General features: G+C 44.5%; 92 protein-coding genes and 2 pseudogenes (1 of these 94 only partly in view). 67 read left to right on the forward strand and 27 right to left on the reverse strand.

Features of this window, described 5'->3' with window-relative positions:
* The 4 genes and pseudogenes from R7Q47_RS06950 to R7Q47_RS06965 all read left to right on the forward strand — a co-directional run.
* Positions 1-622 (forward strand): annotated as a pseudogene (locus R7Q47_RS06950) (hypothetical protein); the annotation flags it as partial.
* A 767-nt stretch (positions 623-1,389) separates the two neighbouring features.
* Positions 1,390-3,141, forward strand: a complete 1,752-nt coding sequence (locus R7Q47_RS06955; protein ID WP_318088781.1) for a hypothetical protein — start codon at positions 1,390-1,392, stop codon at positions 3,139-3,141.
* Positions 3,142-3,213: 72 nt separating this feature from the next.
* Positions 3,214-4,341 carry a Tricorn protease domain-containing protein gene (locus tag R7Q47_RS06960; protein WP_170892080.1) on the forward strand — a complete coding sequence of 376 codons (1,128 nt, stop codon included), beginning with the start codon at positions 3,214-3,216 and terminating at the stop codon, positions 4,339-4,341.
* On the forward strand, positions 4,338-9,080 hold the full coding sequence (locus tag R7Q47_RS06965) for an OmpA family protein (RefSeq protein ID WP_318088784.1): 4,743 nt from the start codon (positions 4,338-4,340) through the stop codon (positions 9,078-9,080). Before R7Q47_RS06960 ends, R7Q47_RS06965 begins: the two co-directional genes overlap by 4 nt.
* A gap of 78 nt (positions 9,081-9,158) precedes the next feature.
* Here the strand turns inward: R7Q47_RS06965 and R7Q47_RS06970 are convergent, their stop codons facing one another.
* Together R7Q47_RS06970 and tssH are read right to left on the reverse strand one after the other, a co-directional pair.
* On the reverse strand, positions 9,159-10,790 hold the full coding sequence (locus R7Q47_RS06970) for a sigma-54-dependent Fis family transcriptional regulator (protein ID WP_318088786.1): 1,632 nt from the start codon (positions 10,788-10,790) through the stop codon (positions 9,159-9,161).
* Positions 10,777-13,455, reverse strand: coding sequence for a type VI secretion system ATPase TssH (gene tssH, locus R7Q47_RS06975; protein ID WP_318088788.1), 2,679 nt, complete (start codon positions 13,453-13,455; stop codon positions 10,777-10,779). Before tssH ends, R7Q47_RS06970 begins: the two co-directional genes overlap by 14 nt.
* Before the next feature lie 456 nt (positions 13,456-13,911).
* Between tssH and R7Q47_RS06980 the strand changes: the two genes are divergently transcribed.
* The 13 genes from R7Q47_RS06980 (at position 13,912) to tssG (ending at position 29,449) form a co-directional block, all read left to right on the forward strand.
* The gene (locus tag R7Q47_RS06980) at positions 13,912-14,430 is read left to right on the forward strand and encodes an Hcp family type VI secretion system effector (protein ID WP_005373415.1); all 519 of its coding nucleotides are present in this window, start codon (positions 13,912-13,914) and stop codon (positions 14,428-14,430) included.
* Between the two features lie 72 nt (positions 14,431-14,502).
* Positions 14,503-16,581: a type VI secretion system tip protein VgrG gene (gene tssI, locus R7Q47_RS06985; protein ID WP_248486449.1), complete on the forward strand. Its 2,079-nt coding sequence runs from the start codon at positions 14,503-14,505 to the stop codon at positions 16,579-16,581.
* Positions 16,582-16,583: 2 nt separating this feature from the next.
* Positions 16,584-17,066, forward strand: a complete 483-nt coding sequence (locus R7Q47_RS06990; protein WP_064376245.1) for a hypothetical protein — start codon at positions 16,584-16,586, stop codon at positions 17,064-17,066.
* A 111-nt stretch (positions 17,067-17,177) separates the two neighbouring features.
* Positions 17,178-18,497 (forward strand): hypothetical protein, encoded by a 1,320-nt coding sequence (locus R7Q47_RS06995; RefSeq protein WP_248486447.1) that lies wholly within the window; start codon positions 17,178-17,180, stop codon positions 18,495-18,497.
* The gene (locus R7Q47_RS07000; protein ID WP_248486445.1) at positions 18,478-19,470 is read left to right on the forward strand and encodes a DUF2169 domain-containing protein; all 993 of its coding nucleotides are present in this window, start codon (positions 18,478-18,480) and stop codon (positions 19,468-19,470) included. The genes R7Q47_RS06995 and R7Q47_RS07000 overlap by 20 nt, the downstream gene beginning before the upstream one ends.
* Complete coding sequence (locus R7Q47_RS07005) at positions 19,463-20,407, forward strand: hypothetical protein (protein ID WP_248486444.1); 945 nt, start codon at positions 19,463-19,465, stop codon at positions 20,405-20,407. Before R7Q47_RS07000 ends, R7Q47_RS07005 begins: the two co-directional genes overlap by 8 nt.
* A 237-nt stretch (positions 20,408-20,644) precedes the next feature.
* Positions 20,645-22,645 (forward strand): serine/threonine protein kinase, encoded by a 2,001-nt coding sequence (locus R7Q47_RS07010; protein ID WP_318088792.1) that lies wholly within the window; start codon positions 20,645-20,647, stop codon positions 22,643-22,645.
* Positions 22,632-24,206: a type VI secretion system protein TssA gene (gene tssA, locus R7Q47_RS07015; protein ID WP_248486440.1), complete on the forward strand. Its 1,575-nt coding sequence runs from the start codon at positions 22,632-22,634 to the stop codon at positions 24,204-24,206. Before R7Q47_RS07010 ends, tssA begins: the two co-directional genes overlap by 14 nt.
* Before the next feature lie 26 nt (positions 24,207-24,232).
* A complete protein-coding gene (gene tssB, locus R7Q47_RS07020; RefSeq protein WP_005373381.1) occupies positions 24,233-24,739 on the forward strand; it encodes a type VI secretion system contractile sheath small subunit in 507 nt (168 codons plus the stop codon).
* Between the two features lie 8 nt (positions 24,740-24,747).
* Positions 24,748-26,223 carry a type VI secretion system contractile sheath large subunit gene (gene tssC / locus R7Q47_RS07025; RefSeq protein ID WP_005373378.1) on the forward strand — a complete coding sequence of 492 codons (1,476 nt, stop codon included), beginning with the start codon at positions 24,748-24,750 and terminating at the stop codon, positions 26,221-26,223.
* Between the two features lie 61 nt (positions 26,224-26,284).
* A complete protein-coding gene (tssE, locus tag R7Q47_RS07030; RefSeq protein WP_005373376.1) occupies positions 26,285-26,695 on the forward strand; it encodes a type VI secretion system baseplate subunit TssE in 411 nt (136 codons plus the stop codon).
* 10 nt (positions 26,696-26,705) lie between these two features.
* A complete protein-coding gene (gene tssF / locus R7Q47_RS07035; protein WP_017633756.1) occupies positions 26,706-28,454 on the forward strand; it encodes a type VI secretion system baseplate subunit TssF in 1,749 nt (582 codons plus the stop codon).
* Complete coding sequence (gene tssG, locus R7Q47_RS07040) at positions 28,451-29,449, forward strand: type VI secretion system baseplate subunit TssG (RefSeq protein WP_005373373.1); 999 nt, start codon at positions 28,451-28,453, stop codon at positions 29,447-29,449. The genes tssF and tssG overlap by 4 nt, the downstream gene beginning before the upstream one ends.
* Before the next feature lie 54 nt (positions 29,450-29,503).
* Here the strand turns inward: tssG and R7Q47_RS07045 are convergent, their stop codons facing one another.
* The 3 genes from R7Q47_RS07045 to R7Q47_RS07055 are packed head-to-tail and all read right to left on the reverse strand — an operon-like array spanning position 29,504 to position 34,718.
* Complete coding sequence (locus tag R7Q47_RS07045; protein ID WP_005373369.1) at positions 29,504-29,956, reverse strand: Lrp/AsnC family transcriptional regulator; 453 nt, start codon at positions 29,954-29,956, stop codon at positions 29,504-29,506.
* A 31-nt stretch (positions 29,957-29,987) separates the two neighbouring features.
* Positions 29,988-33,377, reverse strand: a complete 3,390-nt coding sequence (gene tssM / locus R7Q47_RS07050; protein ID WP_248486438.1) for a type VI secretion system membrane subunit TssM — start codon at positions 33,375-33,377, stop codon at positions 29,988-29,990.
* A gap of 27 nt (positions 33,378-33,404) precedes the next feature.
* The gene (locus R7Q47_RS07055; protein WP_053304695.1) at positions 33,405-34,718 is read right to left on the reverse strand and encodes a type VI secretion system ImpA family N-terminal domain-containing protein; all 1,314 of its coding nucleotides are present in this window, start codon (positions 34,716-34,718) and stop codon (positions 33,405-33,407) included.
* 503 nt (positions 34,719-35,221) lie between these two features.
* Between R7Q47_RS07055 and R7Q47_RS07060 the strand changes: the two genes are divergently transcribed.
* From R7Q47_RS07060 to R7Q47_RS07100, 9 genes and pseudogenes are all read left to right on the forward strand, one after another.
* Positions 35,222-35,821: a hypothetical protein gene (locus R7Q47_RS07060; RefSeq protein WP_017633753.1), complete on the forward strand. Its 600-nt coding sequence runs from the start codon at positions 35,222-35,224 to the stop codon at positions 35,819-35,821.
* Between the two features lie 9 nt (positions 35,822-35,830).
* The gene (locus R7Q47_RS07065) at positions 35,831-37,324 is read left to right on the forward strand and encodes a type VI secretion system-associated FHA domain protein (RefSeq protein ID WP_154204267.1); all 1,494 of its coding nucleotides are present in this window, start codon (positions 35,831-35,833) and stop codon (positions 37,322-37,324) included.
* The gene (gene tssJ / locus R7Q47_RS07070) at positions 37,317-37,817 is read left to right on the forward strand and encodes a type VI secretion system lipoprotein TssJ (RefSeq protein WP_005386118.1); all 501 of its coding nucleotides are present in this window, start codon (positions 37,317-37,319) and stop codon (positions 37,815-37,817) included. Before R7Q47_RS07065 ends, tssJ begins: the two co-directional genes overlap by 8 nt.
* A gap of 11 nt (positions 37,818-37,828) precedes the next feature.
* Positions 37,829-39,154, forward strand: a complete 1,326-nt coding sequence (tssK, locus tag R7Q47_RS07075; RefSeq protein ID WP_154204268.1) for a type VI secretion system baseplate subunit TssK — start codon at positions 37,829-37,831, stop codon at positions 39,152-39,154.
* Entirely contained in the window at positions 39,151-39,942 is a 792-nt protein-coding gene (gene icmH / locus R7Q47_RS07080; protein WP_005373354.1) for a type IVB secretion system protein IcmH/DotU, read from the forward strand. Before tssK ends, icmH begins: the two co-directional genes overlap by 4 nt.
* A 147-nt stretch (positions 39,943-40,089) precedes the next feature.
* A pseudogene (locus tag R7Q47_RS26885) lies at positions 40,090-40,657 on the forward strand (DUF4150 domain-containing protein); the annotation flags it as partial.
* Positions 40,658-41,559: 902 nt separating this feature from the next.
* The gene (locus R7Q47_RS07090; RefSeq protein ID WP_318088801.1) at positions 41,560-43,716 is read left to right on the forward strand and encodes a hypothetical protein; all 2,157 of its coding nucleotides are present in this window, start codon (positions 41,560-41,562) and stop codon (positions 43,714-43,716) included.
* Entirely contained in the window at positions 43,709-44,467 is a 759-nt protein-coding gene (locus R7Q47_RS07095) for a hypothetical protein (RefSeq protein ID WP_005373345.1), read from the forward strand. The genes R7Q47_RS07090 and R7Q47_RS07095 overlap by 8 nt, the downstream gene beginning before the upstream one ends.
* Positions 44,468-44,498: 31 nt before the next feature.
* A complete protein-coding gene (locus R7Q47_RS07100; RefSeq protein WP_005373343.1) occupies positions 44,499-45,002 on the forward strand; it encodes a hypothetical protein in 504 nt (167 codons plus the stop codon).
* A 204-nt stretch (positions 45,003-45,206) separates the two neighbouring features.
* Here R7Q47_RS07100 and R7Q47_RS07105 read toward each other — a convergent pair whose 3' ends face one another.
* Positions 45,207-46,343, reverse strand: coding sequence for a multidrug effflux MFS transporter (locus R7Q47_RS07105; protein ID WP_154204270.1), 1,137 nt, complete (start codon positions 46,341-46,343; stop codon positions 45,207-45,209).
* 99 nt (positions 46,344-46,442) lie between these two features.
* Here R7Q47_RS07105 and R7Q47_RS07110 point away from each other — a divergent pair, with 99 nt between their 5' ends.
* Positions 46,443-47,216, forward strand: coding sequence for an AraC family transcriptional regulator (locus R7Q47_RS07110; protein WP_154204271.1), 774 nt, complete (start codon positions 46,443-46,445; stop codon positions 47,214-47,216).
* 90 nt (positions 47,217-47,306) lie between these two features.
* Here the strand turns inward: R7Q47_RS07110 and R7Q47_RS07115 are convergent, their stop codons facing one another.
* The gene (locus R7Q47_RS07115; RefSeq protein ID WP_053349221.1) at positions 47,307-48,215 is read right to left on the reverse strand and encodes a LysR family transcriptional regulator; all 909 of its coding nucleotides are present in this window, start codon (positions 48,213-48,215) and stop codon (positions 47,307-47,309) included.
* 135 nt (positions 48,216-48,350) lie between these two features.
* Here R7Q47_RS07115 and R7Q47_RS07120 point away from each other — a divergent pair, with 135 nt between their 5' ends.
* The 9 genes from R7Q47_RS07120 (at position 48,351) to mnhG (ending at position 56,417) form a co-directional block, all read left to right on the forward strand.
* Entirely contained in the window at positions 48,351-49,070 is a 720-nt protein-coding gene (locus R7Q47_RS07120; RefSeq protein ID WP_005373333.1) for an SDR family oxidoreductase, read from the forward strand.
* Positions 49,071-49,463: 393 nt separating this feature from the next.
* Entirely contained in the window at positions 49,464-50,399 is a 936-nt protein-coding gene (locus tag R7Q47_RS07125; protein ID WP_005373330.1) for a universal stress protein, read from the forward strand.
* 109 nt (positions 50,400-50,508) lie between these two features.
* The gene (locus R7Q47_RS07130) at positions 50,509-50,700 is read left to right on the forward strand and encodes a hypothetical protein (RefSeq protein WP_005373328.1); all 192 of its coding nucleotides are present in this window, start codon (positions 50,509-50,511) and stop codon (positions 50,698-50,700) included.
* Between the two features lie 164 nt (positions 50,701-50,864).
* Positions 50,865-53,534 carry a hydrogen gas-evolving membrane-bound hydrogenase subunit E gene (gene mbhE, locus R7Q47_RS07135; RefSeq protein WP_017820361.1) on the forward strand — a complete coding sequence of 890 codons (2,670 nt, stop codon included), beginning with the start codon at positions 50,865-50,867 and terminating at the stop codon, positions 53,532-53,534.
* Positions 53,534-53,887 carry a Na+/H+ antiporter subunit C gene (locus tag R7Q47_RS07140; protein WP_017633704.1) on the forward strand — a complete coding sequence of 118 codons (354 nt, stop codon included), beginning with the start codon at positions 53,534-53,536 and terminating at the stop codon, positions 53,885-53,887. The genes mbhE and R7Q47_RS07140 overlap by 1 nt, the downstream gene beginning before the upstream one ends.
* Entirely contained in the window at positions 53,884-55,380 is a 1,497-nt protein-coding gene (locus R7Q47_RS07145) for a Na+/H+ antiporter subunit D (protein ID WP_318088804.1), read from the forward strand. Before R7Q47_RS07140 ends, R7Q47_RS07145 begins: the two co-directional genes overlap by 4 nt.
* The gene (locus tag R7Q47_RS07150) at positions 55,377-55,853 is read left to right on the forward strand and encodes a Na+/H+ antiporter subunit E (protein WP_104976188.1); all 477 of its coding nucleotides are present in this window, start codon (positions 55,377-55,379) and stop codon (positions 55,851-55,853) included. Before R7Q47_RS07145 ends, R7Q47_RS07150 begins: the two co-directional genes overlap by 4 nt.
* Positions 55,846-56,124 (forward strand): cation:proton antiporter, encoded by a 279-nt coding sequence (locus R7Q47_RS07155; protein ID WP_005373317.1) that lies wholly within the window; start codon positions 55,846-55,848, stop codon positions 56,122-56,124. Before R7Q47_RS07150 ends, R7Q47_RS07155 begins: the two co-directional genes overlap by 8 nt.
* A complete protein-coding gene (mnhG, locus tag R7Q47_RS07160; protein ID WP_005373314.1) occupies positions 56,124-56,417 on the forward strand; it encodes a monovalent cation/H(+) antiporter subunit G in 294 nt (97 codons plus the stop codon). The genes R7Q47_RS07155 and mnhG overlap by 1 nt, the downstream gene beginning before the upstream one ends.
* Before the next feature lie 19 nt (positions 56,418-56,436).
* Here mnhG and R7Q47_RS07165 read toward each other — a convergent pair whose 3' ends face one another.
* Positions 56,437-57,144 carry a GntR family transcriptional regulator gene (locus R7Q47_RS07165; RefSeq protein ID WP_054730587.1) on the reverse strand — a complete coding sequence of 236 codons (708 nt, stop codon included), beginning with the start codon at positions 57,142-57,144 and terminating at the stop codon, positions 56,437-56,439.
* Positions 57,145-57,324: 180 nt separating this feature from the next.
* Here R7Q47_RS07165 and R7Q47_RS07170 point away from each other — a divergent pair, with 180 nt between their 5' ends.
* Positions 57,325-58,653, forward strand: coding sequence for a 6-phospho-alpha-glucosidase (locus tag R7Q47_RS07170; protein ID WP_318088807.1), 1,329 nt, complete (start codon positions 57,325-57,327; stop codon positions 58,651-58,653).
* 54 nt (positions 58,654-58,707) lie between these two features.
* Positions 58,708-60,258 (forward strand): alpha-glucoside-specific PTS transporter subunit IIBC, encoded by a 1,551-nt coding sequence (locus tag R7Q47_RS07175; RefSeq protein ID WP_053308067.1) that lies wholly within the window; start codon positions 58,708-58,710, stop codon positions 60,256-60,258.
* A gap of 177 nt (positions 60,259-60,435) precedes the next feature.
* Here R7Q47_RS07175 and R7Q47_RS07180 read toward each other — a convergent pair whose 3' ends face one another.
* From R7Q47_RS07180 to R7Q47_RS07190, 3 genes are all read right to left on the reverse strand, one after another.
* Positions 60,436-62,466: an acetoacetate--CoA ligase gene (locus tag R7Q47_RS07180; RefSeq protein ID WP_318088809.1), complete on the reverse strand. Its 2,031-nt coding sequence runs from the start codon at positions 62,464-62,466 to the stop codon at positions 60,436-60,438.
* 87 nt (positions 62,467-62,553) lie between these two features.
* Positions 62,554-63,480 carry an electron transfer flavoprotein subunit alpha/FixB family protein gene (locus R7Q47_RS07185; protein WP_017820355.1) on the reverse strand — a complete coding sequence of 309 codons (927 nt, stop codon included), beginning with the start codon at positions 63,478-63,480 and terminating at the stop codon, positions 62,554-62,556.
* On the reverse strand, positions 63,477-64,229 hold the full coding sequence (locus R7Q47_RS07190) for an electron transfer flavoprotein subunit beta/FixA family protein (RefSeq protein ID WP_042523555.1): 753 nt from the start codon (positions 64,227-64,229) through the stop codon (positions 63,477-63,479). Before R7Q47_RS07190 ends, R7Q47_RS07185 begins: the two co-directional genes overlap by 4 nt.
* Positions 64,230-64,384: 155 nt before the next feature.
* Between R7Q47_RS07190 and R7Q47_RS07195 the strand changes: the two genes are divergently transcribed.
* The 9 genes from R7Q47_RS07195 (at position 64,385) to R7Q47_RS07235 (ending at position 75,135) form a co-directional block, all read left to right on the forward strand.
* Positions 64,385-66,022, forward strand: a complete 1,638-nt coding sequence (locus tag R7Q47_RS07195; protein ID WP_318088811.1) for an electron transfer flavoprotein-ubiquinone oxidoreductase — start codon at positions 64,385-64,387, stop codon at positions 66,020-66,022.
* Positions 66,023-66,264: 242 nt separating this feature from the next.
* The gene (locus R7Q47_RS07200; RefSeq protein WP_005373297.1) at positions 66,265-67,065 is read left to right on the forward strand and encodes an ABC transporter ATP-binding protein; all 801 of its coding nucleotides are present in this window, start codon (positions 66,265-66,267) and stop codon (positions 67,063-67,065) included.
* Positions 67,065-69,026: a long-chain fatty acid--CoA ligase gene (locus tag R7Q47_RS07205; RefSeq protein ID WP_318088813.1), complete on the forward strand. Its 1,962-nt coding sequence runs from the start codon at positions 67,065-67,067 to the stop codon at positions 69,024-69,026. Before R7Q47_RS07200 ends, R7Q47_RS07205 begins: the two co-directional genes overlap by 1 nt.
* The gene (locus R7Q47_RS07210) at positions 69,026-69,919 is read left to right on the forward strand and encodes a branched-chain amino acid ABC transporter permease (protein WP_005373295.1); all 894 of its coding nucleotides are present in this window, start codon (positions 69,026-69,028) and stop codon (positions 69,917-69,919) included. The genes R7Q47_RS07205 and R7Q47_RS07210 overlap by 1 nt, the downstream gene beginning before the upstream one ends.
* 11 nt (positions 69,920-69,930) lie before the next feature.
* A complete protein-coding gene (locus R7Q47_RS07215; RefSeq protein ID WP_005382737.1) occupies positions 69,931-70,998 on the forward strand; it encodes a branched-chain amino acid ABC transporter permease in 1,068 nt (355 codons plus the stop codon).
* Between the two features lie 45 nt (positions 70,999-71,043).
* On the forward strand, positions 71,044-72,288 hold the full coding sequence (locus tag R7Q47_RS07220; RefSeq protein WP_005373285.1) for an ABC transporter substrate-binding protein: 1,245 nt from the start codon (positions 71,044-71,046) through the stop codon (positions 72,286-72,288).
* An 80-nt stretch (positions 72,289-72,368) separates the two neighbouring features.
* On the forward strand, positions 72,369-73,190 hold the full coding sequence (locus R7Q47_RS07225; RefSeq protein ID WP_005373283.1) for an ABC transporter ATP-binding protein: 822 nt from the start codon (positions 72,369-72,371) through the stop codon (positions 73,188-73,190).
* A 9-nt stretch (positions 73,191-73,199) separates the two neighbouring features.
* Entirely contained in the window at positions 73,200-74,402 is a 1,203-nt protein-coding gene (locus tag R7Q47_RS07230; protein WP_213962656.1) for a phenylacetate--CoA ligase family protein, read from the forward strand.
* Positions 74,403-74,538: 136 nt separating this feature from the next.
* Positions 74,539-75,135 carry a methyltransferase domain-containing protein gene (locus R7Q47_RS07235; protein WP_047101308.1) on the forward strand — a complete coding sequence of 199 codons (597 nt, stop codon included), beginning with the start codon at positions 74,539-74,541 and terminating at the stop codon, positions 75,133-75,135.
* Positions 75,136-75,423: 288 nt separating this feature from the next.
* Here R7Q47_RS07235 and R7Q47_RS07240 read toward each other — a convergent pair whose 3' ends face one another.
* Genes R7Q47_RS07240 through budA form a run of 3 tightly spaced genes read right to left on the reverse strand, consistent with a single transcriptional unit; the run spans position 75,424 to position 78,697 of the window.
* Positions 75,424-76,182 (reverse strand): SDR family NAD(P)-dependent oxidoreductase, encoded by a 759-nt coding sequence (locus tag R7Q47_RS07240; protein WP_256900091.1) that lies wholly within the window; start codon positions 76,180-76,182, stop codon positions 75,424-75,426.
* Positions 76,179-77,882: an acetolactate synthase AlsS gene (alsS, locus tag R7Q47_RS07245; protein WP_318088817.1), complete on the reverse strand. Its 1,704-nt coding sequence runs from the start codon at positions 77,880-77,882 to the stop codon at positions 76,179-76,181. The genes R7Q47_RS07240 and alsS overlap by 4 nt, the downstream gene beginning before the upstream one ends.
* Before the next feature lie 29 nt (positions 77,883-77,911).
* Positions 77,912-78,697, reverse strand: a complete 786-nt coding sequence (budA, locus tag R7Q47_RS07250) for an acetolactate decarboxylase (protein WP_005373273.1) — start codon at positions 78,695-78,697, stop codon at positions 77,912-77,914.
* 97 nt (positions 78,698-78,794) lie between these two features.
* Between budA and R7Q47_RS07255 the strand changes: the two genes are divergently transcribed.
* The 3 genes from R7Q47_RS07255 to R7Q47_RS07265 all read left to right on the forward strand — a co-directional run bounded on the left by R7Q47_RS07255 (position 78,795) and on the right by R7Q47_RS07265 (position 81,642).
* Positions 78,795-79,676, forward strand: coding sequence for a LysR family transcriptional regulator (locus R7Q47_RS07255; RefSeq protein WP_248486424.1), 882 nt, complete (start codon positions 78,795-78,797; stop codon positions 79,674-79,676).
* Between the two features lie 129 nt (positions 79,677-79,805).
* Positions 79,806-80,462, forward strand: a complete 657-nt coding sequence (gene hxpB / locus R7Q47_RS07260; RefSeq protein WP_042523570.1) for a hexitol phosphatase HxpB — start codon at positions 79,806-79,808, stop codon at positions 80,460-80,462.
* A gap of 424 nt (positions 80,463-80,886) precedes the next feature.
* Positions 80,887-81,642, forward strand: a complete 756-nt coding sequence (locus tag R7Q47_RS07265) for a PhzF family phenazine biosynthesis protein (protein WP_005382695.1) — start codon at positions 80,887-80,889, stop codon at positions 81,640-81,642.
* A gap of 70 nt (positions 81,643-81,712) precedes the next feature.
* On the opposite strand, the gene R7Q47_RS07270 is transcribed toward R7Q47_RS07265, so the two are convergent.
* The 3 genes from R7Q47_RS07270 to R7Q47_RS07280 are packed head-to-tail and all read right to left on the reverse strand — an operon-like array spanning position 81,713 to position 84,262.
* Positions 81,713-81,841, reverse strand: a complete 129-nt coding sequence (locus R7Q47_RS07270; RefSeq protein ID WP_074190543.1) for a DUF2474 domain-containing protein — start codon at positions 81,839-81,841, stop codon at positions 81,713-81,715.
* A 20-nt stretch (positions 81,842-81,861) separates the two neighbouring features.
* Entirely contained in the window at positions 81,862-82,869 is a 1,008-nt protein-coding gene (gene cydB / locus R7Q47_RS07275) for a cytochrome d ubiquinol oxidase subunit II (RefSeq protein ID WP_005382693.1), read from the reverse strand.
* A gap of 28 nt (positions 82,870-82,897) precedes the next feature.
* Positions 82,898-84,262: a cytochrome ubiquinol oxidase subunit I gene (locus R7Q47_RS07280; RefSeq protein ID WP_248486422.1), complete on the reverse strand. Its 1,365-nt coding sequence runs from the start codon at positions 84,260-84,262 to the stop codon at positions 82,898-82,900.
* 136 nt (positions 84,263-84,398) lie between these two features.
* Between R7Q47_RS07280 and R7Q47_RS07285 the strand changes: the two genes are divergently transcribed.
* Complete coding sequence (locus R7Q47_RS07285) at positions 84,399-85,832, forward strand: PLP-dependent aminotransferase family protein (RefSeq protein WP_005373261.1); 1,434 nt, start codon at positions 84,399-84,401, stop codon at positions 85,830-85,832.
* 9 nt (positions 85,833-85,841) lie between these two features.
* Here R7Q47_RS07285 and R7Q47_RS07290 read toward each other — a convergent pair whose 3' ends face one another.
* Positions 85,842-86,390, reverse strand: coding sequence for a sugar O-acetyltransferase (locus R7Q47_RS07290; protein ID WP_154204285.1), 549 nt, complete (start codon positions 86,388-86,390; stop codon positions 85,842-85,844).
* Positions 86,391-86,727: 337 nt separating this feature from the next.
* Here R7Q47_RS07290 and R7Q47_RS07295 point away from each other — a divergent pair, with 337 nt between their 5' ends.
* Entirely contained in the window at positions 86,728-87,594 is an 867-nt protein-coding gene (locus tag R7Q47_RS07295; protein WP_005373258.1) for a mechanosensitive ion channel family protein, read from the forward strand.
* Positions 87,595-87,692: 98 nt separating this feature from the next.
* On the opposite strand, the gene R7Q47_RS07300 is transcribed toward R7Q47_RS07295, so the two are convergent.
* The 7 genes from R7Q47_RS07300 to R7Q47_RS07330 all read right to left on the reverse strand — a co-directional run bounded on the left by R7Q47_RS07300 (position 87,693) and on the right by R7Q47_RS07330 (position 95,321).
* Positions 87,693-88,013, reverse strand: a complete 321-nt coding sequence (locus tag R7Q47_RS07300) for a DUF1840 domain-containing protein (RefSeq protein WP_085569099.1) — start codon at positions 88,011-88,013, stop codon at positions 87,693-87,695.
* A gap of 173 nt (positions 88,014-88,186) precedes the next feature.
* Positions 88,187-89,089: a hydroxymethylglutaryl-CoA lyase gene (locus R7Q47_RS07305; protein WP_318088823.1), complete on the reverse strand. Its 903-nt coding sequence runs from the start codon at positions 89,087-89,089 to the stop codon at positions 88,187-88,189.
* On the reverse strand, positions 89,070-91,118 hold the full coding sequence (locus R7Q47_RS07310; RefSeq protein WP_206954239.1) for an acetyl/propionyl/methylcrotonyl-CoA carboxylase subunit alpha: 2,049 nt from the start codon (positions 91,116-91,118) through the stop codon (positions 89,070-89,072). The genes R7Q47_RS07305 and R7Q47_RS07310 overlap by 20 nt, the downstream gene beginning before the upstream one ends.
* Entirely contained in the window at positions 91,111-91,893 is a 783-nt protein-coding gene (locus R7Q47_RS07315) for an enoyl-CoA hydratase/isomerase family protein (protein WP_206954241.1), read from the reverse strand. The genes R7Q47_RS07310 and R7Q47_RS07315 overlap by 8 nt, the downstream gene beginning before the upstream one ends.
* Positions 91,894-91,997: 104 nt before the next feature.
* Complete coding sequence (locus R7Q47_RS07320; protein ID WP_213869864.1) at positions 91,998-93,605, reverse strand: carboxyl transferase domain-containing protein; 1,608 nt, start codon at positions 93,603-93,605, stop codon at positions 91,998-92,000.
* A 114-nt stretch (positions 93,606-93,719) separates the two neighbouring features.
* The gene (locus R7Q47_RS07325; protein WP_248486417.1) at positions 93,720-94,889 is read right to left on the reverse strand and encodes an isovaleryl-CoA dehydrogenase; all 1,170 of its coding nucleotides are present in this window, start codon (positions 94,887-94,889) and stop codon (positions 93,720-93,722) included.
* A gap of 45 nt (positions 94,890-94,934) precedes the next feature.
* Complete coding sequence (locus tag R7Q47_RS07330; protein ID WP_005373242.1) at positions 94,935-95,321, reverse strand: MerR family transcriptional regulator; 387 nt, start codon at positions 95,319-95,321, stop codon at positions 94,935-94,937.
* Between the two features lie 209 nt (positions 95,322-95,530).
* On the opposite strand from R7Q47_RS07330, the gene R7Q47_RS07335 reads away from it, so the two are divergent.
* The 14 genes from R7Q47_RS07335 (at position 95,531) to choV (ending at position 113,312) form a co-directional block, all read left to right on the forward strand.
* Complete coding sequence (locus tag R7Q47_RS07335) at positions 95,531-96,709, forward strand: thiolase family protein (protein ID WP_213874273.1); 1,179 nt, start codon at positions 95,531-95,533, stop codon at positions 96,707-96,709.
* Between the two features lie 70 nt (positions 96,710-96,779).
* Positions 96,780-98,273 carry a CoA-acylating methylmalonate-semialdehyde dehydrogenase gene (locus R7Q47_RS07340; protein ID WP_248486415.1) on the forward strand — a complete coding sequence of 498 codons (1,494 nt, stop codon included), beginning with the start codon at positions 96,780-96,782 and terminating at the stop codon, positions 98,271-98,273.
* A gap of 93 nt (positions 98,274-98,366) precedes the next feature.
* Positions 98,367-99,521: an acyl-CoA dehydrogenase family protein gene (locus R7Q47_RS07345; RefSeq protein WP_017820335.1), complete on the forward strand. Its 1,155-nt coding sequence runs from the start codon at positions 98,367-98,369 to the stop codon at positions 99,519-99,521.
* Positions 99,522-99,570: 49 nt separating this feature from the next.
* Entirely contained in the window at positions 99,571-100,347 is a 777-nt protein-coding gene (locus R7Q47_RS07350; protein ID WP_005382662.1) for an enoyl-CoA hydratase, read from the forward strand.
* A 10-nt stretch (positions 100,348-100,357) separates the two neighbouring features.
* Positions 100,358-101,488 carry an enoyl-CoA hydratase/isomerase family protein gene (locus R7Q47_RS07355; protein WP_213962647.1) on the forward strand — a complete coding sequence of 377 codons (1,131 nt, stop codon included), beginning with the start codon at positions 100,358-100,360 and terminating at the stop codon, positions 101,486-101,488.
* 19 nt (positions 101,489-101,507) lie between these two features.
* Positions 101,508-102,404 carry a 3-hydroxyisobutyrate dehydrogenase gene (mmsB, locus tag R7Q47_RS07360; RefSeq protein WP_151515662.1) on the forward strand — a complete coding sequence of 299 codons (897 nt, stop codon included), beginning with the start codon at positions 101,508-101,510 and terminating at the stop codon, positions 102,402-102,404.
* A 9-nt stretch (positions 102,405-102,413) separates the two neighbouring features.
* A complete protein-coding gene (locus tag R7Q47_RS07365) occupies positions 102,414-103,172 on the forward strand; it encodes an SDR family oxidoreductase (protein ID WP_248486413.1) in 759 nt (252 codons plus the stop codon).
* A gap of 435 nt (positions 103,173-103,607) precedes the next feature.
* Positions 103,608-105,656 (forward strand): tetratricopeptide repeat-containing diguanylate cyclase, encoded by a 2,049-nt coding sequence (locus tag R7Q47_RS07370; RefSeq protein WP_213962646.1) that lies wholly within the window; start codon positions 103,608-103,610, stop codon positions 105,654-105,656.
* Positions 105,657-106,261: 605 nt separating this feature from the next.
* Positions 106,262-106,861: a transcriptional regulator BetI gene (gene betI, locus R7Q47_RS07375; RefSeq protein WP_017820329.1), complete on the forward strand. Its 600-nt coding sequence runs from the start codon at positions 106,262-106,264 to the stop codon at positions 106,859-106,861.
* Between the two features lie 18 nt (positions 106,862-106,879).
* A complete protein-coding gene (gene betB / locus R7Q47_RS07380; protein WP_213876996.1) occupies positions 106,880-108,340 on the forward strand; it encodes a betaine-aldehyde dehydrogenase in 1,461 nt (486 codons plus the stop codon).
* 180 nt (positions 108,341-108,520) lie between these two features.
* Entirely contained in the window at positions 108,521-110,236 is a 1,716-nt protein-coding gene (gene betA / locus R7Q47_RS07385; protein ID WP_138940144.1) for a choline dehydrogenase, read from the forward strand.
* A gap of 36 nt (positions 110,237-110,272) precedes the next feature.
* Positions 110,273-111,211, forward strand: a complete 939-nt coding sequence (locus R7Q47_RS07390) for a choline ABC transporter substrate-binding protein (protein WP_005382646.1) — start codon at positions 110,273-110,275, stop codon at positions 111,209-111,211.
* Positions 111,212-111,288: 77 nt separating this feature from the next.
* Positions 111,289-112,131, forward strand: coding sequence for a choline ABC transporter permease subunit (gene choW / locus R7Q47_RS07395; RefSeq protein WP_005392552.1), 843 nt, complete (start codon positions 111,289-111,291; stop codon positions 112,129-112,131).
* 2 nt (positions 112,132-112,133) lie between these two features.
* Complete coding sequence (choV, locus tag R7Q47_RS07400) at positions 112,134-113,312, forward strand: choline ABC transporter ATP-binding protein (RefSeq protein WP_064354706.1); 1,179 nt, start codon at positions 112,134-112,136, stop codon at positions 113,310-113,312.
* A 96-nt stretch (positions 113,313-113,408) separates the two neighbouring features.
* Here the strand turns inward: choV and R7Q47_RS07405 are convergent, their stop codons facing one another.
* Positions 113,409-114,065, reverse strand: coding sequence for an NAD(P)H-dependent oxidoreductase (locus R7Q47_RS07405; RefSeq protein WP_042523604.1), 657 nt, complete (start codon positions 114,063-114,065; stop codon positions 113,409-113,411).
* A gap of 243 nt (positions 114,066-114,308) precedes the next feature.
* On the opposite strand from R7Q47_RS07405, the gene R7Q47_RS07410 reads away from it, so the two are divergent.
* Positions 114,309-114,743, forward strand: a complete 435-nt coding sequence (locus R7Q47_RS07410; RefSeq protein WP_206954252.1) for a globin — start codon at positions 114,309-114,311, stop codon at positions 114,741-114,743.
* A gap of 41 nt (positions 114,744-114,784) precedes the next feature.
* On the opposite strand, the gene R7Q47_RS07415 is transcribed toward R7Q47_RS07410, so the two are convergent.
* Positions 114,785-115,343 carry the 3' portion of a slipin family protein gene (locus R7Q47_RS07415; protein ID WP_005373196.1) on the reverse strand. It continues 224 nt past the right edge of the window, so 559 of the gene's 783 nt are visible here — the last part of the coding sequence; the start codon falls outside the window, past its right edge; it ends in the stop codon at positions 114,785-114,787.

Genomic DNA, 115,343 nt, shown 5'->3' on the forward strand with positions numbered 1-115,343 from the left:
GACGTTTACGCCTGAGCACCAAGCCATCGGCCAAAGCGTGACGGTAACGCTAGAATTCGATAAAGATCTGCAGTCCGACGCGGCGGAGTTAGGTGGCACGACGATCACCTCGTTAGTGGCAACCGCGGACCCAAGTGTTTGGACTGGTGATGTGGTGGTACCAAGCACGTCAGAGCTCAATGTGGCGTTGCTTGTTCGTGACTACCAAGACTTATCAGGAAATACCGGTAGTCAGAACACGGCTTACTCCATGCCAATTACACCGACAATACACCTAGACGTTATCAACGATGTTACTGGAGTGGAAAGCGTGACAGTAAGTGGCAGCAGTGAACGGTTTGAAGATGGTGAGTTCATAGATATCAAAGCAGTCGACGCTGATGGTGCAGAAGCCACAGGCATGGCTACCGTGCTTTCAGACTCATGGACAACTGATTTAGATCTTTCAGGACTCAAGGAGGGGGTAGTGACGATTTATGTAAATGGTACCAACAAGCTTTCCGCCTCTGCCGAAGAGGCTCAAGCAACATTTAACTATGATCGTTTCGCAAGTACAGCCTCCTTAGGTGCTGTTTACAACCGATATTTTAGTGAGAACAAAACTTTAAAAAATGCGGCATAAATAAAGCGAGCGTTTAGCTCGCTTTATTTCTTTGGGACTTTTTGTGATATTTATCAAAATAATTGCCTTTATTGATAAGTTACTCGAATTAATGAATCGTCTTAATACAAGGCTGAATAACTATAATAACTAGGCCAATGTTGCTTTTAGGTGTGTATGACGTGATTGTGATGGTCGCTCGGCAGGTGCTGTGGTGAATGTGTCGCGTTGAAAATCTTTTTAAATATTATATATTTACGCTCGTTTCTATACTCTGAGTATAGTGTTCTGCATGAGGTCGATGGGTAATACCTCACCTCTTTAACTCGCGATGAAGCAAATTTAATCCTAGCAAGCTTCAGAGCAGTTACTTTTGTGAGTGCGTAATGCGCTCACCTTTTTATTTAAACTTCCTCAGTAACAGTCAATTTGTTGTTTGTTGCTGAGGAGGGCACCTCATAAGCTTCTGAATTTCCTCGTGCTTACCTGAAGCGCACGTTACTACGATTTTTGTTAACTTCAGTCCATAAATTAAATTTTTTTAGATAGTAAGATTTTACCATTTTGACAGAGTGGGTGATGTTACTGGCTTTTATTGTGGTCAAATCGCATGTTTTGATAGCAAAAATTACCATTTTTTTGGTGTTTTTGATTTCGGGCGATTTTTCTATCTCGTTGAAAATAAATGGCTAAGTAAGTAGGATACGCAGACCAAATCGTACTTGTAAGCCTTATCAGCTTAATTGTCACCGCAGCCATATTTACGATGTTGGTTGTGGAGAATTCAAATGCATTTAGTTTGCAAATTTATACCTAGCTCGAAGCTATCCTCCAACGAGCTATCTTATGTTCTTACACCGGACGAGTGTATAGGACAGCTTTCGCGTTTGCGAAATTCAGATGACATCCTTAGAAACCTCCCTAAAGAATTGGCGCAAAAGATTTCCATCTCTGCCAAAAAAACGACCAGCGCATTGCTATCTGCGATAAGAATCGAATTGGGGAAAGGCAATTGGGTGTCATTATCTACCGTTGCTCGTCGTTCGCCATTGACGGACTCTCAGCTGCAAAGCTTCCCTAGACTTAAATCACTCGTTGACTCTGTATCAGCTTCGAATGAAAGCAAAGCTTTTAAAGCAGGATACAAGCAGGTTACCGACGATGTTGCTCTAGTTCGCAGTTACGCGCATGTCCCCTCTGAGCCAAGCCCAGACCAAAAAATTGTTGTCGAGTTTGCAGGGCAGTGGTCTAGCAACGCGGCATGTTTGATGTTGGGAAAAACCGAAGCTCAAAAAGAAAAAGTGACTGTAGGCAAGGCTGATACAGAAAACAAACACCGCAGCCTCGCGATATTTAAAGATCTCGAAGCTGAGGGCAAAACGCTCTATATCAAAATCCCTTGCACTGACCAGCCTCAGCCAATTTTGCTTAAACTCGCCGAAGACCTGCAACCCGTTGATAAAGAAACTCAGATGGATGAGTGGGATAACGTGTTAGTGCCAGTGGTTCCGTTGCACTTCCCTGGTAGCGATAAATCAGATGAAGCTGCAGAAGTGTTTAAATCAGGCTACGTGTATGTTGTTTGGAACAATAAAATTTGGCGCGAAGTGGCAATTACGGAAAATGGTTACTTTTCAGATACGGACATTAATAGTGTTCGTGAAGGCTCTAGACCCAAAAGGCACGCCGATATCTATATGACCAATCCTGAAACAGGCGGTGTTTTCGCTTATGAGCCTTTCCAAATCGTGCAGAACGGCAAGGTGGTAAGTGAAGGCTCTTTGAATGGCTCTGGAGAGGCTCGAGTGTTCAACTTAGTTGAGGAAGAAGTTGAGATAGTCATGACAGGCTATGAACCACAAATCAAAGAAAAGATTGAAACAAATTTGAGCCCTATTAATGCTTCTAGCCCAGTGGAGCGGAGCGCGCAAGGTTACCCTCTCCCGCATATATGGCTTCCTTACAAGATTAAAGGTGAGCCTCAAGAAGTATATTTGGCTTATAACAGTAAACGATTGAGCGAGAGTGAACTATCTCAACTAGAAAGTGATCCCGGAACCAAGGCCATAAAAGTCACTGATCTTAACCATTATAGCAGTGAGAAAAGCTTTAAAATTGGAGACGGTTCTGTTCGTCTGCTCTCAGTATTACCAAGTGCTGCGACCTCAAAACCTGAAAAATACGCAATGTTACGAAGCCAGGTAAATAAAAATGTAGCGGTCGTGTATTTACTTAAATCTGTCGAGATAGTTTTCGAATATCCGGGCTATACGACGCTGGACGAGTCAGATGATTACTTTGAGTTAAGGCAAAGCGATGGTGATTGGTCGCAGCGAGTGTGCTTGCGCCAATGTATAAAAAAAGAGAATGGTTCTAGGTTGATTCGTTTTACTGGTTGGCCTGCAGAGGTTAAAGAAGTGGATCTTCTCCGTGGTTATCAGGGCAATAGTCATCACGGAAGAGATAATAAAACGGTCATTTTTGCTCAAACACCCATTGCGGATTTACTGGCTTATAAGAAAAAAGATCAGACAAGTTAACAAAACAACTTATTCGGATTGCGTTGTCACACTATTAAACGCGATCGAGAAAGATAACGAAGAGAATATAAGATGAATCTACGTCATACATTATGCTTGATTACTTTAGCGGTCTTATCTGGCTGTAATCAAGAATCGGCCAAGGAACCAGAACAACACGCGCCAAAACCTCAGACGGTTCAAGACCGAATCGCAGAAAAAAATGCTCAACAGTGGGAAGATGGTCGTGTTTATATTACAGAAAACAATTACGTTATTTATGACAAAGAGACGGGTAAACCTAAACACTTTATTTTTAAAGCTAAAGAATGGCCACGTGAAGATCTCACCAATGAAGGCTCTTATGATTTACCACGTGTAGTGTTTCGTTGGGATAACGCCCGAAATGAAGCGAAAGACCATTATGATCAAAGGGATAAAGTGTGGAGTATCAAAACGGATGGGACGGACTTGCGTCTGGTCGCAGATGAGTTTGTTGGCAAAGTTCGTCTAATGCGTGTCTCTCCAAATAATCGCTACTTGGCTTTGGCCTATTCGGCCTCAGAAGGGATGTTTAAAGTAATTAAAGATCTTAAGACGGGTGAGTATATTGAACTAGGTCGTTCACGTGGCTACCCTGAGTTTCTATGGGCTGAAGACAGCAGCTATCTTTACTACGTAGACAAGTTTAAAGACTGGAAGTACACGTTAGCGACGGGTGAAAAAGAAGAAACGGAAGTTAATTTTAATGAATACTCTGTTATATATAATGGAAAACGAATTGTTGTTGTTGCATATGGAGTAGCAGTTTTCGATGAGCAGACGAATGAACTGCTTTATTCTGTTGCACCTAAAGAAAGAGGAGGTGATTTGGATGCCAAGGAGTTCCGTAAGAAAGCAATTAGCCCAACAGGACGTTATGTTTGGTCAGAAACCAGAACGCACCGTTATCTTATTGACGTTAAAAATAGAACCTTCCAGTCGGAAGAAATTGTTCCAAGAGCGGTAGGTAAGTTACGTTATTTTGAAATTCTAGGTAAAGATGTAAATTACACACGAGATGGAGCGGCTAGAGTTATATTGAGCAAGACAACAGAAAACAATGAATTTGGGCCATACCTGAAATGGGAGCAAATTGGGACAGGCCATAGTGCTGGTAATTCTTCTCTATACAATGCTTTTGCCAATAATGGTGATTTTGTTAAAGAGGGGGATTTATGAGCCTTGTAGAGAACTGCAATACAATACCGCTACATGCTAGTTATTATTTATTTGGCGCTTACTTTGCAGCCGAAGAAGATGAAAATAACGACAAAACTTACCCTTCATGGCACTCTAACACGAGTCTAGTTGGAGAAAATATTTCCAATATTCGCCCGTTAGCGAAAGTGCCGATGCTTAACGTCACCGATAGCGATAGCCCTAAGCTTTGGGCTACCGACCATAAATTTAAGTTATGTTCACTGGGTAACGGAAAGCCCGATCAATATGGGGCTTTTGAGGTCTTGACACCAGAGCACACAATTCATGCTTTAGGTAGGGATCTACCCAAAGAGGGCGCGCAGACCTTCACTTTCCGCTTTCCGCCCTTGCCTTTAATAGCTTCACTTTCTGAGTTAAACCCCAAAGAGTTAGCTACAAAAGTTGCAGATTTGAGTAGCCAGTTGGAAAACAGCGAAGCAAAACTCACCTTGACAGAGATCAGCATTGAACAATTGGCTAAGCCTTACGAACCAGCTGCGAACGGGGGGCTCAGCGAAGAACAGGCAGAATATAACAAGTGGTATGAAGATGTAAGTGAATCGGGAGAAACACTAAAAGGCTTCGTTTTACCTGTTGTGGCGAGTTGCGCTGTGGTTTTTTCTGATCAAGGTTATGAAAGTGCGACGGTTACTTTGCAAAAGTTTGACTCAACCAAAGAAGGTGGGGAATACAAAACGATAGGTTCTTCAGTACAAGCAGCATTACCTGAAGATGAGCATTCAGAAGAAAATGCTAAGCAATACCCATGCGCGATGTTTCACGTTGATCCTGCTGATTTTAAAGAAGGCTTATACAGTATCCGTGTCGAATTTATTCCAAGCCAGATGAAAAATGGCGTTCCACAGTTCATTAAAGACGCTCATATTCAGCAATTTTCTGAAGGCTTAGATACAGTCTACACTTACGAGCTACGTGAACAGATTACCTTTTCTTCAAGCACTCCGTTAGGGAAATTTGCCATTGTCAGTGGCGATATGATCTCCCTTGAGGAATCCTTGATTTATCAATACCCTCAGTACTTTGGAAATATGAAACATTACCTTCACGGTAATGTACAAGGTGTAACAGCTAATACGCCAGCTTCAAGAAGTATTGCGTTACTCAAGAATATCCGAGATGTGTCTGCTCAGCTAGGAGCAGGGCTGCTGAGCGGTAGCTTGCAAGACACTTTAGATCGTGATGGCCGCCAAGCGGTGTTTAATAACGTCTCGAAACTGTATTGGGATGCAGTTAAGTCCGAGATGCCGCCTGCGATGAAAGCGGCGGGCGAATTGTATTACGGTATTTACAGTACGAAAGAAGCGCTTGATAAGTTGCAGGAACTCCACACTCCAGCTATCGCGGGTGTTGGTTGGAAGGCGCTATTTCACGATAAGGTTTTTAACACCAATGAAGCTCGGTCAAGCGCACTAGCACTTTCTTTTGAATCACGTCTGGGTAACCGACGTGTGGTTGCCGGGCGAGTTGCGGAAGCTTGGCTTTCTGGTGGTAAAACCGTTGGTTTTAATGGCTTCGGAACGGGATTGACAGCACTTAGTTTGTATAAAAAAGCTAAACAGCTGGTTAATCAAAATAAAAAGGTTGATAAAGCAGAGCAAGGAACAGAAGAAGTTACAAAAGACTACCTTGCTCAAATTCCAGTTTGGAAGACTGCTAACCATATCCAGGAAGAAAAACTAGAACAGGCTTTAAAAGATGCGCGTGATCAATCTGGCAATCAGATTGACGCCATTCTCGTAAATAGCTCTAGAGGCGCAGGAATAAAAATAGAATTTGCCTTTAACTCGCGTGAAAAAGAGTTAAAGGATCATGCACCTATATTTAAACAGCTTGCTGCTTCTCTTGCCAACGTTTTAGAGAATGAGCCAAACCTTAGAGTAGAGATAGAAGGGCATGCTTGCCAAGTCGGTACCGAGAAAGCAAATATGCAGGTCTCGGCAGAGCGCGCAGAATATGCGAAAAAACTGCTCATGAAGGAGTTCCCTGTTTTTGAAGGTCGTGTTTCGGTAGCCGCTTTTGGTGAAAGTAAACCTGTCTATGTTCCCAAACAAGGTGAAAAAGTCGACCGCAACAACCCTAATCTAAGACAAAACCGTCGGGTTGTAATCCGTATTTACCTGCAATCCCTGAACATATTCTTTCATCCCAGTCGCTATGGCTCGCATGCAATGGAACGCTCTAGGCTTGCTCTAGAAGCTGAGATGGTTGCGCAAGATAAAGCAGAAGTCGCACTGCGAATGGCGATTTTTGACAGTGTCGTTGACGTCGCTTCCTATATTCCTGCTATAGCTCCTGCGGCAAGAGGGTTTATGCTTGCCATAGAGGGGTCAAAGACAGCAATATCTGCGGTGAAAGTGATTGATAGTTTAATGTTGGACTCCTTCCTAGAAGAGTTAAAGCAAAGCCATGAGGTTGTCAGTGAGCTTGAAAGGCTGGCAAAAATACATATCGAGTTACTTAACGATTTGCGACGCAGTAAGGTAGATGTAGGTATTGAATGTAGGTCTTATCAGGAACTCATTACTCACCTTGAGAGCGAAGAAGTTCGTAAGGAGGTGTTAAAACGCTACCAACTACGAGCGCTTGCTATTAATGGCTTAGTGTTATTACTCGCTGACCTAGGATCTCAAACCAAACGGAATTCTAATATCTCGTTTAGGTTTTTGGTTGAGCGTTACAAGGTGAAGGAATACATTGAGAACTACATTTTGAGCGATGATTGGTCTGTACATACGATCAAAGGAAACACCTTAGCGGCTAACTGGAAGAACCGTTGTGATAACGAGTACTACACCGAATTATCGACAAAGATGCCACAAGGTGCGCAGCATTGGCCTGCTCCAATAACAACTAATAGCAAAGTTTCTCATCTCTCTATAACCGAAAACAGGGATAGCTTTAAAGCGTCAGGTGCATTTAATCAAATCTTCCCGATACAAACCATGTTGTTTGAACACCCAAATGAAACGATGTTTGATAACTTTACCGAGTCATTTAACCCGCAAGGGAGTGAGTTAAAGAAAGATGAAATCGGCTATTGTCGAATACTAGTTCAGTCAGCTCGTTATACTGAAAGTGATGAACCAGAATGGATGTCATATGATAGTTGGATTCAGCAATCTAGCAGCAGTCGCCTAGGTCCATACGATAAAGTGAAAGTGCAGTTGATACTTAAAAAAGAACACAAGTATGCGAAGCCAGTTACGATTGGCTATGATCGCGTCGACGGGCTCGAAAATATTAAAGGTCCAGCTTTCAGTGACTGGATGCTGCCAATGAAGGTTAGTGACTTCAAAGCAGATCCTGATGGGCGAATAAGTGCTTTTTACAAGCAACAGGGGATTGATGACGGCGCTACGTTGATTGCTATTGAGCATATTCCCTCATTCCGCTTCGGTGATGTGATGATCGACGGTATGAAACCAATGACCTCTAAAGCAAAGCTAATGTTCTCTGATGCAATGTTCAGTATGGCAGTTTCCGGAGCAGCGATATCTGGTCAGCCAAGCGACTATTTTGCAGAAGCGGATTCCTTTAAGCGCTATGTAAAAGGCGGAGGCTTCCAAAATATGCGTTACTGCTTGGGAATTAGAACGAATCAAGGGCAACATAGTTTTTACTTACCACAAGAGTACAGTCTGGGGCAGAAGTTTGATGATGCTGAAGATGAGTTGCAAATTGGCGCTTTAAGTACAGAAACTAGACTGGTTTTGCTTGATACCTATTTGGGAGAGCAGCAACTGCGTCTACGTGAACAGGACCTTATGGTAGAGAGCTTTACCTTAATGGCAAGTGAGGGAGACAAAAATACCATCCCTATACTTCATGGCATTAAACAGCAAGTGGTGGCTATAGACACCAAAGCGTCTGGTTTGAACTTTTTCAGTGAAAGAAAGTGGTACCAATCGGCTGATAATATCTGGCGTGATGGTTTCTCATGGGGAAACAAAAAGAAAGACGATCCTGCCAGTATTTATGTACTGATTTTGGGTGAGAGTCATGAAAAAGCACTTTATGAACGTTTGGGTATGCCGTGGGAAGCAGTGAATATGTGTATTCAACTGGCGCTCGACGGAAATGATGGCAAGCCAGTTAAAGGTCCTCTTTACTTCACCGATATGTATCATATTGGTGAGTTTGTCTATAAAAACGAAGAGTGGATGTTTACTGAATCTATTTCAGAAAACCATCGAGAACAAGTTGATGCCATGAGTGAGTTTATAGGTGAAGCTGTAGGTAGTCTCACTAAAGAGAATGAGCTATCTAAGAGCAAAAACTATACGATGTACTGCATGAGGTTTAACTTGGAATATGTTGCACCAACGGGAGTTAGGTTAAAAGGCCTAAGACCGTTTGGTGGTGTAATTGGTGGTAAAGCGAACTTGGAGCTTTCGGTTGCTCATCTAAAACAAGTCGGATTAAATGGAGCTGATGACTATGATATTGGTCGTGATGCTGTAATTTCTATTCCTTCTTTAAATGCGGATAGTGCTTTGGCTGGTAATTTCTTTAGTGATATGCCTTGGTTAATTGAGAAAGAGTCGACAGAGGAAGGCGTAGACAAGTCTGCGGCTGAAACTTGGAAGCAGTATAACGAATCTCAACGCAAGAAATGGTTGAAAGATTGGATTGAGAAACAACCTGCGGTAACTCAAGCACCCAAGCCCTTGGAAAAGTCACTTGATAACCCTTCCTAGATGCAAAAAACCGCCTTCGGGCGGTTTTTCTTTTCTTATGACTTCATACTGAATTTAGAAGTTTCTTTTTAACCCCCATCAACCCGCTGCAGAAATATCGTATTTCTTCATCTTATGGTTGAGAGTGCTCATTGGCAGCGCCAATTGCTCAGCGGCCTTCTTGGTGTGCCAATTACAGGCATTTAAGCAATCGATGATTACTGTACGCTCGTATTGGCTGACAACGTCCTTAAGGCTCTTTGAAACGTCTTCTAAATCCGCTTGTGCTTGCTGCTCGTAAGCAGGTTGCTCTGGGGTAGGTGAAGCTGCTTTCATGTCAATACTTGGTACATCTTCTGGGATTTGTTCGCCAAACTCAATGTGAGTAATGGTTTCAAAATCGGACAGTAGCACCGAGCGCTCAATGATGTTCTTAAGCTCACGCACGTTCCCTGGGTATTGGTAGGCAAGGAGCTGTTTACGTACGTTGGCACTTAACCCTGGCGTTTGCGGCAGACCTAGCGTGTTGGTTGTGTGTTGCACGAAATGTTCGGCAAGGGGAATAATGTCTGACTTGCGAGCTCTCAATGGTGGTAATGTAATAGGGAACACATTCAAACGATAGAACAAATCGGCACGGAATCCGCCATCTTTGATTTGCTGCATAAGATTACAGTGGGTTGCGGCGATAACGCGAACGTCCACCTCAATCTCTTTGCTGGTACCGATAGGGCGAACTTTGCGTTCTTGTAGTACACGCAGTAACTTTGCCTGCAGTAGCATTGGCATATCGCCAATTTCATCTAGGAAAAGCGTGCCGCCGTTGGCTGCTTCAAACAAACCGACTTTGTCTTTGTCTGCGCCCGTAAATGAACCTTTCTTATGCCCAAAAAGCTCAGATTCCAATAACTGCTCTGGAATAGCCGCACAGTTCTGAACGATCAAAGGCTGTTCTGAACGATTAGAGTTTTCGTGAATGTATTTCGCGATCACTTCTTTACCAGCGCCCGTTTCACCACGCAACAGAACGTCGACAGGAAGAGATAGCACCTTATCAAGACGATTCAAGACATTGAGCATTTCTTCGCTCTCTGCAATAGGACCCTGATAGGTTTTTTGGGTACGTTTTTTGAGCTGAGTGTTCTCGCGCACTAGGGCTTGATTGTCGGCATTGAGATTTTTAATCACTTGCCCGTATTGCTCTAACCACACAGCTTGGCGAATATTACTCGCGGCCATACGACAAAACTCAGTCAATGCAGTTTCATTGTCGATAACACTTAAATCGAGTAAGACTAACAGCCCAATGGTTTTGCTTTCGCTATCAATCAAAGGCCAAGCCAGTAAGTTCTCGCTTTTTAATCCCAGTGTCTGCTCAGTTTGATAGATGCTTTCGCAGTCATAGCCGTTGTACTTATACAACTCGTTAATCAACACCACTTCACCATTACGAATGGCAAAGTTAAATGGATCGTTCTCACTGGCTGAGTCTAACTGTAATGCATCCCAAGGATGGGAAACGATAGTTTTATCGTTATGGTGAGCGGTACTTGGAATCAACGCCTGCCCAGTCTGGTCCAACACATAAATGATGCCGTGCTTTGCGAGGGTCATTTGTCTCGCAGCAGTCAACACAGCATCCAACGTTTGGGTAAGCTGGCTGCGATCAGCCAAAGACTGACTGATCGCAAGTAGGGCGTTACTAAGTTCGCTATGGTTAGCTGAACGCATAGGTTAGTGTTCCTTGCTCATCGACAGACACTTCGATTTGCGTATGTGAATCATCCTTGTCATGCACTAATAGCTGAGTCGATAGTTGCGGCAGCAACTGACGGTTGATGACCGCGTCGATGTTACGCGCACCCGTTTCAGCAAGGCGACAGTTACCTAGTACGAACTCAACCAAGCTGTCTTCGTAGCTCAGAGACAACTTGTGATGGCTCTGTAGACGCTGAGAAACTTTGTTCAGCTTGTGGTGAATAATTTCTGTCATTGCTTCATCAGACAGCGGAACAAATGGTAGTACTGACATACGTGCCAACAGCGCCGGCTTGAAGTGTTGGTTCAAAGTAGGGCGAATAGCTTCTGCGATGATGTTTGCATCGATGTCTTTGGATTGATGAACCAAAGATTCGATCTCATGCGTCGCAAGGTTACTGGTCATGATGATCAGCGTGTTCTTGAAGTCGATTGTGCGGCCTTCGCCGTCGTTCAGCGTGCCTTTGTCGAACACTTGGTAGAACAGGTTCAACACTTCAGGGTCGGCTTTTTCCACTTCATCAAGAAGAACAACAGAATATGGACGTTGACGAACCGCTTCTGTCAGCATGCCGCCTTCACCGTAACCTACGTAACCCGGAGGTGAACCGATTAGGCGAGATACCGTGTGCTTCTCTTGGAACTCAGACATGTTAATGGTCGTCATAAAGCGCTCACCACCAAACATTTGATCAGCGATCGCACGAGCCGTTTCGGTTTTACCCACGCCACTTGGGCCAACCAGCAGGAATACGCCTGTTGGTGCGTCTGGGTTACCTAGACCAGCTTTCGCAGTTTGAATGCCTTCAGACAGGGCATCGATAGCGTATTCTTGGCCTTTGATGCTTTGTGTTAGGCTTTCTTTCAGTTTTAGCGTGGTTTCTGCTTCGTCTTGAAGCATCTTACCCATAGGAATACCAGTCCAGTCCGAGATCACATGGCTAACTTCATCTGGACCCACTTCAAAGTGAACCAGCGGGTTACCACTGCGGATTGCGTCTAACTGTTCTTGGCAGGCTGAAATTGCAATGCGAACGGCTTCTTCATCCATTTCTGCATATGGAGAAACGTCTTGCTCTTGTTCTGAATCTTCGTCTGCAGCAAGCTCTTCTTCATTTGTTTCGCCAAAGACCAGTTCATGTAAGCGAGAGCGTAGAGCAATCATCTCTTGGATCTGCTCTTTTTCTTTGTGCCATTGCGCTTCTTGTTCTGCTAGCTCTTCTTTCGTTGTTTCCATTGCCAGTTTTAGGTCTGGAATGTTAGCAAGGCTGTGCTTGTCGCCAGTTTGCTGCAGAGCATCACGCTCAAGTGCTTCAAGCTCGCGCTGTTGAGCTGCAAGTTCTTGTTGCAGTGTCTCAACAGAAGCAGGAATGGCATTAAGGCTGATGTTCACTCGTGCACACGCCGTATCTAGTACATCGATCGCTTTGTCTGGCAGTTGACGACCAGAGATGTAACGAGCAGAAAGTGCTGCCGCAGCAGTGATAGCATCGTCACGCACGTAAACGTTATGTGACTTCTCGTATGCTGGGCGCAGACCACGAATGATCAATGCTGCTTGCTCAGGAGACGGTTCGTCGAGTTTCACCAATTGGAAACGACGCGCAAGAGCAGGATCTTTCTCGAAGTACTTCTTGTATTCCGACCATGTTGTCGCAGCGATGGTTTTCACTTCACCACGCGCTAGGGCTGGTTTTAGCAAGTTTGCCGCGTCGCTGCCGCCTGCTTGGTTACCACCGCCAACAAGGGTGTGTGCTTCATCGATGAATAGAATGATAGGGGTTGGCGAGTTTTTCACTTCATCCAATACTGCGTTTAGGCGTTTTTCGAATTCGCCTTTTACGCTTGCACCAGCTTGCAGAAGACCCATGTCCAGGCCGTAAAGCTCAACACCTTTGAGGTTGTCTGGTACGTCACCTTGTACAATCTTAAGTGCCAAGCCTTCTACTACTGCGGTTTTACCAACGCCCGGTTCACCAACAGCAATAGGGTTGTTTTTACGGCGACGAGCAAGGATGTCCACGATTTGGCGGATTTCTTGGTCACGGCAGAAAACAGGATCGATTTCGCCTTTGCGTGCTTTACCAGTGAAGTCTGTCGTGAACTTGCTCAGTGCTGAGCCATCCTCACGAGCTTGTGTTTTCTCTGAAGTAGCAACTTGCGCCTCAATAGAGTGGCTTGTTAGCTCTGCAAAGTTACGCTTAAGGCTGTCAGGGTTTACCGCTTCAAGGATAGAGGCGTAACCATGTTGGCCGTAACGGAGAGGGTTGCTAACAAGAGTAAGGAGTAAGGCACCAGAGCGGATTTGTGTTTCGGATAGATCTAAAGAAGAAACCAGCCAGCTTTCTTGCAACCATTCGATTAATAACGCAGAAAAAACAGGTTTGCTGCCATTTCCTTTGGCGTTGGTGTCGAGTGTGGATCGAACCGATTGTCTTAATAAGTTCTCAGAACAATCAAAATGACTTAATAAGACGTCAAAATCACTATTTGGCCTTTCTAATAGACTCAGTAAATAATGCTCAATTTGAACTTCGTTTGCTTTTTCAGAGACTGCAAGTGCAGCGGCGTCTTCTAATGCTACTTTTGCAATCGGGTGTAGACGCTGAATTAATGAAGAAAGGTTTATATTTATCATAGCCATTTTATTCTTTAGAGGAAAAGAGGTAGCGGCTATTATACTAAAAGTGATTGCGTTCTTTTTTTATCAAGATATTTTGACTATCGTTTGTTGGTTATTTTTAATGATTATTGTGACATTAATGTTTGTGGTTATTTTAATGGCGTTGTTATTCTAAATTAATTGATAGTAAAAGTGTCGGATTTATTAGTTTTAATGACTTTATTTACACAGTTTTATATGGTTATTTTCACTTTTTAAAGTTAGAACAATTTATTATTATCTTAATCCAACTTTTTGGTTTTTTATCCAATAAATTGTACTCAAGATATTAGTGAATAATGCCTTAATTTGTATAAGTTGTTGTTTTTATTGTGTTTTTAAAGTTGGCACGGACTTTGATTATACCAAGTAGTCGCGGTGATAAGCGATTTGGTGATTTAAACAAAACAGATTTTAGAAAAGGAAATAGCGATGCCAACTCCAGCATATATGTCTATCCAAGGTGAGACTCAAGGCCATATTACTAAAGATACTTACTCTGCAGATTCAGTAGGTAACACATGGCAAGAAGCTCATGTTGATGAGTTCCTAGTACAAGAACTTGATCACGTGCTAACTGTTCCACGTGATCCACAAAGTGGTCAGCCAACTGGTCAACGTGTACACCGTCCACTTGTTGTAACTAAAGTTCAAGATCGCTCATCTCCACTACTATTCAACGCACTAGTATCTGGCGAAAAACTTCCTGAGTGTGTGATCCGCTTCTACCGCACTTCAGTTCAAGGTAAACAAGAGCACTACTACTCAATCAAATTGATTGATGCGCTACTTGTCGATATCCAAACTCGTATGAACCACTGTCAAGACGCAGCAACAGCTGACCGCGTGACAGAAGAAGTGCTTAAGTTCACTTACCGTGCGATCGAAGTAACTCACGAAAACTGTGGTACTGCGGGTAACGACGACTGGCGTGCTCCACGCGAAGCTTAATTGCTCGTCGCGTAAAGATTCAGGGCCAACGATTGTTGGCCCTAATTCGATTATTTGTATCAGGTAAAAGATATGGTGAATGACGTAGAATTTAAATTTGAAGTGCCTGGATGTGGGCATGAATTTCGGGTCGAGAGCTTTCATGTTCATGAAGAGTTATCTAAGCCTTTCCACATCAATCTCTCATTACTTTCACTTGATCCAGATATCTCGTTCGATGAGTTAATACGTAAAGCAGGAACATTGACACTTTACGGACAAGGTGTTGGGGCTGCGCGTGTGTTCAACGGCGTGGTGAATGAAGTGCGTTACTTAGGAACTGGACGTCGTTTTTCTCGTTATCAATTAGTCTTGGTTCCTCAAGCTTGGTTCTTATCTCAGCGCCAAGATTGTCGTATTTTCCAGCAAAAGTCAGCGCAAGACATCATCACAGAAGTACTCGATGATGGGGCAGTCACCGATTACCGATTTGAAGTGTCGGGTACTTATCCTCCAAAAGAATACGTTCTGCAATACCGTGAGTCTGACTTGCACTTCGTGCAGCGTATGATGGCTGAACACGGTATGTGGTATTACTTTGACCATAGCGATTCAAATCATACGATGGTCATTGTCGACAGTAATGACGCGATTGCACCTTTGATAAGCTCGCCACTAAATGCTTCTTACATTGGGCCGATTGTTTATCATGCCGATGGTGGCGGTGTTGCCGATCGCGAACATATCTCTGATCTCGAGTTAGTTAACCGCGTTAGAACAGGACAGGTTACGTACACAGATTACAACTACGAACACCCTAAAATTCCACAAGAGATGACACAGGCTGGCGAGCTAGACCAAGATCTCAAGCAGTTTGATTATCCTGGACGATACGTTGACCCGCTGATGGGTCAGGTGAGAACCACGGAGTGGATGTCGGAACACATAGTCGATAATCAACAAGTGGAAGCAACGAGTGACGTAATGCGCTTAGCATCTGGTTACAGCTTTAACGTCAGTGACCACCCGCGTTCTGAGATTAACCGCGATTACCTCATGTTGTCTGTAATGCACACAGGTCAAGATCCGCAAGTGCATGAAGATGAAGCGAGTGGTATGCCAACCACTTACTACAACCAGTTCTCGTGTATTCCACGTGATGTGGTGTTTAAAGCGCCTAAACTAGCAGCACCAGTAGTGGATGGCCCTCAAACGGCGGTTGTTGTAGGACCAGAAGGTGAAGAGATTTACACCGACAAGCTTGGTCGAGTGAAAGTACAGTTCCATTGGGATCGCTACGGTGATAACAACGAACATTCAAGCTGTTGGATTCGTGTAAGCCAATCCATGGCGGCGCCAACATGGGGCGCAGTTTATTTGCCGCGTATTGGCCACGAAGTCGTAGTGACTTTCCTTGAGGGGGATCCAGATCGTCCGTTAGTTACGGGCGCAGTTTACAACGGTTTGCATTTCCCACCGTACTCTTTGCCAGAAAACAAAACTCGTACCACGTTCCGCACGCAAACGCACAAAGGAACAGGTTACAACGAGTTGAGTTTTGAAGACGAAGCGAACCAAGAAGAAGTCTATATTCACGCTCAAAAAGACATGTCGACCAAGGTGCTCAACAACCGTTACCGTGATATCGGTCAAGATGAATTCTTGAAGGTTGCACGTCACCAAACGAATGAAGTTCATGGTGACCATAAAGAAACCATTAATGGGCATAAAACGACACAAGTAAACAGTACGTTTACCGAGACAGTCGAGCAAGACGTTACCGTTACATACAACGCGAACGAAGCCCAGTATGTGAAAAACAATTCTGACTTAGAAATTGGTGATAACCGTACGACTAAGATCGGTAAAAATGATGACTTAGATATTGGCGAAAACAGTAACCTTACTATCGGTGCGTCTAAGAGTTCAGATATTGGTGCGGATGATAACCAGACGATTGGTGGCAACTTAACGGTATCAGTGAAAGGGAACACCGCTTATAAAGCCGATGGTGCAACGCAAATTATCAGTGGCGACAAGATTGTATTGAAAACGGGTGGCTCCTCTTTAGTGATGAACAGTGATGGTTCAATAAAGTTATCAGGCTCGGCTATTACGATCGAAGGCAGTGACAAAGTCGTCGTGAAAGGTGGCAACGTAGTGGTTAACTAACAATGGAAAAACAACCTCTTACAACAGAAGTAATATCAGAGCAGCAAGCCGAATCAACGGCTTGCTTTTCGCGTTTTGGAATAATAGTGGCTATCAATGAGTCTACGGGCAGTGTGCGAGTTGATTTTGATGGTAACCCATTTAAGCAGCCACTCACTGCGAGACTGGGACGTGGCTTTCGTCGTTCTGAACTGCAAATGGCTATCGATAATCGATTAAGTTGTCGAGTTGAATTTTTGAACGACGACTTAAGCTTGCCTCTTGTGACGGACATTTTCTTCTCCATTCTGGATGACTCTGACGAGTTTGTATTGCGAGCGAAGAAGATGGTTATCGAGACAGAACAAGAGTTGGTAGTCAAAAGTGGTGAGACAGAAACTCGCTATAGCGGGCGCGATGGACGAATTACCACTAAAGCGAAGTACGTCACTTCTCAAGCAGAAAAAGCACAAAAAATTCAAGGCGGAACGATCGCAATTAACTAATTACCTCGCGTTAGCTAATGGTTTTGTATTAACAAGTCACGCCGAGTTAGCTAATTACTTTGTATTAACTAATTGCAATCGCGTTATGGCACGCTAATAACGGATAACTAGATGCGACAAAGAATCGGTGTCGAGCACCTAAAGGCACCCATAACCAATCAAGAAGTCGAAGGCGCGTTAGCAAAAGCTGATCGCGCTGTGAATGACCTTTCCCAGTTGCCAGTAACATGGCTGGATTTCTGTAATGAAAAGCTGTCCATTGCTTCTGAAAGTATCGGGTTTTTAATCAGGCAGCGAGTTCAAATTCACAAAAGGGGTTATCCAAGTCGTGAGTTGGAGTATCTCAAACTTATTGAACGTCAAATTGAAGAGCTCAAGCAGGTCTACTTGTCGTTTTATCGATTAGCACCGGGCTTGATTCATCAATTAAGAGGCCAAGAGCCTGAAATCTACAGCTGGCTGATGCTGCAGGGCGAGTTGGGCTCAGAGTTGGATAACCTTTTGTGCGGATTGAGTTTACTCGAAGATATTGACGCTAAAACCGCAATGGTCATTGCCGTACAATCTCCGGTTGAATCTATGGATAGCACGCTTTCGGAGCTTATTGAAGGTAATGCGACATCCGGTGCGTTTTACTTTGAATGCTTACGTGTACGTCAAACATTAAGTGCTTCTCTCACCAAGCGCTGGTACAAAGCCAGTATCATTAGCTCTCATGTTGCTTTGCCACTGCTCGCTTTACAAGACGTGAAAGAGGGGATTGATTGGCTCAATGACAATGCAGGCAGCGAACAATATCTATTTGAACGTTTGATTACCAAACGTGACAGAGGCACTTGGTTCCGTCAGTGCTTTGGCATCGAACCAAATAGATTACCATCAGCGCAAGTGCTCACTTACGCCAAGTTGCTTGAGTTAAAAGAGTTTGAGGCGTTTGATATCTCTTCTTCATTAGCACCTGTTGATTTTGCGCTGAGTGGTGATTGGAAACTGGTGCCCCAAATCATCGAGCACTTGGAAAGTCTGGAGGAAGCTGAAGGTGAAATTTGGCTTCATGCCTTGTATGTCGTCTACGGAAAGCTTCTTCCTCTGACTCCGCAAGATGTTGGTGTCGAGTATGAATGGGAAGAGATCGTCGATCTGCTCAATGAGTGGGTGGAAGATGAAAAATATATCCAAAATCTACCAAGCCGCTTGGGTTACGCATTGAGCTTCGAGTCTACGTTAGCTGCGATGCAAGATTCTAACGTTGATGTGCTGTTCCGCGACTGGCTATGGCGCCAAATCTGTATTCAATCCAGAGCCTACGTGCCTTGGGATATGGCAATGCCGATTCATCAACAAGACTGGAACTTTAACAATTTAAAGGCCGCACCTTCTGCGAGCGAACGATTCAACTTAAGGAATAGCAATGCAGTTATGGGATATTGAGGCGCACCCTGAGCTATCACTTAAAGGTCGTTTTCAACGTGACGAAAACGGCGATGAAGTGTGGGTTGTGGTCGCCAAACGCACATGGCAATTCGATGGTGTGGTTTGGCACGAATTAGGTGAAAGTGAAATCTTCGATGATCCCCAATATTTGGGCGAAGAAGGCTTCTCTGCGATGAAAGTTGACCACGAGTTCGCGTATACCAAAGAAAACACAGATGTACTTGTTTACGGCAAAGCGCGCAGCTACGCGAAAAAGCCAGTGACATACCAAGAGTGTCGTGTGCTGATTGATGGTCATATTGATAAGACTCTCGCTATTTACGGGGAACGTGTATGGGTTGAGCATGCTGGCAGTATCACGCTGAGCAATCCAGTCCCATTTATTGAAAGAGACATTGATTACACTTGCGCGGTAGGCGGTGATTTACGTAACCGAATAGGTGGTGGGGTTGCCGACTCCAACAAAGAATTGCTTGAACAGAAAGTACCCTCGATTTTTTATCCCCGAGAGGACTGGATTGCCGCCGCGAAAAAACTACGCGTTGCGGGGTTCGGGCCAGTGCCTCCGTTCTTTGAGTCGCGCCAGAAGCTGGCCGGCACGTTCGATGACGATTGGATTGAGAATCGCAAGCCAATGTTGCCACTCGATTTTGATAAGCGGTTCTTCCAAAGCGCGCCTATTGATCAACAGTGCAAAGGCTTCCTTCGTGGGGGGGAGCGTTTGATGATGAGTGGCTTTTGTCATGATGACACGCTTTCATTTCGAATTCCTAAAGAAAAATACCGTGCGATCGCGACGTTCAAAGATCAAAGTTATCAAGCTGATATGGCGATGTACACCTTATTCGTTGATACGGAAAAGAAAACTATATCAATCAGTTACACCGCTGCGTTTCCTTGTCAGGGCAAGGAACATTTGTTGGTGTCGACATCCATCACTAAGTTGGAAGAGGTAAGCGAGCATGCATAATTCAACAGGCCGTTACGTGCTAGGGATGGAAGTGATGACGCCAACCGGTATGAATTTAGATATTGCTAGTGCAGTTTCGTATGCTGACTTAGGAAGATTCGACCAATGTGTAGGGGATGATGGTATCGAGCGTTTTACTTACGCCAAAATCGAATACACCAAAGAAAGTGAGCAGTTTGAGAAAACGTGTGAGTTAATCACCCAGTTGCTTGATTCATTGTTAGCACAGTTACCACGTTCATTGAGACCAATACCTTTGCTTATAGCGGTGCCTGCGTCTGTTTCACGAGTAAAGGTGCAAGAATGGCTTGGTGAAAGTAACTATGCTGAATTTCTCTCTGTGGTGAATGCTGTTCATGCCAGTGGGCCTAGTTTCGTTCTCCAGGCCATGAAATCATTGGATAAATATGATGCTATGATGTGTATCAGTGTCGATTCCTTGGTGAGTTCGATGCAAACACTCATCGACGATGCGATGGTAATGAGTACCAATAATCCATGGGGCGTTATTCCGAGTGAGGGTGGGGCGGGTTTAATTCTTTGTCGAAGAAATACCGTAGAAACATTGAAACTTAAGCCTCAAGCGCAGCTTGGCTACATTGATACGGAATTAAACACTTCAGACCGAAGAGGCATGTTTCGACTTGTTCAACGTGCGAGTAAAAAGCTCGATTTATTTGGTGAAGTGTATTCCGATATGACGAACCTGCGCATGCATTCGGAAGATTACGGCTTTGCTCTGGGGGCTAAAGCAGAACGATTCACGAACCCAGAACAACCGCAGCTTATCAATGAGTTGTGGGGCACAATGGGCAGTTGTTCTTCTCTCGCTTTAATTGCCTTTGCGGTCAGAGAGCACCACTTTAAGCAACCAACTACGTTGTTAATGTTCGACTTTCATGGTGACAAAGGAGTTCTCCAATTACTGCAATGTTAGTGGGCACTCATCGATCAAATGGCAATGAAAATATACTCATATTATTAGGTTGAAGTTTGTAACACGAAAAAGCGTATAACTCATGCAGTGAAAGCGTAAGTAAAAAGGTCTAATAAGTTAGTAATAATAACTAAAATAATAGGCTTACTGTTTGTTTTAAATACCAACCTTGATACAAGTACGTTCAAGAAAATATTATTCAACTCTAATAATATTTATTCTATGAAAGAGTACTAAGTGTCTAATAATCAGAGTACAGCCAAAGGATATATCGATCAGTTGGTTGTTAAAGCTATTGAGAAAAAGAAACTGAATGAGCAAAGGCTAGCAGAAAAAAATAAGCCGAAGCTTGAGTACGTGCTTTTTTCACAGTTTGATGTATTAGACAAGCTTCCTTCTAAAAATGGTAAGACAACGGTTTACCATCTTGCAAAAAAAGGGCAGCCAGAGAAGCAAATCTGTTGCAAAGTTATCAATGATGACTCGCCAGAATTTGCGAGCAAAATGTTGATTAACGAAGCGAGCAGGCTGGAGCTTTCTCAACACCCTAGCGTGGCTAACTTTGTAAAAATCGGCAACGAATTCGAACGCCCATATTTGATGTACGAGTGGATCCAAGGTGAATCACTGGCAGAAAAAATGGAGCGTCATTCTTCTAAAGGCTTCCGCCACGACCACATCGCTTGGTTGGTGTATCAACTCGCTGGCGCTCTAGAGTTTATGCATACAAGAGGTATCTGCCATCTTGATATTAAACCATCTAACGTATTAGTGAGTGAAGGCGATTACGTTAAGCTCATTGATTTCGGCGCTGCTCGTTACATTGGAGAGACAGAACCATACGCAGAGGCAAGCTTGAGCTACGCTTCCCCTCTTTATATAGAAACTGGCATCGCGGAACCGCAAGATGATGTTTACTCTCTCGCTTTGCTCGCTGGACATCTATTTTTAGGCTCAATATTTGGTGATGCTTGGAATAAGCAGTTAAAAGACCGAAAGCGTCCGGCTTTGATCCCGGTTCATATTTGGAAATTGCTGAAAGAAGTCATCAACAAACCAAGAGGGCATGGCTATACCGCTATTTCTTTTGCTCAACAGTTAGCGCGAATCGATACGCAATCAATTAGCTCAAATTCTAACGCACCAATTTTCAGTAGCTTGCGTAACGCGGATTTGCTGCTTACACACTGTAAGCCAAATGATAAAACGGCGTACGGTCGCTTTAAAATATTAGAGGCGAGCTTAGTGCTGAGTGTGCTGGCAACAGCAGGAAGTTATTTATATCAACAGAATAAAGATCAATTGGATGCCATTTTTTCCCGAGGTGTCACTACTGTAACTCACGTTATTACGCCCTCTGAAACGGCTTCTTTTTTAGCTCAGCCTCCATGGGAAATCAAAGAAGAATTGTCTCAAGCTACTCAGAGTATTGATGTGACAGAAGCTTATCGAACAGCATATCAAGCTCAGCAGTTAAGCCTCTCGAATTTATATGAAGAAAAACAGGCTCAGTTAACGTCGTATCAATCGTTAGCGGATGGCTTACCAATGGCATTAGTCGAATTACGTAAGGAGCTTGTCACCTTGCGAGAAACCCTTGTTCGTGACGGTGCCCTGTTTCCATATGCGGATGAGGCGTTGACTAAAGTGATGTCTGGATTAAATGTCGCGTCTATCGATTCCATGAAAGTATCTGCCATAGCTGGCAGTCGAGATAAGCAGATTGCTCGCTTAATTTTAGATGGTGAAGCTAAGCTCGCAGAAAATGAAATGAAAGAGGCATGGTTATTAAACCAGTCACAAGCCTATTTCTACAACCAAATCTTACCAAAGGCTGTGATGGAAAATATTAATGACTCCATCGATAAACATGCAGAGGCGCACTTTTACACCAAAGCAATTGAAGAAGCTGAATTAGCCAAAGCCTACTTCGGTAATACGCCAGAACTAGACAAAAAAATAAAGGATTTAATCGTCGCAAGAAGCGAATTTATTTTGTTTAGCACCGTGATGGAGCAATCCGTTTACGACAGACAAAAGCTACATGAATCCCTTGCCGATTTAGAACGGAATGCACCAAGTAAATTTACAGAAATCACGAAAATTCTAGATAGCATGGCGTCGGATGCAATTGAGCAGAGCCATCGATTATCTAAGCCAGCAAATGGCGCAATTGCGGTAGCGCGTGCGTTGAGAGATTACTTGACTGAAGGAGACGTGAATTTTGTCCAACATTGATATCGATCGTCTGCTTAATCCTATTTCTGATGAATCTCCAGTGGGAAACGATGCCCGTTACGAGTTTTGCTATGAAATGATGGAGTCCGAAGTGAAGAAATTCGGTTCCTTGTTTGGCGAAACAGTAGATTGGAGCGTGGTAAAAACGCACGCGACTGAAGTTCTAGAGCACCACAGTAAAGACTTAAAAGCCATTTGTTACCTCGTTCGCGCGCTAACAGAAGAGTTTGGTCTGCAAGGCTTTGAACAAGGTCTAAAGCTGCTTAGTGAGGCGTTAAGTCGCTTTGGCGTTGAATTGTATCCTTCCCGAAAGCGGGGTCGAGATGGCGCGGTCGAATGGTTGAACCATCAGTTTAAACTGGTCAGCAGCAAGTTAGCGGAAAGTGCTCAGTCATGGGATTTGGTATCAAACTGCATTTCGACTATTGAAGAAGTGCAGCGCCAGTACGACGAGGTTTACCAAGACTCAGAAGCGGATTTCTTTGAGATTCGCACTCAACTCAATGTCTTATCTCAACAAGCTGCGGCTGATGAGCAGAGCGATGAAGCAGTCGTTAACGTCGAACAAGCGGCGCCTGCACCAGCTACGCAGCCTGCTGTCGAAGAAACGCCAGCGCAGAATGAAGTGCAAACCGCGCCGGTGAAGGCGGTTCCGCCGGCCCCTAAACCTGCGCCAGTTAAGAAAGCGGTAGCAAAAGAAGTCGATGTCGATACGGACTTCTCTTCGCCGACGGCTTCTAAGCGCACCTTGAAGAAGGTTGCAGAAGTCATGCTTCATGCGAACCCAAGTGATCCGCTGGCTTACCGGATTTATCGTCATCTGACTTGGGATGACATTGATGGTCTACCCGACCACCAAAACAATCAAACGCCTTTGAGCTTGGCAGTGTCGTCCGATCAACAAGCGGAATACCGAGATAAAGCTGACCAAGAAAGCGACATCGACACCATTAAGCGTTTGGAGCGCACATTAACGGATGCGCCGTTTTGGCTGACGGGCCATTACTTCGTGTATTCGATGCTTAATAACTTGGGTTTTGATGATGCAGCGCTTGCTGTGAAACAAGAAGTGACGCGTTTTGTTGACTCGCTAGAGGGCATCGAGCACCTCTCATTTAAGAATTCTATACCATTTGCAGATGAAGCGACCTTGAGCTGGTTATCGACTCAAGATACTACTTCTTCGATTTCTCAACCCGTTGTTCAAACGGTTGTGATTTCGCAGGAAGACTCGCTGCCAATGGAGGATATCACTCTAGAAAATCTAGGGGAATGTGCCGCAGAGCTTGCCCGAAAACTTGAGCTGGATAGCTCGGGACGTGGGCAGTTCATGCTGTATTTACAATTGATAGCAGCTTACCAGTCTGTTGGATTATACCCGTTGTGTTTGCCGTATCTTGAGAAGGGGTGGGAAGTACAAAAAGCGTTTAATCTCGCGAGCTGGGAACCCCACTTATCGTCACAGTTAGAAGACCTAATTCGAAAAACACTCCATCGGTTATTTGGAAGCAAGGATCTTCTACCTGAGAAGTATGAAGAGTGGAAAGCAATTTACGACTAATTAAAGAGTTAGATAAGGAACGAATTATGTCACGTGACGGCTCGGTGGCTCCTAAAGAGCGAATTAATATCCGTTATGTTCCAGCAACTGGCGATACGCAAGAAGACGTAGAGCTGCCGCTAAGCATGATGGTAGTTGGCGACTTTACTGCGCGTGCAGATGAGACACCAATTGAAGAACGTACTCCAATTAACATCGACAAAGACAACTTTAACGAAGTGCTAGAGGGCATGTCTCCAAACGTTAAAGTCAACGTTGAAAACCGTCTTTCTGATGAAGAAGGCGGCCAGATTGGTGTTGATCTGACCTTCCAAAACATGAAGGACTTCTCTCCTGAAGCGATCGCGAAAAGTGTACCTGAACTAAACAGCCTACTTGAGCTTCGCGAAGCCTTGGTTGCACTTAAAGGTCCTCTAGGAAACGTGCCTGCGTTCCGTAAGAAGATCGCATCGGTTCTTCAAGATGAAGAAGCGAGAAAGAAACTGTTGGATGAACTAAGCATTGGCAACGACCAAGACGCGAAAGAAGAGTAAGGGATATCATGTCTGCAGAAGCACAAGCGCCAGAACAAGAAGCAGCCTTAGTTGAATCAGGCTCACTTCTGGATAGCATTCTTAACGAAACACGTTTAAAGCCAAGTGATGAAGGTTTTGACGTTGCAAAACGCGGCGTAGAAGCATTCATCAGTGAGCTACTAAGCAGTTCGAACACAGAGAAAGTCGACCAATCTCTGGTTGATCTGATGATCTCTGAAATCGACCAAAAATTGTCTAAGCAAGTTGATGCAATTCTTCACAACGAAGAAGTTCAAGCGATTGAATCAACGTGGCGTGGCCTTAAGTACCTGGTTGATCACACTGACTTCCGCGAGAACATTCAAATCGAACTGATCTCTGCGAAGAAAGACGAAGTTCTTGATGACTTCGAAGACGCGCCAGAGGTGGTGAAGTCTGGCCTGTACAAGCAGATCTACACACGTGAATACGGCCAGTTCGGTGGTAAACCTGTTGGCGCCGTCATTTGTGATTACGCTATGTCTGCCTCGTCGCCTGACATCAAACTGATGGAATACATGGCGAACGTAGGTGCAATGTCTCACGCACCATTCATCACGTCTGCATCGGCTAAATTCTTTGGCCTAGACAGCTACGAAGAGCTGCCAAACCTAAAAGATCTGAAGTCTGTATTTGAAGGTCCACAGTACGCGAAATGGCGTGGTCTGCGTGAGCACGAAGATGCACGTTACCTAGGTCTATGTACGTCTCGCTTTATGCTACGTACGCCTTACTCTGTTGAAGATAACCCAATCAAGGCGTTTGACTACGATGAGCAAGTGACAGACAGCCATGATAATTACCTATGGGGTAACTCAGCGTACGCGATGGCGTCTAAGATCAGTGAATCATTTGCTAAGTACCGTTGGTGTCCGAACATTATTGGTCCTCAAAGCGGTGGTACTGTACAAGATCTACCGGTTTACAACTTTGAAGCTATGGGTCAAATCGAGACTAAGATCCCAACCGAGATCCTGGTTTCTGACCGTCGTGAGTACGAGCTAGCGGAAGAAGGCTTCATTGCGCTAACCATGCGTAAAGGTTCTGACAACGCGGCGTTCTTCTCTGCAAACTCTGTTCAAAAACCAAAAGTGTTTGCGAATACGCCGGAAGGCAAACAAGCTGAGATGAACTACAAGTTAGGTACTCAGCTTCCTTACATGTTCATTATCAACCGTTTAGCGCACTACATCAAAGTGCTACAGCGTGAGCAAATTGGTTCTTGGAAAGAGCGTTCTGACCTAGAAATCGAACTGAACAAGTGGATTCGTCAATACGTTTCTGACCAAGAGAACCCGCCAGCGGAAGTTCGTGGTCGCCGTCCGCTTCGTGCTGCGAAGGTTGAAGTATCTGACGTAGAAGGCGATCCAGGCTGGTACAAAGTATCGATGTCTGTACGTCCTCACTTCAAGTACATGGGCGCAAGCTTCGACTTGTCTCTAGTTGGTAAGCTAGACCAATAACCCATTACTGAAACCATCAAGCAGCCAGTGAAGACTGGCTGCTTTTTTCGTAGGACCGCACATGGAAAAAGGTTACCGTCTTTTAGAGCGGATCGAGCTAGGAGAACCAAAAAACTGCTACGAGAAAGTGGTGTCTCATAAGCATTTGATTGAATCCATTCACTCGCATCTTGCTGACTTGTTGAATACGCACTCCGGCAACGCAATGATCGACAATGAGTATGGTCTGCCAGATTTTAACGACGTACTTTCTAACAACACAAACCTCGTTCGCCATATTCAAAAAAACATCACGTCAACCATAGAACGCTTTGAGCCCCGACTGCTGAATGTCGAGGTTCATTACCGTGAAGACCACCATAATCCATTACAACTCGGCTTTGGTATTCGCGGCGAAGTTTCCCATAACGGCGGTAAAGTCCCAATGTCGATCGATGTCTACATGGGAACCGACGGCCAATTTAACGTTTAGTAGGTGCCACTTGAGTAACAGTAAATACTTTCAAGATGAACTCACGTATTTACGCGAGTCGGGTAGTGAGTTTGCCAAATATCATCCGAAGTTAACTCACTTTCTCTCTGAAGGAACTTTTGATCCAGATGTCGAACGATTGCTGGAGGGTTTTGCTTTTTTGACCGGACGCATCCGCGAAAAGATTGACGATGAACTTCCTGAGCTAACGCAATCTCTGATGACTTTGCTGTGGCCACATTACATGCGTTCGATTCCGTCTTTGTGTATTAGCGAACTAAAACCGCATACCGGAAGTGTTACTGAGAAAACCGTGGTGAAACGTGGTGCGGAAATGGCCAGCGAGCAGGTAGAAGGCACGCAGTGTTTGTTCCGTACTTGTTATGACGTCAATCTATACCCAATTACGATTACTAACATTGAACAAACTAACAGCCGCACCAGCTCGATGATTGATGTGACGTTATCGACGGAGCATGGCCTTGAGCTGTCTCGTATCGGTTTAGATACGTTGCGTTTGCACCTGCATGGTGAGATTCATATTACTCGCACTGTCTTCTTATGGCTGTTCCGTTATCTAGATTACGTCGAGTTGGATGTTGGTGGTGGCTACAAACATCGTTTAGGGCCAGAGTACGTTAAGCCAGTCGGGCATGAAGAGGACGAGGCGCTGCTGCCTTACAGCAAAAACTCCTTTGCAGGCTACCGTTTGCTGCAAGAATTCTTCTCTTTGCCAGATAAGTTCATGTTCTTCGACATTAAAGGCTTAGAGTGGCTAAAAGGCATTCCGCAACGCAGCACGGTCAAAATCAAATTCCACTTTAAGCGTGCTTTGCCTTCAGAAGTGGTGCTTAAAGATAAACACTTAAGGTTGCACTGCACACCTGCGGTTAACTTGTTTGAAAAAGACGGCGATCCAATCCGTTTAGAGCATCGACGAAACGAGTACAAGGTGCGTCCACAAAGTAACACTCAGGAGCATTACGAGGTTTATTCCATTGAGCAAGTGGAGAGCTGGAGTAAAGACGAGCGTCGCCGAAAACCACTGATTGAATTTGAATCGTTTGAGCACCAAATCAACCAGCGTGATAAGCGAGAGTTCTACAAATCCAAAGTGGGCGAGCGAGTAAGTGGAAGAGGGTTAGAGCGCTATATCTCATTCCATACTCACAATGGCGACATTGCGGATTTAGGGACTGAAACAGTATTGATGAAACTGCAATGCAGTAACGCGGACTTAGCGGAGCGCCTGTCAGTAGGAGACATCACTTACGCGACGCACAAATCGCCAACGTATGCGACGTTTAAAAACATTACTAAGCCAACACAGTCAGTAAGTCCTCAGGTTAATGGTGAACTTCAATGGCAGTTGATTGCCAACATGTCGCTCAACTACTTGTCTTTGGCCAATATCGATGTGTTGAAAGTGTTGCTCTCGACTTACGACTTCCACTCTCGAGTCGATAGACAAGCCCACCGCGCGTCGATTCATCGACTTGATGGCATTATTTCTTCAGAGATGAAACCAATCGATCGCGTATTTCGTGGTGTATCTGTGCGTGGTAACCAATTCAAGCTCGTGACGGACTCTAAGTTCTTCGTAAATGAAGGCGATATGTTCCTTATGGCCACGGTATTGAATGAATTTATCCGTTTGTATTCGAGTGTGAACTCCTTTACCGAACTAGAGGTGTTCGATGAAGCGACGGGCGAGGTTTATAACTGGGCAAGCCTAATCGGGCAGCAGACGATACTATGATTAACACACTTTCTGATAAGTCGAATGAGTTTAGTTTCTACCAAGCGGTGTTGCTGTTAGAGAAACACTACCAGCTGGAGCCAAACTCAAATTTTGTTGCCGTGGGCGAGAACAAATACTTCCATCAAGAGCGAATTGAGTTCAGCGTGTCGCCAAACTTGTGCTTTCCAAAGAGTGATATGGATTTTATTACTCATATGGAAAGAAACGGACAGCAATATTCACGTATTGAGACGAACTTTCTTGGCTTGCATGGTTCAAGCTCGCCCCTGCCTGCGTCTTACACTGAGAAACTCGTCGGTCGTGATCCCGATGATAACCCAGTGAAGGATTTCTTCGACTTTTTCCACAACCGCTATACAAGCTTACTGTATCGTGTTTGGAAGAAATACCGATATCACGTGCAGTACAAAAGCGGGGCAAGCGATGCTTTTTCTGGGCGCATACTGCATTTGGCTGGTCTTTCTAGCGTTATGCAAGATTGTGAAGTAGCGGAGTTAGATCGAGCGAAAGTTCTGTCTTACGTGAACCAGTTATCTACGCGTACACGCTCACCCAAGCTTATTTCCGGTATTGTTTCGCACTACTTTTCACTGCCGAATGTGCGAATCGAAGAATGGGTTTATAGACGCGTAGAAATCGCTGAAAGCCAGCGTAACAAACTCAATCGTTCCAATTGTGTATTGGGGCAAAGCTTACACTTGGGACAAAGCATTGCGGATTTGAACGGCAAGTTTAACTTGTGTATCGACAACATTGATTTTGAAACGTTTAAGCAGTTTTCCTACGATGGTGAGTTACATAAGACGCTGGTGGGCTTGATGCGCTTTATTCTGCGTGACCCAATGTCGTGGGACCTAAAGTTGACAGTTAACCTCGACAGTATTCCAGAAAACAAACTGGGTAATGGAGAAGGGAACCAACTAGGTCAAACGTTCTGGCTTGGCAACCCAGGTGATAAAGACGCCAAAATTCGACTTATCGGAAGCATATAAGAAAGCCGCTCAACGAGCGGCCCTTTATGTTTTCCTCAAAGAGGTCAGAAAAGCTTAACGACTGATCGGCTGATGCAGTACAACGGTAGTATCAAGCCTTTGAATGCCGTTAAATGATTCAATTTCATTACAAAGATGATGAATAGACTGCAGGTCGGGCGCTTCAATTAGGGCAATAATATCAAAGTTGCCACCAACAACGCTCGTTAAGCGAACCTCAGGAATTTCTTTAAGTGCATTCGTTACATCATTCTTCTTACCCTTTTCACATGAGATCAGTAGATAACTAGCGGCTTTTCGCCCTTCATTTTCTACACGAATCTGTGCGGTATAGCCTTTGATAATACCGGTCTTTTCTAAACGATTAATTCTTTCTGCTACTGCTGTTCGAGACAAACCAATGTTTCGGGATAGATTCGCAATCGACTCTCGCCCATTCGACAATAGACTTGAAAGTATTTTTCGATCCAATTTATCTAAACCTTGTAAAGTCATGTTTGAAATCATGTGTTCTGCCTATTTTGTTTTTATATTGTTATTAAATCGACTCTGGGAGCGTAAAGTTATACAGCTCAGCAAGAGTGAATGGGTTTTTCTGTGTCAACGGAGTGATGCGTAAGCTCAAGTCCCTCCCTGACACTTTTATGTCACTGACAAAGCTGCCGTTATGAGTGTTTGTCAAGGTCGAGTCACCTAGCAATCTGTATATCGCCCATTGACCACTCTTATTTAAAACGTGCTGTCTGCCTTCATCGGTTACATCCTGGAGTGTGATACTAATATTGAAGTCACCATTTTGCGGTGGCCATGCCATTTCACGAATGCGGCTTGGACCGTGGTAGTAACTTATATTGGTATCTGCAATTTTTAAGCTCGCTCTAATCGCACTAGAATCAAGATCGAGTACTCTTGCACTAAACGGAATATGAACGCGGTTAGTGCTTTTATTAATTAATGTGTCTCGAATAACGTTATAGTTACGCAGTTGCACTAACAGAGCCGGAGAGATTGGCATCGTCTCGCCATCCACCTGTTTTGGCGTCCACAAATTGGTATCGTAGAACGGTGCAAAATTTTTCTGAATAAATGTGTCTAACAAGCCACCTGAAGCAAACAGTAATTCAAAATCTTCAATTGAGATTTCCTCGGTCGCTGTTAGATCAAATGGGTATCGTCCCAGCCCTATCTCTTTAAACTTGGTGTAAATCTCGCTGTACCATTGGGTTTGAATGCCTTTAGCGGACTCTTTAATCATGACTGACCAGCTTTGTTGAACCACATCTAACAACCAGCTACGAACGGGTTCCGGTGATTTTTGGGCAATCTGTTTAAGTTTGATTAATGGGTCAGCTTCACTGCTGTTCATTCGATGCTGAGCTGCCGCTAGCGCCGCCATTTGCGGGTCAGGTGCATCAGCTATGTCTTTCATATATGTGCGAACACGGCTTAACGCAGCTACGGTCTCATCCCAAGGAGTAGGGGAGTTTGGTGTTTCACTGACCTGAAGTTGGTTTAATAAGTGAAAAGCTTGTTCAACACGTTTCATCAACAAGTAATCAGGCTTAACTACTTCCTCTACTGCGTCTGATGCGGAGTCTGCCGCTGCCACGAGTTTCGGGTCTAGTTTTGAAATCAGAGCATTTTTTTCACCAACGGGTGAAAATTGTGTGTTGGCATAGACCTGCTTCAGTACGGTTGTCATTGGTGAAGAAGGGCCCGAGATTAAGTCTATCGCGTTCGTTAGATCGCCGACATTGTCATAGTTCTGGACTTTTAGTTCACTCAGCGCATTGCGCCAATTACTGATGTAGTCGTCAGTATATTTTTTACGTACTTCCTCTTTGAAGGCTTCTTGTTCTTCACTAGTAGGAATAACGTGTTGTGACAGACCTAAAACCCAGTTGTCACTGATGACTTGTTGTGACATTAGGTCCACGCGTGGTCGATAAAAAGTGCTAAAGCCAGTGGAGGTATAGATCTTATCTACGATCAAGCGTTCACTATCGATTGGTGTGTTGAATACATTGCTAAACTCAAAACCCACAGCTCGTTGCAGATCTAGGGTTCCTAAATCAATCGAATTTGCTTCGTTTAAAATGCCTGCATAAACGAGATCAACATTCGAATTTGCTAGCAATGAGCGACGTGTTGCGCGAACAAGATCCATATTGATATCAATTGGATCAAACTGCGTGCGAAAGTAAGCGTCCAAATAGCGCATCGCCTGATTGACGACGTCACTTTGGTTGCTTAAATCGTTCATCATTTGGAGAGTTTGATGACGCAAAAAACGGATATCACGCTTTGTTGGATCGTTTAGCATTAGATACCCCTTCAATAGAGGTAAAGCGCGTGTAAAAGTGTTCTGATTTTGTGTCAGTTGTAGACGGTAACCTTTCTCAATAAGAGGTATTAACTGTTGAGCAACGTCCTTAAGTAAAGCTTCGTAAGCGATGCGAGTGCTTTGATCCAAACGGCTAATGTTGAGTGGTAATATCTCTTCATCCAAAGCCTTAGAACCTTTAAGCCACGCCCCATAAGAAGGCTCTATTGCTTTCGTCGCCTTCGCTAAAAGCTCATCGAATCTTGCATCTTGCTCCACTTGCGATTTGTCATCGATACTCAAGAGTTGATTCATCACATGTAAGTTACTGTCTAATGTCGTGAAAAAGAAGTAACTGCCCCCAGTAAGCAGGATAATAGAGCCGAGTATTGCCAAACGGCTTTGTCTCTGAATTAGACGAAGATACGTCTTGTTTTCGCCCGCAAAGTCGCTTTCCGGCAATATTTGTGAATCAATCAGAAAGCGAGAGAAATAAGGCGTTTCTGTTAACTGAGTATGCTCTGACGCGATAATAGGTAAGTTGAAGTAATTACTACAACTTTTTGCAAGTAAATTGTACTTGCGACCGCCTTGCAGACTCGAACTAAAGAAAATCTCACGGATGTCTAGTGAATAGACACCGTTGTTAACATCACATAGACGCTCAAGCACATAGCTGACTTCAGACTGACATAGCTCAAACTGCTTAGGGAAAGCGAGTATTGCTTGTTTCTCATCAATGTCCGTTGAATTAGCGGATGCATCTAGCGCATTACTTTCAAGCACTCTCACTAGATTTCGATAGCTATCGCGGTAGTACTCTGCAAATACACCTTTGGCTTCTTTTAGTGGGATAGAGAGGAACTCAACACGTGTCTTGAGAGAGCTAAAGTGCATGTATTCTTTAAAGCCATCTAACTTGTCTAGCTTTGACATAATCAAATAGATTGGCAATGCTGAAGACGTTTTAGAGTTGATGGTACTCAAGCGCGCCAATAACGACGAAATGGTGTACTCTTTTTGTTCTGGTTCAGAGACGATCATGAACTCGAAATCGATGAAGAATAGACACCCAGAAAATGGCTTTCTAGGTCGATGATGAATAACTTCTTCAATGAACGTATTCCATAAAGAAGCATCACTGCTTGATACTTCCTGGAACACTAAGCGTTGGTCTGGTTTGATGTATACAGCGCTGTCAGATTCGTACCATTCAAAAAAGTCATTCTTAGCGGTTCTAGTGCGATCCATCGGTTTAATTGCACTAGAATTAAATAAAAATTGACGTCGCCCTGACCCTTTATTACCAAGCATCAGGTAAATTGGTCTCTTGCCTGAGTTAGCAAGAAGAGGCTGGATAACCATAGAAAGTGCTTCTTCCTCGGTTTCCAAATGTTGAGCTTTAGCGTTGTTCTTTTTCTTCAACCATAATGTGAATTGAAAAATGACGTAAACAATGGCGATAGCACCAAGGGTCAGCCAAAGATAAAGTTGATCGATTTCGTCAAGAAAAAGCAGATAAATAGTGGTGATAATTGCAGCCACTAAAAACATTAATATGGTAGAAATCACCACTGGATTTCTAAACAGTTTTTGTTTGAACATAAGCCTAAAACTTCTTTAATTGTATTGTTATTTATTGTCAGTTTTTTCAGCTTGTAGCTGACTCAATTTATATAGGTAGATGTTCAGTAAAAGGGTTGCGCGGTCAATTTCCTTTTGCTGTGAATACTTTTCAGCGTATTCAATACGACCTAAAAGCGGGAATAACGAGTTACTGTATTCGTACGCCTTTTCAGAGTTCTTATCTACATTCTGTCTAGCTACGTTGGCAAACACCGTTCTTGCGTCTGAGAATCGCTTATAAACATCCATAAACTGGTCTTCTAAATGGGCGCTCTGTGTCAAAAAGTTTTGACGTAGCTGCTGTGCAGAAGACGAATCCGGATAGATCGCGATTAATTCATTGGTCAAGCTATCGAGCTCGCTGACGTTACTTACTTTTGCCGAGTCTAAAAACCAGTTATTCATCATAATATCGACACGATTAATCGCCTGCGTTTTCAATGACTGAGCATATTTTTTATTTTCGTAATCTAACGAGGCGACCAAATTTACAAGTTCATTAAGTGAAGCTTGATTAATTTTTTGTTCCAATGTTCGATAACGTTGTTGCTCGTACATGAAATGTGAACATATCGCAGTAACAATCAAACCAATAACGAAGTAGATCATAAATCGACCAGACTTTGCCGGTGATGCTTTCTCTTGGCTATTTAGGTTGGGTGATGACACCGGTACCGGAGAGGGAGACACATTCACTTTAATTTCAGGTGCCTTCTGCGTTGCTGCAGGAGCGCTAGTGTTGGCTTGTTTTTTCTCGCGTAACTCAGCCGCAATTTGTTGTTCTTTTATCTGCTCAATCCATTGATTCAAAATACGGCGAATGCGACCTAGTGACGGCGCTTCAATACCGTAATGAAGACGAAGCTCTTCCTCAATCCTCAAGCATAATTGATGTGCTGCCTCTATCAATGGAAGCTCTTCTGGTAACGCCCGATGCTTATTAATTCGTTTTTCAGTATGCTCTACCATCCATTCAATAGCGCTCATTCGTGCCTTTGACTTTGAATGCTCTGGATACGCGTTGAACCAATATACGACACATACATCAAGTATTGAGTTTAACCCTTCGACAAGGCCTCTTAAGCCGTCGTTATAGGTTGATGCAACGGTAAAGTAACAGCAACAACGTAGGTCTTTCGCTTGGGTACTCAAGATCTTTTTTGAGAGTGTTTGAACCGTTTTCCACGAGACTCTCCCTGTGACTTTATTCAGGTTGTTTATTTGACGTTTAATTTCGTCAAAATCCTCAGAACCATTAGGATTAGAGCCGCTTGGGTTATTTTCATCGATTGGTCTTCGAGCGAAGTCGGTAAAAAACATAAGGAAAGTTCCAACTGATCATATAGAAGTATTAAGTTATATAGGATTTCACTACTGTTATATTAAATTATAAGCAGTGCACATCTGCCGCAATTCTATAGACAAAATAAGCGGATTAGATAATAAAAATTCATTAAAAGAAATTAAATTACTTTTAGTGTGATCTTTGTTCATAATATTAATATCAATAGTTAAGTCTATTTATAAGAAGAAACTTATATATGAAGATGAGAACGTTGATTAAAAAGTAACTAAATTGTTATCGGAGATTACGTTTTGTTCAATTAGCAATCAAATTCTGTTACTTCTATTTAAATAGAAAGATTTACTGTCTCGTCACTTAATCTGTAGTCGGTTCTTTAGTTTTTGTTTGTAGGTAAAACAACCAACCTGATAGTTGAAATGTATTAAATTATAGGTGTTTTTTTAGGCTTATTGAAAAAGAGAATATAATTGATATCTTTCGCCTCTAAGTAGAATATCGGTTTTCCTAGAGGGACGAAATGCTAAAACCAAGTCAAATTGGGCTGATTTCAGCCATGTGTCTATTTTCTTCTGTTGCAATGGCAAAAGGGGAGCGATATGGACTCTCTACCAGTATGTTGACTATCGATAGCATTAAATACGATGAAGGTAAAAGTGGTGAGCAGGATACGCTTAGGTTCGGCTTGGTTCATACTCGTCCTATTGATGAAAACAATAACCGTTGGCGTTGGTGGTTAGGGCTAAACTATCTAGCAGAAGATATTGAAGCGCCAGCAAACGGCTTATATCAAGAAGCGACGAACTATGAACTTCGTGTTGTTCCTCAATATGCGTTGACTTCTTGGAGTGTTTTCACGCCATACGTTGGTGCGGGCTTGTCTGTCGGTTACTCGCAATATTCTAATCGCTGGCAAGTAGACCAAGAGGGCTATCGTTATGAGAGTGTTGAAGACATCGACCAGTTTGAGTTAGGTGCGGTTGTGACCCTTGGTACTGCTATAAAGTTAGGCAGTAATCCTGACGCCCATATACAAATTATCCCGCAGGCCTCTTATATCCTTCCGGTTGTAAATGATGGAATTGGTGGGCTTGAACTATCAGTTTCTTTGCTCTTTTGAGGTTCGTAAATGTACTCAAATCAGCTAGTTTTATTTATCTCAAAGTGTCCAGAGGAATACACCGGTGCAAAGCATATTGAAATGCCTGAAAGTGGTGGTTCGATAGGTCGTTCCCCAAGCTGTAGCGTGTCTTTAGCCGATCACAACCGCTTTATCTCGGGCACTCATTGTTTGCTCAGCGTGTATGGAGATACCTACTATATAAGTGACGTATCAACTAACGGCACAATGGTAAATGGGAATAAAATACTAAAAAATCAACCCGTTGCGATAGTTGATGGCGACATCATTTCTTTAGGGCAATATGAGATTGGTGTTTCTCTTGAGCACGTTACCTCAACACTAGACATCGCCGCTGATATTGCTCCTGAGCGAGTATCTAGCGATCCTCTGGTTAGTCTAGGAGATGCGGTTGTCGAAGAGGAAGAAAAAGTCGGTGCCTTAGAAGATTTGTTTATGGAGACTAAACAGGATGACATTGATTGTCATGATCCTGTTGCTCACCTTAACTTTTCGATGCAGCGAGATGACGATTACTTAATTCGTGATAATGAGCGTACAGAATCTGAACAACCTAGAACCGTGGAAAGCACGCGTCAGGTGGTCGATGACAGTTTCAGTATATATTCCGAATTTGATCAACCAAGCCTAATCCCTGAAGACTGGATGGCTGCGGAAACCAAGAGTAACGCATCAGTCAATGACGCATTAGCGCCAGAAAGCGGTAAGCCACATAGAGCCGATATTGCCTCAGCTGAGGTGATGCAACCTGGCACAGTAGCCCCAGATAGCGCGATTCAAAGACAACATCGTACGCCTAATGTAACTGAGATGGTCATAGAGCAGGCTAATACAGGGTCAAAATGGGAAGAGATGACCCAATCTTTTACGCCTTCTCCTAACACTAATCAGCAACTTCAAATACCTACGGCACAGCATGCGATAAACACCACGACGAAAGCACAAGTCGATACTGATGCGGCCGTTTGCTCTCAAGATATAGCGCAAGCGTTTTTTGATGGTTTGGGTATTCGAAATCCAGAGTTGATGACAAACGAGGCGCAGTTATTCAAGCAAATGGGCACTTGCTTGCGTTTATGTATTGATAACCTACAGAAAGAGTTGCACGAAGTGGAATCGTTAAAAGATGAGCAGAGTGCGAGTGAGGCTAACTCGAACATCGCAGAGCTAATGCTCACTTTGAATAGTCAGCAATTACTGGCTCCAAATGAACTGGTTGAACAAATGCTCGATGAGCTGAACGATCACCAAGTTATGTTTAACAAAGCACTGAATGAGCTCGTTTTAGAACAGTCTGAAACGAACGATCCCGTAGCATTTGCTAACAGGGTCGCTAGCCAGTCTTTGTTCTCAACTAAGTCAAAGCTGTGGGCCGAATACCTAGATTTCTACACTAATAATCGTCGCCTGCTTAATGAAACATCCTTAAAAGGGCTGATTAAGAAAAACTATAACAAAGTGATTAAGGGAAACCATGCGTAGTATCGCCGTATTACTCGGATTTGCCATGTTGTCCGGTTGTTCCATGTGGGATCAATTTAAAGAGTCCACGGGTATCACACCAGAAACTTCGTCGATTGAATTGGTTATTGAGGCATCACCTGTACTCAATGTGAGAAATGGGGGCCAGTCATCTCCAGTTATTCTCCGTCTTCACGAATTAAGTTCGCCAGTATTGTTCCGAAGCTTAGATTTCTTTGCCTTGTTTGAGAGCGATAAAGCGTCGTTGGGTGATGAGTACATCAAACGTTACGAATATCAAATACAGCCAGGTGGAAAAGTTCATGAAATGCTAACGCTAGACCCTGACACTCGTGCCGTCGGTTTTTCAGTGGCTTTTCGTGATATTGATGGTTCGTCATGGCGAAAAGTGGAAGTTATTGAAGAGAAGAGCGAGTACTACATCAAGCTCAAGTTAGAGGGCAGTGAGTTAATTTCTGATAACACTCGCGGCATTGAACAGGTTTACTTTTAAGGGATAGAAACATGTCTTTATACAATCCAGTTGTTTGGCAAGATGGAATGTTCATGAAGCCGCAGCATTTTCAACAACTCGATCGTTCACAAAGTAAACTTTCGAGCATGCTGAGCGCCAATGCGTCGCCTTTGCATTGGGGAATTAAACGTTTAGAAATCAACTCTCAGTTACTAGCGCTGGGTAAAATCGGTATTACTCGTGCTGAAGGTATTTTACAAGACCGGACACCATTTGAGCTTCCGTTGCTTGCCGAGCTGCCTGAAGTGAAAGATGTAGATCCTTCGATTGCCGATAAAGTCGTTTATTTGTGCTGTCCGTTACCATCGGAACGTTCTGAGTTGTTTGGTACCAAAAAAGACGGTGCGCGCTATACGATGGAATCTCAAGAAGCGGTTGACGCTTGTTATGATTCGGAAGACATGGCAAATATCGTCGTCGGTAAGCTTAACTTTTGCTTAATGTACGATCATGAAGATAAGAGTGCTTACACGTCTATTCCGATCTTAAAGATCTCAGAAGTGAAGCCTGATGGCAGCGTGATCTTAGATGATAGTTTCATTCCTACCTGTATCGATATTCATGCGTCGACAGTACTGAGTAAATTTGCGACCGAGTTTGCTTCTATGTTGAAGCATCGCGCGGAATCGATAGTTCAGCGATTAGGGGTGGTGGATCAACAAGGCGTATCATCGGTTTCTGACTTTATGCTATTGCAAGCGCTCAACCGATACGAACCCTTGTTTTGGCATTTCGCAAGCACAGAAGCTGTGCATCCTGAGTCTTTGTATCGAATTCTTCTTCAGGCAGAAGGTGAGCTTTCGACGCTGTGCTCAACGACACGCCGACCTATTGAGTTTACGAAGTACAATCATGGTGATCTTACTAGCTGTCTTTCTCGCGTCCTAGACAGTGCGAAAATGACATTGAGCGTGATGTCTGAGCAACGAGCAATTCCACTGACCTTAAAAGATCAGAACTATGGCATCAGAACGGCAGCAATCCCTGACAATAAGATCATTGATACGACGACCTTTATCCTCGCAGTTAAAGCTGACGTGACCTTGGATGTCCTGCATACCCAGTTTGTCAGCCAAACGAAGATCGGTTCTATCGATAACATACGTGACTTGATTAACCTTCAACTGCCTGGGATTGAGATCAAACCAATGCCAGTTGTGCCACGCGCGCTGCCGTATCACGCTGGCTACACCTATTTCGAGCTCGATAAAACGGGCGAAGAGTGGATGGCATTGAAGAACACTGCTGCGATTGCGATTCACGTTGCGGGCGATTTCGCTAACTTATCATTGCAACTTTGGGCCGTTCGTCTATGAGTTACGCAGAAACCGACGTCACCGTAGTCTTATTCCAACCAGAGCCTGGCAAACCAATGGAGGTAATGCCAGCGCCTGACTTGTCGAGAAACATCGCAGTACAAGATCTATCTATCGATAACATGGGTATTAACCCGCTAGTGGACCAGTTCTCATGGTTGATCGCCAGTCTGTCTTGTATGTCTTCGATCCCTTGGCTTGATGACCCGATGCCATTTCGTGAACAAGTGGCACGTGAGATTCGAAAAGGTGAACGAAAACTTAATGAAATGGAGCTCGATCGTGCTTCGGTTCTTGTTATTCGTTACTGCTTGTGTGCGGCGATTGATGAATCTGTTTGTCGGCAAGAATGGGGAGCAAATAGTCACTGGAGCCAGAACAGCTTACTGTCTGAATTCCATAACGAAACATCTGGTGGTGACAAGTTTTTCGTTATTCTCGACCGCTTAAAAGCCGACCCTCGCAAATACCGTCACGTTATAGAGTTTCTCTATTTATTGCTTCAACTTGGTTTCCAAGGCAAGTACGGCCGTGAAGAGCGTGGTAACGAAAAGTTAGCGGAAATTGGCAGCACCATTTATCGATTAGTGCGAGATGACCGCCTAGCAGAACAAGAAAAAGTTTCTTTAATCAACCTTAAAGCTAAATATCTAAAGAAGCCGTTAAAAAGGGTAATTTCACCCAAGCTGATCTTAAGTCTTAGTGCTATGACGTTTGCGCTTATGTATGCGGCAACCTACATCGTCATAGACTTAAAATTTCAGCAACTGCTTGAAATGTATAGATAACCAGAGATCTAAAATGAGATCTTCTGCCAGTTTTAGGGCTTATTGTGAATATCACTGGTTTTTTAGTGAAATTCACTAGTTATTTAGAGAGATTGCAGTTTGCGATCTCTTTTATCATTCAATCAATAAAATTCAAATGGATTGGTTATGGGCGTAACAGTTGGTGCGAATGGACTTTCGATAGTTCATAAAGGCTCAGGTGGTGAAGCGAATGCAACGCTCCCAGATGTTTGTTTAACTAAGGTCGGCAAGCCAGTCGTCCCTATCCCTTATGGCAACAATGCTAAATCAGCAGACCTTGCTGGTGGGACTACGACAGTCTCTATGGATGGCGGTAACAGTGTCGCTATCAAGGGCAGTACGTTCTCAAAAAGTACCGGCGATGCGGGCGGTGACAGAAAAGGCGTTTCCTCTGGCACGATAGAAGCTGAAGCAAAATTCATTTCAGCCTCACCAACGGTTAAATTTGAAGGTAAGGGCGTATGTCGTCTGTCCGATCAAATGACCATGAACAAAGCCAACACGATGTGTTTGGGTGGCGCACAAAACCCATCGGTTTCTGTGACTGAAGAGCAGGAAGGGACGTATACGCTGGATATAGAATGCAAATATCCAAATGGGCTCCCTTACTCTAATGCACAATTTTCTTTAGTCGAACCTTCAGGTGCTGTCATTGGGAGTGGAGTGCTGGATTCTAGCGGAAAAGCATCTGTTAATGGTCTCGCTCTAAAAGAATGCAAGTTAGTGCTCAGTGAAACTCAAGACTCTTACACCCCGAACCAATCTTTAGCTGAAAATATTGTGACGGAAACTTACCCTGATCCGAATGATTTTTGTACGTTTGTCGCAGGTCGCCGCTCACCATTTTGGGAAGATCGTGTTGGGGTTGCTAATGACTGGGGGATATTGATGTCCCCATCCTTCAGTGATGATGACTTTAAAGACATTGTGTTAGAGCAAAGCCGTATATCGTCTCCTTATGCGATTAGTCAAAATCACTCTAAAGACTTTTCTGATGCTTATGTTTCGGCACTTTATCACATCCAAACTGATACTACTGCGCTAGAGAAATATGAACCTTTAGTTGAACTGCTCTTGGAGCAAGTGCACGAAAATGGCGATATATTGAGAGTCTTATATCAAGCTGATGTGTTTGAGCCTCCCTATGAATTATTAGCGAAGCTTCGCTTTTTAGGGACTGGGAATACTGTGAAGTATTTGCAGTTTGTTTTATGGACGTTGATAAACAATCAAATCTGTTCATACATCGATGAGCTAAACAGTGAAATCATCGGTCGTTTAGATTTCATACAAAGCCAAGCTTCTGCAAGATCGTTGAGTTCTGTTGAAGAGGGTATAAACGGTTATAAAAAAGCACTTAACCACTTCAAACAAGCACTTCCTGACGTCATTAGCCAAATTTTCGAAACCAAAAATGACACCCTAATTTCTATATCGGCAATGGCCCTTGGGAGTACCGTTAACATAGCGAGCCAATCTAGCTTTGCTACTAATTTAGGTAGGGTTAATGCGGTGGTGTACACGAAGTCAAACAACTTGAACCGCCCATCATTTGTCACTTTTGACGATAACTTTTCTGACTAGGACATTTAAATCATGGATGCAGTTTTTCCGATAGCGCAGCGAGAAGGTGACGCTTACTACACGCTCAGTGATTTTACGAAATTGTTTGATCAAGCTAAGAGCGGTCGTTATTTAATAGGACAAGGGTACGGTTGGCATAGTGGCATTCACTTAACATCAAAAATGTTACCGTGGGGGAAAGGGCTCAGACCTATTCAAGCGATGCTTGATGGAAAAATAGTGGCATTTCGCATAAATCCTGATTACCTAACATCAACGTACCAAGAGCAAGAGTTTAAGTATAGTAATAACTTTGTGCTTATCGAGCATGAGGCTGTAAACCCCGAAGATAATGAAGATGTATTTAAGTTCTATACACTTTATATGCACCTTGCGCCACCTTCAGATATTGGCGCCAATTCATCTATAACCACGCGTTACCGTTTACAAGAAGCGAGAAATGTACGCACTTTCAAACATAGTGATGTGCCTACTAATTCTGGTGAAAAAAAACAGTCGATGTCTAAAGGAACATTACTTGAATACCTGTATGCAGAAGAGGAGGAGACCCATCCATACCAGATCGACAAAAATACCTACAAAATGATAAAGTGCCGTGTGGTAGAGAATGGTAAATCGGCAAGTGGTAGCGAAAAAGCACTGTTAAACAAGATTGTTTGGTTTGCTTCGGGTCTCAATAGTGACTTTGACATTTTAGAAGATTCCTCTGCTGTCCTATCAGAACCAGTTTCAGAACCTAAATGGATGTCGGACAAGGCGGCAATGATTAGGGACGGTAGTGTGGTTTCTTTACTCCCACTCCTATTTAGAGAGGGGATAAAGGTTTCAGCTGGGGAAGATATCGGTTACATGGGACTGCATGAGTACAGTAACGATGCAATTGGAACTAAGAAAGAAGATAATCGTGTGCATATCGAGATGTTCTCTTTTGAGGAGCCGCCCGAATTTTTCAAAAAACAGATTTCTCCCAAAAATGCGGAAGAAAATCCACTTGTTGTTCTCGATGGGGCCGATAGTAGCGGTGCCGTTGATATGAGTAATTCGTTTATTCAGCAATTACTTGAATCTGTGACAGAAGATCAAGTAACGGACTTCTCCTCGTTCACTGCTCGCGATGCCAAAGTATACTTAGACGGTAAGCGTAAACACTTTGAGCGATTTATTGTGAAACATCCTACAGATTGGCATACAGAGTCGTCACAAAGTCTTTATGAATCAATCCATCAGACCGCAAAGGAAGCTCTAGATATTAAGTGCTCCGCTGGTTTTGTGACTATAGAGGACTACCGTAACTCCCCATGGTGCGATCAAGTGATGGATAGCTTTGATCTTTTCTCGCAATTCGAACTGGAAAGAGCAGATAAGTTCTCATGGATGCAAGATTTACAAGGTGATTTGCAACTAAGCGATGATAAGAGCCTTTGGCATTATTGGCCTTTTGTAGGAAATCACACCCAAAGTAAATGTTTCTGTAATCGTGATATTTCCAAGAGTTTTTTACTTGAAGTCTTAGGTGGAAAAGAAACTATTTTTGAGAACTCTCATTATGACAGTATGAGAAATGTTTCTTTAGAAGAGTTATTAAATAGCTTGAATGACATGTTTAGGACGTATGAAATCGATGATTGTTTGAATAAAATCCACTTTCTGTCTCAAGCATTTCAAGAAAGTGATTTTTTCAAAACGACGGAAGAGTACTATTATAACGGGAAATATCCAGAGAAATGGAATAAGTACAGAGGTGGTGCATTCTATCATGGACGTGGTTTATTACAGATAACACATATAGAAAACTATGCTAAATACTTTGGTGTGAATACTAAAGATCTTACAAAAGAAATGGTAGAAAGCGTTGCTAAAGATTTACACACGGCAGTAGATTCTTCAGGGTGGTTTTGGGTAAAAGGTAGTGCTTGGGGAGATATTCGTCCATTCGCTACCAAGAATGATCTATTTCGTGTAACGATCTCAGTAAATGGTGGTTACAATCATTTGTTAGAGAGAAAAAATAACTTATTAAAACTTTCAAAGTTGATTAATTGTAATTCAATATCCGATAACTATGACTTTAGTAAGTTTTATCTTAAGGATAGTTCAATGATCAATAAAAATTACTATAAAAGAAGTAAGAGTTTACATCACAAGCTGGAGTTAATGATAAATGAATAAAATGATTACATTTAGTTTAATCTTTTTATCAACATATTCTTTTGCGGAAAGCAGTATTACGCAAGAGCAAAAATTCACAGAGGCTGAGGGGCCTTTTTGTCAATATTCTCTAAAAGCAAATGGAACTTCATATGATTTTAGCTTTTTTGACTCATGTGGCACAAGCGATTTAATTAAATTGAATGAAGAGCTTTATTTGGTTGACTTGACTAATGGTAATATAAACAGCGAAGCATACTTTATTTTTGACACAGAAAAAAAAGAAGTTCCAAAAGAGATTGGTAGTTTGAACCTTAGTTATGACATTTACGATTATGGTTTTGATATTATCGATCATACATTATTGGACAGAGATAATGGTAAAATAATAAAAAACGCTAATAATAATTATACTGGCGTGTTGTCTTACATTTTCCAGAGAGATAATTTTAATATGAACATACCTAAAGATAGGATTTTGTATTGGAATAGAAATGGAGAAGAGAATTATTGTTCTTCTACAATAGTTTTTTCTGCTAATTATGACGAACATAGGCGAGATGTTTGCTGGAATAGTTTTTCATCAAGATATGAATATGTTGAGATTATTGAAGGTAGAGTAAGTTTAAGGATAAAGGGAGAGTTTGATGGAAGGCAGTTTAAGTTTGATAATAATGGTGAAGAACTGACGATTAATCCATATAATGGAAAGTATAGTACTAACAAAACCAACGAAAAATTCCCTGATGAAGACTATTTTAATATAAAGTGAATATATTGTTTTTATTTTTAATGTAGTTGAAATGCTTAAATTCAATGAAATTTATAAATCAATTGTGATGGTCGGGTTTTCATTTATTGTGTCGTTTTCAAATTTTGTAAGTGCAAGCTGCAACCAAAATTCTGTCATATTTACGTGTGATTTAGAAAATAAAGGTGGCAGTTTGAAAGCTTGTTTTAATCAAGCCGAGAATTCGATGTACTTCGTTGTTGACGAAAATGGGTTGAAAACAGTTTATGCCCCACGAAAGGGGAAGAGTTTAGATAACTATAAATGGATAGATATTTCTCTTGAAGAACCTGAATTCATTCCTTTGAAATTTGAAGTAAATGAAAACAAGAATGCGTACTTTTCATTGACTAGAGGTGGTGGACGGTTGAGTGTCGTTGCTAGCTTCGTTGACATGATTGAAGATGAAAATGCTGTTGAGTACTACTGTGAATTGGGAACTGAAACAGCTCTGGATCCCAACGTTAGATTAAAAATAAAACACGTAAAGCCTAATGAGTTTGAAGCTTGGGGTTAAATAGCAATAGATTCCGGTGAGAGCCTAAATAAAATTCATTGTAATAAAAAGTTAGCTTTTCTATAAAATTTACTCGAGATGTTTGGATAAGAAATGTTCAGATAAAAAGCGCCGAAAGGCGCTTTTTATTTACGTTTTAGTTAACCGTTAGAAAAGATGTAGACCAATCTTCGGAAGATTAGGCAAGCAATGCGTAGTATCTGGTCACAAGTCGGTATGAACTTGTTTTGTAGAAAACGCCAATAAAATTGCTAAACAGCTACATGATAATAGAACGACACCTAAGTTTTGTACTGTTCCAGCCATCGCTAATCCCGTCCCGATTATGATGTAGTACATGAGCCCAAATAAAGCGCCTGCGCTGCCAACCTGTTGTTTATAATTAACGAGTGCATCACTGAGTATGTTGGGTATCGCAATCCCGTAAGACATGACGACTAACACCATTGGAGCAACAAACCAGATTGATTGGCTCAGAATCAACACACCGACTGATCCCAAACTAAGCAATACTGCTGAGAGCCAAAGTAGTTGGCTTTTTCGAACATTTTTAGACACTAGGGATTTGTTTAAATAACTCCCAAGCAGAGTGCCCAACCCCAGTACCATGCCACTGTATCCAAATTGTTCGGAGTTATACCCAAGTACTGAGAAAGTAAATGCGCCAAGCTGGTAATAAGAAAATAGAGCAATGTTATACAAAGCAACCAGTAATCCTGAGCGCCAAATTCGCGCGTCTCTTACCATTTTCCAGCTAAGTTGATGCAACCGTACTGGTGTCTGTTCCTTCTGTGTTTCAGGAAGCTTAATAACGTTGTAAGCGAGCAATACTAACGCGATTAAAAACAAGGCAAAAAACACATAACGGTATCCACCAAGCGCTGTAAGCTGCCCGCCTAATAGCATGCCAACTACCGGGCTGATTGATATACCCATCCCCATTAAGCTAAAGACTTTACTCAGTTCTTGACCGTCAAACGCGTCACGAAGCATAGTCTGTGTGACAACGGATCCTACCGCGATACCAAATGCGCTTAGGGCTCGCGCGGCCATGACAACAGCAAAGCTTTCGGTTTGAGTTGCGAGTAAAGATGCGCAACCATAGATAAAGAGCCCAATAAGCATGGTGGGCCTTCTTCCCAGTTTATCTGCGAGAACTCCCCAAACTACAACGCCAATGGCAAAAGCTAGGAAGTAAATCGACAATGTTTGGGCTGCTTGTGCGTGGTTTACATCAAATGAAAGAGCGACTGAGCTCAGCGCTGGGCTATAAATAGTTTCTACAATTTGCGGAAACATCAACATAACCAGCATGAGCCATAAAGAGGGCTTAGTATTCATATTGTTACCCATCGTTAATGAAGTTGGCGGGCAGTATAAATGAGGCTATGATTGATCTAATAACAACATAAAAACCAAATACATCAACATTCGGACAAAATGGCGCTTATTAACGAAAAAACACAATTTGATGCAGACAAAATTTCTAATTGTGTAGTGGGAATTGCTGCGGATATTGGCAAGCACGACTCAGGTATGCATATGCACAAGAAAGGGCAGTTATTGTACGCACCTCAAGGTTGTATCAGTTTTGCTCTGGAAGACTCGATTTGTATTTTGCCACCGACAAAGGCGGTTTGGATCCCACCTAATACGCCGCATCGTGCACTAATGACGAATGTGGTGGCGTATCGATCTTTGTATTTTGATTGTGAGGAGTTTGCCTGTCCGAGTAAGATCACGATGATAGAAGTGAATAATTTACTCCAAGCTCTTATTGATAAAATGTCATTTTGGGAGTGGGATAAGCCTAGCAGCGAGATGGTAAATACGACGGCGCTTTTTTGGGAGGAGTTTTATGCTGCGAAACGTTATTCGTTTCAGTTGCCTTTGCCATCGCATCGGCGCTTAACAACGTTTCGTCGAGAGTTGGTTGAACCTTCATTTCTAGCTCCTTCGCTTACTGCTCTTGCAAGCAAAGTTGGGGCAAGCACCAAGACGGTAACACGATTATTTAAGTCGGAAACGGGAATGAATTATCAAGATTGGCGGCAACAGTGGAGGCTTTTAAAAGCCGTTGAATTGTTATCAACGGGCATGCCAGTCAGCGCAGCTGCCGATTGGCTGGAGTTTTCGTCAGACAGTGCTTTTATTGCATTTTTCAAAAAGCAAACTGGACAAACACCTCTGACGTTTATGAAAACCAAGCCTTAAGCGTCAAAATGCTCACACTCTTTCTAGAACAAACCCCAGGTTCGCAGGCTCAGCCTATAAAACATACATAGGCAGGTACCAACATGCAGGTTACTTGTCTTTACTCTGCAGTTTGCGAAAGTATTGCGTGGTAAAATCAACAAAGGCTCGGATGCGTTTTGGTTGATGTCGGTCGTGATGATAAAGGAGTGAAAATTCCACACTCGGAATGCTCCAGTCGGTAAACACTTCTTTTAGCTTGCCTGTCTGGAGTTCTTGTTGGCAATAAAGTGTTGGCACACGGATGATGCCATTTCCCGCCAAGGCTGCTTTTATCATTACTCTGCCGCTCTTACATCGTAACTGTCCACGTATCTGGTGTTCAGTTGACTGCTTTGTATTCGTGTTCTCAAATGCCCACCGTGTCACACTACCTGTCAAACAAACGTGTTTTTCTAAGTCCTTTGGATGTGAAGGATAGCCATATGTTTCTAAATAGTTTGGGCTTGCGTATGTCCCCATTTCCACATCGATCAGTTTGCGAGCGATAAAGTTGGAGTCGTCTAACTTTCCCATTCGAAAAGCGATATCGAATTCATCTGCGATTAAATCGACACGATGGCTACTAAAATCTAAGTTAATGCTCACTTGTGGGTGTTGGATTAGAAATTGAGCAACGATATCTGCGACAACGTCTTCTCCTAAATAGCCCCCCACACAGTTGATACGAATGTCACCTCTTAAGTCTTCTACATCATCAACCACTGCCATAACAGCTTGATCAATATTGTGAAGGGCAGTTTCACACTGTTTATACAGAACCTTGCCTGCTTCGGTGAGGTTCAGTGTTCGAGTGGTCCTTTGTAGCAAAGTGACACCAATCTGTTGCTCCAGATTTGTTATTTGACGTGAAACGTGTGAGCGAGAAACGCCAAGTTGCTCTGCTGCTTTCGTGAAGTTTCCTAGTTGAGCGATTAGGACGAAAGAGCGAATATCCGCAAGGTTGATGTGTGTTTGCATGATGACTTCTTCATAATTCAAAAAAGTATTGTTGCAGTATAACAACAGTGTTTCAACTAGGTCGGTATATATCAACAAACAAAGTTTTCTTAAACTTACCGCCACTGATGTAAACCGTTCTATTAAGGATTCAAAATGAAAAAGTTAATTGTTATTACAGGCGCTAGTTCAGGCATTGGTGAAGCGATTGCACGTCACTTCAGTGAACAGGGCCATGCTCTTCTTTTGTTAGCAAGACGTGTAGAACGTTTGGAAGCATTAAACTTACCAAATACGCTTTGTGAAAAGGTAGATGTGACCGACAAAGCTTCTTTTGAGGCTGCAATTGAGAAAGCTGAAGCGTTGTATGGTCCGGTAGATGCACTTGTAAATAACGCAGGCGTTATGCTTCTCGGTCAGATAGATACTCAGGAAGCATCGGAGTGGAAGCGCATGTTTGATGTGAACGTAATTGGCTTACTCAATGGCATGCAGTCCGTCCTAGCACCTATGAAAGCACGTAACAGTGGTACGATCATTAACATCAGCTCTATCGCGGGCAAGAAAACATTCCCTGATCATGCTGCTTATTGCGGTACCAAATTTGCGGTTCATGCTATTTCTGAAAACGTACGTGAAGAAGTTGCATCATCGAATGTTCGCGTTACGACGATTGCACCTGGTGCAGTGGAAACGGAATTACTTTCACATACAACGTCTCAAGATATTAAAGATGGCTATGACGCTTGGAAGGTGGATATGGGCGGTGTGTTGGCCGCAGACGACATTGCACGAGCAGTGCTGTTTGCTTATCAGCAACCGCAAGGTGTATGTGTTCGTGAAATTGCTTTGGCACCGACAAAACAACAACCTTAACATTGAGTTACGGCGATTTTAGGTCACTAAAGCCGTAAAGCTTTGCATATCGATTCGTGATTGAGATGGCATCTTTAAACTAAGTTGCGTGAAAATTTAGGTCATCCATTTAAATCCGGACACTAAGTGTGTTATTGCTTATACCCAAGTTACTCAAGGTGAGAAAAAACTTTGAGTAATTTGGGTTTTTATTTGGTCTCAACTTTAGGTAGCGGAATTTATTTAGGTCGAAGGCGATAGTTGTGAAGAAAGGAGAGTGTGACGTAAAACAAAATGAAGCAATATCCGTCTCTTAATGAGAATTGATTTCATCAACGTCACAAGCCGTTACAATTATCCGTTAGGTATTATACTTTGTGGGTGGTTAATATTTAACCAAACAAGGAGGTGTGTATGAAACGATTCGCAAACATACTTTTTGCAACACAAGGATTGCCAGGCCATAGTGACGCCCTCGAACAAGCGATGAGGATTGCATCTAGCAACAAAGTGCCTGTCTCAGGGCTAATAGCGTGTCCTGATTTCCCAACAGACATGATCCAGTATCAGCAAAGTTATGAGCAATCGCTGCAAGACTCCCTCAAACAAAGTATTCACGAATACAGACAGAAGCTGGGACTCTCTGAAGAGGATCTCGCATTTCCTCTTACTGTGAAAAGCAGTGAAAAGCCCGCTGTCTGTATTATTCAAGAAGCATTAGCTGATAACAAAGATCTCATCATCAAAGAAGCTGAACCGCTCGGTGAAGGTGCTGAGGGTTTCAAAGCTATTGATATGACTCTGTTACGAAAATGCCCTTGTCCGCTTTGGTTGCACCGACCAATTGATAAGCCAAGAGATAAGCGCCGTGTTGCTGTGGCTATCGACCCATTAACGGCAAGCGATGAACAGCACTCATTAGCCGTGCGTTTACTCGAATTATCGCGTTCGATTGCCGACACCTGCGATAGTCGTTTACACGTGATTTCTTGCTGGGAGTATTACTTAGAAAACTACCTAAATGGTAACGCTTGGATTCAAGTCGATGATGCTGAGTTGAAACATGAACTCGACAAGGCAAAAGCCGATCATAAACAAGCTCTGCAACAGCTGTTGGAGGAGTCTGGGATTACAGGTGAAATTGTGATTCACCACCTGCATGGAAAACCCGACGAAAAGATTCCAGATTACGTAGAAAGTATTGAGGTAGACGTGTTGGTCATGGGTACCTTAGCGAGGACTGGTATATCTGGCTATGTCATTGGTAATACGGCTGAAAATATTTTGCAATCGATTAACTGTAGTTTGGTCGCTCTTAAGCCCGATGGTTTTGTCTCACCGATTCAGTAATTGGGGTGTAACAAAGTTGGGTTTAAGTGATGTTTTAGGTAAAGGAGGGAGATGGATCTCTAGAACATGGAATTATCAATGTATCAATAAGTTATCAGAGGAGAGTGACATGAAAAACCTATGCCCGAAATGCCACACAGAAATGATAGAACGTTCGAATGTTTATGTTTGTCCGAGAAATGATATCGGTGACTGCACCTACGATGCATTCGAGTTAGCTGATGACGATAATCCATATACATTCAGCCAAGAACACGTAAGTAGTGACCTACGTTCTTATGCCGTAGCAGACAGCAAATAGCGGTTTGTATCGGCGTTCCTCTAAGTAGCACTCAGTGATTACTGTTTGCTACTTTTCCCTTGGTTTCATGATCGTTTTTGAAGCGCTTGGGCTAAAACAATACAGTGGAGTTTGTCATTTGCGCCGGATAGGGCGTATCTTCTTATAATAACGAATGGGCTGCGATGTTGAATAACATAACGGGTAAAGAAAACCTGCCGAAAAACCTAGATAATCAGTTGGTCTTACTGATTTTCCCTGCGCTGCCAGTTTTAATCTTCTCTTTTCTCTTCTATATCTATACTCCTGCAGGCGTGAGCTGGAATGCGGAATGGATACCAAGCCTCGATATCAACCTTAGCTTTAGATTAGATGGTCTTTCATTTCTTTTTGCGGGACTGATCAGTGGGATTGGCGCACTGATTCAAATCTACGCTTTGGCTTATTTACGAGAAAGTGATAGCCGGTTTTCCTTTCATTTGTATCTAACCCTATTCATGCTTGCCATGCTAGGGATTGTGATGAGCGATAACATTCTGTTGTTATTTGTTTTCTGGGAACTCACCACCATCACTTCTTACTTACTGATCGGGTTTAATCACGAAAATAAAACGTCTCGGAAAAACGCCTTGCAGTCGCTGATTGTTACCGGTGCTGGTGGACTAGCGTTGCTAGCTGGTCTTATCTTGCTGGGAGCAATGGCAGGGAGTTATGAGCTAAATACCATTATCGAGCAGGCAGACACTATTGCGCAGCATGAATGGTTTATCCCATCTCTAGTGCTCATACTACTCGGTGCATTTACTAAATCTGCGCAATTCCCGTTTCATTTTTGGCTACCTAACGCGATGGCAGCTCCCACTCCGGTCAGTGCGTATTTACACTCGGCAACAATGGTAAAGGCAGGCATTTACCTATTAGCACGTTTATCGCCAGTTTATGCCCACAGCGAGATCTGGTTTTATGCTTTAGTCATCACTGGGAGTATCACGGCCATTTGGTGCACATTTGTCGCATTAAAACAAACTGACTTGAAGCTGATGCTAGCCTACAGCACGAATGTTGCTTTGGGTAAATTAACATTATTACTAGGTATGGGCACAGATTTGGCCGTTAGTGCAGTATTGATGTTTATTCTCGCTCACTCTTTCTATAAAGCTGCGCTGTTTATGGTGGTGGGTAATATCGACAAAGCGACAGGAACACGAGATATTGATCAATTGTACGGCCTGAAGTCAGTTCTCGTCATCAGCATGGTTGCGGGGAGTTTGGCTGCATTGTCTAAAGCGGGGTTCCCGCCGTTGTTAGGCTTTTTGAGCAAAGAATACATGTACAAGTCCGCAGTAGAGCTCAATAACTGGATCGCCTTTGTACTTTTAATCGTGAATATACTGATGGTCGCGCTAACCATTATGCTTATTGCGAGACCATTCTTTGCTCGCCGTGATCTCGTGCCGATTGAAACTAAGCCAGTTGAGACAAAAAAAGCCATGTGGATCTCGCCTTTGCTCTTGGCAGTTGGCAGCCTCCTAGTTCCGTTATTCGGTTTGAATTGGTTAGATCGCAATATTATTTTTCCGGGCTCTGCTGACATTCTGCCCACAGCAACTCTTAAAGAGACATCACTATGGCATGGCGTGAATGTACCGTTAGTGTTAAGCGTTATTACGCTAGCGTTGGGGTATGTGGTGTACCGTGTTTATCCTACTGTGTCTGCATTTTTTCAGCGGCTACATCTATTCGTCCCCAAAGCGGAGAATATTTTTGAACGACTATTAGATGGCATGATGACAGTGGCGAAGTGGCAAACGGCGCGGTTACAGCAAAAGAAATTGAGTCGCTATGTCCTATTATTTTTCACGGTACTTGCCGTTGCGTTACTGAGTCAGGTAGCGCTTATTCCTCTGCCTTTGGTTGGCGAACTTTCAAGTGTCACTTTCTATGAGATTGGTATTGCCTTATTGTTGATTGGTGCTGCGCTCGTATGTACGTTGTCCCACGCAAGACTTCTTGCGATTTCTGCGCTTGGTATGATTGGCTTCATGACCACGCTTGTTTTTATGATTTATAGCGCCCCGGACGTTGCGAAGACTTTACTGTTAGTGGAAACATTAATGGTGGTCTTTCTTGCATTGTTAATGCGTCATATGCCACGTCTAACCACCGTGCCCAAGCATTCAATAAAACGTAAAGTAGCGAATATTTGCATAGCAGGTGTGATAGGTGTTTCGGTTACTTTACTTTTGTTAGGAATCACGTCTCAGCCGATGGACTCTTCGGTGTCAGATTTCTTTGCAGAAAACAGTGTCCCGGGTGGACATGGGCGAAACATTGTTAACGTTATTCTGGTCGACTTTCGCGCATTTGATACATTGGGAGAAGTTGTTGTCGTTGTTATTGCAGGGATTGCTGCAGTGAGTTTGCTTAAGACAAGAGCGAAAAAGCAGAATCGTATCCAATCATTAATTTTTGCAACCACGGCACACATTGTTTCGGCACTCATGCTCGTATTTTCAGTGTATCTGTTGTTACGTGGTCATAACGAACCGGGTGGTGGCTTTATTGGTGCGTTGATTGCCGTTATTGGTTTATCACTTCTCATGTTCGCGGAATCACCGAAATACGTTCGTTCTAGGTTGTATTTCAAACCGTTTCTCATTGCGTTATCTGGCATCGCATTGAGCTTAGTTTCTGGTGCTTTGAGCTTTGCGTTTGATAAACCGTTTTTGACCGGACTGTGGTGGAAAGACGTGATACCACTAGGGACGCCATTGGTTTTTGATGTTGGTGTTTACCTTGCCGTTATAGGTGGCGTGATGGGTATGCTGCTTCGTATTAATGAGGAGCTAGAGTGATGGAAATAGTCTGGAGTGTTGTCGTTGGAGTATTTGTCGCAGCAGGTGTTTATTTAATGCTTGAAAAGCATATCTTGCGCCTTTTGTTCGGCATCATGTTACTCAGTAGTGCGGTTAACCTTGCTATTTTTACCGCTGGAAGGCTGACGCCCGGAGAGCCGCCATTGATTGGCGATAATGCTCTTTTACCACCAGATAGCGCGGCAAATCCTTTACCTCAAGCGCTTATCTTAACTGCGATAGTCATCGGTTTTGGACTACTTATTTTTGCTTTAATGCTGTTCTATCGAGCTTATAAAGACACTGGAACTGCAAACGTCGATGAAATGCAACGTTCTGAGGAGGGTCAATGAGTTCGATTTTGCTTACGTTACCGGTTGTTCTCTCGCTGAGTACGGCGTTGACTATCTTCTTCGTCCGTCGCTCAACAAAAAGTGTTGAGTGGTTGAGCGGTGTAAGTGCGATTTCGAACCTTTTCGTTGCGGGCTTTCTCACAGAAAACATCATAAGTAATGGTATTCAAGCCGTTGCTTTTGGTCAGTGGAGTGCGCCATTTGGTATCGTGTTTGTCGCAGATTACCTCAGCGTTGCTATGGTGATGATAACGGCGGTGATTGGTGCGATATGTGTTTTCTACGCGATGGCGGACCTTCACCGAAAGCCCTCCTATAGCAATTACCATGCGTTAATGCACGTGTTGCTTGCTGGCGTTTATGGTGCTTTCCTGACTGGAGATATTTTTAATCTGTATGTTTGGTTTGAGGTCATGCTCATTTCATCATTTGGTTTAATGGTGTTAGATGCAACGAAAACTCAAGTTGATGGTGCAGTAAAGTACGTGATGTTGAACCTGATTTCGACGCTGGTATTTTTGCTTGCTATCGGTTTATTGTATGGCGCAACGGGCACCTTGAACTTGGCCGATCTCTACACCAAAGTAGGGGAAAATGAATTGAGCATCAACATGATGCTGTCCGCGCTATTTTTGTTTGCCTTTTCTATTAAAGCGGCACTCTTTCCTTTATTTGCTTGGTTGCCAGCTTCTTATCACACGTTACCAAGCGGTGTGGTGGCACTGTTTGCCGCGTTGCTTACTAAAGTCGGTGTATACGCGTTGATAAGAGTCTTTACCTTGGTATTTCCGCTCGCCGAGAGTGGTTGGCAACCGACGTTAATTTGGGTCGCAGGGCTAACCATGTTAACGGGCGTTTTAGGAGCGGCTAGCCAATTCGACATTAAGAAAATTCTTTCTTTTCATATTATTAGCCAAATAGGCTATATGATCATGGGGTTGGCTATTTACACTCCCTTAGCTTTAGCCGGTGCCATTTTCTACATTGTTCATCACATCATTGTAAAAGCGAATTTGTTCTTAATAGGTGGATTCATCGAGCGCAAATATGGCTCTAGTCAACTTGAACATTTGGGTGGGGTATATAAAGCTATGCCTTGGTTGTCGTTCTTGTTTCTTGTCCCTGCGTTTTCTCTGGCCGGTTTCCCACCGCTATCGGGTTTCTGGGGAAAGCTATTGGTCATCAAGTCGAGCATACAGGCTGAGTATTACTGGTTAGCAGGTACCGCGTTATTGGTGGGGTTGCTTACTGTCTACTCGATGACGAAAATTTGGAGTGAGGCATTTTGGAAAAAGCCATTTAGAGAGAAGCCAGAACAGACTCTGCAGGCCAAAGTACATTGGTTGTACTGCGTTCCAATTATTGTATTGACAACGTTGACGCTAATCATTGGCTTAGTGGCGGAGCCTTTTTATCAATTTTCCGTTCAAGCTGCAGAACAACTGTTAAATCCGACTGAATACATCAGAGTGGTGTTAGGAGGAAATGCATGATCTATCTATTCCTCAATTTTTTCTTAGCGTTAGCGTGGATGATGCTTAACGGCAGCTATTCGAGTCTGAATTTTGTTGTCGGATTTACGGTCGGTTTTTTTGCTTTAAGGTTGAGTCAACCATTTGGATTGAAAACGAGCTATTTTCAACGTTTTGCATCTGCATTGAAGTTATTGATGTACTTCGCTTATGAAATGGTTATATCGGTTGCGAAAGTGGTGTGGGACGTCGTGACACCTACTCATTTGAGTCAGCCTGATATCGTTTATGTCCCTCTGGAGGTCGATTCTGATCTAGAAATCACATTACTGGCGAACATGGTTTCTTTAACACCGGGCACGCTTAGTTTGGATGTTACGGCTGATAAAAAGTATCTTATCGTTCATGCCATGTTTGCACCTGAACATGAAGAGGTTATTCGCGGAATTAAAGATGGGTTAGAGCATCGAATTTTGGAGGTGACGCGTGGATAGTTGGCTGCAAATAACGGTCACTTTTGCCTATTCTGGGCTACTACTCAGCTTTGTTATGGCTTTTGCTCGTTTAATTCTAGGACCAACGCTAGCTGATCGAGTTGTGGCGTTAGATCTGATTTCATTTATCACTATCGGATTTATTACGGTCTACACCTTAGACAGCGGTGAGGACGCTCTGTTAGACATCGCCATTACATTAGGTTTGGTCGCATTTCTCGGCACGATCGCATTTGCACGTTTGATCGTTAAAAGAAAGGAGAAAGAATAATGGACGTGTTGATTGGACTATTTTTATGCTTAGGAACATTGTTGACCTTGGTTGCAAGTCTAGGTGTCCTAAGGCTTCCTGATTTGTATACCCGAATGCATGCAGCGACCAAAGCTGGAACTGTCGGAGTGAGCTGCTTGTTATTAGCGGTCGCTTTCTCACTCCCTGAAGTTACCGTGATCTCTCGGGTTATCGGTACGATGTTGTTTATCGTTCTCACTGCGCCAGTCGCCTCCCACCTGCTCGGCAGAGCAATGCGAGAGGTCGGATATAAGATTTGGCGTAATGATTAACCATTAGCGTCGAATAGTACTACGCCCTAGTTGAAATAAACTCGAAGCTGTATTGATGAAGTCGGAAGTAATTGACGGTATATTCAAATGCACGACCATCTTCTAGGTAACCAGTGGACTCAACTTTTAGAATAGGGGAAGCTTCTGATTCATTCAGGTATGAGGCCGTCTCTGCATCTAACAAGTACGGTTTGACAGACTGACTGCTTTTCGCAATTTTCAATCCTTTGCTATTTTCAATGTACTCATATTTAGAACCATTCATTATGGCGATGCTCAAGTCTGGAAATAACATTGCTGGCATATGAGTGACTTCGTAAATTTCAGGCTCATCATTAATACATCTGAGTCTATGTATTTCATATGTATCATCATTGGGCGAGAGATTTAACTGCTTAGCAACCTGCTCATTCGGCTTTTTAAGTTCGAACTTTATGACTTGAGAGCTAGGCGTTTTCCCCTGTTTACTGACTTCCTCGATAAAACCCAGCAAATGTAAGGCATCATGTTGGGCTTTTAGATCGTTTACATAAGTTCCACTACCTCTTGTCCGACTAATTAAATTATTGTCGACCAGAATTTGTAAGCTTTTTCTGATGGTTACGCGGCTTACGGAAAACTCTTCTTGCAAATCACTCTCTTTTGGAAGCATCGATTTCGGTTGTAGTTCCCCATCTTTGATCTTTTTTTCTAATCGTTCCGCAATGTCTATGTATTTGGGTTTCATAATACCTCGCTAAGTCTTGGATCATGATAGCAAGAATGTGATCTGAGATGTAGTTAATACTTTTCCTTAGGATCTTTGTGTGATTTTTATCTCGTATCTTTGTGCTTATACTTTAAATGTATCATAAAAGTATTAATACTTATTTTATACATTTTCAGGATAAACATTTGAGGTAGCGAAATGAAACGTCAAAAATTAACGATTGTTGGTGCTGGCAGTACATACACACTTGGTATGATGAACAGCCTTATTGCCGAAAAAGATAACTTTCCACTCGCAAAAGTCGTGTTTTACGACATAGATGAGAAACGCCAAGAATCGAATGCATTAGCTACTGAAATTCTATTGCGAGAACACTATCCAGAAGTTGAAGAGTTTGTTTATACAACGGATAAATCTGTCGCATTCGCAGATTCGGACTTTTTCTTTATCCAGATCCGCACTGGTGGGTTGGCCATGCGCGAGCGCGATGAACAAATCCCGCTATCCAACTCTTGTGTTGGGCAAGAGACATGTGGCGCGGGAGGAATGGCATATGGACTTCGCTCTATCGGCGACATGATCCAGCTAGTGAAGGAGATCCGACAAACGTGTCCAGATGCGTGGATTCTTAATTACACCAACCCGGCGGCAATTGTCGCTGAAGCTTTAAATCGTGAATTTCCGCATGATAAGCGAATTCTAAATATCTGTGATATGCCAGCAGCGATTATGGTCAGCTATGCGCAATTGTTAGGATGTGAAATTTGGGACTTCGTTCCTGAATATTTTGGGCTTAATCACTATGGCTGGTTTACCAAAATTCGTAACAAACAGGGTGAAGACTTAACGGACAAAATTAAAAATATCATCCTAAAAGAAGGGATCAGTGCGGTTGATGCGGAAATAGCGGATGACCCATCGTGGCAAGCCACATTCAAAAACATGAGAACAATGCTTGCTGATAATCCAGAGTTTTTGCCGAATACGTATCTTCAATACTATTTGTACCCTGAAAAAATGGTGGCGAAAGAGGATATCAATAATACTCGCGCAAGGCAGGTAATTAACGGCCGTGAGAAACGAGTGTTCGAATTGAACGCAAGAATAATTGAAGCGGGCACCACAAAGCACGAAACACTGCATGCCGATATCCATGGTCGATACATGGTGAGAGTCGCGGCTTCGCTAGCCTACAATTTGAGCGATGTATATCTCGTCATCGTACCGAATAATGGTGCTATTACAAATTTACAAAATGACGCCATGGTAGAAGTTCCAGCTGCGCTAACTAGTGATGGACCGAAAGCTTTTACTGTAGGAAAAATCCCAACCTTCCAAAAAGCCATGATTGAGAGCCAACTTGGTTACGAGAAATTAGTCGTGGATGCTTGGTACGAAGGAAGTCAGCAAAAGCTGATTAATGCACTCACACTTAACCGTACCGTGGTTAATGTGCCAAAAGCTAAAGAAATAACAAAACAATTACTAGAAGAAAATAAAGCCTACCTTCCTCAATTTTTTCAATAACACTGGACGTTCGGGGCCTACTTGTAGGCTCCGTGAATGAAACAAGAGGTTTACATGAAAGACATTATTCAAAGGTTCGGGGCCGCGATGTTTGTACCCGTTCTATTATTTCCAGCAGCGGGCATGTTATTGGGTTTCTCTGTTGTGCTGTTAAATCAAGAAGTGTTTCCTTGGGCACTAGAGGGGAGTGCTTGGGTTAAAGTCTCGACGATCATTTTACAGGCATCACTCGCTGTATTTAAAAATATGGCACTTATTTTTGCCGTTGGGTTACCTATCGCTTTAGCTAAAAAAGCATCTGGTCGCGCTGTACTTGCAACACTCGTTTCCTACATTACGTTTAACTACGTTATTGGTGGAATCCTTCAATTTTGGGGACCAGAACTGGGCGTTAACTATACGGAAGGTGAGCGAGGTTTGACTGAAGTTGGTGGCATTCTAACGCTTGATACCAACTTGCTAGGTGCCATTTTAATTGCAAGTCTCTCTGTTTGGGTTCACAACCGATTCTTTGATAAAAAGCTACCGGATTGGGCGGCTGTATTTGGCGGAACGCCATTGGTTGTGATCATTAGCTTCCCAATTATGGTCGTGATGGCAATTCTAACTTGTTTGACTTGGCCAAGTATTCAGCATGGTATTAATAATCTGCAATCATTCTTGGTTTCTGCTGGATCGTTAGGGGTATGGCTATTTACGTTTTTAGAGCGAATCATGATACCAACGGGGTTGCATCATTTCGTATATGGTCCCGTTTTTTATGGGCCAGTTGCAGTCGATGGCGGAACGGTTGCCTATTGGATTCAAAATATACAGACATTCGCCCAGAGCTCGGAAAGTTTAACGACACAATTTCCTCAGGGTGGTTTGATGTTGACGGGAATGGGTAAAGTGTTTGGTTGTACGGGTATCGCACTAGCACTCTATTCAGTTGCAAAAAAAGAAAATAAAAAGATGGTGATGGGGTTAGTGCTCGGTGCCGCAATCACAGCAATTCTTACAGGGATCACCGAACCAATAGAGTTTACATTCTTATTTATCGCACCTGCGCTGTTTGCTTTGCATGCGTTGTTATCTGCGACAATGGCAACGATCGCCTTTATGTTTGGTGTTTCCGGTAACTTTCAGACTGGCTTGATAGACTTCATTTTCCAAAACTGGTTGCCTTTGGCTGGTAACCATGCAGGAACATACGTGATTCAGATTATTATTGGTCTCATGTTTACTGGTGTTTACTTTGTTACGTTTCGCGCGCTTATTTTAAAATACAACATACTTACTCCGGGGCGTGAAGGTGCAGATAGTAAGTTGTATTCCAAAGCTGACTACAAAGAAGCGAAAGCGGTCCATAACAGTAGCGCAAGTCCGTCACAAGCTAGTGCCTTTATTGAAGGTTTGGGTGGAAAAGAAAACATTGACTTGTTAACTAATTGCGCGACGCGTCTGCGTGTTAAAGTTAAAGATGTCTCTCTTGTAAAGGAGAACGCATTTTTCACACAGCACGGAGCGGTGAATATTGTTAGAAATCAAGAGAGCCTTCAAATCATCGTTGGTTTAACGGTGCCACAAGTTCGCGAAGATATGAGCCAACTGATAAAAGCTTAACCCCCAACTAATGCTCCCGCTCATATGGCTCAAAGGTGAGATAGAATTATCTCACCTTTTTTGTTTACATGAAGCATATTTCGCACAGTTTCCACGAAAGTGGGGAGGAGTTATCGAGCGAGCTAAAAATACAGTTAGGTTATACCCGTCTGTATTGTTGGAAGACTTGTTGAGTCTCTAAGTGACAATGGCGCCACTTTCTATGTTGAAAAGCGTTTTAATTTCTTCCAGCACTTCTGGGTTAGCAATAGCACCAATGTTTTTTACAGCTTGTCCGTTTACCAATTGTTTCACGGCTAGCTCAACCAATTTGCCTGAGCGCGTTTTAGGAATATCACTGATAGCAAAAATTTGTCGTGGGACATGGCGCGGTGAACATTTTGTTTTCAATGTTTGGCGAATTGAATCGGTGAGTTGTTGGGTTAACTCGACGTTGTGAGCGAGTTTTACTAGTAACCAGATTTCTTCAGACTGCTGGTTTAACTTGCCGACAGCGATGGAGTCTTCAACCTCGGGTAACGCGTTCACTTGCTGATAGATTTCAGCGGTACCGATGCGTACGCCGCCTGGATTTAAGGTTGCGTCACTACGGCCATAAAAAATGAAGCCGCCATGTTCGGTTTGCATCACATCGTCGCCATGGTGCCAGATATCGGTAAACTTGCTCCAATAAGCGTTGTGATAGCGTTCGCCGTTGTCGTGCCAGAAGCCAATAGGGAAGTTAGGTAGTGAGTTATTGCAAGTTAGTTCGCCGCGTTGCTGTGTAATGGTTTTTCCCTCGTCGTCCAAAACACGCACGTCGATTCCCAGCCCTGCGCCTTGGCATTCACCTTTGTAAACTGGTGAGATAGGGTTTCCCAGTACAAAGCATCCGCAAATATCCGTGCCGCCAGCGATAGAAGCGAGATGCAAGTCCTGCTTGATGTGCTGATAGACATAACTAAATTGTTCTGGGTAAAGCACCGAACCAGTTGAGCAAAGAGTTTTGAGTGACTTCAGGTTATGTTTTAGTTTTGGAGAGCAGCTTGCCTGTTCCTGTGCTTCTAAGTATTTCGCTGAAGTACCAAACAGCGACACGCTATGTTCTTCTGCTAATCGCCATAAGACGGAGTGATCAGGGTAAACCGGACTACCGTCGTAAATCACTAAGGCTGCACCACTCGCAAGAGCGGAAACATGCCAGTTCCACATCATCCAACCACATGTTGTGTAGTAGAAAACCTTGTCTTGCGATTTGATGTCGCAATGCAGTTGATGTTCTTTGAGGTGATTGAGCAAGGTACCGCCTGCGGAATGAACAATACACTTAGGTTGACCTGTTGTACCAGAAGAATACAAAATGAATAACGGGTCATTAAACAGCATTGGTTGATATTGAATTGATTGTGGAGAAAAGTGGTGAGTAATATCGGACCAAGAAACAAACTCAGAAGTGCTAGCACTCTCAGCGTTTTGTAAATATTCGATTTGGCATACACTAATAGTAGTCTCTTCGGAGGCACTGCTTAACTTACTACTAAGAGTGGTGTTCTTGTCCGTCATATCGAAAGCTTTGCCTCCGAACTGGTAGCCATCACAGCAAAAAAGAACTTTCGGTTTGACCTGACCAAAACGCTCTACGACGCTATCGATACCAAAATCAGGAGAGGTTGAAGTCCAAATGGCACCAAGACTGGTGGTGGCCAGCATGGCAATAACGGTTTCAGGAAGGTAGGGCAAATAACCCGCAACGACATCGCCTTTACCGACACCACAATTGAGTAGCCATTGTTGAATGGCGGAAACTTGTTCAAGCAACTGTTTACCGGTGAGTTGTCGGTGTTCACCGCTTTCATTGCTAAAAACAATAAACTCACGCTCTGGTGATTGCTCAGCCTGAGATAGGAGGTTCTCTGCGTAGTTCAGCGTGGCGTCAGCAAACCATACTGTGTCTCTATTTACATGATGATGATTAGAACCTGTTAGTGTCCATTTGGGACTGCCAAGGCTCTTGATTTGTGAACCCATATCTCCGATTACGTTGCAAAACTGCCAAGTATGTCGCCAAAATTCATCATTGTGCTCAATGGACCACTGGTGTAGAGACGTGTAATTGTTGATTACGGCACCTTCGGCTTTGTCTTTATTAACCTTTTCAATGAACCGTAATAAGTTGCTATTGCTGACGCGCTCAGCAGATGGTGACCAAATAGGTGCAGAATTTGGCATAGGTCCCTCTAATTTCAATTCTTTTGAATATGACCAAAAACAAAATAAAGGGGCGAACATAGCAGTGTTCGCCCCTTATCTGATCGTTTAAAGTTGTTCGGCAAGCTGAGGTAGTACCTCAAATAAATCACCAACCAATCCATAGTCGGCAACTTCAAAGATAGGAGATTCTGGATCTTTGTTGATCGCGACAATCACTTTGGATTCCTTCATTCCTGCAAGATGCTGGATGGCACCGGAAATCCCAACCGCTATATAAAGCTTAGGTGCAACGATTTTACCGGTTTGACCCACTTGTAAGTCGTTGGCAACAAACCCGGCATCAACCGCCGCGCGAGAAGCGCCAATGGCAGCACCTAGTTTATCGGCCACTTGTTCGATCAACGCGAAGTTCTCTTTGCTACCGACCCCGCGTCCACCTGACACAACCACCTCTGCCGCGCTTAATTCAGGACGTTCTGACACGGTTTTATCGACAGAAACCAATTCAACCATTGGAGCTGAGATAGTGACCTGCTGATGCTTAATATCAGCTTGGTTGTGACAAGTAACCGGCTCAAACGCAGACGCGCGCACGGTGATGACGCGAACCTTGTCGCTGGTGGTCACTTTGGCAAATGCGTTTCCTGCGTAAATAGGGCGGATAAAAGTGTTTTCATCGATAACTTGGACAATATCGGAAATTTGCCCAACGCCGAACTTCGCTGCTACTCGAGGTGCAAGGTCTTTCCCTTTTGATGATGAGCTAGCCCAGATTGCGTCAAAACCTTCAGCAATACTCACTACAATAGGTGCGATACTCTCGGCAAATTGATGCTTAAGTTGCTCATCATCGACACAAATTACGTTTGATATACCATCAACGCGACAAGCTTGCTGAGCGACTTCTTCACACTGGTGGCCCACTACGATCAAAACATTGTCTTGGCTGACTTGTTTTGCTGCATTAACCACTTTGAGTGTGTCCGCATGCAATTGGTTATTGTCATGCTCTGCTATGATTAAGTTCTTCATGAAATCACCTTCGCTTCGTTACGCAGCTTATCGAGAAGCTCTGAGACAGATTCAACCTTGATGCCACCTTTTCTTTGCGCTGGCGGTGTGATTTCTTGAATGGTTTGGCTAAATACCACTTCAACACCCAGACTGTCAGGTGTGATGGTATCTAACGGCTTGCGCTTAGCTTTCATGATATTAGGCAAAGAGGCAAAACGCGGTTCATTCAGGCGTAAGTCAGTACTGATCACCGCAGGTAAGTTCATCGCGACCGTCATCAAGCCGCCGTCCACTTCTCTCACGACCTGAACTTTTTGATCTTCAATCTTCACGTCGGAAGCGAAAGTTGCTTGAGGCCAGTCAAGTAGGGCGGCCAGCATCTGAGCCACTTGGTTGTTATCCGTATCAATGGATTGTTTACCCGTAATCACAAGCTGTGCTTGTTCTTGCTCAACTAGAGCTTTGAGCAGCTTAGCAACAACTAATGGCTCTATTTTGTCTTCAGTATCGACATGAATAGCGCGATCGGCGCCTAATGCAAGCGCGGTACGTAGTTGCTCCTGACACTGGCTACCGCCAGCACTGACAACGATGACTTCATCTGCAATACCTTGCTCCTTTAGTCGTACGGCTTCTTCAACGGCTATTTCGCAAAATGGATTAATCGTCATCTTGACGTTATTGGTTTCAACATCGCTATGGTCCGCTTTCACGCGAACTTTAACGTAGGGATCAATGACCCTTTTGATTGGCACTAGTATTTTCACGTTAGATTCCTTTTACAGTGAAGACTATGTGTTTACAGTGAAGACGATGTGATGACGTCTTTAAAATGATGTTAATTTACCTTTACGTTTGCGTCAACTTTAAATATATTGTTGATTAACAAGTTGGCAACATGCAAAGAAAAAGGAATGCAATCATGGAAAGAGACTGCATGGAATTTGATGTTCTGATTGTAGGCGCTGGTCCCGCAGGTTTGTCTGCGGCATGCCGAATCAAACAATTAGCAGCAGAAAAAAAACAAGACCTCTCTGTTTGCGTGGTAGAAAAAGGTTCTGAAGTTGGAGCGCATATTTTATCGGGTGCGGTGTTTGAAACGCGGAGTTTGGATGAGCTTTTTCCCGACTGGGAAGAGAAAGGCGCTCCGCTCAATACCAAAGTAAACCAAGATAAAACCTACTATCTAGGCAATGACATCAATGGTCATGAACTGCCTTCTTGGGCGGTGCCTAATACGTTACATAACAAAGGTAATTACATCATAAGTTTGGGCAGTCTATGCCGATGGATGGCGTTGCAGGCCGAGAACTTAGGGGTGGAGATCTACCCAGGCTTTACCGCCAGCCAAGCCATCATTGATGAAGACAACCGTGTTTGTGGCGTTATCACGGGCGATATGGGATTAGATAAAAATGGTGAACAAAAAGGAAATTTCGAACCTGGTATTGAACTACGAGCGAAGTTTACTTTATTTGCTGAAGGCGCACGGGGGCATATTGGTAAGCAGTTGATTAACCGATTTAATCTTGCTGAAGAGAAAACGCCTCAACACTACGCTATCGGTTTTAAAGAGCTGTGGGAAATCCCATCAGAGCAGCATCAGCAAGGTTTAGTAGTGCACGGATTAGGTTGGCCGTTATCAAATGAAGCTACAGGTGGCAGTTATCTCTACCATTTAGAGGGAAACCAAGTTGCCGTCGGGTTGATTGTTGACTTGAATTATAAGAATCCGCACTTGAGTCCATTTGATGAGTTTCAACGTTTTAAACACCACCCGTTGATTGAGCAATACCTCAAAAATGGGAAGCGTATTAGCTATGGCGCGAGAGCGATCACCAAGGGCGGCTTTCATTCGCTTCCCACGCAGCAGTTTGCTGGTGGCTTGTTAATTGGCTGTGATGCAGGAACACTTAACGGCGCTAAAATCAAAGGCACACACACCGCAATGAAATCTGGCATGCTTGCCGCTGAAGCAGTATGTGAAGCCCTTGAGAGTCAGTCAGTTACTGCTGATTATCAAAAGCATTTCAAACAGTCTTGGCTGTATGAAGAGCTTTATCAAGCACGTAACTTCTCAAGTGGTATTCACCGCTTTGGATCGTGGCTGGGCGGTGGTTTAGCGCTGCTGGAACATAACGTATTAAAAGGCAAAGCTAAGTGGCATATCCGCTGTGATAAGCCTGATCATCAGTCTCTGTTATTGGCGGAAAACAGCAATGAAATTGTCTATCCGAAGCCTGATGGCGTGTTAAGTTTCGATCGCCTCTCTTCTGTTTATCTATCCAATATCTTCCATGAGGAAGATCAACCATGCCACTTACGACTGGAGAACCAGCGGATTCCTATTGAGCAGAACCTTGAATTATATGCAGAGCCAGCACAGCGCTATTGTCCGGCTGGCGTGTATGAAATCGTACAGGGGGAGCAGCAGCCAGAGCTTCAAATAAATGCGGCCAACTGTATCCACTGTAAGACCTGCGACATCAAAGATCCAAGTCAAAATATTACTTGGACTCCGCCAGAAGGTGGTGGTGGTCCTAACTATCCAAATATGTAAGCGTTTGAGAATAATTTTTATTAACAATTTATTTACTTAAAGTTTGCGTTAGTTCAAATCTTTCTCGATGAACTCGATTGCAACTTAATCTTTCAGGCACTATTCTGATTTTAAATTGACGTTTACGTAAACTGAATACAAAGTTGATGCATAGGTGTAAAAGCGGTTACCAGTATCAAAGTTAGGTTTGATCAAATAGTGCTCAATGGAACGCACTTAAAATAACGAAAGGGAGATCAACTATGGTATCGGAATCGCCTCTGTTGCAGGTAAACGATATTTCATTGGCTTTTGGTGGGGTGAAAGCTTTAACTGATGTGAGCTTCCATGTGAATGAAAAGGAAATCTTTTCAATCATTGGTCCAAACGGTGCAGGTAAAACCTCAATGCTCAATTGCATCTCTGGTCGATACACACCAAACAAAGGCTCTGTAATCTTCGCTGGAGATGACGTAACTAAACGTACACCAAGCCAACGAGCTGAGTTAGGGCTGGGAAGAACCTTCCAAAACTTAGCGCTCTTTTCTCATATGTCGGTACTGGACAACATCATGGTTGGCCGACACCACCTACTGAAAAATAACTTCGTCACGGGGCCACTCTATTGGTTCTCTAATGCGCAGAAAGAAGAGATGGCGCACCGCAAATATGTGGAAGACGTGATCGATTTTCTAGAAATCCAGCACATCCGAAAAGCGACTGCAGGCACCCTATCTTACGGCTTACGTAAGCGTGTAGAGCTTGCTCGTGCCATTGCCTTAAAACCTAAGTTATTGCTGCTTGATGAACCAATGGCAGGAATGAACTTGGAAGAAAAGGAAGACATGGCACGTTACATCATGGATCTGAATGAAGAATTAGATATCACGATCATCATGATTGAGCACGATATGGGCGTGGTCATGGACATCTCTAATCGCGTTTTGGTTTTGGATTTCGGTAAACACATTGCTACGGGTGAGCCTGAAGAAGTGATGGCCAACCCACATGTGAAACAAGCGTACTTAGGCGAAGAGTTACCGACATTAGAGGAGAGTGCATAATGGCACAGCAACATAATGATTGGGCAGATATAACCCGCTTAGATACCTTTCCAAAAGTGTTGCAACACAATGCCAAGAACTGGCCCGAACAAGTCGCAATGCGTGAAAAGGAGTTTGGTATATGGCGAGAGTTCACTTGGAAGGATTATGAAAACCGCGTCAAGTGGATGGCACTGGCACTACAAGATTTAGGTATTGGTGAGCAAGATGTCGTTGGTTTGCTAGGTGATAACCGCCCGGAATGGGTATGGGGCGAGTTAGCGGCACATGCGATCAAAGGTTTCTCGCTGGGCATCTATCAAGATTCTATGCACGAAGAGGTGGCGTACCTTATCAACTATGCCAAAGCAAAAGTCGTGATTGCCGAAGATGAAGAGCAATGCGACAAGCTGCTTGAGCTTGGTGATGAAATTCCTAGCGTTGAATACATTATTTACTGCGATCCTCGTGGAATGCGTAAATACGATGATCCAAGATTGATTGATGTTGAACAGGTCTACAAAAAAGGTCAGCTGATTGATAAAGCGGACCCAGACAAATATCTCAATATGGTTGTTGAAACCAAAGGCAGCGATCTTTCAATTCTTTGTACAACGTCGGGTACGACTTCTAAACCAAAATTGGCTCAGCTACACAGTGGCACGTTCTTGGATCACTGTGCGGCTTACTTGCGTGCAGACCCTCGTTCCCCAGGCGACAACTACGTTTCTGTTCTGCCTTTGCCTTGGATTATGGAGCAGGTTTACGTGGTTGGTCAGGCGTTGATTTCTCGTCAAATCGTTAACTTTGTGGAAGAACAAGAAACCATGATGTCCGACTTGCGTGAAATCGGTCCAAACTTTGTGCTGTTAGCGCCGCGAGTGTGGGAAAACATTGTGGCAGACGTGTCTGCACGAATGATGGATTCGACACCGTTTAAGCAAAAGATGTACAAACTGGGCATGAGCTTAGCCAACAAAGCGTTAGAGCAGGGCAAACGTTCTAAACTCGCCGAATGGATTCTTTTGCGTGCTTTGCGAGACCGTTTAGGCTTTTCGAACCTAACATCTGCTGCAACGGGCGGCGCGGCGATGGGGCCTGACACTTTCCGTTACTTGCAAGCGATCGGTGTACCACTCAAGCAGCTTTACGGTCAAACCGAAATGTGTGGTGCGTACACCGTCCACCAAGCCGATGACGTGGACTATGATTCGGTTGGCGTTGCGTTTGATAATGCAGAAGTGAAAGTCATCAACCCAGACAGCAATGGCGTTGGTGAAATCATCGCGAAAAGTACAGGCATGTTTACTGGCTACTTAAACAACCAAGCAGCATATGATGAAGATGTTCAAGATGTTCAAGATGGTTGGATGCACACAGGCGATGCGGGCTATTTTAAAGATTCCGGTCACTTGGTGGTGATTGATCGTCTGAAAGATATGTCGGAAACCAGCCACGGCAACCGCTACTCTCCGCAGTTCATTGAAAACAAACTCAAGTTCTCGCCGTTTATTGCAGAAGCCGTGGTGGTAGGTAAAGGTCGACCTTGGCTGTCTGCCATCATCTGTATTCGCTATGCGATCGTCGCGAAGTGGGCAGAGCAACGCGGCTTGGCATTTACCAACTACACCAACTTATCTGCTCAACCAGAAGTGTACCAAGCGATTCGTGAAGAAGTTCAAAAAGTGAACGAATCCCTACCGGATGCACAGAAGATCAGCAAATTCATTCTACTTTACAAAGAGCTGGATGCCGACGATGGCGAGTTAACTCGTACGCGTAAAGTGCGTCGTGGTGTGGTTGCAGAGAAATACGGAGACATCATCGAAACCATCTACAGCGACGATCCAAAAGTCGATGTCGATACAGTGATCACTTATCAAGATGGCACTAAAACACGCATTCAAACGTCGCTAGTTATTGAAACGCTTATTGAGCATGAGCCAACACTAGTGGATAGCGAACAACGGAGGATCGCATAGTGAATACGGATTTATTACTGCAACTCGTCATTAATGGCGTGATCGTTGGCATGTTGTATGGCGTTGTCGCCATGTGCTTTGTATTGATTTACAAATCGACCCAGGTGGTCAATTTTGCTCAGGGTGAGTTCTTGTTGATTGGCGCGTGGGTATGTTGGGCGGCATTGGTGCACCTACAGTTACCGTTCTTTATTGGCTTTTTACTCACGCTCGCGTTCATGATGATTTTTGGTATCGCCGTGCAAACCATTGTGCTCAGACCGTTGATTGGTGAACCGATTATTTCTGTGATCATGGTGACCATCGGTCTATCGATGTTTTTCCAAGCGCTGATGAAGTGGATATTTGGCGTCTCTGCTGTGTCGTACCCGCAAGTGTTTGAAACCAACGTGGTGAATATCGGAGGTTTGAATGTTGAGTTTGCTTACATTCTGAGTTTGATCTTCTCAATGCTCATCATGGGCGCGTTTTACTGGTTCTTCAAATTCAGCAAAATGGGTCTGGCAATGCGCGCAACGGCATTTAACCAGCAAGTAGCCCAGAGTCTTGGCATTTCCATCAAGAAAGTGTTCGCCATCAGTTGGGCCATTTCGGCAATGGTATCTGCAACAGCAGGGATTGTTATCGGTATCGTTAACGGCGTATCTGACGCGCTATCCATTATTGGTATCAAAGTTTTCCCAGCCGTTATTTTAGGTGGCTTAGATTCGGTAGTCGGCGCAATTGTCGGTGGTATCACCATCGGGGTGCTAGAAAACTTGGCTGAGTTTTTTGATAGCCAATACCTGCAAGTGGGTAACCTGTACAACATCGCACCATTCTATGTGCTGTTAATCATTCTTGCCTTCAAGCCATATGGCCTGTTTGGTACCAAAGATATTGAGCGTATTTAAGGAGAAATAACATGGCTCAACTTAGCATGCGCCCATGTGGGGATTTTCGAACCACATACAAAAGCGATACGCCAATTTTTGAAACCAAAACCATCAGAAGCCTTGCGATTGCTGGTGTCATCGCCATGCTGGCAGCACCGCTGGTCTTGGATATTTACTTCCTAAACCTGTTTATTCAGATTGCATACCTCGGTATCGCGGCATTGGGCTTAAACATTCTGGTTGGTTTTACCGGACAAATCTCGCTAGGTCACGGTGCGTTCTTTGGCTTTGGCGCCTTTGCATCGGCTTGGTTAAATAACCAGTTTAACATTCCAGTCGTGTTTGCGATTCCGCTCGCGGGTTACTTAACCATGATTGTGGGGATGCTGTTTGGTCTGCCAGCGGCTCGAATTAAAGGTTTATACCTAGCTATCGCAACGTTGGCGGCGCAGTTTATTCTAGAGGACTTCTTTGCTCGCGCAGATTGGTTCAGTGGCGGCTCATACGGTGCTAGCGCGAACCCAATTAATTTGTTTGGCTTTGAGTTTACGACTGACGAAAGCTTTTTCTATATCGCTCTGTTTGCGCTGATCTTCATGTATATGTGGGCATCAAACTTAATCCGTTCTCGTGACGGTCGCGCGTTTGTCTCAGTACGAGATCACTATCTGTCAGCAGAGATCATGGGCATCAACCTAACTAAGTATCGTCTGCTCTCATTTGGAGTGTGTGCATTCTATGCTGGCATCGGGGGCGCACTCTACGGACATTATCTAGGGTTTGTATCAGCAGAAGGCTTCACCATCATGATGTCTATCCAGTTCTTGGCAATGATCATCATTGGTGGCTTAGGCTCAGTCAAAGGTACGCTGATGGGGACGATATTTATCGTACTGTTGCCTGAAGTTTTAGAGTTTGGTGTAACGGGGCTTTCAGCGTTTGGTGATACCACCGCTTTCACTGATGGTCTGGCTTACTTCAAAGAAATGGCGATTGGTCTAGTCATCATGCTGTTCCTCATTTTCGAACCTCAAGGATTATCGCATCGCTGGCAACAGATTCGAGCATATTGGAAACACTATCCGTTCTCATATTAACGTGGAATTAAGTGGAATATACCTCAATAACAAGGACAACGAGTTATGAACAAAGGACATTTAGCGACAACGTTGGTGCTGTCATCTGCACTGTTTACTACCGCAACTTGGGCAAAAGATTCTGTGTTTGTCGGGCAATTAGTCGACTTTTCTGGACCAACTGCCTATGTGAGCAAGCCTTATGGTTCTGGCGTGCGAGACGCATTGCGTTGGATTAACCAAAACGGTGGCATTAACGGTACCGAGCTCGAATTTGAAACAGTAGACATGGCGTACAAAGTACCAGTGGCGATTTCTAACTATAAACGTTGGGTGGCGCGTAAAGACATGGTTGCGCTGCAAGGTTGGGGTACGGCGGATACCGAAGCACTTATTTCGTTTGTCACCAAAGACAAAGTGCCGGTGTTCTCTGCTTCTTACTCTGGTCACTTAACTGACCCAACCGGTAAAAACCCAAAAACCGCGAAACCAGCGCCTTATAACTTCTTTTATGGTGCGTCGTACTCAGATGCGTGCCGTGCGCTAGTTAAGTGGGCGAAAGAAGATTGGGAATCTAAGGGCAATCAAGGTGCGCCGAAATTTACGCACATTGGTGATAACCATCCATTCCCGAATGCGCCAAAAGAAGCGTGTGCAGAGTACGCCAAAGAGCTTGGTTTTGATGTGCAAAACCCAGTCGTTGTGTCACTAAAACCAGGGGACTTCAAAGCGCAATGTTTGTCGCTGAAAGAGTCAGGCACCAACTACGGTTACATTGCTAATATCGGTAGCTCGGTTATCTCACTAGTGAAGTCTTGTAACACGGTTGGGACAGAGTTCCAGTACATGGCAAACATTTGGGGCGGCGATAAGCCAGTGCTTGAAGCAGCAGGCGATGGCCTTAAAGATTACGTTTTCCCAGGTATGACAGCGTTTTGGGGAGATGATAATGAAGGCATGAAACTGGTCCGTGAGATTTCTAAGCAGTCTGAATCAGAGCCGGGCGAATTCAGAACTCACCATTACATTCGCGGTATTTGTTCTGCGTTCTATATGAAAGAAGCAATGGAGTGGGCGAAAGACAACGGTGGTATCACAGGTGAAAACATCAAGAAGGGCATGTATGTCCATGACAACTGGGTACCACAAGGCTTAGAAGGTGTTTGTGTCCCTGCGAACTGGAAACCGGAAGATCACCGAGGCACAACAACCGTGAACGTCTTTATGGGCAACAACGATGGCGGCGCAGTTGATATTAAGAAAGTATCTCAGGTGACATTGTCACGTCGTGACGATTGGCTAGGTTACTAATCTACGACTTATTAATAACAAAGCTTACTGAAAATAAGGATGGGTGAGAGAACACTCTCACCCTAGCAAGGAGTAGCTTGATGGCTGAATTAGCAACGAATATCGAACCGGCAGAAATACTGCTTTCAGTGAACAACATTGAAGTCGTCTACGACGAAGTAATACTAGTACTTCGCGGTGTGAGTTTAGAAGTTCCAAAAGGGCAGATTGTGACCTTACTGGGCGCCAACGGTGCGGGTAAATCCACAACGTTGAAAGCCATTTCTGGTTTATTGAAAACCGAAGATGGTGAAGTGACGCGCGGCGAAATCAACTTCATGGGCGAGCGTATAGACAACAAAAGCCCGGAAGAGATCGTCCGTTCGGGCATCTTCCAAGTTATGGAAGGGCGCCGAATTGTTGAAGATATGACGGTAATAGAAAATCTTCGCTTAGGCGCTTATACACGCACTGACAACGAAGTTGAACAAGACATCGAAATGGTGTTTGACTATTTCCCGCGACTCAAAGAGCGCACTGGCCTGGCGGGCTATTTGTCTGGCGGTGAGCAACAAATGTTAGCGATTGGCCGAGCGTTAATGGCTCGACCGAAGATGATTTTGTTGGACGAACCGTCTATGGGGCTTTCTCCACTGCTAGTTAAAGAAGTATTCAGCATTATTAACAAGATCAACAAAGAGCAAGGTATTACCATGCTTTTGGTTGAACAGAATGCCAACTTCGCTCTTCAAGCGGCCGATTACGGTTACATCATGGAATCAGGCAAAATCGTACTAGATGGCAGCAAGCACGAATTGCTAAACAATGAAGACGTAAAAGAATTCTACCTTGGCGGCGGCGATGAAGATCGCAAGAGCTTTAAGAATCTGAAATCTTACAAACGTCGTAAGCGTTGGTTGTAAGGAGCAAGGATGAACGAACTATTTGATGCGAAAGAATCGTTGTCTCTACAGGCGCGAGAAGAGTCGCTGTTTCAACGTTTGCCAGCGCTGATTGAGAATTCGAAAGCCAATAGCGAACATTACGCAGCGCATTTTTCTGAGTTAGATCCTACATTGGCAAACAATCGTGAAGGGCTTGCTCAGTTCCCGATTACACGTAAGTTCAATGTACCTAATCAGCAGCAACTTAAACCGCCGTTTGGTGGCTTAAATAGCGTTGCCATTGGTCAAATGGCGCGTGTTTTTCAGTCTCCTGGGCCTTTATATGAGGCTCAAACGGATGAGGCCGATTTCTGGCGTATGGGGCGCGCGTTTCACGCTGCTGGGTTCTGTGCGGGTGATTTAGTGCATAACACGCTCTCTTACCATTTCTCTCCTGGCGGATTTATTATGGATGGTGGCGCAAGGGCTTGTGGTTGCGCTGTATTTCCGGCTGGAGTAGGCAATACCGAAGCGCAAATAGAGGCAATTAAACAGCTTCAACCTAATGGTTACACTGGTACACCTTCCTATTTGCTGACGTTGCTACAAAAGTACCAAGAGAAATACGATGAGCTGCCTAGCTTTGAGAAAGCTCTGGTCTCTGGTGAAGCGGTTACAGCAGACATGCAACAGATGTTTGAGGAAAAAGGCATTGCAGTCTTTCAAGCCTACGCAAGCGCAGAACTTGGTTTGATTGCTTATCAAGTGTCTGGTGAACAAGGATTAGTGATTGCCGAAGATATTATTGTTGAAATCGTTGATCCTGATGGTGTTCCTGTACAACCGGGAGAAGTCGGTGAAGTCGTTGTAACGTCGCTCGATGAGAAGTTCCCGCTGATTCGCTACGCAACGGGAGATTTATCGGCATATCTAGAGACAAGTTCTGATTCTTCACGCACGAACGCACGAATTAAGGGCTGGATGGGACGAGCAGACTCCGCGGTGAAAGTAAAAGGGCTGTTTGTTTATCCGCATCAGATCCAAGAAGTCTGTCGTCGCCACAATATTAAAGGCTCCTTGAAAATTGAGCGCGATGGCTTCAACGATGCCATTACTTTCTGTTGTCATGATGTGCATGTATCAGCAGAGGACATTCAAGCAACACTCCAGTCTGTCACTAAACTGAAAGGCAATGTCCAGTTTGTACCGAACCAAGCGGAGCAGCCGTTAATCAATGATCTTCGCAGTTAACTCATTGGTGGCATAAGTGCAGTAGAAAGTGGTTGTCATAAAAAACTAACAACGTCAGACAAAAGGCTAGAAAAGGGATACCACATTGCGCTGCGTATCCCTTTATTTTTTACTACCGCAATCAGGGAGCGGGTAAATGAAACAGGCACCAATGATTAACACACAATTCTGGGATGATTTGTTTATCCGAGGCACTATGCCTTGGGATGCCCAATCGACACCTCAAGAACTCAAGGATTATCTCGACAATTCACTTCATGTAGGCCAGTCAGTGTTTATTCCTGGGTGTGGTGCCGCTTATGAACTGAGCACTTTTATTCAATATGGGCATGACGTGATCGCGATGGATTACAGCCAAGAAGCGGTAAAAATGGCGCAATCAGCGTTAGGTAACTACAAAGATAAAGTCGTATTGGGTGATGTATTTAATGCCGATTTTTCTCACTCGTTTGATGTCATTTACGAGCGGGCCTTTCTCGCAGCACTACCGAGAGATATGTGGTCAGAATACTTTTCGATGGTGGATAAATTATTGCCAAGCGGAGGTTTTCTAATTGGTTTTTTCGTCATTGATGATAATTACCTATCACGCTTCCCTCCATTTTGTTTGCGAAGTGGGGAGTTGGAGGGTTATCTAGAACCGGCGTTTAAGCTTGTGGAATCCTCAGTGGTGGCAAACAGTGTTGAGGTTTTTAAAGGCAGAGAACAATGGATGGTGTGGCAGAAACGTTAGTCGTCACTGAGACTTCTTTAGAAAGTATTCGCGGAAACTTTCTGGTTCTTTGTGAATCGCTGATACATAAGTCTTCACTCTATGCATGATGGAATGCTCACATAGTTTGTCGGTTTGTGTGAAACATTAATTTCTCGTTGCTGGTTTAAGTTGTTGAGATATCTCTAACAGCGGTCGAGTGGTTGAGTTTATTGCCGGCACGGGTTGTGTGCTCAGAGCGTAAAGCGGCAGATCAGCATCGATCCGAAAGGTAGTAGAACGTCTCTCACTGATCTGTCTATTTCATGCTTATACTATTTTAGGTTGACCATCTGATGCGGTGGCACCGCCGTCTACAGGTAGGTTTACGCCATTAATGAAAGATGCGTCATCACTTGCCAAGAAAGTCACGACAGACGCAATTTCTTCAGGTTCGGCTGCTCGGCCAAGCGCAATGCGCTCATTGAATTTATCGCGGATGTCCTGCGGCCAGCCGTTCGTCATGTTGGTTTTTACTAAGCTTGGGCATACGGCGTTAATTCTTACGCCCTCCGCACCATGGTCCAATGCCATCGCTCGGGTAAGGTTGACCACAGCGCCCTTACTCGCGCAATAGAATGCGGCACCCCAGTCACCACCCAAACCGGAAACGGACGCGGTATTTACCATACAACCTTTCGTTTTTAAGAGTTCAGGCAAAGCAAACTTCGCGCAATAAACAACACCATCAATGTTTACACCTGAGATCTTCTTCCAGTCTTCCACACTACCTTCAATCACGGAACCAGGGACATGTACGCCAGCATTGTTTACTAAAATATCCAGTTTACCGAAACGGGTAACAACATCAGAAATCAGTGCTGCGACTTTTTCTGGGTCAGAAACATCAATAGAATGCGCAGACACACGCTGTTTATCAAAGCCCTCAACGGCGTTTGCCAACTGCTCTTCATTCCAATCGGCAAGAGCGACGTTTGCGCCTTCTTCATACAAACGTTTTGCGATGGCCAAACCAATACCATTGGCAGAACCAGTGACGAGTGCGACTTTATTTTTTAATCCTCTCATGCGATTTCTCCTTCGAAACTTACAAAAACGGGATCTTGATTTTTCTCTGTGCGCGGCAACATCAGTTTGTCGTTGTCGCTGTAATCTACGGGGATAGCCACCACTGCTGGTCCTTCAACGTCCATGGCTTTATTCAATGTCGGTAGCAATTCGTGTTGACTAGTCACTGCGAAGCCTTTCGCGCCAAATGATTCGGCGTACGCCTTGAAATCAATTGGTCCAAATTTCACACCAGAGCAGCGCTGATATTTGTTGATCTCTTGCATTTCTACCATGTTGTAGGCGTTATCAACCCACACAATATGGACGATATTGCAGTTCAGTCTAACCGCGGTTTCTAACTCCATGCTCGATTGCATAAAACCGCCGTCTCCCGATATCGATACCACTTTGCTACCAGGTTTTAGTAGGCTGGCACCAATGGCCCATGGTAGTGCAACGCCCATTGTTTGTTGGCCGTTAGACACCAGCATTTGGCGAGCTCGAAAACAACTTAAGTAACGAGCGATCCAGATGTGGAAGCTCCCCATATCAAGACATAGCGTGGTATCTGGTGTGATGATAGATTGCATGGCTTTAATCAGTGCCAGTGGATGAAATCCTTGCTTGTGATAGACATTGGGATAGGTTTTGATCACTTGCCGTTGCAGTGCTACCTCTTCCAGTACTGAAAGTGCCGTTGGGGAAAGGCGGGCATATTCAGAGATATAGCTGCCCATCTTGTCTAATGACTGCGCAATGTTTCCGACGATTTCAACACAAGGCTGATAATTAAGTTGGTATTCTGCCGGTTCAATATCGAGGTGAATCACTGGGTTGCGGTGGCTGTTCCAAAGCTCAGGGTCATACTCTATTGGGCTAAAGCCGATGGTGAGAATTAAATCGGCGTCCCGCAGTAAAACATCGCCAGGTTGGTTATTAAACAAACCGACACGCCCAGCAAAGTGATGATAGTAATTGATGTCTACCGTGCCGGCGGCCTGGTAAGTGCCGACAACGGGTAGCTGCGTATTTTGAAGAAACCGAGCGATAGCAGCAGCGTTTTGACTGCGGCTCGCGTGAAGGCCAAGTAAAACCACACAGCGCTTTGATTTACTGATTCGACTGACCGCTTCTTCGATTGCTGCGATGTCTGCGCAACCAGGCTGTGTGTAAGGCGAGGGGACAATAATGTCCGTTTGGGTTTGCTCGGATAAAACATCTTGGGGGAGACTCAAAAAGCAAGCCCCAGGACGACCTGACTCTGCGATACGAAATGCGTTCGCCATGATCTCGCTTGCGGCGTCCACATGCTGCACTTCAGCACTGAACTTAGTTATAGAGCGAAAAATACTGACGGTATCCATGCTCTGGTGTGTTTGTTTTTGCTGGTCAGTTCGTTTCACCGCACCACCGATAGCAATCAGCGGATCGCCTTCGGAGTTTGCTGTTGCAACCCCCGTAACTAGATTTCCACAGCCAGGGCCTGACGTAACCATTGTGACGCCTGCTTTGCCGGTTAGTCTTCCCATAACGCCCGCCATAAACGCGCCGTTAGCCTCGTGGCGTACTGGAATCATTTGGATGTTAGTGTCTTCAATCGCATCGAACAGTCGATCGATTTTTGCACCGGGAATACCGAAAATGTACTTAATGCCGAGAGACTCTAGCTGTTGAGCGATCAACTGAGCTCCATTTTTATTTGAAGGTTTGGATTGCATTTGTTGTCCTTATTATTTGCCTGACTTTGTTACTTTTCCGCCTTTTCTATGGCGGTATTTATATCTTCCGGAGCCAAATTGGCGTTGAGGAAGTCTGTCGATACCGGGGTATCAATCACTAGCCGCGAGACTTTGCCAATCTGGAGAAATCCTGACGAAATGCTGTAATCCTGGATATGACCACCTCCTTGGCGGTCATCGGTAATAAAATGTTCGTGATAGCCGGGTACATTGATGCCAGTCGTATATTTAGGACTGCGAAAGCCGGCGACCACGCCTTGCTTATGCGTGAAGCGGAATGTTGGTTGTTCTTTGACCACTTCAAGCATTGGTCGATAAGGGCGTGTTTGTTTAGGTACGGTACGAGTACGAACTGAATCGAAAACGCCATCAATGCGCACTGCGCAAAATAGGTTATCGCTTGGAACCATGTCGTCTATGAGGCTATGGACTTCATGACGTGACATGCGCGATGTTAGTGGCAGCTCGATATCAGGCTTAAAAAAAGTCATGACAGCAAAGGGCGTTTTTTGCGCCAGGTCTGCCGGGTTTGCGGAGCCATCCGACTTGAGTTGAAAAACTTCCTTATCAAACGCAATCAACTCACCATCCAATTCATTGAACGTACCTAAACCAAAATCCCCATGTTTTAGCAGTTCTTCTATGGTTGTCGAGCCTTCGTAAACACCAGCGATCAAAGCACTCATTAACGAAGTCTGATAAATCTCACCATCTCCGGTAACGTGATGGTATTCAGAAAATTCTTTCGCTACTTCAAGCGAACAAGCACATAGAGGGTTATAAAATCCACGCATGAGTAAGACCAGTTATGCAATGAAGAGTATATTTAGATTGACTTCTACACGGTGCTAAATCCAATATAAAAAAGATTTATTTTGATATGGAAAATATATGGAATTTCGCTACCTGAAGTATTTTGTCGCGGTCGCCGAGACTCGTCACTTTACCCGAGCAGCTGAACAGCTAGGGATTGCGCAACCTCCTTTAAGTCAACAAATCAAAAAGTTAGAGCACGAGCTTGGCGTAGACCTATTTAAGCGCTTGTCTAGAGGAGTAGAGCTGACCCATGCAGGGCAAGTCTTTTATACGGATGCGGTAAATATTCTTGCTGATGTGGAACGCGCTAAAGCAAAAGCTCGACAGATTGCCCGTGGTGAAAATACGCAGGTTAAAATCGGGTTCGCAACGTCAACATCAACTTGCATTAAGGTATTAGAGAGGGTGGGGCGTATTCAAGAGAATGGGGTTCATTTACAGACGGCGGAACTATCAATGCCAGAGCTTGCCACTCAGTTAAAAAGCAAACAACTTGATCTCGCAATCATGCGGCTACCCTGTTACGCCAGTGAGCCTTTTGAGCACAAGGTGTTGTTTAACGACCCGTTTGTCGCGGTGATTCCGGCGGGGCACGAACTGGCAAAATATCCCTGTATCCAGATGAAACAGTTGAGAGGCCATAAAATTTTACTGTTTCCACGAGAGACGGGCCCCGCATTGTTTGATGGCATGAGCACACTTTTTGCCGACGCAGGAGTAAGGCTCGAACCACAGTTCGCAGCACCGCAACTTCGTACGACGATTGCCATGGCGCAGGCTGGGTTAGGTATCGCTCTCGTTCCGCGCTCACTGGCTGAACATCTCGATGATTCCGCGACAGTCGCCGAGATTGATGATATCCCCCTAACCAGTCGTGTTGTCGTTGCTTGGGAGGCGTCTAATCTCAATAAACAAGCGTTAAAAGTAGCCACGAACATCGGTCATGTTGAGGCTTAAAGATGAGTCATCGAACTGGCTCTGATAGCCACAGGCAAATGTGATACTCTCACTCGTTATATGCAAAGCTATGCTTTGGTTGAATAGACAAATCTTACTCCACGAATAGAACTTACTGAGGATGTACCAATGATATACGCTGCGGTCTTTGATATGGACGGGTTGCTGATTGATTCAGAACCTTTGTGGAAGGAAGCGGAAAAGCTGGTGTTTTCATCAGTTGGTGTCCAAGTGACCGAAGTGCTGTCAAAGCAGACTGCAACTATGACGACAGGTGAAGTAACAAGGTTTTGGTATGAACGTAATCCTTGGCAAGAAAAGAGCCTAGAGGAAGTAGAGAATGCTGTTGTGGATAAAGTGGAGGCATTAATAATTGAAAAAGGATGCGAATTAGAGGGTGTTACAGAAACACTCAAATTGCTTAAGGAAAAAGGGCTTAAGATAGGGTTGTCTACTAATTCACCTTATCAACTCATTCCCATCATTTTGAACAAACTCGGTATTGCCAGTTACTTTGACGCGATATCATCGTCAGACGATGTAGAGCAGGGTAAGCCAGAGCCAGATGTCTACCTTTCAACAATCAATAAACTAGGTGTAGATTCAAGTAACTGTATTGCCTTTGAAGACTCTTATTCGGGCATGCTTGCGGCAACACGAGCAAACATAAAAACAGTCGTGATACCTCAACCTGATAAGTTCTACCAAGAGTTTAATGAAGCCAGTCTAAAGCTGCAAAAGCTATCAGAGTTTAATGAAAGCCATTTAGTGGATTTAATAGGATAAAGCTATTCATTACGATTAGTAATATTTATGACAGATGTCATACCATATAGAGAGCTTTGATGAGATGTTAGTTGCTTATGTGTAGGAGTGGTGAGGGATGAAATGAAGCTTAATGTCGTTGCATATTTGATCAAAGAAGGCTACGAAGAGGCCGATATAATCAACCCTAAGAAACAAGAAGAAAGGTGAAGTGCACTTGCCATTTTTTTTCAAAAGTAAACCTGCGTCATCACAGTTGACGGTTACAAAACATGGGTTTTACGGTTGAACTAGCCAAGATAGATGCATAAAAAGACTAACAAAGCATTTAAGAGGAACTCCCGAGGCTTGTCATTTTTAGGTTTCGTTTTTGCAGTGTAGTGGTTTCGGGTTAGTGATAGCGTTGTTTACAACTTAATGCGGCGTTAAACAGCAAGGATGATGGATGATTAAAGCGCAAATATATGATGTATTTTGTGATGAATTGGCTAAAGGTAACCCTTGTGGCGTTGTCGAACTAAATCACTGGCTGAGTGATTCTGAATTACTTCAAATCACTCATCAGGTCGCTCAACCTGTCACATCATTTATGGTTCAGTCTGGCAGTGACTACCACATTCGCTGGTTTAGCCTAGAAGGAGAGATCAACCTATGTGGACACGGAAGTTTGGGCGCAGGCGCTGCAATCATTTCCAACTATCATCAGAATGAGATCATTCTAAAAAGCCAGTATGGCCATATTACCGTTACTGGACTGGATGGAATGTACAGGATCGTGATGCCAAGTTGGCAAGCCAAGCCTCATGCCATCCCCTTGGGTATTTCAGGCTTTTCCAATGACCCCGTAGATGCTTTTACAACGCGTGATTTGGTTGTTGTTCTCGAATCCGAAGATGATGTTGTTCGCTATCAACCTAACTTTGATGAGCTGATTAAAATTGATGAGTTTCATGCGGTCATCGTGACGGCTCAAAGCTCTGATAGTGGCTATGTGCTGCGTTACTTTGCACCTAAAATCGGTATTTCAGAAGATCTTGCCACAGGCTCGGCTCAGTGCTCATTAGCGCCTTATTGGTTTGAAAAGCTGGGCAAAGAAAAATTGACGGCTCGTCAGCTATCTCGTGCTGGTGGTTATTTTGAAGTGGCTCGTGGTTCAGAATCTACGATCGTATTGTCTGCACACGTGAAAAGTCGGACTTGAATGTAAACGCCTCTAGCTCCTAACGCAAGAGCTAGAGGTCCCCATTTTTTATTGACTTAAAAGTGCCGAGCTAAGATTTTAACCCTGCAGCGGTCATCATGACGCGAAATAACATAGACACTAACCCTAATGCAGCGACGCTAACGACCCATATTCCAATCATCCAAGCCCATTGGCGGCACCAATTTTTGATTTTCATACTCACTCCTTATCAACTCGTTAATGGTACGCTTCGCCTTCTTTTACTTTTCCGGAGAAGACGTAGTAACTCCAAAAGGTGTAAGCCAGAATGATCGGGATGATGATCACTGCTCCAACGAGCATAAAGCGCTGACTGCTTGCAGGAGCCGCTGCTTCCCATATTGATATGCTAGGAGGAATGATATTTGGCCAGATACTGATGCCAAGCCCTGCGAACCCGAGAATCACGATCACTAGCGCCATCACGAAAGGGCTGCGCTCTTTACGCTTTTTAACGGAGTCAGCAATCTTCAAACATACCAGTCCAGTAATGACTGGTACGGGCAGTAAGTAGAACAAATTCGGCAGAGAAAACCATCTTTCCGCAATGGTAGGGTAAGCAAGTGGAGTCCAAGCGCTCACAATGACTAATGCGGAGATCATCGCCAGTAGTGTTTTGTTAGTGAAGCGGTGCATCGTGTTTTGCAGTTCACCTTCCGTCTTCATGATGAGCCATGTGCTACCAAGCAGCGCGTACGTTGCGACTAAACCCAAACCACAAAAGATGGGAAAAGGGCTGAGCCAGTCGAGTTGGCTACCTACGAAGACGCGGTTTTCCACCGCAAAGCCTTGAATTACCGCGCCAACAACGATGCCTTGGAAAAACGTGGTTAAAATCGAGCCGACCATAAAAGAGCGATCCCAGAACTTTAAGTGGTTTTCCAATGCTTTAAAGCGAAACTCAAACGCTACGCCACGAAAGATCAAAGCAATCAACATCAACGTTAAAGGGATGGTTAGCGCTTCAATAATCACCGCGTAAGCCATCGGAAAAGCGCCAAATAGAGATGCGCCTCCAAGCACAATCCAAGTTTCGTTGCCATCCCAAACTGGCGCGACACTGTTGACCATGACGTCTTTTTGTTTTTCATCCTTGATGAAGGGCATCAGTATTCCAATACCCAAATCGAAGCCATCCATGATGATGTACATCAAAGTGGCAAAAACGATGATCGCGAACCAAATCACGGATAAATCAAAATGCATATTTTCTACCTTCACTTTGTGACAAATTCTAAATGCGACCTGAAACGGTCGTCATGTCGTGCTCATCGTGTTCGATTGCATCGGGGCCTTTCTTGATTTGGTGGATCATGTAGTAATAACCAAAACCAAATACCAAGCTGTATACAACAAGGAAACACAGCAGGCTGATGCTCATTTGTAGGTCTCCGTGTGCAGAAACCGCATCACGCGTTTTTTGTACGCCATAAACGACCCAAGGTTGCCGACCAACCTCTGTCGTAAACCAGCCAGCGAGTATTGCGATAAGACCAGATGGCCCCATAAACAATGAAAACTTGAGGAACCAACGCGAGGTATAAAGCGTGTTCTTTTTTCGTAACCATATGCTGTAGAAGCTCTGTAAAATCATCAGAAGTCCTAGCCCGACCATGATTCGAAATGACCAAAAGACGATAGGTGAGTTCGGTCGTTCCTCTTTCGGGAAGTCTTTCAGCGCCGGGATTGGCTCAGTTAAACTGTGGCGTAGGATCAAACTTCCTAGAACAGGAATTTCTAAGGCATAGTCTGTGCGTTCTTGTTCCATGTTTGGCATGCCGAACAATATCAATGGGGTTGGTTTGCCATCACTGTTATCCCAATGTCCTTCGATGGCAGCGATTTTGGCGGGCTGGTGTTCCAGAGTGTTTAGCCCGTGCACATCGCCAATCACGGCTTGGAGTGGCGCAAGGAACACTAAGATCCCGAGCGACATCGAAAACATGGTTTTTACCGCAGTCGATTGATTGCCTCTCAATAAATGCCAAGCGGCTGACGCGCCTACAAAGAGTGCTGAACTGACGAAAGCCGCGACGCTCATGTGCGCCAAACGATAAGGAAATGAAGGATTGAAAACGATAGCAAACCAGTCGGTTGGCACCACACGTCCGTCGACAATTTCATAGCCTTGTGGCGTTTGCATCCAACTGTTGGAGGCGAGAATCCAGAACGTCGAAATGATCGTTCCTAACGCCACCATCGAGGTTGCAAAAAAGTGCAGCTTTTCGCCGACGCGACGCCACCCAAACAGCATTACGCCAAGAAATCCGGCTTCGAGAAAGAAAGCCGTTAACACTTCATAAGTCAGTAATGGGCCAGTGATAGAACCAGCGAAGTCGGAGAAACCACTCCAGTTGGTGCCGAATTGATAGGCCATGACAAGACCAGATACAACACCCATTCCAAAGTTAACCGCAAAAATTTTCGACCAGAAGTGATAGAGATTTTGGTAATCGGGATTACGTGTTTTTAGCCATAAGCCTTCCAGCACAGCGAGATAGGTGGCCAAACCTATGGTGATAGCGGGGAAAATAATATGAAAGGATACGGTAAAGGCGAACTGTATCCGTGCAAGCATAAATGCGTCGAGGCCAAACATTAAACTTCCTTTGATCTTTTAAGTTTTATGAGAGAGCTATTTTAAAAGGAGCGGAATGAGGGAAGTAGGTACAGACAGTGACTATAAACCTATAACAGATTAAATATTGAAGTGTTATTATTTTGAATTCGGCTTTATGGAAGGGGATTTGCGTTTGGCGAAGTATCAAGAGTTAGTGGAACAGCTTAAAAGGCAGATAAAATCGGGGATATGGCATCCGGGTGACAAGCTGCCTTCGCTGCGTCGCCAATCTGAACACTCGGGTTTGAGCTTGATGACGGTGTTGCACGCGTATCAAATTCTGGAATCTCAAGGCTGGGTCACGTCACAGCCGCGATCTGGTTATCGAGTCGCGCCCAATATTAAGAGCTCAAATGAACCCCAAGCGCCAGCCGCGGTTTCGTGGACTGAGCAGGTAGACATCAATGAGTTTATCTTTGATGTTCTGCAGGCGAGTAAAAATCCATCCATGATCAATTTTGGCTTTGCCTATCCAGACCCAAGTTTGTACCCACGATATCACGTGAATCGGGCGATGAGCGCAGCCGCTCGCAATATGCCGATTTCCACCACCTTTGATAACTTACCGCCGGGAAACGAGCAATTACGCACCATCATCGCGAAGCGTTATGCTGCGAAAGGCATTGAAATTTCACCCGATGAAATTGTCATTACGGCAGGCGCGCTGGAGGCGTTAACGCTCAGTTTGCAAGCCTGCACAAGACCGGGAGATTGGGTGGTTGTGGAGTCGCCTGCATTTTATGGTGCATTGCAATCCTTAGAGCGGTTAGGTTTGAAAGCGCTCTCAGTAAGAACAGACCCAGTCACGGGCATTGACCTAGACTCATTGGAACGAGCGCTGCAAACACACGATGTGAAAGCGTGCTGGCTGATGTCGAACTTCCAGAATCCTCTGGGTTTTACGCTCTCCAACGAGAAAAAACAAAAGCTGATTGAACTGACACAGCGATATAACGTGCCAGTAATTGAAGATGATGTGTACAGCGAACTGCATGCCGAGAATGACTCGGTTTACCCACTAAGAATGTTTGATGACACGGGTAATACCATGTTGTGCTCCTCGTTTTCAAAATCATTAATCGCAGGGCTACGTATTGGTTGGGTTGCGGCGGGAAAGCGGGCGCTAGAGGTACAAAAGTTACAGTTAATGAGTACATTAGCGACGAGTGCACCAGTGCAAATGACATTGGTGCACTATTTAACAAGCCGCAATTATGAATCGCATTTGAAGCAGTTACGGAAAAAGCTGTTTGAACGTAAAAGTAAGATGACGGTTCTGCTTAGTGAGCTGTTACCTGAAGCAGTCAAAGTGTTAAGCCAAAGCGGTGGGTACTTTATTTGGTTAGAGCTCCCCAAGCATATTGATGCCTTGCCGATATATCGAGAAGCACTAAAAGGTAATATCAGCATCGCACCGGGAAAGATGTTCAGCCTGACAGAACAATACGATCACTGTATTCGTCTTAACGCTTCTTTTGAGCTCAATGACAAATATGTTCATGCTCTCAATCTGCTCGCTAATATTATTCGCGATCATTTGGCGAAATAGCGACTTTCTTCAGTTTTTTGGTTTAATGGAGCGCGCCGGATTTCCAACAACTCGATCGCCCGGCGCAACGTCTTTGGTTACGACAGAGCCAGCGCCGACGACGGCCTCATCACCAATGGTCACGCCTGGCAGTATGATAGCGCCCCCACCAATCCAAACGTTATTGCCGATTTTTACCGGTTTGGCGATCTCATCTCCGGCTAAGCGTCTTTGCGTATCGAGTGAATGAGCGGCTGTGTAAATTTGCACTCTAGGCCCAATCATGACGTTCGCGCCAACCTCAACCTGTCCATTGTCCAGAATAATGGCATCCCAGTTGATGTAGGTGTTTTCTCCGATGGACAAGTGACAACCGTAGGTAAGTTGTAGCGGTGGCTCTATACAGGCGCTATATTTTAATTGGACGCCCATTTCCGCCAATAGCTGTCTACGGATATCTGGGTTTGGTTCGTGGTTAAACTGGAAGACAAGCTGCGCAGTTTTGGCGCGCATTAGCTTTAGTTCTTCATCCAGACAATTATAGGTTTCTCCAGAGCGCATCCGAGTCAGTTCTGACATAACAATCATTCCATCAATATAAATTGCAATAAGGTGCATAATAATAAGTGAGAGTGATTCGAAGTGAAAATTTGACGCTTAAAAATCAGAAAGCTATCACTGATTTGCCTTGCGTATCCAGTTGGTTGATTGGCTCGTTTAGTTCACAAAGACGTGCTCCCTAAATGGCTTAATCGGTTGAAGCCAAAGTGGGAAACCACTCGAAGCGTTTTACGTAGATTACAATATAGTTAATAAGAAGAACTTAGTTGAGCCGCTTGCGCTATCGATTGACCTAAAAATTTAAGACTTATGCGCTCTGGCTTGCTGGCAACGATGAATCAAGAGTGAGCACTTTATGTTCGAACGGGTCATTTCATTTTTAGAAACAACGCTGTTTACCTTTAACGAACAACCTATCACGTTATGGGCGATATTGATGGTGCCGACATGGGTGATTGTCGCTTTATGGTTATCAAAAATTTTGATCAAAACCGTTACGTCAAGAATGTCCTCATCGGGGAAAGACCCAAACGTGATTCATTTGGTTAAACGGATATTATTTGTCATCGCTCTCGCCATTATTTTTATGACCACACTTTCGATGATCAATGTGCCAATTACCGCGTTTGCCTTTCTGTCTGGTGCCATCGCTATCGGCTTCGGTTTTGGTGCGCAAAACATCATTAACAACTTCATAAGTGGCTGGATTTTGATTGGTGAAAAGCCAATTCGAATTGGGGACTTTTTAGAGGTTGAGGGCGCCAAAGGCACTGTCGAGCAAATAAATACACGTTCAACGAGAATCAGACGAACCGATGGTGTTCATATGCTCATACCCAACAGTCAGTTGATTGAGAACGTGGTGATCAACTGGACGTTATGCGACAGATTAGTTCGTGGCTCGGTCGTCGTCGGCGTCGCGTATGGGAGCGATGTCAAACAGGTTGCTGCCCTAATGGCGGAAGTGACTTCGCAGCAAGCGCAAGTTCTGAGTTCGCCAGCGCCAGATGTGTTTTTTCAAGACTTTGGTGACAATGCTTTGATCTTCGAATCTTATTTTTGGATTAACTCAACGGTTGAGGGCGGTATTCGCTCGGTCGCAAGTGCCATGCGTTTTGAAATCTACGAAGCTTTCGAAAAGCACGGCATTGAAATCGCGTTTCCACAACGAGATGTGCACATTGATGGGCAAATCAAGTTGTCTAGGGAGAGAAACGGATAGGGCGATAAGCGGTATTGGTGTTCTTATCTTGGTGTCGAGTAACCATAGCGAGGCGGTCACAACACGGATTCACCTCGCTAGAAACCAGTTTGAAGGCGTTATTGGTTGTCCCACATGACTTCGCATTCTTCTTTGATTGCTGATTTTAGCAACTCAATCAGTGGAAACGCTCTGCGTCCTAGGCTTACCGAGGGCTCTGCTTGTTCTTCCTCTTCGTCTACATCAGTAGGGAGGTTTTCTTCAGCTGCATTTTTCGCAGATAGAGCAGAAGTTAATTTTGATAGCGCGTCAGGAACATCTTGAGCGGAAATTGATCCCGGCACCGTGCCGCTGTGACCCATCATTTTGAGCATATCTAATGCAATATCACCAAACATTGTGACGTTTGAGTGGCTTCGACAACGAAATGTTATGAGCATTTACCTGATCCTGTTTTATATGTTCGGTTTGAAACTAAATTGTAGCTGAAATCAGATACTAATTAATGTGATGAAGACCGTTGAGCGTTAAGGTTTTTATGAGTAACAACAAAAAACGGGCACGTACGTCTGCATGCCCGTTGAAATACATTACCTGATTGGTTGTTGATGATTTACAAGCTATACGGATCGCCCAGAGCTAATGCGACCCTAGAAGCAGGAGACTTTCCTAACGCACGGCAAATTTGCCAACCCGCTTCATTGATGACGCCAAGGTCAACGCCCGTTTCAATCCCAAGTTGCTCACACAGATAAAGTATATCTTCCGTTGCAACATTACCACTGGCTCCTTTCGCGTAAGGGCAGCCGCCGAGCCCCGCTACTGCGCTATCAATGGTGTTGATGCCCATTAACAAGGCTTGATAGATATTGGCTAATGCTTGCCCATAAGTGTCATGAAAATGTACTGCGAGCGCGTCTTTTGGCAGTAGCGTTAACAACGAATCCAGCATGGCGATAACGCGATTAGGCGTTGCTTTACCGACAGTATCACCGAGCGAAATCTCATAACATCCCATATCAAACAACGTATTGGCGACCTTGGTAGTTTGCTCTGGCTTGATTACTCCCTCATATGGGCACACCATGGTACAAGACAAGTACCCGCGTACAGGAATGTTGTGCTGGTTCGCCAATTCGATAACGGGTTCAAATCGAGCGAGGCTTTCGGTAATGCTGCAGTTGATGTTCTTCTGGCTGAACGTTTCTGAAGCGGAGCCAAACACCGCAATTCGCTTTACACCGCTTTCCAGCGCACGTTCTAACCCTGCGAGATTTGGTGTGAGCGCGCTATAAACCACTTCAGGCTTTTTTGAGATACCAGCAAACACCTGATCGGAATCGGCCATTTGAGGCACCCACCTTGGAGAGACGAAAGATCCAGCCTCAATATGCTTTAAGCCACTGCTGCTTAGTTGGTTAATCAAACGGATTTTATCAACCAGCGTCACTGCCGTTTCATTTTGCAGACCATCACGAGCGCCGACTTCGACGATATTAACCTTCGCTGGTAGCATATTCGCGCTCCTTATCTTCACTGACGTTATCCGATATCAAAGACAAATTCAGCAGGATGGAACCGTGCTGTACTTGGTCCCCGTGCTGATAAAACAATTCGTCGACTTTTGCTGCTACCGGAGCCGTGATGGTGTATTCCATTTTCATTGCTTCGAGTACCAAAAGCGGATCGCCCGCCGCCACTTCGTCACCTTTAGCCACCATAACTGCTGAAATTATGCCGTTGAGTGGTGCGGTTGGACTTAGTTCATCATCTACATCTTTTGCAGAGTCAAAGTTAGGTTGATGAGCGAACGTGCGCTGCTGACCAAGATAAAATAGTGTTGTCTTTTGTTCGTTGCTAAGTGCATTAAAGGTGTAACGCACATTATCAATATCGACGATAAACTGGTTGTCACTTTCAAGCAGGATGACCTGATGCAGCTCCTCACCACATCGGACAGTGAAGTGAGATCCTGTATCTTGCGATGATTGTTGCAAACGTGCCTGATGGTTGGCATTGGCATCCGTGAAGTTAAATCGGTAAACGTTGTCAACCGACAGTCTAAAACCTCGTTTGGTTGGCGCGGGTAACGTTGAGCTGTCTGATTTTGAAATGAGATCATTCCAACGAGCAACCGCCGCCAATGTAAGCCAGATTGAATCCGACACGTCTTGCTGCTCATTTATGCCTTGTTGATGTGTTACGAGGAAACCTGTATCGAGCTCAATCTCGGCAAAGGCTGGCTGCGAAATAATACTGTGCAGATAACCAATGTTTGTCGTTACTCCACGTACGTGATATTGAGTTAACGCCTGCTTAATCTGCTTTAGAGCGATATCACGAGTTTGCCCCCAGACGATCAGTTTGCTGATCATTGGATCGTAATATTCGCTGATGCTATCGCCTTGGGTAACACCACTATCAACGCGTACGCACGCTAGGCGCACACTACTGTCTGATACGGGTTCTTTTAAGTAATCAATGCGGCCAGTCGACGGCATAAAGTCATTGTCTGTATCTTCTGCGTAAATTCGCAGCTCAATTGAATGACCGTTGTGGGTGATTTCCGATTGCGAAATAGGTAAATGCTCGCCAGCTGCGACTTTGAATTGCCACTCCACCAAATCAACGCCGGTGATCAATTCAGTGACAGGGTGTTCAACTTGCAGACGGGTATTCATCTCCATGAAGTAGAACTGACCTCGGCTATCGAGTAAGAACTCCACCGTGCCAGCGCCAACATAGTCGATCGCTTGAGCGGCCTGAACCGCAGCTTCACCCATTTGTTTACGCAGTTCATCACTAAGACCGGGAGCTGGTGCTTCTTCGACTACTTTTTGGTGACGACGCTGAATGGAACAATCGCGATCAGAAAGATAGACACAGTTGCCACGCTGGTCAGCGAATACCTGAACTTCCACGTGGCGAGGCTGCAATATGCATTTTTCGATTAGAAGCTGCTTATCGCCAAAGCTTGACAGTGCTTCACGCTGCGCTCCGTCGATAGCCAGCGGCATTTCGGCTGCGCTGTTGACCACTCGCATGCCTTTGCCGCCGCCACCTTGTGTTGCTTTAAGCATCACTGGGTAACCGATTTTTTCAGCTTCCGCTAATAAGTGCTCTACGCTGTTGTCTGTGCCGTGATAGCCGGGAACCAAGGGCACGTTCGCCTCAGACATGATGGCTTTGGCTTGCGACTTCGAACCCATTGCTTCAATTGCGCTGGTGGAAGGGCCAATAAAAACAATGCCATTTTCGCTGCACGCTTTCGCCAGTTTCGGGTTCTCGGAAAGAAAACCATACCCAGGGTGGATAGCATCGGCCTGCCATTTTTTCGCAGCGCCGATAATCGCATCGATATCGAGATACGATTCACTCGCCGGAGCGGGGCCAATGCATTCAGCGAAATCCGCTTGTTTAACATGTAAGCTGCTGCGATCCGCTTCGGAATAGACGGCAACCGTCTCTATAGCCATGCTTTTTGCGGTTTTAATGATTCGGCAGGCAATTTCACCGCGGTTTGCGATCAGTATTCTTTTAAACATGATTCCTCCAATTGGCGGCGCGCTTTTCAAAAAATGCAGCTAGTCCTTCTTGTCCTTCGCTGGACACGCGAGCGGTTGCAATAGCCTGGCTGGTGTATTCAATTAATGAATGATCGATAGGTTGGTTATCACAGCGTAAACAAAGTGCTTTTGCAGCCTGCATGGCTTGTGGACCGTTGTTGAGCAGGTGATCAATGGTGCGATTGACGGCTTCACGTGGTTGAGCGTCTATCTGATGAAGAATACTCATCGATAGCGCGGTTTCGGCATCAATCGGTTCCGCGGTTAAAAAGTAGCGTCGGCTTTGTCGTTGTCCAATCGCTCGGATTACGTAAGGTCCGATGGTAGCGGGTAATAAACCGAGCTTTACTTCACTCAAACAAAAGCGGCTTTCAGGTGTACCAATAGCGATATCGCAGCAGCAGATAAGCCCAAGTGCGCCGCCAAATGCAGCGCCGTGCACCATAGCAATGGTTGGTTTGCTAAAGGTATCCAGCGTATGCAAAAGTTTTGCTAGTTGCTGTGCATCTTGCAGGTTTTCACTCTCGGTTTTGGTGGCCATTGACTGCATCCAGCCCAGATCTGCTCCCGCAGAAAAGTGTTTTCCCTGTGCAGTTAACACCAGTGCACGGAGAGAATCGTCCTTTTCGAGCTGTTCTAGTGTCTCAATTAGTGAGGCAATCAATGCGTCATTAAACGCGTTGTGTTTTTCTGGCCGATTCAGGCTCAACCAGGCAACGCCATTGCTGTCTTTTTCAAGCAGTAGTCCGGTCATGTGACTTCCTTTGTCTGACATTTCAGTCTGTATTTCAATGCTCGCTAACCATTACTTGTTAAACATCGGTATTCGCGAGGAGTTAAGGTTTGCCTTGCATCCGACTACATACGGAAGATGCCAAATTTACTGTCTGGTATGGGCGCATTAAGCGCAGCAGACAGAGCAATGCCGACAACATCACGGGTTTTCGCAGGGTCAATAATGCCGTCGTCCCACAGGCGTGCACTGGCGTAGTATGCATGGCTTTGAGTCTGATATTGCTCCGCAATTGGACGTTTGAACGCTTCTTCTTCCTCCGCGTTCCAGCTTTCACCTTTGCGAGTTTTGATATCGCGGGTCACTTGCGCCATCACGCCAGCCGCTTGCTCTCCACCCATGACGGAGATGCGCGCGTTTGGCCACATCCACATCATGGTTGGATCATAAGCGCGGCCACACATGCCGTAGTTTCCTGCGCCATACGATCCACCAATAACCACGGTAAACTTCGGCACGTCTGCACACGCAACAGCAGTTACCATTTTCGCACCATGTTTGGCGATGCCTTCGGCTTCGTACTTCTGACCGACCATAAAGCCCGTTATGTTCTGCAAGAAAAGCAGAGGAATTTTGCGTTGTGCGCACAGCTCAATAAAATGCGCGCCTTTTTGTGCTGATTCCGAAAATAGAATGCCGTTGTTAGCGACAATGCCAATCGGCATACCGTGAATATGGGCAAAGCCACAGACCAAGGTTTCACCGAATAACGCTTTAAATTCATCAAATTGTGAGTCATCAACAATTCGGGCAATGACCTCTTTAACATCAAACGGCTTTTTAAGATCGGTACCGACGATGCCGTACAGCTCTTGCGCAGGAAAGCGTGGTTCCTGTGGTGCTTTTTGCTTGAGTTGAACGGGTTTCAAGTGGTTAATTTGAGAAACGGCTTGTCTTGCCAACTCTAACGCATGGTGATCATTTTCTGCGTAATAGTCCGCCACACCAGAGGTGCGACAATGAACGTCTGCGCCACCAAGATCTTCCGCGCTGACTTCTTCACCTGTCGCTGCTTTTACAAGAGGTGGACCTGCCAAAAAAATCGTGCCTTGTTCTTTGACTATGATGGATACGTCGCACATGGCAGGAACATAAGCGCCGCCAGCGGTACATAGCCCCATGACCACCGCAATTTGTGGAATGCCTTTGGCCGACATACGGGCTTGGTTGTAGAAAATACGGCCAAAATGGTCTTTATCTGGGAATACCTCATCTTGGCGGGGTAGGTTAGCGCCGCCAGAGTCGACTAAGTAAACACACGGCAGTTGGCATTTTTCTGCAATTTCTTGTGCTCTTAAGTGCTTTTTCACGGTGAGTGGGTAGTAACTGCCGCCTTTTACCGTCACGTCGTTCGCGACGATCATGCACTCAGTGCCGTCAATCACACCCACACCTGCAACCACTCCAGCACATGGAACGTAATCTGGATACACATCCCAGCCAGCAAATTGACCAATTTCTAGAAAGGACGAACCAGGGTCGAGTAGGGCAAGAATGCGCTCACGTACCGGAAGTTTGCCTTTCTTCTGCTGATGCTCGCGGGCTTTCTCACCGCCACCATCTTCTATTTGGGCAGTCACGGTATAAAGTTGATCTACAAGTGACGCCATAGAGCGGTAGTTTTCCTGATACTGCTCTGAATGGGTATTAATATTGGTCGTCAAACAAGCCATAAATAGCCGATCTCCATTCGGTAGACGGGTGACACCACCCGCCTTTATCTATGTTGAATAAGATTTAGGTTGAATAAGGAATTTATTTAGATTCAGAACGCCTAGGTATGTTGATTAGGCGCTTTCGTTAAACAATTCGCGACCAATAAGCATGCGGCGAATTTCTGAAGTGCCCGCACCGATTTCATACAGCTTGGCATCTCGCAACAAACGGCCCGTATCAAACTCGTTGATGTAGCCGTTACCGCCAAGTAGTTGAATCGCATCCAGTGCCATCTTGGTTGCCAGCTCTGCGCTGTAGAGGATCGCGCCAGCAGAATCTTTACGTGTGGTTTCACCGCGATCACAAGCGGCAGCGACGGCGTAAACATACGCTTTAGCGGCATTCATTTGTGTGTACATATCCGCGATTTTTGCTTGAACTAGCTGGAATTCACCGATGGATTTACCGAACTGTTTACGGTCGTGAATGTAAGGCACAACGATATCCATACACGCCTGCATGATGCCAAGTGGGCCGCCTGCAAGCACCACACGTTCGTAGTCGAGGCCGCTCATCAATACTTTCACGCCTTGGTTTTCTTCGCCGAGAATATTTTCCGCAGGGACTTCGCAGTTTTGGAAGACCAGCTCACACGTATTCGAGCCGCGCATACCCAACTTGTCGAGTTTTTGTGCTTGAGTAAATCCAGGGAATCCGCGTTCCACAATAAACGCCGTGATGCCTTTGGAGTGCTGGCTTGGGTCGGTTTTTGAGTAGACAACATAGGTGTGTGCATCAGGGCCGTTGGTGATCCACATTTTGTTGCCGTTTAGCAGGAAAATATCGCCTTTACGTTCGGCTTTAAGCTGCATAGAGACCACATCAGAGCCGGCGCCGGGTTCACTCATAGCAAGGGCGCCGATATGTTCACCGGAGATGAGCTTAGGTAGGTATTTCTCTTTTTGCGCTTGTGTGCCGTTACGGTGGATTTGGTTGACGCAAAGGTTGGAGTGAGCGCCGTAACTTAACGCAACCGAAGCGGATGCTCGGCTGATTTCTTCCATAGCGATAACGTGGGCGAGATAGCCCATGCCTGCACCACCAAACTCTTCGCTGGTGGTCACACCTAAAAGACCCATGTCACCTAATTTGGACCAAAGATGGTTTGGAAAGTCGTTAGTTTGGTCGATAGATTGCGCTAGCGGCGCAATTTCTCTTGCAGCAAAACTATTGATTTGCTCGCGAAGCAAATCGGTATTTTCGTCATAAACAAAGTTCAGGGAAGAGTAGGTAGATTTCATTGCGTGTCCTTGCCTTTACGTCACCTACATCCCAGAGTTGAGGTGTTAGGTGACTTTTTCGCCTTTCATGGATCTCAGTGTGTTTTGGCATCGCAACTGCGCAGCATTTAACTCCATCATTACCGCTTGAATGTCGTTTGCTTGCTGTTGCAATGCTGCCTTCTTCTCTTCGATCAACCGAATCATATAGTTCAACTGCTCAGTACTTTGATCGGTATCGTAGAGTTCAAATAACTCTTTGATATCTGCAAGAGAAAAGCCCAATCGCTTACCTCGCAAAATCAGTTTTAGTCGAATTCGATCACGACCATTGTAGATTCGAGTGTTGCCTTTACGTTCTGGAGTTAGGAGACCTAAATCTTCGTAGAAGCGAATGCTTCGAGTAGTAATGTCGAACTCTTTCGCGAGCTCGCTGATCTTAAATGTGTTCATTCCTTAACCTTACGACTTTCGTATAACATTTACATGAATATACAATTCGTTAACGTTAAAGTAAACAAACAACATCCACTCTTGAGCCTTGATATCACTCGCATTTACTCGAAATCAAAGAATCACTCGAACAAACAATAACCTCAAACTTGACGTTAACGTAAATGTTAGTATAGTTATGACGTAAACGTCAACAAAAGGTTAATGGAATGAAAAATGAAACATGGATTGTTGCCGCTAAGCGAACGCCTATCGGCTCTTTTCAAGGTGCATTAGCTTCAACAGATGTCACGGAACTCGGTGCGAAAGCCATTCAAGGGGCGCTAGCCGAAAGCCAACTCGATGTGCACAAAATAGACGAAGTGTTGATGGGGTGCGTTTTACCCGCCGGTGTGGGGCAAGCGCCTGCAAGACAAGCAAGCCTTAAAGCTGAAATGCCACAATCGATTGGTTGTACGACACTGAACAAAGTTTGTGGATCGGGTATGAAAACCGTGATGCTGGCATATGACCTTATTCAATCTGGTAATGCGCATGCTGTCATCGCTGGTGGCATGGAAAACATGTCGTCTTCTCCTTATCTATTAAAGAAAGCGCGTGATGGTTTCCGTTTAGGTCACGAGCAAGTGCTTGATCACATGTTTTATGACGGGTTGCAGGATGCCTACCAAGGCGAGCTGATGGGTGTCTTTGCAGAACAGACGGCGCAAAAGTATCAGTTCAGCCGTGAAAGTATGGATGCCTGGGCGCAACAGTCGTTGACTCGTGCGCAGCAAGCAATCGAGCAAGGTTTGTTCAAAGAAGAGATCGTGCCTGTTAACGTAAAAAGTCGGCGCGGCGAAACCTTGGTTGTAGATGATGAGCAACCGAGCAAACTCGACGTCACTAAAATTCCTACCTTACGCCCTGCGTTTGCCAAAGATGGCGGCGTAACCGCAGCAAACTCTAGTTCCATTTCGGATGGTGCGTCGGCAATGATCTTAGTCGATAGTGAGTTTGGTCGTCAGGAAAACCTTCAGCCTCTAGCCAAAATTGTCGCGTACAGCACGCATGCAAGACAGCCTGATGAGTTCACCATCGCACCAGTCTTCGCGATTGAATCGCTGCTGGAAAAAACGGGCTGGGACAAATCAGACGTGGACCTTTGGGAAATCAATGAAGCTTTTGCTGTCGTGACTCAATACGCGGTGAAAGCTCTCGAACTGAACGAGAGCAAAGTGAACCCTCGCGGAGGGGCTTGTGCGCTGGGGCATCCAATAGGCGCAAGTGGCAATCGAATCCTTGTCACTTTGATTCATGCGCTAAAACAAACTGGTGGTAAGCGTGGCGTTGCATCGCTTTGTATTGGCGGCGGCGAAGCTACCGCTATCGCGATTGAAATCTGCTAAATCATTCTCAACAAAGTTTCACTTACATAACAGTAGTCAGTAACAAGCTGAAAAATACAAGGATGTCATCATGACAGAACAAGTAAAGCAGTATATCGGTGGTGAATTTGCCATCTCCGATTCAAAACAATGGCTAGATGTAACCAACCCGGCAACCAACGAAGTGATTGCACAAGTACCTTGTGCCACGGAATCGGAAATGAATGCGGCGATTGCCAGCGCAACAGAAACGTTCAAACGCTGGAAAGAAGTTGCAGCGCCGGAGCGTGCTAGATTGATGTTGCGCTACCAACATCTGTTAAAAGAGCAACACGATGAGTTGGCGATACTGCTTTCAAGTGAGACAGGCAAAACCCTCGCGGATGCAAAGGGTGACATTTGGCGCGGAATTGAAGTGGTAGAGCAAGCTGCAAACATTTGTAGCTCAATGATGGGCGAAACGGTTGAGAACGTCGCGACCAATATTGATGGTTACTCTTACATTCAACCGCTCGGCGTTTGTGCTGGCATTACACCGTTTAACTTCCCTGCGATGATCCCATTGTGGATGTTCCCGATGGCGATCGCTTGTGGCAACACCTTTGTTTTGAAGCCGTCAGAGCAAGTGCCACTAACGGCAATGAAACTGGCGGAGCTGTTTGAACAAGCTGGCGCACCAAAAGGCGTATTGCAAGTTGTTCACGGGACCAAAGAGCAAGTCGACCGCATTCTGACTGATCCAGTTGTTCGTGCGATCTCTTTTGTTGGCTCTGTGCCCGTTGGTGAGTACATCTACAAAACAGGTACAGACAACCTGAAACGCGTGCAGTCATTTGCAGGTGCTAAGAACCACATGGTCATCATGCCGGATGCAAACAAACAGCAAGTCATCAATAACCTAGTTGGCGCGTCAGTTGGTGCTGCAGGCCAACGCTGTATGGCGATTTCGGTTGCCGTATTTGTCGGCGAAACCAAAGAATGGATTCCAGAGCTTAAAGAGGCGTTAGCTCAGGTTCAGCCTGGCGCGTGGGATGATGAAACCGCCGGTTATGGTCCACTGATTAGCCCTCAAGCGAAGCAGCGAGTGGTGAATTTGATTAATGAAGGCAAAGCGTCAGGCGCGAATTGTGTTCTGGACGGGACAGAGTGCCAAGTACCTGGCTTCCCGAACGGTAACTGGGTGGGGCCAACACTGTTTACCAACGTGACCACAGACATGTCGATTTATCAGGAAGAAATTTTCGGGCCTGTACTGTTAACTATGGAAGTGGATGACCTAGATGAAGCGATTGAACTGATCAATGCAAACCGCTTTGGTAATGGTACGTCTATTTTCACGGCGAACGGCGCTGCCGCGAGAAAGTATCAACACAATATCGAAGTAGGTAACGTAGGCATCAACGTGCCGATTCCGGTGCCATTGCCATTTTTCTCATTTACTGGGTGGAAAGGCAGCTTCTACGGCGACCTGCATGCTTACGGTAAACAAGCGGTTCGCTTCTACACCGAGACGAAAACTGTCACCGCGCGTTGGTTTGAAGATGACATTCCAAGCGGTCCAAACATGACCATTCAACTTAGCTAATTACTGGATTAGCGACACCTCTAGCCAAGCGCCACCGTTTAAGTGGGCTTGGCTCGGATACAAATGCAACGAATTAGACCTTAGGACTTCAAGATGGATTTTGAATTAAACGAAGATCAACTCGCGTTTGCCGAAGTAGCAAAGCAGTTTGCAGACCAAATGTTAGCGCCTCATGCGGCCGAGTGGGATGAAAACCATCATTTCCCTAAAGACGTACTGCGTCAAGCAGGTGAACTTGGTTTTCTGAGCATCTATACGCCGCCAGAGCATGGTGGCTTAGGGTTATCTCGTTTGGATGCGGCGATCATTTTCGAGCAGTTGGCTATGGGTTGTACCGCGACTACTGCGTTTATGACCATTCACAACATGGCGACGTGGATGATCACCAGCTTTGCCAAAGCAGAAGTGGCGCAGCAATTTAGCGCGGATCTAATTTCGGGTGAAAAGCTCGCTTCCTACTGTTTAACCGAACCTAATGCCGGCTCTGACGCCGCTTCTCTAACGACTAGCGCAGTGCGTGATGGTGATGAGTTTGTCCTCAATGGCGCAAAAGTGTTTATCTCGGGTGCGGGTGATACAGATGTATTAGTCGTGATGGCGCGTTCCTGTGGTGAAGGAGCGAGTGGCGTTTCTGCATTCGTTGTTCCTGCTGATTGCGAAGGCATTAGCTACGGTAAAAAAGAAGCCAAAATGGGTTGGAACTGCCAGCCAACTCGCATGATTACCTTCGAAAATGTCCGCATTCCGGCTGACTATCTGTTGGGTGAAGAGGGAGAAGGCTTTAAGTTCGCCATGCTCGGTCTTGATGGCGGTCGAATCAACATCGCTACTTGTTCCGTCGGCACAGCACAACAAGCACTGAATGAAGCCAAACAATACATGACCGAGCGTAAACAATTCGGACGTTCACTGGCGCAATTCCAAGCCCTGCAGTTCAAGCTTGCTGATATGGCGACTGAGCTGGTCGCTGCGCGTCAAATGGTGCGACTCGCTGCCGCTAAACTCGATGCCCAGCACGCAGAAAAAAGTGCGTACTGTGCCATGGCAAAACGCTTTGCTACTGATGTGGGCTTTAAAGTCTGCGATCAGGCGCTGCAAATTCACGGTGGCTATGGCTACATCAAAGAATATCCAGTCGAGCGCCATTTCCGAGACGTTCGTGTTCACCAAATCCTTGAAGGTACCAACGAAATCATGCGTCTGATCGTCGCAAGACGATTACTAACGGAAGGCGTTGAGCTGCTTTAGTCAGCGAGACACAGCCTTACCTAAAGAAATTAAAAAGGACTGAAAGATTATGACGGCACAAATCAAATTAGAGCGCGAAGCGCATATTGCCAAGCTCACGATTAGTAATCCGCCAGCGAACACTTGGACGCTTGAGTCTTTGAATCAGCTAAAAGAGTTGGCGATTGAACTTAGCAATGATCGCTCTATTTATGCGTTGGTTTTAACAGGCGAAGGCGAGAAGTTCTTTTCTGCTGGAGCAGATCTTAATAACTTTGCATCGGGTGATAAATCACAAGCAGCAGACATGGCGTTCGCATTTGGTGAAGCGTTTGAAGCGCTGTCTGCATTCGATGGGGTTTCTATCGCAGCGATTAATGGCTATGCGATGGGCGGCGGTCTGGAAGTGGCGATGGCGTGTGACATTCGTATCGCAGAAGAACAAGTACAAATGGCACTACCTGAAGCATCGGTAGGTTTGTTGCCGTGTGCGGGTGGGACGCAAAACCTGACCGCGTTGGTAGGTGAAGGTTGGGCGAAGCGTATGATCCTGTGTGGCGAGCGTGTGACGGCCGAGCGAGCGGAAAAAATTGGGTTAGTCGAAGAGGTGGTGGCGAAAGGTCAAGCACTAGAAGCGGCTATGGAACTAGCGCAGCGTGTTGCAGGTCAATCACCGAAATCTGTGTCTGCGTGCAAAACGCTCATTCAAGGTCGACGCAGCCAAACTCACGCGGCTGGATTGGTTTTGGAGCGTGAACTGTTTTTACAGCTGTTCAATACACAAGATCAGACTGAGGGTGTGAATGCGTTTTTGCAAAAGCGCAAGCCACAATGGACAAACAGCTAGCGGAGGCCAAATGACAGGTACAGTAAATGTTTCAAAGCTTAAGTGCGCTGATGGCTCTGTTATTGGTGTGCTGGAGCTTGATAATCCAGCTGCTCTCAACGCGTTGAGTTACGTGATGATTGAGAAGTTGTACAAACAGCTTAGTGAATGGCAAACGGACGACAGCGTCGTCGCGGTATTCTTGCATGCTCAAGGTGAAAAAGCGTTTTGTGCTGGTGGCGATATTCAAGCGATCTACCGTGCACTTGAAAACAAAGAGCAAGATTTTGATTCTGCGTTTTCAGCGATGGAAACCTTCTTTGACCTCGAATATCGCTGTGATCATCTTATTCATACTTATCCAAAACCGATCATCGCGTGGGGACATGGTTATTTGATGGGCGGGGGAGTTGGCCTGTTTATGGGCGCAAGTCATCGCGTAGCAGAAACCACCACCCGCTTTGCAATGCCAGAGATTAAAATTGGCCTTTACCCAGATGTAGGCGCGACGTACTTCCTAAACCAGTTGCCAAAACATTTGGCTCTGTTCTTAAGTTTGACGGCTTGCCAAATTAACGCAACAGATATGAAAGCGTTGGGGTTAAGCCAATGGATTGCACAGCCAGAAAACAAGCAAGTGCTGCTGGATCTGCTTGCATCGGTAAGTTGGAAAGGTGAAGCGAACATCAACGAAAAAATCGCCACTACGCTGCGTTCGGTACACGTGGACGAGCCAACCGAAGGGATGTTGATGCCCTATGCGGAATTGATTGAGCAGTTATGTACGGGTGACTTAGCGTCAATTGTTGATGCAATCAGCCGTGCTAACGTTGATAACAAGTGGTTCGTCAATGCGCAGAAGTCACTGAACTATGGCAGTCCGTTGTCGCTCAGTATCACTTATCAGCAGTTAACGCAGTATCAAAACCTCTCTTTGAAAGCGTGTTTTGATATGGAATTTAACCTAACACTACGTTGTGGCTTAGAAGGTGATTTTAGAGAAGGGGTTCGTGCGCTGATTATTGATAAAACCAATCAACCGACTTGGCAACATCGCACGGTTTCTGACGTAACGCCACAAGTTTTGGAGCGCTTCTTCTCGCCAATTGACTCAGCAGAATACCCACTGACCGCATCGTCGGTAGCTATAGCGGCACTTTAGTACAAGGAAGAAATACGATATGGACAAAATTGCATTTATTGGCCTTGGTAACATGGGTGCGCCTATGGCTAAGAATCTACTCAAAGCGGGCTTGAATGTCGAAGTATTTGATTTGAACCCAAGCGCCGTTGAGGAGTTGACCGCGTTGGGCGCTTCCAGTGCCGATTCCGTTCAGCAGGCAGTACAAGGTGTGGAGTTGGTTGTCACTATGCTGCCAGCGAGCCAACACGTTCAAAGCGTTTATCTTGGTCAAGATGGCATCTTAGATAGCGTCGAATCAGGCACCTTGCTGATTGATTCATCCACCATCGATCCTACGACTGCTCGTTTGGTTGGCGAAAAAGCATCGCAACTTGGTATCAGTTTTGTTGATGCCCCAGTATCTGGTGGCGTTGCGGGCGCAGCAGCAGGTACGTTAACTTTCATTGTTGGCGGCTCACAAGAGAACTTTGTTCAAGCCAAAGCGGTGCTTAGCCACATGGGTAAAAACATCTTCCATGCGGGCGATGCTGGAGCTGGTCAGGTGGCGAAGATCTGCAATAACATGATGTTGGGCATTTTGATGAGCGGCACCTGTGAAGCACTCAATTTAGGGATGGAAAACGGACTCGATCCCAAAGTGCTTTCCGACATCATGTTGCAAAGTTCAGGACGTAACTGGGCGCTAGAGCTTTATAACCCTTGTCCAGGTGTGATGGAAAATACGCCTGCAAGCAATGGTTATCAAGGCGGCTTTATGAGCCAGTTAATGGCTAAAGATCTGGGTCTTGCGATGGAAGCGGCAGTTGCCAGTCAAACATCGACGCCAATGGGTAGCTTGGCTCGTAACCTGTTTAATTTTCACAACGGTCAGGGCAACGGGCATAAAGATTTCTCAAGCTTGTTTGAGTTCTACCAAAAGCAAAATCAGGCCTAAGGAGTGCGTATGGATCTAGCAAATAAGGTTATTGCGATCACGGGGGCTGGTCAGGGGCTGGGTAAACAAATGGCACTGTCACTGGCGGAAAATGGCGTTCATCTTGCGCTTATCGACCTCAATTCAGAGCAACTGGCTGAAACGAAAGCGGAATGTGAATCTCTCGGCGTTACCGCTCGCTTTTATGTGACGAACGTGACTGACGAACAGCAGGTGTGCACTGCTTTTGAGCAAATTGAGGTAGATTTCAAGCAGCTCAACGGCGTTATCAATAACGCAGGTATTATGCGTGATGGTATGTTCATTAAAGTCAAAGATGGTCAGGTTAACACGATGTCGCTGGAACAATTTCAGTCTGTTCTAGATGTGAATGTAACAGGCACTTTCCTGTGTGGCCGTGAAGCGAGCAAGGTAATGCTGAACACCGATAGCAAAGGGGTTCTGATCAACATATCCAGCGTTGCGCGTGCCGGGAATATTGGTCAAACCAACTATTCAGCATCTAAAGCGGCGGTAGCCACCATGGCAACGGTGTGGGCGAAAGAGTTAGGGCGTTTCGGAATTCGCTCAGTGGCGATTGCTCCGGGTGTCATCGAAACTGCCATGACAGACCAAATAAAACCTGAAGCGATGGAACGTTTAATCGGAATGATTCCGGTTGGACGTTTAGGTTTGGCGGATGAAATTTCATCGACCATAAAATACGTGTTAACCAACGAATTCGTGACCGGACGAGTGTTCGAAGTTGATGGCGGAATGCGAATGTAACCCCCTCTGCAACATAAAAAAGGGGAGCGAGTTTGATTGTCCGCTTCCTTCCACTTTCTCCTTTCTTTTATTGCTTCTATCTGAAAAATGTATTGGATGCATGGTCGACTGTTATCTCATCGAACGGTATAAAAATCTATTCTATTTCTAATGTGAATGGTTAGCTCTATATTGCTTGTCATGTAAATGTATCAACTCACAACTAAGACGATCTTTTGTCTCACTAACGAGACCATTATTCTTGGTGTGTAAAAAACACTCTCATTGGTTATATTGCGACCGAAAACTATTTCGGCATCTAAAGATGGTGATTTATTATTCAGCGCAAAATACATGGGAATATGAGGCTGACTGAATAACCTTCAGTTGTCTTAATAATAAATAATCAGAATTCTCAATTACACTGAAGTAACTACCCATTAGGGAAGAGCAATAATGTCACTATTTCATTCGCTTAGGGCGATGCCGCTATTATTGGGGTGTCTGTGTTTTTCTGTTCAGGCCTCCACAGAAAAGGTGGAACAGGAAGGTAAGTTTTTACAGTCGTTAGAAGGCATCGAAAATCAAATTTACGCATTACCTCAGAGTTCTTTAGCTTTGATTGAAGCGTTAGAAGAAGAGTCTTTACTACAAAACCAACCAACAGCGCTGTTGGTGCGTTACTGGCTTGCCAAGGCCACGGTTTTAGAGCTGCTAGGGCGCGTAGAAGAGAGTCAGAGTGTCGTTCAAAAAGGATTGGAGCTTGTGCGTCCACAGAGCCATGAGTATCTCCTGTTTAAGTTGATTCAGATGCGAACTATGGTTGGAAAGAGCGATATCGATACCGCGCTTTCTGCGTTGGATAGCTTGTTGGAAACATCGCGTGAGAATGGTGATAAGCAACTTGAATCAGAAATCCTGTTGCTAAAAGGACGCTATTACGATGAGCAAGGTGAGTTTAAAAAATCCTATGCTGCACTTATGTCGTCCATGGATGCGGCTGAATCTTCAGGTGTTCACGGGCTGGTCGAACGTGCAGCACTAGAGCTAGGTGACGTACTTGTCAAAATTCAGGGTTACGACCGATCTGAGGCGCTTTTGGAACAAGCATATCGCTATTTTAGGGATAGGCGTATGTCGTTCAATGAGTTGTTGAGCGTTTTGACGATAGCGAAACTTCATAAAGCACAGTTCCAATACGAAGAGGCGATAGCGTCATATCAGCGAGCGTTAAAGCTGGCTCAAATTATCGGTGATGGACGCTTTAGATTTCGAGTTAACCTTGAACTTGCAGCTTTATATCGCGAGACGAAACAAGAAAAGAAGATGGTTAACCACTTGAAGCTGGCGGAGAATTTACAGTACAGAGAAACGTCTAGCGCGTATTTGGCAACATTTAAGTTGTTACAAGCCGAATATATGTTAGAGCAGCAGCAATTTGAAATACTTTTAGCGATGATCGCGCCAATGCTGCCGGAGATTATAGAGAGTCGATACGTCAAGCAACAGCAAATGGAGCTACTAAAAGTCGCCGCTATGGCCTATGCGGGAAGCAATGACTTTAAACTAGCATTCGAAACTTACGGTAACTATCACGATAAATTTATCCAATTTAGCAATCAAAGAGAAGTTGAAAATCTTGAGCGCCAGCAGACGTTATTTGAGTTGGAACGACTTGAATATGAGAACGAAGATCTCAACTGGAACAATGTTTTGCAGCGTATGGAGCTAGAAAATAACCGTCGTACTTTTTACTTATTGGGTGAAGCGCTACTTGCGCTCATCGGTGTTCTATTTTTGATGGCGGTAGTATTTCTCGTCGTCAATCGCTCGCGTTTGAGAATGCGTCGCCTCGCAAAGACAGACACATTGACAGGGTTGTTCAATCGCCGTTTTTTAGAGGACTGGTTCACTAAGCCAGTAGAAGTGAGGCGTGAGCGAAAAGAGAAACCGGTACCTCAATCTAAGCAAGAAAAGATACAACACTTTGTTTTTGAGCAAGTCGAGCAAGTTAAGTACGGTTATCTAGCTTTAAATAAATGGGTAGATAGCAAACTCGATAAACAGAAAATGGTGCCAAATAAACCACAATCGGGGCCAGTAACTTTAGCGTTAATCGATGTGGATTATTTCAAGCAGGTAAATGATACCTATGGGCATGTGTTTGGAGATACCGTACTAACGGGCGTTGCCAAAGTGTTGGAGGAAACTGTACGTGAAAACGACATTGTTGCTCGCTTTGGTGGTGAAGAGTTTGTTGTTGTTATGCCCAATACAGACCATGAAAACGCCCTTATTACTGCCGAACGTTTACGTAGCGCTTTATCCCTACATGGCTTTGTTACGGAACAGAAAGAAGAAGTGAGAGTGACCTGTAGTTTTGGAGTCGTTACCACTGAAGATAATGAGATGAGCTTTAAATCACTTTGCGATCAGGCCGATAAATTGCTTTATCAAGCGAAAGCGAACGGACGCAACTGCGTGAAAGGTCGCTCGCTAGCGTAACAGAAATCAAGAGTTCAGGCTCATCGCACGATGAATCTGAACTTATCCCTCCCATTTACTTTGATAGCCAAGTGACTTTGAGATCCTTGCTTCGAATATAAAACGCTGAATCTAACATCTTAAAGTCACTTGACGATATTACTTAAAAATGGCTTAAGGATATCGAATCGCATATTCATGGCGTTCAATATAACCTCTCTTTTTGCCTCCTTCACCTTCAAAGTGCGAATGCCACTTGTGTCTACAAAACTATAACAAACTAGTGTGTCTATTCTTTGTACAAATAAACCGTGTACAGGTGAAATGATTAGTGGTCGATATAAATTTTTTGTGGCACAGATTTTTGTTGTTCAAAAATCAACTCGTTCATCATCGTTTTAAAAATAGAGTAAGAGTTAAATATTTGATTTTGTTTGTCTTATTTGTTTTTTCTTAAACTAAAATCTAGTTATCCCGACAAGTTCTTGCTGAGCAATTTTTCGTACACCCTCAACTTTTCCTCCTTTTTTACTAACATTTTTCTTTAAAAATAATTTGAGTTCGAATTAATTTTCAGGCATTTTATATTTAACTAACCGTTCAATTAAAAATAACAGGGACGCAAAATGCCAAAGGTGGGGATGCCTGAAATCAGAAAACCGCAGCTTGTGAAAGCGACAATGTCAGTGATTGATAGAGTCGGTTTACACGCGGCGAGTATTTCGTTAATCAGCAAAGAAGCCGGTGTATCAACGGGGATTATCAACCACTATTTCGGTGGTAAGCACGGATTGCTGGAGGAAACGATGCGAGAAATATTGCGTCAGCTTTCGTCCACTATCACACAGAAGTTACGTGAGCTGCCAAGTGATGCTCATCACCAAAGAATTAACGCCATCATTGACGGTAACTTTGTCGGCTATCAGGCAGAAAACCAAGTTGCTAAGACTTGGCTGGCGTTTTGGTCGTACTCAATGCATGACGAGCAGCTCAAGCGTTTACAGCGTGTCAACGAACGACGTCTATTGTCCCACCTAAGAAAAGAACTCAAAGCATTATTAAATGCAGAGCAGGCTGAATTGGTTGCTCATGGTATTGCATCACTTATTGATGGAATTTGGCTGCGCGGAACGCTCAATCCGCAAGGCATTGATGCAGAAAGAGCGAGAATCATCATCAACGATTATCTCGAAAAACAACTTACGTTTTATTCTGAAAAAATATAAAAGTTACAGGTCTTCAAAATGGAAATGAAAGCACACTATATCAATGGTGCGATGTACGACGGGTGTTCAGATGAACACTTCACCACTTACAATCCGGCGAATGGTGAGCCATTGGCCAACATTAAACAAGCGAACCAAGACGATCTTCAAGCAGCGATTGAATCGGCAAAAAAAGGTTTTGCTGCATGGTCGGCGATGACTGCGATTGAGCGCAGCCGTATTTTACACAAAGCCGTTGCCATTTTACGTGAGCGTAATGACGAGTTGGCTGCATTGGAAGTGGCAGATACTGGTAAGCCAATTCAAGAAGCTATCGCGGTTGATGTCACAACAGGTGCCGATGTTCTTGAGTACTATGCGGGTCTTGCTCCAAGTCTACAAGGTGAACAGCAGCCACTCAGCGACGATCAGTTTTTCTATACACGTCGTGAGCCATTGGGCATTTGCGCGGGTATTGGCGCTTGGAATTATCCAATTCAAATTGCGATGTGGAAATCGGCGCCAGCACTGGCTGCGGGCAACGCAATGATCTTCAAGCCATCAGAAGAAACACCATTAACGGCGCTTAAGCTCGCCGAAATTTATTCAGAAGCGGGCATGCCAGATGGCGTATTTAATGTCGTGCAAGGGGATTACCGAGTAGGACAGATGCTAACGGCGCATCCTGATATCGCAAAAGTGTCATTCACGGGTGAGTCAGGCACCGGTAAAGTCGTCATGAGTGACAGCGCTAAGACACTAAAACAAGTAACGATGGAGCTTGGTGGTAAGTCTCCACTGATTATTTTTGATGATGCGAAGTTAAACGATGCCGTTTCTGCGGCCATGGTGGCGAACTTCTACACCCAAGGTGAGGTTTGTACGCACGGTACACGTGTATTTGTCCATGAAGGTATTTATGACGACTTTATCGCACAGCTTAAAGCCCGAACCGAGCTGTTAGTCGTCGGCGATCCGCTTGATGAGAACACGCAAATTGGCGCGCTAATCTCTAAAGATCATGAATCGAAAGTTCTAGGAGCGATTGAAGCCGCGAAAGCGAGTGGCGCGACGTTACTGACTGGCGGCTACAAAGTAACAGACAATGGCCTAGCTAATGGTAACTTTGTTGCTCCAACCGTATTTGTTGATTGCGATGATGACATGAGTCACGTTCAACAAGAAATCTTTGGCCCGGTAATGTCAGTTCTGAAATTCCGCGATGAGTCGGAAGTGATTGCGCGTGCAAATGGCACAGATTATGGCTTAGCGGCAGGTGTATTCACTCAAAACCTATCTTGTGCGCATCGTGTGATCCATCAAATTCAAGCGGGTATTTGTTGGGTGAACACATGGGGTGACTCACCTGCGGAAATGCCAGTTGGCGGCTACAAGCAATCAGGTGTTGGCCGTGAAAACGGAGTCGAAACCCTTAAACATTACACACAAACGAAGAGTGTTCTGGTTCAGCTAAGCGACTTCGAAAGCCCTTACAAATGATACTACTCATAGTAGATAACTGACCACTTTAGCTTGTTAAAATGCTCGATAACTACGTTGTCAATTTTGATTGTAGGTTAACTACTTATCAAAATTTCCGCCTTGTTCTCAAGCATTTTTCCTACGCTAATTTCGTTCACTTATCTACGGTGATTAGTATTAACTCCTAGGAGAATAAAAATGCAACAACACTACGATTACATCATCGTCGGTGCGGGTTCGGCCGGCTGTGTGTTAGCGGATCGCTTAAGTGAAAGTGGTCAAAATTCGGTTCTATTACTCGAAGCGGGTGGGTCGGATAAAAGTATTTTTATCCAAATGCCAACAGCGCTTTCTTACCCGATGAACACTGAAAAATACGCGTGGCAGTTTGAGACGGTTGAAGAGCAAGGGTTGGATGGTCGCCAACTTCATTGTCCTCGCGGAAAAGTTCTGGGCGGTAGCTCATCTATCAACGGCATGGTTTACGTTCGCGGACACGCTTGTGACTTTGACCAGTGGGAAGAGGAAGGAGCGAAAGGCTGGAATTATCAGTCGTGTTTGCCTTATTTCCGTAAAGCAGAGTCTTGGATTGGTGGTGCTGATGAATATCGGGGCGATCACGGGCCAGTCGGCACATGTAACGGCAACGATATGAAGCTCAATCCACTGTACCAAGCTTTTATTGATGCAGGCAAAGAAGCGGGCTACCCAGAAACAAAAGATTACAACGGTTATCAACAAGAGGGCTTTGGCCCAATGCATATGACCGTCGACAAAGGCGTACGCGCTTCAACCTCTAACGCATACTTAAGCCGTGCTAAAAAACGCAAAAACTTCACCCTAATGAAGAGGGTGACGGTTCATCGAGTTTTATTAGAAGAAACTGGTGCAGAAGGTAAGAAAGCGGTAGGCGTTGAATTTGAAAAGTCAGGTTCAATTCAGCAATGTTTTGCGAATAATGAAGTGATTTCGAGTGCGGGTTCGGTTGGCTCCGTTCAGCTGTTGCAGCTTTCAGGCATTGGCCCTAAGGCAGTATTAGAAAAAGCGGGCATTGAGGTGAAACACTCGTTGGAAGGGGTAGGTAAAAACCTGCAAGATCACTTAGAAGTGTACTTCCAATATCACTGTAAGCAACCTATCACGCTCAACAGCAAATTAGGCTTGGTGAGCAAGGGCTTGATTGGCACTGAGTGGATATTAACTCGCAAAGGCCTAGGGGCTACTAACCACTTTGAATCGTGTGCGTTTATCCGCTCTCGTGAAGGACTAAAGTGGCCAAATATTCAATATCACTTCTTGCCAGCGGCAATGCGCTATGACGGGCAAGCTGCTTTTGATGGTCATGGTTTCCAAGTGCACGTTGGACCTAACAAGCCAGAAAGTCGCGGGTCGGTCGAAGTTGTCTCTGCGAATCCGAATGATAAGCCGAAGATTGAGTTTAACTACATTTCCACTGAACAAGATAAGCAGGATTGGCGTGATTGTATTCGCCTTACTCGCGAGATCCTCAATCAGCCAGCCATGGATGAGTTTCGTGGGGACGAGATCCAACCCGGTCTGAGCATCACAACGGATGAACAGATTGATGAATGGGTGAAGCAAAACGTCGAGAGTGCTTACCATCCATCTTGTACCTGCAAAATGGGCGCAGATAATGACCCATTAGCCGTCTTAAATGAGCGATGCCAAGTACGCGGTATTCAAGGCTTGCGTGTGGTGGACTCTTCTATTTTCCCAACCATTCCGAACGGTAATTTAAATGCGCCAACGATTATGGTGGCAGAACGCGCCGCGGATATGATTTTGGATAACGCCCTAGAAACGTCGAACAACGTACCAGTTTGGATTGCACCGGACTGGCAAGAGATGCAACGAATGCATCCGCCAAAAAGAGATCTCGATTCGATCTCATAAAATGAAAAAGTCAGTAATCATTACAAGGAATTCAACATGTCTAAGATGACAAAAATCTTCTCAACAATTGCACTAAGTACTTTAGCAACAGGCGCTTACGCCAACCAATGTGAAACGGTTCGTTTCGCAGATGTAGGTTGGACTGACATCACAGCGACCACTGCCGTTACATCAGAGTTACTTAAAGGGTTGGGGTACAAAACGAAGACCGATCTTCTGTCTGTGCCTGTAACTTACTCCTCTATGGCTAATGGCGATATCGACATTTTCCTAGGTAACTGGATGCCAACGATGGAAGGTGATATCGCGAAATACCGTGATGCAGGTACTGTTGAAACCGTACGCGCGAACCTCGTTGGCGCAAAGTACACGCTAGCGGTTCCAAAATACGTTTATGACGCAGGCGTAACCAACTTCGCTGACCTAGTAAAACATGCCGACAAATTTAAAGACCGCATTTACGGCATTGAACCAGGAAACGATGGCAACCGCTTAATTCAGTCAATGATTGATAGTAACGCATTCGGCCTAAAAGATTTCAGCCTAGTTGAATCCAGTGAAGCTGGCATGGTGTCTCAAGTATCACGTGCCGCACGCCGCAATCAATGGATTGTGTACCTAGGTTGGGCGCCGCACCCAATGAATAGTAACGTTGAAATGGAATATCTAGCGGGTGGCGATGACTTCTTCGGTCCTAACTACGGCGGCGCGAACGTCTACACAAACGTACGTAAAAATTACCTCGCTGAGTGTCCAAATGTAGGTCAGCTAGTGAAAAATCTAGAGTTTAACCTAGAAATGGAAAATGAACTGATGGAAGCGATTCTTAACCAGAAACAGAAGCCATCAAAAGCAGCGCAAGCATGGTTGAATGCAAACCAAGAGCAAATTGAAGCGTGGCTAGAGGGCGTGAAAACGGTAGATGGCCAAGATGCGCTAACAGCTATTACAAACTACTTAAAAACAAACGCTTAATAAGCAGTATTTGAGCTCGTTTTTTTAAAAGAAAGTGGGCAGAGTTTTGCCCGCTTCATTAACACAAAGGTTTTATTTTGAATTTTATTACGGACAACAAACTACCGTTGGGCCAATGGATGGAAACTGGCGTCGATTGGTTAACCATCAATGCATCGGGTTTTTTCGATGCAATCTCTATTACACTTGAAACGATCATTCTTTTCGTGGTGGACATTTTTAAATGGATGCCACCTGCAGCGCCAATCATTATGACGGCGGCAATTGCTTGGTTCTTACATCGCAGCATTCCTCTTGTCGTATTTATCGTGTTGGCCTTACTCGCAATTCTCAACCTTGGTTACTGGCAAGAAATGCTGGAAACCTTTGTCCTTGTGTTTGCAGCGACAACGATTTCCGTATTAATTGGCGTGCCGTTGGGCATTATGGCGGCGCACCGTCCTTGGTTATACACCTTGTTGCGGCCAATACTCGATTTGATGCAGACCGTACCGACATTCGTTTACCTAATTCCAACCTTGGTTCTGTTTGGCTTAGGTATTGTCCCTGGTCTAATCTCGACCATCATTTTCGCTATCGCTGCGCCAATTCGATTGACGTACCTCGGCATTATTAAAGTGCCGGAGGAGCTACTTGAAGCGGGTAAAGCATTTGGTGCCAGCCGCATGAAGCTACTGTTTAAGGTGGAGTTACCTGCGGCATTGCCAAGTATTATGGCTGGCGTTACGCAGTGCATTATGTTGTCTCTTTCTATGGTGGTCATTGCGGCGCTTGTTGGTGCTGATGGGCTTGGTAAGCCAGTCGTACGTGCACTGAATACGGTAAACATTTCACAAGGTTTTGAAGCTGGTTTAGCGATTGTACTCGTTGCCATCATTCTTGATCGCTTGTGTAAAGCACCAAACCAGAAGGAGGCATAATCATGGACGCTATTACTATTAAAAATCTTGATGTCGTTTTTGGTCAGCAACAAGCACAGGCGCTAGCACTACTAGATCAAGGGAAGTCTCGACAAGAAATCATTGATGAAACTGGCCAAGTGGTTGGGGTTGATAATGTTTCGCTGAACGTGAAACAGGGTGAGATCTGTGTCTTGATGGGGCTTTCAGGCTCGGGTAAATCAAGTTTGCTGCGAACGGTTAACGGATTGAACGATATTTCTCGTGGCTCTCTGAAAATTAAAGATGGCGACGATATGGTTGAGCTCTCTAACTGTGACGAACAGAAACTGCGCCACCTTCGTACGCACCGCGTGTCCATGGTGTTTCAGAAGTTTGCATTGATGCCTTGGTTAACGGTGTTAGACAATGTAGCGTTTGGTCTAGAGATGCAAGGCATTGGTAAAGCAGAGCGTCGTAAAAAGGCGCGTGAACAGCTCGAAATGGTCGGTTTATCTGAGTGGGAAACCAAATTCCCGCACGAGCTTTCTGGTGGTATGCAGCAGCGTGTTGGCCTAGCGCGAGCGTTTGCGATGGACACAGATATCTTGTTAATGGATGAACCGTTTTCAGCACTTGATCCATTGATTCGTGCTCAGCTTCAAGATGAATTGATTCTGCTTCAAGAAAAGCTAAACAAAACCATTCTTTTTGTAAGTCACGACTTGGATGAGGCGCTTAAAATCGGCAACAACATCGCCATTATGGAATCAGGAAAGCTGATTCAACATGGCAAGCCAGAACAGATCATTCTTGCTCCAGAAAACGATTATGTGGCGGACTTTGTTGCTCACACTAATCCATTAAATGTGCTGAAGGGACGTTCCTTAATGCGTGACGATTTGGTTCGCGAAGATACGCGTGTTCTGATTTGCCCTGATAAAGATATTTGGGTGATACAAGAGAGCAAGGGGTTAAGTTTAGCGGATAAAGGTAAATCGTTGATTCAATGGAAGAGCAATTCTTCGAACCTTGACGAAGTTAATGAAAACTCTCTGGTTCAGGTTAGCCCAGAAATCAGTATGCGAGAAGCGATTGAACTTAAACAGCGTAGCAATCAGCCTCTGCTTATGGTTGAAGATAATAAGCTGGTTGGTGTGTTAAGCGACAATGAGCTTTACGATGCATTGCTTGGTAATTTTAAGTCAGAGCAAGTTGCGTAAAGTTGACGCAGAACCAAGTAAAAAAGAGCCGCACATTAATGCGGCTCTTTTTAGTTTAAACAATGAGTTAAGTCGCTAAGCTAAGACAATGGTCGACTATAGAGTCGTAATTACATCATCCATTGCAAGGCGCGCTTTTGGAAGACCATGATTATAATCTTCCCCATCTTTATGGTAGCCAATCGCCAGTGCAACTTCACAAATATGGCCCTCGAGCTCTTCTTTAAACTCTTCTCCAATCAGAGCCGGATCGACACCTTCCATCGGTGTTGAATCAATGCCTAGTCGTGCCAATGTGTGTAGTAGGTTGCCTAGTGCCAAATAGACTTGTGCTTTTGTCCAGTTTCCGTTGAAGCCATTTTCGTCCGTATTTGCATCGGCAAAAGCGTAAGCACCCATAAAGTTGTTGTACATCTCCGCTGGCAAGTGGCCAGATGTTACTTCTGCATCCACACGTTTCGCAAATTTCTCTTTAGTAAATTTAGGATCGTAAGCAAACAGAATCGTATGTGATGCGGCTTTCGCGTGTGGTTGGTTAAACTGGTGCATATTTGCAAACGTATTGTGGAAACGTTGCTTCGCTTCATCACTTTCAATAACGATGAATTTCCATGGTTGTGAGTTGATAGAAGACGCCGACAAACGCAGTGCTTCTTTGATTATCGCCATGTCTTCTTGAGAAACGCGCTTGGTTTCATCATATTTTTTTGCAGTGTAACGGTTATTTAGATCGGTAATGATTTGATGGGACACGTTTATATCCTCTTTATGTGATGACAGATGAGGATGCACTAGCATCGACAACCATGCGTACCTCGAATATGGGTTCATGATAATGGATATTTTTTCATTGATAAGAGGGTGTTTATTTAAATCACTTTTTACTTTTTGTTGAAAATCGATGTGAGTTGATCGATTTGAAACTTAAAAGTCCTTATTTGGAAGCTTTTATTTGATATTAAATTAAACTCATATTGAGGCGTAGGGGAAAGCAACATGAACGTGATTGAAGTTTTTAATGATAGCTATGAACGTTGTACTTCAGATCAGGAGTTTTTCGACTTGTTCTACAAAAATTTATGGTCGAAAAGCGCCAACTTTAGACAGAAGTTTGACGGTATAGACATGCACCAACAAGTGAGAATGCTTAGAGGGTCTATCGTGTTTTTTATGATGGCAGATACCTCGACCGAAGCGCACAAAATGGTGGAAAAGTATGGGAAAAAGCATGCAAGTGCCGAAATTGGTATAGAGCCGCAGGATTTTGATGTTTGGCTTGAGAGTTTGTTAGAAACGGTTCGACAGTGTGATTCCGGGTACGATGCCGATGTTGAAACCGCTTGGCGAACATGCTTTAAAACGGGCTTAGAAGTAATGAAACAAGAATGTGATAAAGAAGATGGGCACTTCCTTAAAGCGAGTACCAAATAAGGAAGTAACGTGAGTGGTCGTTACCTCCTAGGGTCAGAACCTTACTTATCTTGTGTCTCTTTATTCTTTTTCACCGCTTCGGCGATATCACTGACAGCTTCGACAAGATTGATCGGCATTGGAAAAATAATAGTGGATGTTTTGTCTGTAGTGATTTCAGTGAGTGTCTGCATGTAACGTAATTGCAGTGCATTCGGTGCTTCGTTGAGCATTTGCGCTGCTTCTTTTAATTTATTTGAAGCCTCTAACTCACCAGTAGCGTGAATGATCTTCGCCCTACGGTTACGTTCTGCTTCTGCCTGACGGGCTAGGGCTCTGACCATGCTGTCATTTAAATCAACATGTTTGACTTCAACCGTAGCAATCTTGATTCCCCAGTCATCAGTCTGTTGATCGAGAATGGATTGTAAATCCTTATTGAGGCGTTCTCGCTCTGATAGCAATTCATCGAGTTCATGCTGACCCAATACCGAGCGCAGCGTGGTTTGTGCTAACTGACTGGTGGCATCGCTGTAGCTTTCAATATTGTTAATCGCCATTTGAGGATCGACTACGCGAAAATAAACGACCGCGTTGACGCGTACAGAAACGTTATCTTTG

It is taken from the genome of Vibrio sp. Vb0349, assembly GCF_033338975.1.

Excerpts from the sequence above, each read along its gene's own strand:
- R7Q47_RS06955 (WP_318088781.1), top strand. The coding sequence starts at position 1,390 with ATGCATTTAGTTTGCAAATTTATACCTAGCTCGAAGCTATCCTCCAAC.
- R7Q47_RS06960 (WP_170892080.1), top strand. The coding sequence starts at position 3,214 with ATGAATCTACGTCATACATTATGCTTGATTACTTTAGCGGTCTTATCT.
- R7Q47_RS06965 (WP_318088784.1), top strand. The coding sequence starts at position 4,338 with ATGAGCCTTGTAGAGAACTGCAATACAATACCGCTACATGCTAGTTAT.
- R7Q47_RS06970 (WP_318088786.1), bottom strand. The coding sequence starts at position 10,790 with ATGCGTTCAGCTAACCATAGCGAACTTAGTAACGCCCTACTTGCGATC.
- tssH (WP_318088788.1), bottom strand. The coding sequence starts at position 13,455 with ATGATAAATATAAACCTTTCTTCATTAATTCAGCGTCTACACCCGATT.
- R7Q47_RS06980 (WP_005373415.1), top strand. The coding sequence starts at position 13,912 with ATGCCAACTCCAGCATATATGTCTATCCAAGGTGAGACTCAAGGCCAT.
- tssI (WP_248486449.1), top strand. The coding sequence starts at position 14,503 with ATGGTGAATGACGTAGAATTTAAATTTGAAGTGCCTGGATGTGGGCAT.
- R7Q47_RS06990 (WP_064376245.1), top strand. The coding sequence starts at position 16,584 with ATGGAAAAACAACCTCTTACAACAGAAGTAATATCAGAGCAGCAAGCC.
- R7Q47_RS06995 (WP_248486447.1), top strand. The coding sequence starts at position 17,178 with ATGCGACAAAGAATCGGTGTCGAGCACCTAAAGGCACCCATAACCAAT.
- R7Q47_RS07000 (WP_248486445.1), top strand. The coding sequence starts at position 18,478 with ATGCAGTTATGGGATATTGAGGCGCACCCTGAGCTATCACTTAAAGGT.
- R7Q47_RS07005 (WP_248486444.1), top strand. The coding sequence starts at position 19,463 with ATGCATAATTCAACAGGCCGTTACGTGCTAGGGATGGAAGTGATGACG.
- tssB (WP_005373381.1), top strand. The coding sequence starts at position 24,233 with ATGTCACGTGACGGCTCGGTGGCTCCTAAAGAGCGAATTAATATCCGT.
- tssC (WP_005373378.1), top strand. The coding sequence starts at position 24,748 with ATGTCTGCAGAAGCACAAGCGCCAGAACAAGAAGCAGCCTTAGTTGAA.
- tssE (WP_005373376.1), top strand. The coding sequence starts at position 26,285 with ATGGAAAAAGGTTACCGTCTTTTAGAGCGGATCGAGCTAGGAGAACCA.
- tssG (WP_005373373.1), top strand. The coding sequence starts at position 28,451 with ATGATTAACACACTTTCTGATAAGTCGAATGAGTTTAGTTTCTACCAA.
- R7Q47_RS07045 (WP_005373369.1), bottom strand. The coding sequence starts at position 29,956 with ATGATTTCAAACATGACTTTACAAGGTTTAGATAAATTGGATCGAAAA.
- tssM (WP_248486438.1), bottom strand. The coding sequence starts at position 33,377 with ATGTTCAAACAAAAACTGTTTAGAAATCCAGTGGTGATTTCTACCATA.
- R7Q47_RS07055 (WP_053304695.1), bottom strand. The coding sequence starts at position 34,718 with ATGTTTTTTACCGACTTCGCTCGAAGACCAATCGATGAAAATAACCCA.
- R7Q47_RS07060 (WP_017633753.1), top strand. The coding sequence starts at position 35,222 with ATGCTAAAACCAAGTCAAATTGGGCTGATTTCAGCCATGTGTCTATTT.
- R7Q47_RS07065 (WP_154204267.1), top strand. The coding sequence starts at position 35,831 with ATGTACTCAAATCAGCTAGTTTTATTTATCTCAAAGTGTCCAGAGGAA.
- tssJ (WP_005386118.1), top strand. The coding sequence starts at position 37,317 with ATGCGTAGTATCGCCGTATTACTCGGATTTGCCATGTTGTCCGGTTGT.
- tssK (WP_154204268.1), top strand. The coding sequence starts at position 37,829 with ATGTCTTTATACAATCCAGTTGTTTGGCAAGATGGAATGTTCATGAAG.
- icmH (WP_005373354.1), top strand. The coding sequence starts at position 39,151 with ATGAGTTACGCAGAAACCGACGTCACCGTAGTCTTATTCCAACCAGAG.
- R7Q47_RS07090 (WP_318088801.1), top strand. The coding sequence starts at position 41,560 with ATGGATGCAGTTTTTCCGATAGCGCAGCGAGAAGGTGACGCTTACTAC.
- R7Q47_RS07095 (WP_005373345.1), top strand. The coding sequence starts at position 43,709 with ATGAATAAAATGATTACATTTAGTTTAATCTTTTTATCAACATATTCT.
- R7Q47_RS07100 (WP_005373343.1), top strand. The coding sequence starts at position 44,499 with ATGCTTAAATTCAATGAAATTTATAAATCAATTGTGATGGTCGGGTTT.
- R7Q47_RS07105 (WP_154204270.1), bottom strand. The coding sequence starts at position 46,343 with ATGAATACTAAGCCCTCTTTATGGCTCATGCTGGTTATGTTGATGTTT.
- R7Q47_RS07110 (WP_154204271.1), top strand. The coding sequence starts at position 46,443 with ATGGCGCTTATTAACGAAAAAACACAATTTGATGCAGACAAAATTTCT.
- R7Q47_RS07115 (WP_053349221.1), bottom strand. The coding sequence starts at position 48,215 with ATGCAAACACACATCAACCTTGCGGATATTCGCTCTTTCGTCCTAATC.
- R7Q47_RS07120 (WP_005373333.1), top strand. The coding sequence starts at position 48,351 with ATGAAAAAGTTAATTGTTATTACAGGCGCTAGTTCAGGCATTGGTGAA.
- R7Q47_RS07125 (WP_005373330.1), top strand. The coding sequence starts at position 49,464 with ATGAAACGATTCGCAAACATACTTTTTGCAACACAAGGATTGCCAGGC.
- R7Q47_RS07130 (WP_005373328.1), top strand. The coding sequence starts at position 50,509 with ATGAAAAACCTATGCCCGAAATGCCACACAGAAATGATAGAACGTTCG.
- mbhE (WP_017820361.1), top strand. The coding sequence starts at position 50,865 with ATGTTGAATAACATAACGGGTAAAGAAAACCTGCCGAAAAACCTAGAT.
- R7Q47_RS07140 (WP_017633704.1), top strand. The coding sequence starts at position 53,534 with ATGGAAATAGTCTGGAGTGTTGTCGTTGGAGTATTTGTCGCAGCAGGT.
- R7Q47_RS07145 (WP_318088804.1), top strand. The coding sequence starts at position 53,884 with ATGAGTTCGATTTTGCTTACGTTACCGGTTGTTCTCTCGCTGAGTACG.
- R7Q47_RS07150 (WP_104976188.1), top strand. The coding sequence starts at position 55,377 with ATGATCTATCTATTCCTCAATTTTTTCTTAGCGTTAGCGTGGATGATG.
- mnhG (WP_005373314.1), top strand. The coding sequence starts at position 56,124 with ATGGACGTGTTGATTGGACTATTTTTATGCTTAGGAACATTGTTGACC.
- R7Q47_RS07165 (WP_054730587.1), bottom strand. The coding sequence starts at position 57,144 with ATGAAACCCAAATACATAGACATTGCGGAACGATTAGAAAAAAAGATC.
- R7Q47_RS07170 (WP_318088807.1), top strand. The coding sequence starts at position 57,325 with ATGAAACGTCAAAAATTAACGATTGTTGGTGCTGGCAGTACATACACA.
- R7Q47_RS07175 (WP_053308067.1), top strand. The coding sequence starts at position 58,708 with ATGAAAGACATTATTCAAAGGTTCGGGGCCGCGATGTTTGTACCCGTT.
- R7Q47_RS07180 (WP_318088809.1), bottom strand. The coding sequence starts at position 62,466 with ATGCCAAATTCTGCACCTATTTGGTCACCATCTGCTGAGCGCGTCAGC.
- R7Q47_RS07185 (WP_017820355.1), bottom strand. The coding sequence starts at position 63,480 with ATGAAGAACTTAATCATAGCAGAGCATGACAATAACCAATTGCATGCG.
- R7Q47_RS07195 (WP_318088811.1), top strand. The coding sequence starts at position 64,385 with ATGGAAAGAGACTGCATGGAATTTGATGTTCTGATTGTAGGCGCTGGT.
- R7Q47_RS07200 (WP_005373297.1), top strand. The coding sequence starts at position 66,265 with ATGGTATCGGAATCGCCTCTGTTGCAGGTAAACGATATTTCATTGGCT.
- R7Q47_RS07205 (WP_318088813.1), top strand. The coding sequence starts at position 67,065 with ATGGCACAGCAACATAATGATTGGGCAGATATAACCCGCTTAGATACC.
- R7Q47_RS07215 (WP_005382737.1), top strand. The coding sequence starts at position 69,931 with ATGGCTCAACTTAGCATGCGCCCATGTGGGGATTTTCGAACCACATAC.
- R7Q47_RS07220 (WP_005373285.1), top strand. The coding sequence starts at position 71,044 with ATGAACAAAGGACATTTAGCGACAACGTTGGTGCTGTCATCTGCACTG.
- R7Q47_RS07225 (WP_005373283.1), top strand. The coding sequence starts at position 72,369 with ATGGCTGAATTAGCAACGAATATCGAACCGGCAGAAATACTGCTTTCA.
- R7Q47_RS07230 (WP_213962656.1), top strand. The coding sequence starts at position 73,200 with ATGAACGAACTATTTGATGCGAAAGAATCGTTGTCTCTACAGGCGCGA.
- R7Q47_RS07235 (WP_047101308.1), top strand. The coding sequence starts at position 74,539 with ATGAAACAGGCACCAATGATTAACACACAATTCTGGGATGATTTGTTT.
- R7Q47_RS07240 (WP_256900091.1), bottom strand. The coding sequence starts at position 76,182 with ATGAGAGGATTAAAAAATAAAGTCGCACTCGTCACTGGTTCTGCCAAT.
- alsS (WP_318088817.1), bottom strand. The coding sequence starts at position 77,882 with ATGCAATCCAAACCTTCAAATAAAAATGGAGCTCAGTTGATCGCTCAA.
- budA (WP_005373273.1), bottom strand. The coding sequence starts at position 78,697 with ATGCGTGGATTTTATAACCCTCTATGTGCTTGTTCGCTTGAAGTAGCG.
- R7Q47_RS07255 (WP_248486424.1), top strand. The coding sequence starts at position 78,795 with ATGGAATTTCGCTACCTGAAGTATTTTGTCGCGGTCGCCGAGACTCGT.
- hxpB (WP_042523570.1), top strand. The coding sequence starts at position 79,806 with ATGATATACGCTGCGGTCTTTGATATGGACGGGTTGCTGATTGATTCA.
- R7Q47_RS07265 (WP_005382695.1), top strand. The coding sequence starts at position 80,887 with ATGATTAAAGCGCAAATATATGATGTATTTTGTGATGAATTGGCTAAA.
- R7Q47_RS07270 (WP_074190543.1), bottom strand. The coding sequence starts at position 81,841 with ATGAAAATCAAAAATTGGTGCCGCCAATGGGCTTGGATGATTGGAATA.
- cydB (WP_005382693.1), bottom strand. The coding sequence starts at position 82,869 with ATGCATTTTGATTTATCCGTGATTTGGTTCGCGATCATCGTTTTTGCC.
- R7Q47_RS07280 (WP_248486422.1), bottom strand. The coding sequence starts at position 84,262 with ATGTTTGGCCTCGACGCATTTATGCTTGCACGGATACAGTTCGCCTTT.
- R7Q47_RS07285 (WP_005373261.1), top strand. The coding sequence starts at position 84,399 with ATGGAAGGGGATTTGCGTTTGGCGAAGTATCAAGAGTTAGTGGAACAG.
- R7Q47_RS07290 (WP_154204285.1), bottom strand. The coding sequence starts at position 86,390 with ATGTCAGAACTGACTCGGATGCGCTCTGGAGAAACCTATAATTGTCTG.
- R7Q47_RS07295 (WP_005373258.1), top strand. The coding sequence starts at position 86,728 with ATGTTCGAACGGGTCATTTCATTTTTAGAAACAACGCTGTTTACCTTT.
- R7Q47_RS07300 (WP_085569099.1), bottom strand. The coding sequence starts at position 88,013 with ATGCTCATAACATTTCGTTGTCGAAGCCACTCAAACGTCACAATGTTT.
- R7Q47_RS07305 (WP_318088823.1), bottom strand. The coding sequence starts at position 89,089 with ATGCTACCAGCGAAGGTTAATATCGTCGAAGTCGGCGCTCGTGATGGT.
- R7Q47_RS07310 (WP_206954239.1), bottom strand. The coding sequence starts at position 91,118 with ATGTTTAAAAGAATACTGATCGCAAACCGCGGTGAAATTGCCTGCCGA.
- R7Q47_RS07315 (WP_206954241.1), bottom strand. The coding sequence starts at position 91,893 with ATGACCGGACTACTGCTTGAAAAAGACAGCAATGGCGTTGCCTGGTTG.
- R7Q47_RS07320 (WP_213869864.1), bottom strand. The coding sequence starts at position 93,605 with ATGGCTTGTTTGACGACCAATATTAATACCCATTCAGAGCAGTATCAG.
- R7Q47_RS07325 (WP_248486417.1), bottom strand. The coding sequence starts at position 94,889 with ATGAAATCTACCTACTCTTCCCTGAACTTTGTTTATGACGAAAATACC.
- R7Q47_RS07330 (WP_005373242.1), bottom strand. The coding sequence starts at position 95,321 with ATGAACACATTTAAGATCAGCGAGCTCGCGAAAGAGTTCGACATTACT.
- R7Q47_RS07335 (WP_213874273.1), top strand. The coding sequence starts at position 95,531 with ATGAAAAATGAAACATGGATTGTTGCCGCTAAGCGAACGCCTATCGGC.
- R7Q47_RS07340 (WP_248486415.1), top strand. The coding sequence starts at position 96,780 with ATGACAGAACAAGTAAAGCAGTATATCGGTGGTGAATTTGCCATCTCC.
- R7Q47_RS07345 (WP_017820335.1), top strand. The coding sequence starts at position 98,367 with ATGGATTTTGAATTAAACGAAGATCAACTCGCGTTTGCCGAAGTAGCA.
- R7Q47_RS07350 (WP_005382662.1), top strand. The coding sequence starts at position 99,571 with ATGACGGCACAAATCAAATTAGAGCGCGAAGCGCATATTGCCAAGCTC.
- R7Q47_RS07355 (WP_213962647.1), top strand. The coding sequence starts at position 100,358 with ATGACAGGTACAGTAAATGTTTCAAAGCTTAAGTGCGCTGATGGCTCT.
- mmsB (WP_151515662.1), top strand. The coding sequence starts at position 101,508 with ATGGACAAAATTGCATTTATTGGCCTTGGTAACATGGGTGCGCCTATG.
- R7Q47_RS07365 (WP_248486413.1), top strand. The coding sequence starts at position 102,414 with ATGGATCTAGCAAATAAGGTTATTGCGATCACGGGGGCTGGTCAGGGG.
- R7Q47_RS07370 (WP_213962646.1), top strand. The coding sequence starts at position 103,608 with ATGTCACTATTTCATTCGCTTAGGGCGATGCCGCTATTATTGGGGTGT.
- betI (WP_017820329.1), top strand. The coding sequence starts at position 106,262 with ATGCCAAAGGTGGGGATGCCTGAAATCAGAAAACCGCAGCTTGTGAAA.
- betB (WP_213876996.1), top strand. The coding sequence starts at position 106,880 with ATGGAAATGAAAGCACACTATATCAATGGTGCGATGTACGACGGGTGT.
- betA (WP_138940144.1), top strand. The coding sequence starts at position 108,521 with ATGCAACAACACTACGATTACATCATCGTCGGTGCGGGTTCGGCCGGC.
- R7Q47_RS07390 (WP_005382646.1), top strand. The coding sequence starts at position 110,273 with ATGTCTAAGATGACAAAAATCTTCTCAACAATTGCACTAAGTACTTTA.
- choV (WP_064354706.1), top strand. The coding sequence starts at position 112,134 with ATGGACGCTATTACTATTAAAAATCTTGATGTCGTTTTTGGTCAGCAA.
- R7Q47_RS07410 (WP_206954252.1), top strand. The coding sequence starts at position 114,309 with ATGAACGTGATTGAAGTTTTTAATGATAGCTATGAACGTTGTACTTCA.